The sequence below is a fragment of the Mycobacterium heidelbergense genome, from assembly GCF_010730745.1.
Taxonomy (GTDB): Bacteria; Actinomycetota; Actinomycetes; order Mycobacteriales; family Mycobacteriaceae; genus Mycobacterium; species Mycobacterium heidelbergense.
Window position 1 is genome coordinate 4,456,055 of record NZ_AP022615.1, and the last position, 114,723, is coordinate 4,570,777.

A 114,723-nucleotide genomic window follows, 5' to 3' on the forward strand; every position below is an offset into this window, starting at 1 on the left:
GCCGACTGCGCCGCGGCTTGCGGGCCCGGGCATTTCGCGCCGGCCTGCTGGATCCCGTACAGGGGGTAGGAGACGACCCAGTAACCCGTCGTCGCCGCCGGAAACTGGTTGGGCGGGGGGAAATGGCACGCTTCCGCCTGGCCGCTGGGGCCGCGCCCGAAAATGAAGCGCTCGTAGTTGTCGCACGGCGCGCCCAACGAGGCCTGATAGTTCATGCCGGGCACGTCGCCGTCATAGTGCGGATCGGCGGCCGCGCACGGCGCCGCACCAAGGGCGCCACCCGCGATCGCGGTGACCCCGAGTAGTTCGCGAATCATGCGTCCCACCCCTCCCGTGAGCGTCACCCGGCCCCTCGGTGCGTCGGTGACCTGGACAAAAGCATATCGACTGAGCCGCGGGCCACAAGGTCGTCTTGCCGGCTCGTCCCGCACGGACCGGCGACGCCGACGACCCGCATCGACGCTGAACACGTTGCAATTCGGGTCGGGCGATATTGCTCGGATGCTTCCCAACCGTGGTGTAGCAGTGGTTTATTTGGCACAAGAAGACGACTAGATGACTTCGTATCGAGGAGTGGGCTGTGTCAACGTTGAAGCCAACCGCCGAGCCGACTGCCACGCCGGTTCCCAATCTGCCTCCGGGGTTCGATTTCACCGATCCGGACATCCACGCCGAGCGACTGCCGGTGGAGGAACTGGCCGAGCTGCGTCGAACGGCGCCGATCTGGTGGAACGAGCAACCCATGGGCGTGGGCGGGTTCGACGACGGCGGTTTTTGGGTGGTGTCCAAGCACAAAGACGTCAAGGAGATCTCCCGGCGCAGCGACGTGTTCTCCAGCCTGGAGAACACCGCGCTGCCCCGCTACAAAGAGGGCACGGTGCGCGAACAGCGCGACACGGGCAAGTTCGTGCTGCTCAACATGGACGCCCCGCAGCACACCCACCTGCGCAAGATCATCTCCCGCGGTTTCACGCCCCGGGCCGTCGAGCGCCTGCGCGACGACCTGCGCGAGCGGGCCGTGCGGATCGTCGCCGAGGCGGCGGTGCAGGGCTCCGGCGACTTCGTCGAGCAGGTGTCCTGCGAACTTCCGCTGCAGGCCATCGCCGGCCTGCTGGGTGTGCCCCAGGAAGACCGCATGAAGCTGTTCCACTGGTCCAATCAGATGGTGGGCGACCAGGATCCCGAGTTCGCCCGCAACGACGCCATGGGCGCTTCGGTCGAGCTGATCACCTATGCCATGCAGATGGCCGCCGACCGGGCCCAGAATCCCGGCGAAGACATCGTCACCAAGCTGGTCGAGGCCGACGTCGACGGCCATAAGCTCTCCGACGACGAGTTCGGCTTCTTCGTCATCCTCCTGGCGGTAGCGGGCAACGAGACCACCCGCAACTCCATCACCCAGGGCATGATGGCCTTCACCGACTTTCCCGACCAGTGGGAGTTGTACAAACGGGAGCGTCCCGCGACGGCGGCCGACGAGATCGTCCGCTGGGCCACCCCGGTCACGTCGTTCCAGCGGACCGCCCTGCAGGACTACGAGCTGTCCGGCGTGCGGATCAAGAAGGGCCAGCGGGTCGTCATGGTCTACCGCTCAGCCAATTTCGATGATGAGGTCTTCGACGATCCGTTCACCTTCAACATCCTGCGCGACCCCAACCCGCACGTCGGGTTCGGCGGAACCGGCGCACACTACTGCATCGGCGCCAACCTCGCGCGGATGACGATCGACCTGATGTTCAACGCGATCGCCGACGCCATGCCCGACCTGGAGTCGATCGGCACACCGCAACGGCTCCGATCGGGCTGGCTCAACGGGATCAAGCACTGGCAGGTCGACTACCACACCAACGGCGCGGCGAAATGCCCTGTCGCACACCAAGGTGCGACGGGCTAGGCCAATGCCCACTCACCACGCCGTCCGGGTTGCGTCCGCGGGCGGCCCGTTGGAGCTGGCAGAGGTCGAAACGGTGTCACCGGCCCGTGACGAGGTGCGGCTGGCCGTCACCGCGTGCGGCGTCTGCGGCACCGACCGCGCCTTCGTGCACGGCGGCTTCCCCAACATGTCGTGGCCACTGACCCCCGGCCACGAAATCGCCGGGAAGATAGCCGAACTCGGCGAGGGCGTCGAGGGGTTCGCGGTGGGCGACCGCGTCGCGGTCGGGTGGTTTGGCGGATGCTGCTACCACTGCGACCCTTGCCGCAAAGGGATTTTCATCCACTGCGCGAACGGGAAGATCCCAAGCTGGCACTATCCCGGCGGCTACGCGGAATCCGTGACGGTGCCGGCCAGCGCGCTGGCAAGGATCCCGTCGGAGCTCACCGATGCGGAAGCCGCCCCCATGGGCTGTGCGGGGGTCACGACGTACAACGCGCTGCGGCACACGAAGGCGCTGCCCGGTGACCGGGTGGCGATCCTCGGGGTGGGCGGCCTCGGCCACCTCGGGGTGCAGTTCGCCCGGGCGATGGGCTTCGAGACCATCGCGATCGCCCGGGGCGCCGCCAAGGCGGACGACGCCCGCGAACTGGGCGCCCACCACTACATCGACTCCACCGGCGGCGACGTCTCCGAAGCGCTGCGGGGCCTGGGCGGCGCGGCCGTCGTCCTGGCCACCGCCGGCAACTCCCAGGCCATGGCCGACACCGTCGGCGGGCTGGCGCCGCAGGGCGAACTGATCACCATCGGCGTGACCCCCGACCCGCTGCCCATCAGTCCCGTACAGCTGATCAACCCGGGGCTCAGCATCGTCGGCCATCCCTCCGGCACGGCCAAGGACGTCGAGGACACCATGCATTTCGCGGTCTTGTCCGGCGTTCGGGCGTGGGTCGAGGAGCTGCCGCTGGCGCGGGCCGCCGAGGGCTACGCGGCCCTGGAGCAGGGGCGGGCGCACTACCGCACCGTCCTGACCATGTGATTACAGTCGGTCTGTGACCGACAGCTGGAGCCTGAACGCCTCCGACGGCGAGTTGTTGATCCGCACCGGCGTCACGGGCAGGGCGGCGCGGATGGGCCACCAGCTCACCATCGCCGTGACGTGCTGGCGGGCCACCGTGAGCTGGAAGGACGCCGAACCCGTTGGCGCCGTGCTGGCCGTCGAGGTCGGGTCCCTCGAGGTGCTGCGCGGCGAGGGCGGGGTCAAGGGGCTGTCCGCGCCGGAGAAGGCCCTGGTGAAGTCGAACGCGTTGAGGTCACTGGACGCCGGCCGCTATCCCGAGATCCGCTTTACCGCAGACGCCATCGACATGACCGACGACGGGTACCGGCTCACCGGGACGCTGCGGATCCGTGGAAGATCCCGGGAGCACGTAATCGCCCTGCGCACAGAGGATCTGGGGCACGCGTGGCGAATGTCCGCCGAATCCAAAGTTCGGCAAAGCGATTACGGCGTCAAGCCCTACTCGTTGCTGATGGGCTCGGTGCGGGTCGCCGACGAGGTGTCGGTGTCTTTCACCGCGGTTCACGCCAAGGGCGACCGCGTTGCGGGCGGCCGGTTCTGACGCGAGCCGGCGCCGCTAGGGGGTCGGACCGCGCGGCGCCGGGTCGTCCGCTGACTCACCGGCGTCGCCGGGTATGTGCTCGAGCACCCTCGTCAAGTAAGGCTGTCGGCCGTTCGGGTCGGGCTGCTGATCGGCGGGAGCGCCGTCCCGCTCCCCCGGCGCGCCGGCTTCGGCGGCCGGTTCCCCGGCGGCCGCGTTCGGCTGGGGCGCAATCGGCGCCCGCGCCGGCGGGGCGACGGCCTGGGCCACTTGTGGCGTCGGCGCGTGCACGACCCGCTTTGCCGGAGCGGGCTGGCTGTCCGGAGCGAGCTGGATACCCACGGCGAGCGATAGCGACGAGACGAACGTGATCGCACCGGCGGCCAATGCGGTCGCGGCCCCGGCGTAGGACAGCTTCTTCCGGGGCGGCGGCGCGGCCGCGACGGCGGCGGGTTCGCTGATCTGCGCCACCAGCTGATCGTCGGTGAACTCGGTGCTTCGAGCCGCGGCCAGCGCCGCGCCCCGTGCGATGGTCACCTGGGCCATGGTCTGCGCGAAAACCGGTACCGGCAAGGTCTTTTCGAGCTGCCAGGAGAGTCCATTGATTTCGCTGTCCGCGCCGACGACAACCACTCCGCCCGGCCGCCACCCATCCCGCTCGAACATCCCGCTCAGCCAGCACGTCAGCCCGTCGAAGCCGCCCCGCACCTGCTTGGTGGCCGTTTGCGTCTCGCCGTCGTGGGTGTCGACCATGACGACCGTGGACCACTCGTGCTCGAGGACGCAGACCGCGGTCTGCTCGTGACCGATGACGGGGGCGATGGCCCGGGCCAGGGTCTCGACCGCCTCGAGCAACCGGACCGGCACGACGTTGTCGAAACCCGCGTCGGTCAGCGCCTCCAACAGCAGTGCCGCCTGCGCCGACGCGTCGTCGCTCCAGGTCAGCCCGATGACGCGCAGCCGGTGATCGCTTGCGGCCGCGAGCGCGTCCACCCGCAATACCTCGCCCGCCACGTTTTCCGCGGTACTCGCGGCGCCCGCGCCACGGCCGGCGCGCAAGCCCAGCTCGTGATGGTCCAGGATGGTGCCTTCTGCGTCGTGCCCCTCAGCGAGGACCCACCCGACGGTGGCCGGCGTCAGTGATAGCCCTAGTACCGTATCCAAACTCGCACCTCAATCGGTCCCGGACCGCCGGCGCCCTCAGCCGCACTGTCGCGCACCACAAGCTCGTTGCGCGGCGGTTTCGTGAGGGCCGGAACGGACCGGGATAGCGTGGTCCCCATCGGCTTGCTCCGTGAGAGCCTACGCGGTCTGTGCAAGTTCGGCTGCCCCGGTACGAAATCCCCGTGAAACTCACAGGCGGCGAGTGGCCAAGCGCCGAATCGCGCCCCAGCCGTCGGCGCCGGCCCGCCAATTCGGTGGTCCCGCGCGAAGGCGCGCCGCCCCAAACCCGCAGGTGACGCGGTGGCACCGCACGGCCACCCGTGTGGTGTGGGAGGCCGCGTGACATTGCGTCGCGTTATCCGAGTTACGAAACTCGCCGCGAAAACCGATACAAGACCGAGACGTCTTCGCGTCCCAATCGACATTTGGCGTATTCACGCGGTAAATTCCAGCCGAGAGCACCACGATCTAACGATCTAACGACAAGGGGCGCCGGCATGACAGACGTGAGCGAGAAGATCCGGGCCTGGGGGCGCCGGCTTTTGGTCGGTGCGGCAGCGGCTGTCACCCTGCCCGGCCTGATCGGTCTTGCCGGTGGCGCGGCGACCGCGGGGGCGTTCTCGCGCCCGGGTCTGCCGGTCGAATACCTGCAGGTGCCATCCGCTGGAATGGGGCGCAACATCAAGGTCCAATTCCAGAGCGGCGGCGACGGCTCCCCGGCGGTGTACCTGCTCGACGGGCTGCGGGCCCAGGACGACTACAACGGCTGGGACATCAACACCCCCGCGTTCGAGTGGTACTACAAGTCCGGCCTGTCGATCATCATGCCCGTCGGCGGGCAGTCCAGCTTCTACGCCGACTGGTATGGCCCGGCCTGCGGCAAGGCCGGCTGTTCCACCTACAAGTGGGAAACCTTCCTGACCAGCGAACTGCCACAATGGCTGTCCTCCAACCGGAGCGTCAAGCCCAACGGCAGCGCCGCGATCGGCATCTCGATGTCCGGTTCGTCGGCGATGATCCTCGCGGCCTACCACCCGGGACAGTTCATCTACGCCGGGTCGCTGTCGGCCCTCATGGACCCGTCTTCGGGGATGGGGCCGTCGCTGATCGGACTCGCCATGGGTGACGCCGGAGGCTACAAGCCCGACGCCATGTGGGGCCCGTCGAGCGACCCCGCCTGGCAGCGCAACGACCCGACGATTCAGATCGGCAAGCTGGTCGGCAACAACACCCGCCTGTGGGTCTACTGCGGTAACGGCACACCGTCGGAGCTGGGCGGGGCCAACATGCCCGCCGAGTTCCTGGAAAACTTCGTGCGCAGCAGCAACCTGAAGTTCCAGGACGCCTACAACGCGGCCGGCGGCCACAACGCCGTGTTCAACTTCAACGCCAACGGCACGCACAGCTGGGAGTACTGGGGAGCCCAGCTCAACGCCATGAAGCCCGATCTGCAGGGCGCCTTGGGTGCCACCGCGGGCGGCGGCGGCTAAGCCCGCTCACTGCGGCCCTTACCACCCGATCCCCCTCATCGGCGAATCGGGTGGTATTGCCAGGGCTGACTTAATTATTTCTCACCAATTTCTAAAGCTCCCATTCGGTCGTCGGTGAAACCAATTTCGCTGGTAGACGGCGTATCTCGGTTATCTCGCGACATTTTCGAATAGGTAACGCTTCGGACACGCCCGGCGAAATGCTGGACATGAGAAAACTCTGCAAACCTCTCGCCGAGTCCGTAATGGTCGGTGGGTTGGTTGCAGCGTCGCTGACCTCGTCAGCCGGTGTGGCCAACGCCGCCCCCACAACCCCGAACTGGGACGCCGTCGCGCAATGCGAGTCCGGCGGCAACTGGCACGCCAACACCGGAAACGGCGAATACGGTGGGCTGCAATTCAAGCCGAGCACGTGGGCCCGATACGGCGGCGTCGGCAACCCCGCGGACGCGTCCCGGGAGCAACAGATCGCGGTGGCCAACCGCCTCTTCGCGGAGGAGGGACTGGAGCCGTGGCCGAAGTGCGGTTCGGCCTCGGGTCTTCCTCTCGCGTGGTATTCGCACCCGGCGCAGGGCATCAAGCAGATCATCAACGGGCTCATTCAGGCGGCCGTGCCGCATTAATGAATATCGGCGTCTGTGACCCCTATGGGTCTATGACCGAGCGCGAAGCTGTGTTTGGATCAGGCCATGGAAGGTTCGGCGACTGTTCATATGGCGGCGCCCGCGGACAAGATCTGGGATCTCATCGCGGACGTTCGCAACACCGGACGGTTCTCTCCAGAAGTGTTTGAGGCGGAGTGGCTGGGCGACGCGACCGGCCCGGCGCTGGGCGCTAAGTTCCGCGGCCACGTCCGGCGCAATGAGCTGGGGCCGGTGTACTGGACGACGTGCGAGGTGACCGCGTGCGAGCCCGGCCGTGAATTCGGGTTCGCGGTGATGCTCGGCGACAGGCCGGTGAACAACTGGCATTACCGATTGGCGCCGTCCGGTGGCGGCACCGACGTCACCGAGTCGTTTCGGCTCAACCCGGCGCCATGGCTCGGCGTGTATTGGCTGTTCGGTGGCTTTCTACGCAAGCGACGCAACGTCCGCGACATGACCAAAACGCTGAACCGCATCAAAGACGTGGTCGAGGCGGGCTGAGGCCTGGTGAAATCGGTCTTCGTCACCGGCGCGGGCAGCGGCATGGGCCGCGAGGGAGCGAAGCTCTTCCATGCCAACGGTTGGCGGGTCGGCGCGGTCGACCGCAACGACGACGGCCTGGTGACACTGAAACGGGAGCTGGGTGACGATCGGCTGTGGACCCGGGCCGTCGATGTGACCGATAAGGCCGCGCTGGACGGCGCCCTGGCCGACTTTTGTGCCGGCAATACCGGCGGCGGGCTAGACATGATGTGGAACAACGCCGGCATCGGCGAATCGGGCTGGTTCGAGGACGTGCCCTACGACGCCGCGATGCGCGTCGTCGACGTGAACTTCAAGGCGGTGTTGACCGGCGCGTATGCCGCACTGCCCTATCTCAAGAAAAGTCCCGGCAGTTTGATGTTCTCGACGTCGTCGTCCTCGGGCACCTACGGCATGCCAAGGATCGCGGTCTACTCGTCGACCAAGCATGCGGTTAAGGGGCTGACCGAGGCCCTCAGCGTGGAATGGCAGCGACACGGTGTGCGGGTCGCCGACGTGCTGCCGGGCCTGATCGACACGGGTATCCTCCGCACCACCACCAACCACTCCGACGATGCGGGGCCGACGATGTCCGCCGAGGAGATCCGCGCCCGCGCGCCCAGGAGGGGCATGTTCCGGCTGATGCCCGCGACGAGCGTGGCAGAGGCGGCATGGCAGGCCTACCACAACCCGAGGCGGTTGCATTGGTATGTGCCCAAGAGCATTCGCGTGATCGACCTGCTCAAGGGTCTGAGCCCGGAGTTCGTGCGGGGTCGGATCGTCAAATCCCTACCCGCATTGATGCCCAAGCGGCAGTAAAGGAGGTAACCCGGTGCAAAACCGGTTGTTCACAGTTGGTTTCGCCCTGATAGCCGGGGCCAGCGTCGCAGGGTGCGCGCAGGCCGGACCGACGGCGCAAAAAGCCGCGCATCTCACCATTGACGGCGCCACACACGCGGCGCCTCGTCCCGCGTGCAGCCAGATCCAGTCGTATCGGACCATCAACATCCGCGACGAGAAGGGCCAGGTCGAGGCGGTGGTACGGCTCGACGGCTACCGGGTCGTCCCGCAATGGGTGAAGATCCGTAACGTCGACGGGTTCACCGGCAGCTTCTGGCACGGCGGGGTGGGAGACGCGCGCGTCGACGTCACCAACGATGCGTACACCATCACCGGCAGCGCCTACGGCATCAACAGCAGCAATCCCAACAAGGTGGTGACGACGGACTTCAAGATCACCGCCGAGTGCTGAGCACCCTTCACGGGTCGGGCCTACGCTGGGTCACGACCACTTTCCCGATGGAGGACCGGTGAAGGAGCGACTGCACTGGCTCGCGATGCACGGTTTCGTCCGCGGCGTCGCGGCGATCGGTATGCGGCGGGGTGAATTGCAGGCCAGGTTGATCGCCGATCCGACGGTCGCCGCCGATCCGGTGCCGTTTTACGACCAACTGCGGGCCCGGGGCCCGTTGGTGCATGGTCGCGTCAACTATGTGACGACCGACCACGCGCTGGCCCATGAGCTGCTGCGGTCCGACGACTTTCGAGTGGTGAACATGGGCTCGAATCTGCCGGCACCGGTGCGCTGGCTCGAGCGCCGCACCCGCGACGATCTCCTGCACCCGCTGCGCGAACCGTCGTTGCTGGCCGTCGAGCCGCCGGACCACACCCGCTACCGCAAGACGGTATCGGCGGTGTTCACGCCGCGGGCCGTCGCCGCGTTGCGCGACCGGGTCGAGCAGACCGCGGTCAATCTCCTGGACCAGCTGTCCCGGCAGGCCGATGCCTCCGTTGTCGTCGACATCGTCGGACGGTATTGCTCGCAGCTTCCGGTCGCGATCATCAGCGACATCTTGGGCGTGCCCGAGCAAGACCGAAGGCGCGTCCTCGAATTCGGTGAACTGGCCGCGCCGAGCCTGGACATCGGGTTGCCGTGGCGGCAGTACCGGAGCGTGCAGGACGGTATCGCCGGATTCAACGTCTGGCTCGCCGGCCACCTGCGGGAACTGCGCCGCGCCCCGAGCGACAACCTGATGAGCCAGCTGATCCAGACGGCCGAAAGCGGCTCCGCCGAAACGCATCTGAACGAGACCGAGCTGCAGGCCATCGCCGGCCTGGTGCTGGCCGCCGGGTTCGAGACCACGGTAAACCTGTTGGGCAACGGGATTCGCATGCTGCTGGACGCGCCCGAGCATCTGGACACGCTGCGCCGACGTCCCGAATTGTGGCCCAACGCCGTCGAAGAGATCTTGCGGCTGGAGTCACCGGTGCAGCTCACCGCGCGGGTGGCGCTCAAAGACGTCGAGGTGGCGGGCATGCGGATCCGGCGCGGCGAGCTGGTCGTCATCTATCTGGCCGCCGCCAATCGGGATCCGTCGGTGTTCCCCGATGCGCACCGCTTCGACATCGAAAGACCAAACGCGGGAAGGCATCTCGCGTTCTCCGGGGGCCGGCACTTCTGCCTGGGCGCCGCCCTTGCGCGCGCCGAGGGCGAGGTCGGGCTGCGCGCCTTCTTCGACCGTTTTCCCGAGGCGCGGGTGGCGGGCGCCGGCAGTAGGCGGGACACGCGGGTGCTGCGCGGTTGGTCGACGCTGCCGGTGACCTTGGGGCCAGCGCGGTCGATGGCTCCGCTCGACGCCTAGGGTCCGGACCGGGCGATCGCGTGGTTGACACCGGTGCGGCAACCGGGTTTATTGGCCGCTATGACAGATGCTTCTGCGGTCGCGGTCGAGGACGTCGTGCTAGGGCTGTGGCGGGCGCTCTCGCGGCGGGATTGGGATGCGGTCAAGACGTTCTTGTCGCCGGACTGCCTCTACGTCGACATGCCGGTTCCGGCGTTGTCGGCGCGCGGCCCGGACGACATCGTCAAACGCCTGAAGATGGGGCTCGAGCCGTTGGCGGGCTACGAGAACCACGACGGCGTGCTGGTGTCCAATGGCTCCGACGTCCTCTACGAGCACTCGGAGACTTGGACTTTCACGTCGGGCGAGCGGGGCGTGCTGAGATTCGTCACCGTCCACAAGGTCGTCTTCGACGGCGATGAGGCCAAGGTTTCGGTGTGGAAGGACTATTGGGACATGAACAGCCTCGTCAGCTTCGCGCCCCCGAATCACTTCGAAGGCCTGAAAGACGCTGACACCTCATGGGTTTTCGACGCGACGGGGCTGATCTAAAGGTTCGCCTTCGTTGGCTCGGCCGAACCTTCCTCGCGATGAATCGTCGCCGTGATAGCTGTTTCGGCCGGCGTGCGTCACAATTGTGCGATGACGACCACCGGTGCGGCCGACACTGCGGCGGATGTGGAGTGGTGGGTTTTTCGGTTGAGCAAGGCGGCTCGTGCCGGTGCCGTCTTTGATCCGACCGACGGGAAGCCCGTTGACCCCGCCGACGGCGCGAGATGGCCCGTGGAGCATTGCCTTCCGGCCGCGGCGCTGCGTCGGGTTCTCACCGATCGCGAATTGGCCGTAGATCCGCGGGGATTGCGCATTCGCGCCGTTCGCATCCGCGACGGCTTGGATCTCGCGAATATCACGTTCCCTCACCCGCTGCACCTCGTGAGTTGCGCATTGGACGTTGGTGTCGATCTCAGCGGGGCCGAGGTCAAGGAACTCAGTTTCGCGGGCAGTCACACCGAACGGTTGTTGTTCGACCAGGCGGCAATCACCGGCGACGTACAGGCAGGCGAAGGTTTCACCGTTCACGGCGAGGTCCGCGCCATCGGGGTCCACATTGGGGGCCAACTGATCCTCGACGGGGCCACCTTGCGCAATCCCGGTGGCAACGCGCTCGCTCTCGACGGCGCCGACATCCGCGGCGGCATCTTCGCCGGCGAAGGTTTCACAACCGAGGGCGAGGTCCGCGCCGTCGGAGCCCGTATCGGTGGGCAGGTCAACCTGAATGGGGCGACCCTGCGCAATCGCGGCGGCGACGCGCTCTCGCTCGACGGCGCCGACATCAGCGACGAGGTGTTCGCCAGCGACGGCTTCACCGCCGAGGGCGGGGTGCGTTTCCCGAGAGCCCGCATCGGTGCCAACCTCACCCTCGATGGCGCGAACCTGTCCCATCCCGGTGGCGAGGCGCTGTCCCTCAACTGGGCCAACATCGGTGGCGATGTGTCCGCCAAGGATCGATTCACGGCGGACGGCGAGGTCCGCGCCATCCGGGCCCGCATCGGCGGGAACCTCGACCTCGCGGGGGCGACTCTGCGCAACCCCGGCGGCAACGCGCTGGGCCTCGACAACACCGAGATCAACGGCGAGATGTTCGCCGACGACGGCTTTACCGTCGACGGTCAGGTTCGCGCCCATTCGGTCCGCGTCGGCGGGGGCCTCAGCCTGCGCAGGGCCACCGTGCGCAATCCCGGTGGCAACGCGCTCAACCTGGAGGCGGCCTCCGTCAAGCGGCTGATACTCGAACAGGTAGACGTCGAGGGTGTCGTTCGGCTCTACCGAACGGTGATCGGCGACTTGGTCACCGAGGAGAATCCGCCAAAGCCGTTCGTCGCGACCGGGTGGGAGGTTACCGACATCCATGGCCCGCTGCGAGACAACTCGGCCGCGGCGCGGCGATGGTTGGCGAGTACCCGGGAGACGTCCGCTCAGCCCTGGCACGCGTTGGCGGCGGTCTATGAGCGCAATGGCGACCCCGCGAGCGCGCGACGATTGCGGGTCGCGGCGGCGAATAAGGTCACCCGGCAATCGCCTTGGCCGACAAGGGTTTTGCGAAGCGTCTACGGCGCGGTGGTAGGGCACGGCTACTACCCGCTGCTCGCCGGAGTGTGGATCGCCGTCATCGTCCTCATCGGCAGCGTCACCGTTGCGTGGAATCGCGACGACTTCGTCCAAAATCGTGACGCCACCAACAGCGCCGCGGTCGCGTACCTGCACCAGACGCGGAATCCACCTCCCACCGAAGCGCCCTTCAGGCCGATCAGCTATACGCTGTCCGCGCTGCTTCCCGCCACCGTGGGCAATGCCGCTTCCGGCTGGACCATCCGGGCCACGTGGCTGAGCTTCCTGCTCAACCTGCTGAAATTGACCAGCTGGGCGCTGACCGCGCTGTTCGTGGCCGGCATCACGGGACTTTTGCGCAAAGACAAAGGGTGACTCCGCGCGTCGGTTCCCTTACGGGCCGCCGTTGACGACCAGCGGCGGAGGCCGCCACCCGCCGAACACCCTCTCCAGGTGACCCGCGACGGCGATCGCCGTCGCGTCCTGCCACGGCCGGGCGACGACCTGGACACCGATGGGCAACCCGTCCGCGGAGGTTCCGCAGCGCACGACCGCGGCGGGAAATCCGGTCAGGTTGTGCACCATCAGGTGCGAGAAATCGCCGACCTCGATCAGGCCGTGGCGATGCGGCTTGGCCGGGGTGGGCATCGCCGGGCACACGATGACGTCGTAATCGGCCATGAACGACAGCATTTCGATGCGATAGCGGTCGATGTCGACCAGGCGGCTACGAGCCTCGGTCAACGAGAATTCGATTTTGCGTGCCTGGGTGAGGAACTCGGCCAGCTCTTCGGAGGGATCCGTGACGCCCAGTGCGCGCAGGTCGGCTTCGAATCCTCGCCCGCGGTCGCCGCCCAGGAACACCGATGTCCACAGCAGCTCCACGGTGCGACCGAGGCAGGCTGGGGCGGCGTGCCGCACGGCGGCGGCCACCTCCCCTATCGCCTCGGCGGCGGCCGTGACCACCGCGCCGACCTCGTCGCTGGGCGCAGAGATGCCGTCGTCGAGATAGGTGGCCACCCGCAGGGCACGCACGTCGATCTCGTCGGGATCGCCCAGCGGGGCCGGCACGGCGTACGGGTCCAGCAGATCGGGCCCGCCCATGATCGACAGGCCCAGGAAGAGGTCCGGCACCGACCGCGCCAGCGGGCCGTAGTTGCAGAACGGGCCGAAAATGCCCGGGGTGTCGCCAAAAACGTTGCCCGTTCGCGGAATCCGGCCGCGCGACGGCTTGAGCCCGGCAATGCCGGTGTTGTGGCACGGTTGCCGGATGCTGCCGCCCTCGTCCGTGCCGACGCTGAGCGCCGCGCCCCCCGCGGCGACGAGCGCGGCCGAACCGCCGCTGCTTCCGCCGGGCGTCCTGGACAGGTCGTAGGGATTGTTGGTGCGGCCGTAAAGGTTGTTGTTCGATTCGCCGCCTCGGCCCAATTCGGGGACGTTGGTCAACCCGAGCACGATCGCGCCCGCCGCGCGCAGCCGTGCCACCGCCGTCGCGTCGACGTCGGCCACCGCGCGCAGCGCGCGGCTGCCGCCGGAACTGGCCAATCCGGCCACCCGCATGACGTCCTTGATGACCACCGGCAGTCCGTGTGCCGCGCCCAACGGATCGCCATGGGCGGCACGCTCGTCGGCCTGGGCGGCCAGCTTTAGGCACTGCTCCGGATCGGCGGCCTCCACCAGCGCGTTGAGCGCGGGATTGACGGCCTCGATCCGCCGCAGATGCGCGTGCATGACCTCCCTGCAGGACACGGCGCCGGACGACATCGAATGCACCAGCTCGTGGGCCGGCATGTGACACAGGTCGTTCATGCTCCCTCGGATCGTTCCGTCGGTGAAGGTCCGCAACGGATACAGTGTTGCCGTTGTCGGACACGACGGCGGCGAAATGGCCAACGATCGGGAGGCAAAGATGCCGCGGGCGGCCTACGAGCGGATGCGGGCGGCGCATCTCGGCGCGGTGCGGGCCCGTCTCGAAGACCACGTCACCCGGCTGGACTGGTCCCGCCAGCGGATTGAGCGGTACCAGAATTACCGCCTGCGATCCCTGCTCGCCTTCGCGCAGGAACGGTCGCCGTTTCACGCCCGGCGGCTGCGGGGGCTCGACGCGTCCCGCGCGTCGGTCGCCGACCTGGCGTCGCTGCCGGCGATGACGAAGCGGGACGCCCAGGAGCGGTGGGACGCCATCGTCACGTCGCCCGGCCTCGACCGCCACCGCGCCGAACGCATTCTTGCCGAGCAGCAATGGTTTTCGTATACCGCGGGCGGTGAGCAGATCTTCAGTTCGGGCGGCTCCAGCGGCGTGCGCGGCGTCTACGCCTGGGATTGGCATTTCTTCGTCTCGGTGGCCTGCCTGGCCTGGCGAACGCAGGCGCGAGAGGAACTCCGCGGCGCGACGGTCGCGCCCGCCGCCCGGCTGGCGGTGCTGGAGGCCGGTGTTCCGCCGCACGCCAGCACGCCGTTGTTCGATGTGCCGACCGTCCCGGGCATGGAGACGGTGGTGATCGCCGCGGGCGCGCCGTTCGACGAGGTGCTTGCGGCCGTGGCGGCCGCGCGGCCCACCCACCTGGTGGGCTATTCGACGGTGATCGGGCGGCTTGCCCGCGCGGCCCTGGCCGGGGAGCTCCGGATCGAGCCGGTGCGGGTGAGCACCAACTCCGAGCCGCTGCTCGACGAGGACCGGCGAGCGATCCGCGAGGCGTGGGACCCGGCGATCCATAACGTATGGGGCTCCACCGAAATCGGGATCCAGGCGGTGGGCTGCGGACGCGACCGGGGACTGCACGTCTGCGAGGACGAGGTCATCCTCGAGCGCGTCGACGACGGCGGCAACCCGGTCGGTCCCGACGAGCCGGCGGCGCGGACGCTGGCCACCGGGCTGGCCAACCGGACCTTCCCCTTCATTCGCTACGACCTTGGCGATCAAGTCATGCCGCTGCCGGGCGAGTGCGCGTGCGGCAGCGTCTTCGCGCGCGTCGCCGACATCGGTGGGCGCCGCGACGACGACTTCCGTTACGGCGCAACGACGGTGCCGGCGGCCGCGTTTCGTCATGTCCTGGGCACCGATCCCCGCATATCGGAATATCAGGTCGCGCAGACCGCCGCGGGAGCCGACATCGTGGTCGTGGGGAATCCGGACGTGGAGGTTCTGATGCCCTCGCTGGTGGCCGCGTTGCGGCGGTACGGGCTGTCCGAGCCGGCGATCCGGATCCGGGTGACCGACAGCCTGCAGCGCCACCGGGCCAGCGGCAAGTTGCGGCGGTTCATCCCGTTGCAGCCCCCTTAGCCACCGCCGGAACGTGACCCCGGCGTCAGATGCGATAGATGCGCGCGGCGTTGCCGTGGGCAATCAGGTCGACCACCCGGACGGCGTCGTTCTCGCTCCAGTCACCGTTGGCGACGAATTCGGCCAACACGCGGTGGATCCCCCTGCGCCACAAGGTCGCTCCGAGAAAATGCAATTCCGCGGGACCGAAGCCGTCCGATGAGTAGAGGATCTTATGGAAGGGCGCCGTCTCCAGCAGCCGGGCGATGAACGCCGGTGCCCGGGCCCCGAGATGGTTCACGCTCAACCCGCCGTCGAGATAGACGTTGTTGAACGCCTGCGCCAGATATCCGGCTTCCCGCTCGTAGGGATAACAGTGCAGCAGCACGATCGGCGTGTCCGCGGATTGTCGCAAAAAATCGAGCAGGAGAAGCGGATTGGCCTGGTACAGGTCGCAGTCCCGGTCTCCGAAGCCGACGTGGAATTGCAGCGGCTTGCCGAGCCGAAGTGCCTGGTGCAGCCCGAAACGCAGCAGCACCCGGTCGCGCAGCCGGGTCCCGCCGCCGTCCCGCCACCGGCTGGCGGCCTCGGCAACCTGCGACGCCGGTGGCTCGGTCAGGTCGCCGGCGAACCCGCCGCGGTAGGCCAGGATGGACTTGGTGCCGACCGCGGTGGCCGCGCGTCGCCAGAGGATCTCCTCGAACGCCGAGGCGTAGTCGCCCGACATGCGCGCGGCCTGCTCGGCCACCTGCTCGAGACGGACGACCTCGTGCGTGCGGTTGCCGGACAGGTCAGCCAACGCGGGGACATCCGTTGTCTCGGCGCCGATCCCGGTGTCCACCAGCCAGTCGCTTACCTTGGCGGCCGGCAGGAACAGGCGGGCCAGTTCGGCTTCGCCGAGTTGGCTGCGACGTTCCCAATACCGTTGCGGGTCGACGTGTTTGGGCAATCCCAGGAGGGGGCTGCAATGGGTTCGCAGGGCGAAGCCGAGTTGCGAATCGAACCCGGAGTCGAAGTCGGCGAGCGGTTCGGTATTGCCCTCGTTCAACGCGTTCTCGAAACGGCGCTTGTCCCCCGCCGCCACCCAACATCCGTGCACATGCTGGTCGATCAATGCCACGTCGTCGATGTGCCGCGCCAAGGCGGAGGAGTCGGTCACAGGCTCCAGGCCATCCGGAACTTGTCCGCCAGCTCCTCGGGCGCGAGGTCGCCGTAGCGCTCGTGCTCCAGGCGACGGACCGCGACCACCATGTCGACGACGGGATCGCCGAGGATGCTCCGCAGGAGCGCAGAACCATCCAGTGCGGCAATGGCTTTCGCTTGATCGTCGGGCAGGCGCAGAATGCCGGCGCTGTCGCGGTCCGAATCGGTCAGTTTGGCTGGGTCCAGCGTCGTCTCGGGCGGTAGTGCCGCTTCGCGTTGGATCCCGTCCAGGGCCAGCCCGAGGATGGCCGCGGACGCCAGATACGGGTTCGCCGACGGGTCAACGACTTTCACTTCGGCGTTGCCGCCGTGCGGACTACCGGGGCCGCCCTTGACGAATCGCACCGCCGCCTCCCGGTTCTCGGTGCCCCAGCAGGCATACACCCCGGCCCAGTTACCCGGCCGCAGCCGCAAGCCGGACACGATCGACCCACACAGGACGCCCTGGGCCTCGGGCAGCCCGCCGATCACCCCCGCCACCGCGCTCTCCCCCGCCGGCGTCATGCCCGCCGCGCCGGTTCCGCCGGAAAACAGCGGCCCTTCGGGCGTGGTGAGCGAGAAGTGTTGGTGGGCACCGGATCCGACGCCGCCGGCGAACGGCGCCGGGGACAGGCTGACGCGCAGCCCGTGGCGGCGGGCCGCGCGGCCGATGATGATTCGGGTCAGCACCAATTGGTCGGCGGCGGCCACCGGGGATAGCGGGGCCAGCGAAATCTCGAACTGGTTGGCCCCATATTCGGGGTGAAACTGCTCGATCGCGACGCCGGCCGTCGCGGCCGCGGTGTTGACATCGCGGACGAACGCCTCGTGCTCGAGCACGCCGGCGAGGCCGTACTGCGCCCAGAGCGCCGTCGGCAACCGGCCGCCCTCCGGACCGACGAGAAGAAACTCGACTTCGTGACCGATCGCCGCCTCGATGCCGGCCTTATCGAGCGCGGCCTCGACCCGGCTCAGCGTTCCGCGGGCGCACGCGGGAACCGGTGTGCCGTCCTGTTCGAAGAACGTCGCGGGCGCCCATGCCACACCGTCGCCGATCATGCGCAACGCCGACAGGTCGATGCGCAGGCGCTGATCACCCACCACGCCGACGTCGTCGGTAAACGCGATGCCGCTCTGGTCAATCGCGAACGCATGCCACGACGGGCTGGCGCCCAGGCCGGGATCGGCGAACGTGTTGGTCCGCCGGATCGGCACCGTCTTGGCCTGCGTGAGCCCGGCGGGGTTGACGACGGTGCCGATGACGGTGTCGACGCCCTCGGCCTCTAGTTGGGCTATCGCGGCGGCCGCGAGCGGAGTGGCTGTCATGGCAGCCATTCTGCTGCGGCGCCGGGCCGCCGAACAACGCGGCGGGTGGCGGCTATGCGCGGCTGGGCAGGGTCAGCTTGCAGGCCTGGCCGATGTCGAGGGTGCGCAGCATCCGCCCCATGCCGACCCACAGGGCGCACGACATGGCGAGGTCGGCGAGCAGCTCCTCGGAGAAATGCTCGTTGCACCGGCTCCAGAAGTCTTCGTCGTCGCGCAGCTTGGTGTGCTCGGTGCCGAAGCGGTGCGCGAACTCGGCCGCCAGCCGCTCCTGTTCGCTGTACCCGGGCCAGGTGCGCCACTCGAGCGCGTGCTCATAGAGCTCCTCGTCCACGCCCGCCGCGGGCCCGTCGGCGTCGCGGGTGTTCACGCACACGATGCATTCGTTGTCATGGGCGATCACCGCCCGCGCCAGTTCCCGGGTGCGCATGGGCAGCCGGTTCTTGGTGTAGACCGCCTGGCTGAAGTTGGCGATCGCGCCGCCGAGGTCAGGGGACTTCGTGGCCCAGCTGTAGATGTCGTCGTCAGCGAATGTTCCGATTCGGCTCATGGCGTGATGGTACGCCCGGCCCGCGGACCCGCCGCCGCGATGGCCGCGGTCGGCGGCTCGTCGTACCAATCGCGTTGGGCCAGAACCCGATGCGCGACGCGTTCGAGCGCGGCCTGCACCTGGCGACGGTCGGGTCGGCCTTCGAAGCCGGGCGACCGGGCCAGCTTGTCGACCAGCCAGGCCAACAGCAGCGAGTGCACGTAGGCGACCTGCTGGGCCCCGGCCGGGGTCAGCCACATCTCGTCGCCGTCGCGCTGCGCGTAGCCGGCGGCGACCAGGCGGGCGAAGGTGGGCTCGAGCACCTCGAACGGGACCCGCAGGTATTCACCCATGTCGGTGAGCCGGGCCACCCCGTACATCTCCCGATAGCGGTTGATGCGCAGGACGCCCCACAACCCGGCGACGTCGAGCCGGCAATCGGGCCGCATCGCGATGCTGCGCAGTCGCATGCCGGTGTCGCCGCGCAGCATGCGCGCAATGGCGTTCTCCAGCAGCCGTTCCGGACTGTCGGTGGTCGGCATCCCGAACCCGTCGCCGAGATCGACCGCGCTGTTGTGAATGTCCCGCAGCGGGACCTCGCGCAGGAACAATGCCAACACAAACCCGACCACGGCGACCGGCGCCGCCCACAAGAAGACCTGGGTCAGCGAGTCGGCGTAGGCCGCCACGATGGGCGCGGCCACGTTGTGCGGCTGCCGGTGCAGGGCCCCCGGCGAGCTGACGGCGGCCGGGGGCGCGCCGCTGGCCGCCAGCGCCGGGCCCAACCTACCGTTCAGGAAGTTCACGAACAGCGAGCCGAAAATCGCGGCGCCGAAAGAACTTCCGATCGTGCGGAAGAACGTCACGCCTGAGGTGGCCACGCCGAGGTCCTCGAAGTTCGACGTGTTCTGCACGATGAGGACCAGCACCTGCATGGACAGCCCGATGCCGGCGCCCAGGATGATCAGGTAGGCCGATTGCAGCAGGGCCGACGTCGACGGGTCCATCCGCGACATCAGCAGAAAGGCGAGCGCCATCAGCGCCGTGCCGGCCACCGGAAACACCTTGTAGCGGCCGGTGTGGCCGACGACGGTGCCGCTGCCCGTCGAGGTGATCAGCATCCCGACCACCATAGGCAGCGTCCGCAGGCCCGAGGTGGTCGCCGAGACCCCATCCACGTACTGCATGTAGGTGGGCAGAAAGGTCATCGCGCCCAACATCGCGAAGCCGACCACGAAGGACAGCACGCAGCACACGGTGAACACCGGGCTCCGGAACAACCGGGTGGGCAGGATCGGCTCGACGGCACGGCTTTCCATCCACACGAAGGCGCAGAGCGCCGCCGCGGCGCCGACGAACAACCCGATGATCGTCGCCGAACCCCACGGGTACAGGGTGCCGCCCCAGCTGGTGGCCAGCGTCAGGCCGGCCGCACCGAGGCCGACGAACGCGATGCCGGCGTAGTCGATCACCGGCTTGCTCGACGCCGCGAGCGCCGGGATCGCCACGGCCGCAACCACAATGACGGCCACCGAGACCGGCACGTTCACCCAGAACGCCCACCGCCAGGTCAGGTAGTCGGTGAAATAGCCGCCCAGCAGTGGGCCGATGACCGTCGTGACGCCGAAGACCGCGCCCAGGATGCCCTGGTAGCGGCCCCGTTCCCGCAGCGGGACGACCTCACCGATCAAGGCGCTGGCCGTGACGGTGATGCCGCCGCCGCCGATCCCCTGCAGGGCGCGGGCCCCCACCAGCATGGCCATCGACTGGGCGAGCCCGCACAACACGGACCCGACGACGAAGAAGACCACGGCGGCCTGGAACACCCGCTTGCGGCCGAACACGTCCCCCAGCTTGCCGACCAGCGCCGTGACGATCGTCGACGCGAGTAGGTAGCTGGTGACGACCCAGGATTGATGCCCGGCGTCGCCCAGGTCGGCGACGATGGTCGGCAGCGCGGTCGCGACGATGGTCTGGTCCAACGCCGCGAGCAGCATGCCGAGCACGATGGCGACGAAGATCAGGTTGCGGCGTTGCGGGCTGATCGGTGCGCCGCCGGCGGCCGGGGCGCCGGGGGTCGCCGCTGTCATCGCGCTCGTCATGCGTGCCCTTCCGTCGGCGTCCGATGCTACGGGTGCCCGGCACGCGGACCCTCGCGCGGCGGGCCCCGGGCGCTACCCCGCCGACCCGCGCGCGAGTGTCAGCTCGGAGGCCGCGATACGCATTGGGCCGAGTACAGTTCCTCCCCCAGCTTTTCCATCAACTCCAATTGGGTCTCCAGGTAGTCGATGTGCTTTTCCTCGTCGGCCACGATCTTCTCCAGCAGGACGGCGCTGGTGCTGTCCTGCTTTTCCCGGCACATGATGATTCCCGGCTTCAGCCGCTCCACCACCTCGTATTCGATGGCCAGGTCGGCCTCGAACTGCTCGCGCAGCGTCTGGCCGACGCGTAACGAGAAGAGGCGCTGGTAGTTTGGCAACCCGTCGAGCAGCAGGATGCGATCGGTGATCTCCTCGGCGTGGCGCATTTCGTCGAAGGACTCCGCGCGGGTGTGCTCGGCCAGCTCGGTAAAGCCCCAGTTCTCCTGCATCTTGGAATGCAGGAAATACTGGTTGATAGCGGTGAGTTCGCTGGTCAGTTGCTCGTTGAGCAGGCGCAAAACGTCCGGATCACCTTGCATGATCACTCCTATGGTGTGAAGGCGTCATGTCTGAGCGCGGCAGGCGGGCTGGGCTGGAGCCCACGGTGCTGGGCTTTCCTGGGCTAACAGCAGCACTTTGCCACGCCGCTTTCGAATCTTCCAGCAAGGTTTGGCTGGGCTCAGTGCGTTCCCCGACCGGATGGCGCCGCCTGGTTAGGTTAGACTCCACTAACCAACTTAGGTTAGACTCTACTAACTATGCGGCTTGTTCGCTCGGCTCATTCGCGCGTGCGGGGGGTGTCCTGATGTACGTGTGCCTCTGTGTGGGGGCCACCAACCAGACGGTGTCCGACGCCGTCGCGCGGGGCGCGTCCACGTCGAAAGAGGTCGCCGCGGCCTGTGGGGCCGGCGGCGATTGCGGGCGTTGCCGGCGCACGCTCCGCGCGATCATCGCCGCCGCGCACGAATTCGAGTCCACCCCCTCGCGATAGCCGGTCAGCGCCGCGTGTTGAAGTCCGCCAGCGCCGCGGCGTTGGCCTGGGCGCCCATCAGCTCGGCGAAGTGGGCGTTTTCCCGCGCGCTCGCCGCGGCGATCTCGGGACGGATCGGTTCCACCATCGTGTGCTTGACGGCCATCAGGCTCGAGATCGGCCGCGCCGCAAGGATTTCGGCATGCCGGCGGGCCTCCGGCAGCAGCTCCTCCGGATCGCAGACCCGCCAGACCAGGCCCATCCGCAACGCCTCGTCGGCGCCGACCCATTCCGAGGACATCAACAGCCAGGCGGCGTTTTGCCGGCCGACCAGCTGCGGCAGCAGATACGACGACGCCGCCTCGGGTGCGACGCCCAGGCTGGTGAAGGGGCACTTCAGGCGGGCCGTCGACGACATGAACGCCAGATCGGCGTAGCCGAGGATGGTGGCGCCGATCCCCACGCCGACGCCGTTGACCGCACAGATCAGCGGCTTGGGAAACGCGGCGAGCGCGTCGATCAGCCCGATGAAGCCGTGCTTTCCCGGCGTGAAGTCCGGATCCGTGATGCGCGCCTGCATCTCGGCGAGATCCGTGCCCGCGCTGAAGCCCCGGCCGGCGCCGGTCAGCAGGACCACGGCGACCTCCGGATCGTCGGCGGCGGCCAACAGCGCCTCCGCGGTCGCGTCGTAGAGGGCTTCGTTGAATGCGTTCAGCGCCTCGGGCCGGTTGAGGGTGAGGGTGCGCACCCGATTCTTGTCGTCGATCTGCAGCGTCACGGCTGCAGCCTAACGCCCTCGGGTTCAGCCGTTGCCGTAGACGCGGGCCGGCGCGATCAACACGACCGCTCGCCGCTCCTCGGCCATCACCCGGTCGTACTCGCCCCAGTCGTCATGGGTGCCGCCGGCGGCGGTGAAGACCTCGCGCAGCAACAGCCGCAACTGGTCGGCGCCCTTCAGCCAGGGCTGCGGGTCGTCCGGGCCGGCCAGCTCCGCGCGGCCCTCGGCGGTGGCCCACCGCCATCCGCCGCGGAATGTCACGGCTATCTGCGGCCTCGCCCGCAGGTTGGCCAGCTTGACCTTGCCGTACGTGGTGAACCCCAGCGCCGGCTCACCGGTTGCCGGGTGCGCCAGCAGGCCGACGTTGACCAGCGAGGCCTGCACCGTCGCGTCGGCGCGCACGGTGGACACCACCGCCAGGCCGCTTTCCGCCGCCGCCAGTGCCACGGCGTCGCGCAGTGCCGTCATGCGGGTTCCTCACTCTTCGAACGGCGTCCTGAAGACGTAGCGGCTGGTGGGCACGGTGTCGATGTTCTCGTTGGCGCCGAACGCGGTTGTGCTGGCGACCATCTGGCTTATCCGGCTTTGCAGATCGTTGTCGTCGGCGGCACCGAAGAACGCTTTCAGATCGGTGATCGCCTCCGTGGGGAACAACTCCTCGACGATGCCCGCGATTCCCGGTGCGTCGGGGGTGAGGGTTCGCACCACCCAGTTCTGGGTGTAGCCGAACGTCGACTGGGTCTCGATGGCCACCGACGTGTGGTCGCGCTGCCACCGGTTCAGCCACGTCGGCTGGTCCAGACCGGCGGGCCGGCGAAGCAACGCGACGTTGGCCAAACCCGGTGTGCGAGCGCCGGACTCGACCGCGGGCGCGCTCAACGGAACCGATTCCGTCACCAGGTAGGCGGCGAGCTGCTCACACTCGGCCGCGAGCAGCTTCAGCGCCGACGCGGTTTGGTCGCCGTAGCACTGTTGGGTCCACAGGCTGATCACCGCGGCGACCGGCGGGTCCAGCGTCGTCAGCGTCATCAGTGAGTGGCGCACGGCGTCGTCGCGGACATTGACGGAGAGCCCGGCCACGCCGAGCTCCAACAGCGCGTCGGCGACCGGCCCCCGCTGCCGGGCGCACCATCCTTCATCCGGGTCGGGACGCATCAGCACGGCGATCACCTTTTCCATACGCCGAACCTACCGTCGGCGGATGGCTACCTGACCGGGCGTACCTGGTGTTCGGCGCAGATCAATTCGCCGATCGTCGCGGCCAGGTGCCGGTAGGACTCGTCGCGACCGCTCGACGAGCGAAACACCAGGCCGATCCGCCGTCCCGGGCGGGGTGCGGCGAACCGCGCGAGCCCGAGCCGGCTCCTGGCGGCCTCGACCGGCACCGCGCTCTGCGGGATCAGCGTTACCCCCAGCCCGCCGCTGACGCACTGCACCGCCGTCGCCAGCGAGGCCGCGCGGGTGTTGGCGAGCTCCGCCCGCACGCCGGCCTTGTGGCAGACGTCCAGCGCCTGGTCGCGCAGGCAGTGGCCCTCGTCCAACAACAGCAGCGGGAGCTCGGCCAGCGCCGTCGCCGGCACCCGACGTTTGCCCGACAGCGGGTGCTCGGGCGGCAGCGCGAGCACGAAATCCTCGTCGTAGATCGGGATCGCGGTCACCCCGGCCGCATCGGCCGGCAACGCGATCAGCGCCGCATCCAGCGCCCCGTCGCGCAGGACCGCCAGCAGCCGTTCGGTTTGGTCCTCGACCACCCGCAAGGTCAGCGAGGGCAGTTGCCGGGCGAGCCCCGCCAGGACGGTCGGCAGCACATAGGGCGCCACGGTGGGAATCAAACCCAGGCGCATGCTGGCCTGCAGCGGATCCGACGCGCCCGCCGCGGCGGCAGTGAACGCGTCGACCGCGTCGACCGCGGCCAGGGCGCGCGGCAGAAGCTGTTCGCCCTCCGCTGTCAAGAAGACACGCCGCGTCGACCTCTCGACCAGCTGGGTGCCCAGGCCCGCCTCCAGGGCCGCCAGCGCCTGCGACAAGGTCGACTGGCTCACGCCGAGAGTCGTTGCGGCGCCGCTGAAATGCTGCCTCTCGGCCACCGCGACGAACGCGCGAAGCCCGGCAACGGTGGGCTGATAGATCTTATCGGTCATGCCTATAAGTATAGTGTGAAATATCACTTTTACTTCAGACTGAGTTCGCGGCATCATGGTGACAGAAAGCTAATCTTGAGTAGATCCAAACAAGGAGCGACATGTCCCTGCTGACCATCGGCGACCAATTCCCCGCCTACCGGCTGACCGCGCTGATCGGTGGCGACCTGTCGAAGGTCGACGCCAAGCAACCCGGCGACTACTTCACCACCCTCACCAGCGACGACCACGAGGGCAAGTGGCGCGTGGTGTTCTTCTGGCCGAAGGACTTCACCTTTGTGTGCCCCACCGAGATCGCGGCGTTCGGCAAGCTCAACGACGAGTTCGAGGACCGCGACGCGCAGATCCTCGGAGTCTCGATCGACAGCGAATTCGTCCACTTCCAGTGGCGCGCACAGCACGAGGACCTCAAGCAGTTGCCGTTCCCGATGCTCTCGGACATCAAGCGGGAGCTGTCGCTGGCCACCGGCGTGCTCAACGGCGACGGCGTCGCAGACCGGGTGACCTTCATCGTCGACCCCAACAACGAAATCCAATTCGTTTCCGCGACCGCGGGTTCCGTGGGTCGAAACGTCGACGAGGTGCTGCGCGTGCTGGACGCGCTGCAATCCGATGAGCTGTGCGCCTGCAACTGGCGCAAGGGCGACCCGACGATCGACGCCGGTGAGCTGCTCAAGGCCTCGGCCTGATCCGGGGGTCGTGATGAGCATCGAGAATCTCAAGGACGCGCTGCCCGAATACGCCAAGGACCTCAAGCTCAACCTGGGCTCGATCGCGCGCAGCACCGTGCTGAACCCCGAGCAGCTGTGGGGCACGCTGCTGGCCAGCGCCGCGGCGACGCGAAACCCGCAGGTGCTGGCCGAGATTGGCGCCGAAGCGGCCGACCATCTGTCGGGTGAGGCCTACCAGGCGGCGCTGGGAGCCGCGTCCATCATGGGCATGAACAACGTGTTCTACCGGGGCCGCGGCTTCCTCGAGGGCCGGTACGACGACCTGCGGCCGGGATTGCGGATGAACATCATCGGCAATCCCGGTGTGGACAAGGCGAATTTCGAGCTCTGGTGCTTCGCGGTGTCGTCGATCAACGGGTGCTCACACTGCATGGTGGCCCACGAGCACACGCTGCGTGAGGCCGGCGTGGGACGCGAGGGCATCCTCGAGGCGCTGAAGGCGGCGGCCATCGTTTCCGGTGTGGCACAAGCGATCGTCGCCTCCCAGACGCCGGCCGCGGTCGGCTGATTTCGGCGTCGTGACTCGTTCATGACCCCGGGCTGGGTGTCGCACGCGATCTGGTGGCAGGTCTATCCGCTGGGCTTCGTCGGGGCGTTTCCGGCGGCCCGGCCGCCGGATCCGGGCGAACACCGGTTGCGGCGGCTCGTCGACTGGTTCGACCACGCCATCGCTTTGGGGGCTTCGGGAGTCGCGCTGGGCCCCGTCTTCGCCTCGCGCACACACGGTTACGACACCACCGACCATTACCGCATCGATCCCCGGCTCGGCGACGACGCCGACTTCGACCACGTGGTGGCCGAGGCCCATCGCCGCGGGCTGCGGGTGCTGCTCGACGGCGTGTTCAATCACGTCGGCGTGGATTTCCCGCGCTACCGCGACGCGCCGCACGATGCCGCGTCGGCGCGCTGGTTCCGCGGGCGCCCGGGCGGCTTTCACACCTTCGAGCGCCACCCCGAGCTCATTGCCCTCAACCACGACAACCCCGAGGTCGCCGACTACTCCGTCGACGTCATGACGCACTGGTTGGGGCGAGGAGCGGACGGCTGGCGCCTGGACGCGGCCTACGCCGTGCCGCAACGGTTTTGGGCGTCGACATTGCCGAGGGTGCGCGAGCGGTTTCCGGACGCCTGGTTCGTCGGCGAGCTGATCCACGGCGACTACGCCGCGGTGGTGGAGGCGGCGACGTTCGACTCGGCCACCCAATACGAGCTGTGGAAGGCGATCTGGAGCGGCCTCAACGACGGCAACTTCTTCGAGCTGGACTGGGCGCTGCGGCGGCACAACGGGTTTCTGGCCAGCTTCGCGCCGCTGACGTTCATCGGCAACCACGACGTCACCCGCGTCGCCAGCCGGCTCGAACGCCCCGAGCATCTGCCGCACGCGCTGGTGATCCTGCTGACCGTCGGCGGCGTGCCCAGCGTGTACGCCGGCGACGAGCTCGGGTTCCGCGGCGTCAAGGAGGAGCGGCGCGGCGGGGACGACGCGGTGCGTCCCGAGTTTGGCCCTCCCCCAGCGCCATTGGACGACTTCGGCGCCAAGGTGTGGAGGTTGCACCTGTACCTCGTCGGGTTCCGCCGCCGCCACCCCTGGCTGCACGCGGCGTCGACCACCGCGGTGCGGCTGGAAAACCGGCACTACGTCTACGAGACCCGCGCCGGCGACGATGCGCTGCTGGTCGCGCTCAACATCGACGACGAGCCGCTGCGCCTGGTGCTGTCGGAGCTGGGCGCCGCGCGGGCACGGATGGTCGCCGGGTCGGCGGCCCCGCCGCAGGACATCGTGGACACGGCGGTCGTCGAGCCGCACGGCTGGCTGATCCTGAGCCCCGTCTAGCCCGTCAGGCGGGCCACGGTCAGCGGGTCTTCCCGGCCGTCGTAGTAGCGGTCGAGCAGGGCTGTGAAGTCCTCGTTGTCGTCGGCGGCGCGGGCGAACAGCGTCATCGACGAGCGCAGCTTGAGGTCGTCGGGCGAGCCGAAGATCTCGGCGGCCGAACGGCCTTGCACCCCGTTGACCAGCCGAGCGCACTCGCGCAATCGTGGCCCGAGCAGATCGTGGCGCAGATACGCGCCGGCCTCGTAGAGGCCGGAAATCCCATAGCGGTCCGCCATCGGGCTGCTACCCAGGCCGCTTAGCTGCGGGAAGACGAACCACATCCAGTGACCGCGTTTGCGCCCGCCGCGCAGCTCCTCGACGACGCCGCGGTAGACCGGGGCCTGCGCCCGGACGAAACGGTTCAGGTCGAAGGGGTCGCTCGCCGACGGCATGTGACTACCGTTGCACATATGGCGGTCAACCGACGAGTGCCCAAGGCGCGCGACCTGGCGCCGCTGATCCGGTTCAAACGAACACAGTTCGATCGCACCCGGCGCCGCCTCGACGCCGCGCTGACCATCGAGGACCTGCGGCGCATCGCCAGGCGGCGCACCCCCAAGGCGGCGTTCGACTACACCGACGGCGCCGCCGAGGACGAGCTTTCCCTCGATCGCGCGCGACAAGCCTTCCGCGACATCGAGTTTCACCCGACGATCCTGCGCGACGTCACCAACGTCACCGCCGGATGGAATGTCCTGGGACAGCCGGTGGCGTTGCCATTCGGCATCGCGCCCACCGGATTCACCCGGTTGATGCACACCGAGGGCGAGATCGCCGGCGCACGGGCGGCGGCCCGGGCCGGGATCCCGTTCTCGCTATCCACCCTCGGCACCACCGCGATCGAAGACCTGGTGGCCGCCGTTCCCCAGGGCCGCAAGTGGTTTCAGCTCTACATGTGGCGCGACCGCGACCGCTCGATGGCGCTGGTCAAGCGCGCGGCCGACGCGGGATTCGACACCCTGCTGGCCACCGTCGACGTCCCGGTCGCGGGCGCGCGGTTGCGCGACGCCCGCAACGGGATGACGATCCCGCCGACGCTGACGCTGCGCACCGTGCTCGACGCGGTGCCGCACCCGAGGTGGTGGTTCGACCTGTTGACCACCGAACCGCTGGCGTTCGCGTCGCTGGACCGCTGGCCGGGCACCGTCGGCGAGTACCTGAGCACCATGTTCGACCCCAGCCTCACGTTCGACGACCTGGAATGGATCAAGGCCCAATGGCCCGGCAAGCTCGTCGTCAAGGGCATCCAGACGCTCGACGATGCCCGCGCCGCCGTCGAGCGCGGCGTCGACGGCATCGTGCTGTCCAATCACGGTGGGCGCCAACTGGACCGGGCCCCGGTGCCGTTTTATCTGTTGCCCGCGGTGGCGCGTGAGCTTGGCAAGGACACCGAGATCCTGCTGGATACCGGCATCATGTCGGGCGCCGATATCGTCGCGGCGATCGCGCTGGGCGCCCGCTGCACGCTGGTCGGGCGGGCCTACCTGTACGGGCTGATGGCCGGCGGCGAGGCGGGCGTGGCCCGCGCGATCGACATCCTGGGAAGCGGGGTGACCCGGACGATGCGGCTGCTGGGCGTGACCTGCCTCGAGGAGCTGTCGCCCAGGCATGTGACGCAACTGCGGCGGCTGGGTCCCGTTTCGCCGCGAGCGTAACGCCAGCGTGGCGCTGCGCGTCGAGCGTCACGCTGGCGTGACGCTCGCGTGGCCCGGGAGCACACGGGACGGTCGCGCGGGCCGGGAGTACGCGGGCCGGGGACAAACCGGGCCGGGAGCACGCGGGCCGGGAACAAACCGGCGCCCGGCCGGGTTAAGCGCAGCAGACTCAACTTTTGGAGGATTGATGGCTGAAGCCATGTCAGTGCCGGTGCTGTTTGTCACCGACACGATCGTGCTGCCCGGGATGGTGGTGCCGATCGCGCTGGACGACGCCGCGCGGGCGGCGATCGACGCCGCGAAGACCAGCGAATCGGGGCAGCTGCTGATCGCTCCCCGGCTGGACGACCGGTACCCGTCGCACGGGGTGATCGCGAAGATTCTGCAGGTCGGGCGCATCGCCGGGGGCGGCACCGCGGCCGTCGTGCGCGGCGAGCGCAGGGCGCAGATCGGGGCGGGAGCCTCCGGACCCGGTGCGGCGCTGTGGGTCGAGGTGTCCGAGGTGCCCGAGCCGCAGGTCACCGACGAGGTCAAGGCGCTGGCGGCCGAGTACAAGAAGCTGCTGCTGGCGATGCTGCAACGGCGCGAGGCGTGGGAGATCGTCGACTACGTCAACGGCCTGACCGACCCGTCGGCGCTGGCCGACACCTCCGGCTACGCGTCCTACCTGACCAGCGCGCAGAAGCGGCAGCTGCTGGAGACCGTGGACGTGGCCGAGCGGCTGCGGGTGCTGATCGACTGGACCGGCGAGCACCTGGCCGAGGTCGAGGTCAACGACAAGATCGCCGAGGACGTGCGGACGGGCATGGAGAAGACGCAGAAGGAGTTCCTGCTGCGCCAGCAGCTGGCCGCCATCCGCAAGGAGCTGGGAGAAACCGACGACGGCAGTGGGTCTTCCGATGACTATCGGTCCCGGGTCGAGGCCGCCGACCTGCCCGAGAAGGTGCGCGAGGCCGCCCTGCGCGAGGTCGGCAAGCTGGAACGCGCCAGCGACCAAAGCCCGGAAAGCGGCTGGATCCGCACCTGGCTGGACACCGTCCTGGACCTGCCCTGGAACGTCAAGACCGAGGACTCGACCGACCTGACGGCTGCGCGGGAAATCCTGGACGCCGACCACCACGGGCTGGACGACGTCAAGGACCGCATCGTCGAATACCTGGCCGTGCGCACCCGCCGCGCCCAGCGCGGGCTGCAGGTCGTCGGCGGCCGCGGCTCCGGCGCGGTGATGGCGCTGGCCGGCCCGCCCGGCGTCGGCAAGACGTCGCTGGGTGAGAGCGTGGCGCGGGCGCTGGGCCGCAAGTTCGTGCGCGTCGCCCTGGGCGGCGTGCGCGACGAGGCCGAGATCCGCGGGCACCGGCGCACCTACGTGGGTGCGCTGCCGGGCCGGATCGTCCGGGCGATCGGCGAGGCGGGATCGATGAATCCCGTTGTGCTGCTGGACGAGATCGACAAGGTCGGCTCCGACTATCGCGGCGACCCTAGCGCGGCGCTGCTCGAGGTACTCGACCCGGCGCAGAACCACACGTTCCGCGACCACTACCTGGATCTGGACCTGGACCTGTCCGACGTGGTGTTCCTGGCCACCGCCAACGTGATCGAGAACATCCCGTCGGCGCTGCTGGACCGCATGGAGCTGGTGGCTATCGACGGCTACACCGAGGACGACAAGGTCGCCATCGCCCGCGGCTACCTGCTGCCCCGGCAGCGGGAGCGGGCGGCGCTGACCGACGACGAGGTGACCGTGACCGACGCCGCGTTGCGCAAGATCGCCGCCGACTACACCCGCGAGCCGGGGGTGCGGCAGTTCGAGCGGCTGCTGGCCAAGGCGCTGCGCAAGGTGACGACGAAGATCGCCGACGAACCGGTGACTATCGATGAGCCCGACCTGGTGGATTACCTTGGCCGGCCGCGGTTCACGCCCGAGTCGGCCGAACGCACCGCGGTGCCCGGCGTGGCGACCGGGTTGGCCGTGACGGGCCTGGGCGGCGACGTGCTCTACATCGAGGCCGGCGCCACCGACGGCGAGCCGGGCTTGCAGCTGACGGGCCAGCTGGGTGACGTGATGAAGGAGTCGGCGCAGATCGCGCTGTCTTACGTGCGCTCGCACGCCTCGGAGCTCGGTGTGGATCCCAGGGCGCTGGACCGGCGCATCCACGTGCACGTGCCCGCCGGTGCCGTGCCCAAGGACGGGCCGTCGGCCGGTGTCACGATGGTGACCGCGCTGGTGTCGATGGCCACCGGACGCCAGGTGCGCTCGGACGTCGGGATGACCGGCGAGGTCACCCTGAACGGGCGGGTGTTGCCGATCGGCGGCGTCAAGCAGAAGCTGCTGGCGGCCCAACGTGCAGGCCTGTCAACGGTTTTCGTTCCGTCGCGCAACGAGCCGGATCTGGACGACGTGCCCGCCGAGGTGCTCGACGCGCTGACCGTCACGCCGATGACCGACGTCGCCGAGATCGTCGCGCAGGCGCTGGAACCCGCGACGCAGGCGGCCGCCGTCGCCGCGTGACCCTTGCGCCGGGCGTTTAATAGAGCCGCGGGTCTGAAACGGGAAATCGTTCACCGCGTGCAGCGGCTGCGCAGCCTGCCCCGGCTCAACGGTGTGGGGGTGCGGACGATGGGCACCCACCTGCTGACGATCCGCGTCGACCTGGACTGATGGGGGACTGATGGCCTACGACGAGGACCTGGTCAACCGGATCCGCGAACTCCTGTGCTCCGAGAAGGGCGTCGAGGAAAAGCGCATGTTCGGCGGCCTCGCCTTCCTGGTCAACGGCAACATGTCCGTGGCCGCCAGCGGCCAGGGCGGCCTGCTGGTGCGGATACCGCCGGGCGACGCCCACACGCTGCTGCGGCGTGCCCACGTCGACCCGATGGTGATGGCCGGCCGGGAAGCCCGCGGCTGGTTGCGCGTTGAGCCCGATGGCCTGCGCACCAAACGCCAGCTCCAGGATTGGGTCACGCGGGGAACGGGCTACGCGCGCACGCTGCCGCCCAAATGACCGGCGCGGTTTGCCAGTGCGCCACACGGGTACGCGGTGCGGTATGGACAAGCCGAAGCAAGCGGCGCGACGGCTGCTCGAGGTCGCCGGCACGACCTACGCGGCCGAGGCCGGCATCAAGATCGACGACAAGCCGATGCCGCTGTTTCAGCTTCTGGTCCTGTGCATGCTCGCCAGCAAGCCGATCGATGCGGCCATCGCCATGGCCGCCGCGCGCGAACTGTTCAAGGCGGGCCTGCGCACGCCGAAGGCCGTGCTGGCATCGGACCGGCAGACCATGATCGACGCGTTCGGCCGCGCGCACTACGTGCGTTACGACGAGAGCTCCGCCACCCGCCTCACCGACATGGCCGAGCGGATGCGCGACGACTACTCCGGTGACTTGCGCGAAATCGCCGGGCGGAGTCGGCACGACGTCGCCGCCGCGAAGCGGATACTCAAGGAGTTCAAGGGAATTGGCGACACCGGCGCGGACATCTTCCTGCGTGAGGTGCAAGACGTCTGGCCCTGGGTGCGGCCGCACTTCGACGGCCGCGCCACCGCGGCGGCAAAGCAATTGGGCCTGCCGTCTCAACCGGAAAAGCTGGGCGCCCTCGCGCCGCGCGCCAATGCCCGGCTGGCGGCCGCGCTCGTCCGGGCCTCCCTGGACGGCGACGTGCGCCGGCAGGTGACCGGCTGACCACGCGGATCGGCACATCCGGATGGTCGTATGACCATTGGGCGGGTGTGCTGTACCCGCCCGGCCTGTCCCCCGCGCGCCGATTGGCCCGCTACGCCGAGGTTTTCGACACCGTCGAGCTGAACGCGAGTTTTTATCGGTGGCCGAAGGATTCGACGTTCGCCGGATGGCGCGACCAGCTACCGAGCGGTTTCACGATGTCGGTCAAGGCGCACCGGGGATTGACCCACTACCGGCGGCTGTCCTCACCCGAGCCCTGGATCGAGCGGTTCGAACGCTGTTGGCAGCTGCTGGGCGACCGCCACGGGGTGCTGCTGGTCCAGCTGCACCCCGAACAACGACGCGATGACGCCCGCCTGGATGCCTTCCTGCAAAGCGTGCCGCAGTCGATCCGGGTGGCCGTCGAGCTGCGGCATCCCTCCTGGAACGACGAGGCCGTCTACCGGCTGCTGGAACGCCGCCGCGCCGCGTACGTAGTGATGAGCGGCCCCGGGCTGGCCTGTGTCCCGCGGGCCACCACCGACCTGGTGTATGTCCGCATGCACGGCCCGGACCGGGACGCGATCTATGCCGGCTGCTACTCGGACGACGAGCTGCGGAGCTGGGCCGGCCGGATCGTCGAATGGGACGCCGACGGCAGGGACGTGTGGGCGTATTTCAACAACGACCTGGGCGGCCACGCCGTCCGCAACGCGCTGAGGCTGCGGGAACTGGTGAGCTGAGACGGCCCGAGTAGGCTGGAATTTCCGAGGGAAAACGGAGCGATAATCATGGCCAGCTCGACCACATTCGTCATCGTCGGCGGCGGACTCGCCGGCGCCAAAGCGGTAGAAGCCTTACGCGACAACGACTTCGACGGCCAGATCATTCTGTTCGCCGACGAGAAACACCTGCCCTACGAGCGACCCCCGCTGTCCAAGGAGTACCTGGCCGGCAAGAAGTCGCTGGCCGACTTCACCGTGCAGGATTCCGGCTGGTACCGCGACCACGACGTCGACCTGAGGCTCGGCTCGCGGGTGTCGTCCCTGGATCCCAACGCGCACACCGTCGGGCTTCCGGACGACACGACGGTGGCCTACGACAGGCTGCTGCTGGCGACGGGGTCCGCGTCGCGGCGTCCACCCCTACCCGGCTCCGACGCCGACGGGGTCCATTACCTGCGCACCTACGACGACGCCGTGGAACTCAATTCCGTTCTGACCGAGGGGTCTTCGCTCGCGGTGGTGGGCGCCGGCTGGATCGGCCTGGAGGTGGCCGCCGGTGCCCGTCAGCGCGGCGTCAACGTCACCGTCGTCGAGACCGCCAAGCAACCACTGCTGGCCGCGCTCGGAGAAACGGTCGGCGAGGTGTTCGCCGACCTCCATCGCGAACACGGGGTGGACCTGCGGCTAGAGGCGCAGGTGGAGGAGATCACGACGACGGACGGCCGCGCCACCGGACTGAAAATGCGCGACGGGTCGACGGTTGCCGCCGACGCGGTGCTGGTGGCCGTCGGCGCCCGGCCGAACATCGAACTCGCCGAACGGGCCGGCCTGGCCACGGGTGACGGCGGGGTGCTGGTGGATGCGTCGCTGCGGACCAGCGATCCCGACGTCTACGCGGTCGGCGATATCGCCGCCGCCGAACACCCCCTGTTCGGAACCCGCATCCGCACCGAGCACTGGGCCAATGCGCTCAAGCAGCCCGCGGTGGCGGCGGCCGGAATGCTCGGCGCGCCAGGCGAATACGCCGAGCTTCCCTACTTCTTCACCGATCAGTACGACCTCGGAATGGAGTACGTCGGCCACGCGCCCGCCTTCGAGCGAGTGGTGTTCCGCGGCGACGTCTCCGGCCGCGAATTCGTCGCGTTCTGGCTCGACGGCCACGACCGGGTGCTGGCCGGGATGAACGTCAACGTCTGGGATGTGCTCGATGACGTCAAAGCCCTGATCCGGTCGAAGGCTCCCGTCGACGTCGACGCGCTGACCGATCCGCGGGCGCCGCTGGCCGACCTGCCGGGGTGACGCCGCGTGCGGTCGGTCAGCCCGCCTGCGATCCGGGGGAACCGGGGCCCTGGTCGACGGGGGCCCACGTCCCGTCGATGACGTCGGGTGGCCGCTGTACCTGCAGGCGTTCCCGTTCGGCGCGGCGGCGCTTGATCCGCAGCCGCGCGTCCGGCGGCATGGTGACCAGTTCGTCACAGGTCAGGTAGTACACGTCGTCGACGGCGTCGATCAGGTCCGCCGCGACACGTCGAGATCCCAGCTCCCGCAATGTCATCCGCAGCTCATGGGTGAACCGCAGGGTGGTGTCGTGGGCCAGCTCGCGCGAGCCGCGCGCGTTGGCGACCAACCGCCGCGCCAGCTTCGGCGGCGGCGTCGGCCCGGGCGTCACGGCGACTTCGGCGGCCTCGGCGGCCGCCATCAGCAACATCGCCGGATCGTCGCCGAACACCGGGCTGGCCAGCTCGGCTTCGCCCGGCCCACGGTGCCCGATCCGGAGCACGGCGGCATCGAGTGCGGCGGCGGTGTCCGAGGAGAGCGCGCGGATGCTGCCGACGTTGCCCTCCCGGGCCAGCGCGCGTAGCGGCGGATCGGCGCGCAGCACCGCCGCCAGCTCGGCCGTCTCCGTTGCGACGCGGCCGCTTTCCATGATCATGTCCAGCCCCGAGACGCCGGCCGCCGCCCGGGTGCGCTCCAGCACGGCGGCGGTGACGCCGGTGTCGATCAACCAAAGCCCGGTGAGGATCCAGCCTTGGTGGATCCGATCCCGCATCAGCCACACGCGCACTTCCAGGCCGGCATCCGGCAGCGAAGCCAGCCGCGCGGCATCCAGGTGTTCCGCCTCGGCGGCCGCACCGTAGGCGCGCGTGTCGGACCTGAGATGGCGCGACAGGCCGAATGACCGCGCCGCGGCGACGGCTTTGGCGATCGACCCGAGCGCTCCCTCGGCCAGTTGGGGCTCACCGAACGGCAGGACGTCCCCCACCTGCGGCTGGTCGACCAGCGCCTGCCGGGCGATGGCCTGCTGGTCCCAGCCGGGGAGCTGGGTGGCGGCGATGACGTTGGCCGACACCCCGACGTAGGCGCGATGACCGAAGACCGCGATGGCCCTACTGCCCCACTCGTCGTCGACCACCCCGCCGAGGGCGAGCACCTGACCCATCACCCGGCTGGCCGTGCGCAGGCCGCTCAACTGGACGTCCAGCGTTATCGGCGTCAGCGGTCCCGGCAGCGCCTCGGCGAGGCGGGCCGCGCTGAACACGGGGAACCGGGGATCGATCCGATCGTCGAACTCCCCCTCCACGCCCTCGGGCGCCGCGCTGTGCAATGCGTCGGTCGGCCGCGGGCGCGGGGCGACCTCCACCGGGAGCGGCAGCCGACGCCCGTGGCCGGTCGCGCCGGCCGCGTCGAGCCGGCGCCCGACCAGCCCGCGCGCCGTGTCGGCGACCGCCTCGAGCGCCTGCCAGCCGAACTCGAAGCCCCAATCCTCTTGCGCCGCGGCGATATCCATTTCCGGAATCAGCTGCGACCAGCTGGGAACCCCGTGCAGGCGGGAACGCGGGTCGGCGGAGCGCAGCAGCCGCCACGCCGTGATCACGTTGGTGGTGTCGGGGGTGGCGAGGTCAACCACACCGGTGCGGTCGGTGTTCAACGCCAGAACCAGGAAGCGGACCAGGTCATCGAGGTGCAGCACCCGCATCGGCGTCGCCGAGACCCTGGTGCGCAGCAGCGTGGCCACCGTGCGGCACACCGCCCAGTCGAGCTGGCGCCCGACCGGCGGCGCGCTCCGGATGACCAGGCTCGGCGCCCAACTCGTGGACACCAGCTCCTCGGCGGGCCGATACAGGTCGGGCCGGCCCGCGGCCTGGGACACGAACAGCAGCCGCGCACCCGCGCGGGCGGCTGCGTGGGTCACATGGGCGACGCCGTCGATGCCCGCGCCGCCCGGCGCCCCGGTGTCGATCGGGGCCAGGTGGACTACCGCGTCGGATTCCTCGGCCAGCCCGTGCAGGACCGGGTCGCCCAGCGACGCGCAAACGAATTCGACTCCCGGGTCCAGGCAGGGGTGGGGGCGCTCAGCAATGCCGCTGACCGTGTGCCCGGCAGCGATGAGCTGCCGCGCGACCAGCCGCCCGACGGCGCCGGTGGCGTCGGTAACCAGGATCTGCACCCGGCCTCACCTCCCCCAACGTCATTTCCGACAATAGGCACGTCGTCGTTACTTACGCGACCGTTACCGCTGTAAAGGCCCTCTGGCCTCGGGTGATGCTCCCGGCGGGTTACCGCAGCGCCGCGCTGCCGTCCGCGGCGACGGCAACCTTGGCGCCACCGATGTCTTCCCGCGCGGTGACCGCGGCCCCGGCGGGATCGGCGATGACCGCCAGGGTGCGCGACCCGTCGGGCGTGCGCACGGCCAGGAAGGCCCTCTCCGGTTGCCCGTCCCGGTCGAACGGCGTCGTCCACGCTTCGACGGTGCCGACGCCCTCCCACTCGACCAGGCCGTGGCGGGTGGGCTCCCGATCCACCGCCGGTTGCGCGTCCTCCCAGCGGAATTCGGCCGGCGGCTCGGTGCCGTAGACCCCGAAGCTGTGCTTGGTGAGGTAGCCGCCGTTGGCGGTGATCAGCGCGCGGCGCCCGGGGTTGGCCACCAGCCGTTCGGCCATGGTGGCGATCGAATGCATGACGTAGTTGCTCCACGGGCCGCCCGCGAACGTCAGCCCGCCGGTGACGGTCAGCGGGCGGGCGGGATCGTCGGCGCTGAGCCCGAGTTCGGCCGCCGCGACCTGAACGGCGGACGGGAAGCACGAGTACAGGTCGACATAGTCAATGGCGCCGATGCCCAGGCCGGCCAGTTCCAGCGCCCGCGCGCCGGCGATCCGGATGGCCGGCGAGCGGTGCAGCTCGGCGCGCTCGGCGATGGCGGGCGTGTCGTGCGCGTCGGTGCCCGCGTGCGGGTAGACCCAACGCTCGGCGGGGACCCGCAGGCGTCTCGCCCGCTCGACCGAGGTCAGGACCAGCGCCGCGCCCTGGTCGACCATGTTGTTGGAGTTCATCAACTTGGTGTAGGGCCAGCTGATCATCCGGTTCCGCGGGCCGGGCCGCCGGATCTCCTCCGCGGTCACCGGGGTGCGGATCCAGGCGTGCGGATTGTCGACCGCGACGGCGTTGAAGCGTGCCCACAGCTCGCCGATGCGCGTGAGGTGGTCCTCGATGGACTCGCCGTTCGCGAGGCGAAGCGCCTGTTCGAACAGCGGATAGACGTAGGCGGGTCGGTCCAGCCCGATCCTGATCTCGGCCTCGCCGGCCATCGGGACGTCGTCGCCGGCGACCTTCGCCATCGGGACGGAGTCGTCCTGAACGGTCCATTCGAGCCTGGCGCCCTTGGCTTTCAGTCCCCTTCTGGTGCGCCAGGTTTCGGCGCCGGCGAGCAGCACGACCCCGGCCCGGCCCCGCTGGATGTCCAGGCAGGCCTGGTTGACCAGCGATTGCGGCACGTTGCCGCCGACGGGGCTGTACAGGGTGGTGAAGTCGGTGGCGCCGATCCGCTCGCCGAGCAGCCGCCCGGGATCGCGGTAGTGCGCCGACAGGATGTTCACCACGCGGACGGAATCCACGGCCTCGATGACCCGGGGATCGGCGGCCTGGCGGGCCGCGGCGGCCATCAGGTCGACCGGCTCGACGGACCGCGTCGCCGGGTCGATTTCGTCGCGATGGTTGACCTGGCCGTAGCCGATCAGCACCGGAGTCCTGGGGTCGACGCTCACGGAGCGAACCTATCGCGGCGACGCGGGAGCCTCGCCGCGGGCGTCGAGCGTCACGCCAGCGTGGCGCTGGCCCCCGAACGCCACGCTGGCGTGACGCTCGGCGGCACCGCCGCGATCGGCACCCCGTGCGCCTGTCCGGCGCTCACCAGATCCTTCATGGTCCGTTCGGCGAACAGGGCGCGGACCGGCACGCTGATCTCGGGCCAGGCCGCGAAGCGGGCGCCGATCGCGTCGTATTTCGGGTCTTGAAATTCCTCGGGCTCCCCCAGCCAGCGCCGCAGGCCGCGCCACTGCCGCGGCGCCATCACGCACAACCGGACGTAGCCGTCCTTGCACGGGTAGATCGGGTAAGCGTCCTGGTTTTTCGGGCGCCCGCGCCATCGTCCCGTGCGGCGGACGCCGGCAGCGACCTGGCCGTGCGCGCCGAACGCCGGGTCGAGCGCCATCACGACGGCGTCGAACCGCGCGAAGTCGATGTAATCGCCCGTTCCGCAACGCAATCGGTTGTAGTAGGCGGCGAGCGTGGCCCACGCCGCCTGGACGGCCGCGGTCGCCGAAGCGATGCCGTCCGGCGGCAACACGGGGGTGCCGGTGGTCGGGCCGGACCGCGCCAGCGAGCCACCCATCGCGAACAGCACCGCATCGGTGGCGCGCCATGACGACCGCGGGCCCGTCGCACCGAAGTCGGTGACCGACAGCACCACCAGGTGCGGGTAATGCGCGGCCAACTCCGCGCCCGACGTCCCGAATGCGGCGGCCTGGCCGTCGGGGCCGCCATCCACGACGATGTCGGCCTCGGCGACCAGGTCGAGAAACCGCCCATAGTCGCTTTCTTCGAGCGGGTCCAGCACGGCGCTGCGCTTGTTGGCGTTGTGCACGGCGAACGGGATGCTGGCGCCGGCCAGCGTCGGCAACGCGTCGCGTCCGGGGCTTCCGCCCGGGAACTCCAGCTTGAGGACGTCGGCGCCCAGGTCGGCGAACAGGCGGGTGACCGCGTCGGCGTCGCCGGTCGACAGGTCGAGGACCCGCACGGTATCGAGCAACCGGTCCGCCACCCGCTCACCGTACCCGCCCGTCCGGTTGGCGTGCGCGCGTCGATGGTTCCGGGCCAAAAGCCCAGCGGCACAACACGATTAAACACCTAATTCGTGGTCCGGGGTCGCATCGGCTATCGTCCAGGCCGCGACACCATCGGATGGAGGCACCCAGCTTTATGAGCTTTATGAGCAATGCATGAGCGCGCACCTGAGCTACGTCGAGGCCGTGGTGGTCGGCGCGTTCCAGGGCGTCACCGAGCTGTTCCCGGTCTCCAGCCTCGGGCACTCGGTGTTGGTGCCGGCGCTGGTCGGCGGGCAGTGGGCCCGGGACCTCAACGTCTCCACCCCGGAATCGCCCTACCTGGCGTTCATCGTCGGCCTCCATGTCGCCACCGCCGCCGCCCTGCTGGTGTTCTTTTGGCGCGACTGGTTGCGCATCGTGGCCGGATTCGTCTCGTCGCTGCGGCATCGGCGAATCCGGACGCCCGGCGAGCGGCTGGCCTGGCTGATCGTGGTGGCCACCATCCCGGTGGGACTGGCGGGGGTGGCCCTCGAGCACCTCTTCCGCACCACGCTGGGCAAGCCCGCCCCGGCGGCGGCATTCCTCCTGCTCAACGGCGTTGCCCTCTACGCGGGTGAGGTGCTGCGCCGCCGCGTCTCCCCCGCGACGGAGGAGCACCCGGATCATGGCGACGAGGCCATCGACAATCGGCTGGCCCAGTTGCCGATGGGCCGGGGTCTGGTGATCGGCTCGTCGCAAATCCTGGCCCTGCTGCCCGGGATCAGCCGCTCCGGCATCGCCATGGTGGCCGGGCTGTGGCGTGGCCTGTCGCACGAAGACGCGGCCCGCTTCTCCTTTCTGCTGGCGACGCCGATCATCCTGGCCGCCGGGGTCTACAAGATCCCGGACCTCTTCGGTCCGCCGGGAGCCGGGATCCACGGCCAGGTGGTGGCCGGCAGCGTCGCGTCCTTCGTCTGCGCCTACCTGGCCGTGCGCTATCTGACGCGCTATTTCCAGACCCGCACGCTCACACCGTTCGCCGTCTACTGCGCCCTGGCCGGGGCCGCCAGTCTGGTGTGGCTCAGCGTGCGCTAGCGCTGCTCGGCCGCCGGCCGGCATACGCCCGCGACGCCGACGCCGACGGGCGCCGTTCACCATAGACGCGGACAATCGGCGGGGTGACTCTAGAAACCCCGACCACGACGGCTCTTCCCAAGCACCTCTCCGACGACGAACTGGCCCTCATCGACAGGTACTGGCGCGCCGCCAACTACCTGTCGGTCGGGCAGATCTACCTGCTGGACAACCCGCTGCTGGCCGAACCGCTGTCGGCCGAGCACGTCAAACCCAGGCTGTTGGGGCACTGGGGCACCACGCCGGGGCTCAACCTCATCTATGCGCACCTGAACCGGATCATCCGCAACCGCGACGCCAGCGTCATCTACGTCACCGGGCCCGGCCACGGCGGCCCCGGACTGGTCGCCAACGCCTACCTCGAAGGCACCTACAGCGAGGTGTACACGGGCATCGAGGAGGACGCCGAAGGCCTGCGGAAGCTGTTCCGGCAGTTCTCCTTTCCCGGCGGCATCCCCAGTCACGTCGCGGCCCAGACGCCGGGCTCCATCCACGAAGGCGGCGAGCTGGGCTACGCGCTGGTGCACGCCTACGGCGCGGCCTTCGACAACCCGTATCTGGTGGTGGCCTGCGTGGTCGGCGACGGCGAGGCCGAAACAGGGCCGCTGGCCGCGGGCTGGCACTCCAACAAGTTCCTCAACCCGGTCACGGACGGCGCGGTGCTGCCCATCCTGGCGCTCAACGGCTACAAGATCGCCAACCCGACGGTGCTGGCCCGCATCCCGCACCCCGAACTGGAATCGCTGCTGCGCGGCTACGGCTACCGGCCCATCACGGTCGCCGGTGACGACCCGGCCGCCGTGCACCAGCAGCTGGCCGCCGCGCTCGACGACGCCTTCGACGACATCGCCGCCATCCAGAGTGCGGCCCGCGGCGGAAACCAGACCCAGCGGCCGGTGTGGCCGATGATCGTGCTGCGCACCCCCAAGGGCTGGACCGGGCCGAAGGTGGTCGACGGCAAGAAGGTGGAGGGCACCTGGCGCGCGCATCAGGTGCCGCTGGCCGAGACGCACGACAACCCGGCACACCGCGCGCAGCTGGAGGAATGGTTGCGCAGCTACCGGCCCGAGGAGCTGTTCGACGGCGCCGGCGCGCTGCGCCCCGAGCTGCGGGCGATCGCGCCCCGCGGCGATCGCCGGATGAGCGCCAACCCGCACGCCAACGGCGGGCTGCTGCTGCACGACCTGGACCTGCCGGACTTCCGCGACTACGCGGTGCCGGTGCCGCGGCCGGCCACCGAGACGCACGAGGCCACCCGGATACTGGGCACGTTTCTGCGGGACGTGATCGCCCGCAACAAGGACCGGTTCCGCCTCATGGGCCCCGACGAGACCGCCTCCAACCGGCTGGACGCCGTGTACGGGTCGACCGCCAAGGTGTGGCTTTCGGAGATCGGGCCCGATGACGAGCACCTGGCGCCCGACGGCCGCGTGATGGAGGTGCTGTCGGAGCACCTGTGCCAGGGCTGGCTGGAGGGCTACCTGCTGACCGGCCGGCACGGCCTGTTCAACTGCTACGAGGCGTTCGTGCACATCGTCGACTCGATGATGAACCAACACGCGAAATGGCTTGCCACCAGCCGGGAGCTGCCGTGGCGGCGGCCGATCGCGTCGCTGAACTACCTGCTGACCTCCCACGTGTGGCGCCAGGACCACAACGGCGCGTCGCATCAAGACCCCGGATTCATCGACCTGGTCGCGAACAAACGGGCCGAGCTGACGCGGGTGTACCTGCCGCCCGACGGCAACACGCTGCTGTCGGTGGCCGACCACTGCCTGCGCAGCCGCGACTACATCAACGTCATCGTCGCCGGCAAGCAGCCCGCGCTGGCCTACCTCGACATGGAGCAGGCGATCGCCCACTGCACGCGCGGCCTGGGCATCTGGGAGTGGGCGAGCACGGCCACCGCCGAACCGGATGTGGTGTTGGCCTGCGCCGGGGACGTCCCGACGCTGGAAACCCTGGCCGCCGCCGACATCCTGCGTCGCGAACTGCCCGGGGTGGCCGTCCGGGTGATCAACGTCGTCGACCTCATGCGGCTGCAGCCGGAGTCCGAACATCCACATGGCTTGCCGGACAAGGAGTTCGACGCGCTGTTCACCCGCGACAAGCCGGTCATCTTCGCCTACCACGGCTACCCGTGGCTGATCCACCGGCTCACGTATCGGCGCACCAACCACCCGCACATCCATGTGCGCGGATTCAAGGAGCGTGGCACCACCACGACACCGTTCGACATGGTGATGCTCAACGACCTCGACCGCTTCCACCTCGTCATGGACGTCATCGACAGGGTGGACGGGCTGGCCAGCCAGGCCGCGGTGCTGCGGCAGCGCATGGTCGACGCCCGCCTCGCCGCGCGCAGGTACACCCGCGAGCACGGCGAGGACGACCCGCGGATCGCGGGGTGGGCCTGGGGCGTCGAGTGACGCTCACGTCCCCCTCAGCGCCGCCTGATGCGCAGCGGCACCGAAACCGGCCCGCGTAACGACGGGGTGGTGCTCCACCGCACGGGCCCGGCGAGCTCCAGGCCGTCAACCTCGTCGAGTAGGCAGTCGACGGCCGTGACGGCCTCGAGCCGGGCGAGGTGAGCGCCCAGGCAAAAGTGCAGGCCGTGACCGAAGGCCAGATGCCCGGTGGTGTTGCGGTGGATGTCGAACCGGTCGGGCTCGTCGAACCTGGCGGGGTCACGGTTGGCGGACGCGTAGAACAGCAATGCCCTTGCGCCCTTGGGGATTACCGTGTCGCCGATCTCATAGTCGGTGGTGGCGGTCCTGGTCACCCACTGGACCGGCGAACCCCAGCGGGCCGTCTCTTCGACCGCCGCGGCAAGCAGGCTGCGGTCGGCCTTCAGTTCGGCGAACAAGTCTGGGTCCTCGGCCAGCCTGACGAGCAGCATCCCCAACAGGTTGGTGGTCGTCTCGTTGCCGGCGACCAGCAGGACCAGGACGTAGAGGAACGCCTCGTGATCGGTGATCTCACCGGTTGCCGTCGCCGCGCGCAATCGGCTCAACAGGTCGTCGGCGGGTTGCGCTGCGCGGCAGCGCATTTCGGCGTCCGCGAAGCTGCGCAGCCGCAGGTAGGCCTGCATGGCGGACCCGATCATGCGCACGATCTCCGGCAGTGACCGCGGAGCGAACATCTGCGCGAACCTTTCCGACACCGAGCGGAATGCCGGCCACTGCTCCTGCGGAATCCCCAGGATGTTGGCGATCACGTTGATCGGCATCGGGATGGTCAGCGCCGGAACCATATCGACGACATTCCCGTTGGTCAGGCCCGCGTTGGCGTCGCGGGCCAACGCGCGAATGCCGGTTGCCCAGGCCTGGACCGCGCGCTTGCTGAACAGCGGTGCGACGATGTGCCGCAGCCGGGTGTGGTCGGGAGGGTCGGTGAAGATCACCATGCTGGCCACGAACGATCGCAGCATGATGCCGTCTCGCGACGAGAAGCCGTCGTTGTTGCGGACCGCGGCGTGCACGTCGTCGTAGCGGCCGAGCATCCAGACGCCGAGTCGCTCGTTGACGACGACGGGATGCTCACGAATCCGCTCCAGGTCGGGATACGGGTTGGCGATGTTTTGCCGAAGCGTCGGGTCGAACGTCGTGCGTGGTATGGACGGGTCCGCCGAGTGCGGCCGCGGGCGGCGGAGGTCGCGGTACGCGCCGGTCGCGACCGGGCGCCACAGGTCCGTCACGGAACTGCGGGCCGCCGAGGCGAGAGCCCGTGGCGTGGGCCTGAGGAGGTCAGTCGGCATACCGATGACGCTAGGGCCGCGCCGCGGCCGCGGTAATGGCCGAATCGGACAGGCATTTGATACTTTCGGACACATGCGCGGCGCCGCCACACCGATCTGGGACGTCGCGCTGTCGTCGGCGACGGGTCGGCACATCCTTGAAACCGCCAAGCAGCATGGACTCGACCCCGCGAGCTGCCTGTCGGGAACGGGATTGACCGCCGAGGACCTGGCCGATCCGGCCACCGAGGTCTACGCCAGCCAGGAGCTGACGATCATCCGCAACCTGATCGGGCGGCTTGGCGACCTGCCGGGCCTGGGCATGGAAACGGGGTCGCGCTACAACTTCGCCGACACCGGCATCCTGGGCTATGCGCTGATGGCCAGTCCGACCTTCGGTGACGCGATAGACGTCGCCTGCCGGTACGCCGCGCTGACGGCCTCGTACCTGTGTCTGGTCGGCCCGGAGATGACCAGTACGGAAGCGGTCATCGCCTTCGACGACACCCAGGTTCCCCGCGACACCCGGCGGTTCCTGCTGGAGCGTGACTTCGCGATCATGCTGCGAATCCTGCCGTTGCTCCTCGGCGCCCGGCGCTCGCCGATCACCGTCCGGGTGGAGTTCGCGGATCTCGAGTTGCCGACCGACATCGTCGAGATCGAAAACCTGACCATCGTCGTCGGGAAATCCTCGCGCAATGCGCTGACCATCCCGGCCGACCTCGTCAGTCAGCCCATGCCCGCGGCGGACCCGCAGACCGCGGCGATCTGCATTCGCCAGTGCGAGGAACTCCTCAATCGGCGGCGCACCCGTCGGGGGATGTCGGCGGCCATCCGCATGCGGATCATCCAGGATTCGACTCAGATCCCCTCGATGGCCACGGTGGCCAGGGAACTCTGCATCACCGAACGCACGCTGCACCGCCGGCTGGCGGCGGAGGGCACCAGCTACCGTGCCCTGCTGGACGAGGTCCGCACGACGTTGGCCGCCGAACTGCTCAGCTCGGGTCTGACGGTCGAGGAGACCGCACGCCGGCTCGGATACTCGGAGACCGCCGCGTTCACCCGGGCGCACGTCCGCTGGAACGGGCGTCCGCCCAGCCGATGGCCCAGGACCGTCGCGGCCCGCGGGTAAACTTGCACGATGCCCGACGCGACGGTTGCCGCCGACACCCATCCGATGGTGTCGCAGCTGTCGGCGCTGCATCGGTTCCGGATCCATCTCGACATTGCCGTGGTGGTTGTGGTGCTGGCATGCGCGAACATGATCGCGCACTTCACCACGCCGTGGGCGAGCGTGGCCACCGTGCCGGCCGCCGCCGTCGCGCTGGCGATCTTGATGCGCGCCAACGGCCTGGACTGGACCGACCTCGGCCTGGGCCGCGAACACTGGAAGTCGGGGCTCGGTTACGCGCTGGCCGCCGTGGCCGTCGTGGCGTCGGTGATCGCGCTCGGCGTGCTGTTTCCGCTGACCCGCCCGATGTTCTTGAACAACCACTACGCGACGGTCTCGGGCGCTTTGGTTGCCTCGATGGTCATCATCCCGCTGCAAACCGTGATCCCCGAGGAGCTGGTCTTTCGGGGTGTGCTGCACGGCGCGCTGAACCGGGCCTGGGGTTTTCGCGGCGTCGCGCTGGTGGGGTCGCTGCTGTTCGGTCTCTGGCATGTCGCCACGTCGCTGGGCCTGACCAGTAGCAATGTCGGTTTCACGCGGGTCCTCGGCGGCGGGTTCGCGGGGATGCTGGCGGGGGTGACGCTGGCGGTGTTGGCCACCGCGGCGGCGGGGTTCGTCTTCAGCTGGCTACGCCGGCGCAGCGGCAGCCTGATCGCGCCGATCGCGTTGCACTGGTCGCTCAACGGGCTCGGGGCCCTGGCCGCGGCGCTGGTCTGGCACCTGTCCAGCTGACGGTTCTACACCAGCAGCACGGCGGCGCCGGCGATGCGGCCGGCGCTCAGATCCGACAACGCCCGATCGGCCTGTCCCAGCGGGTATTCCGGCGTGGTGACCTCGATGTGATGCGTGCCCGCGAAGTCGAGGAACGCCCGCGCATCGGCCCGGGTGTTCGACGTGACCGACCGGACCTGGCGCTCCTGAAACAGGTGACGCTGGTAGTTGAGGGGCGGGATATCGGAGAGGTGAATCCCGGCGATCGACAGGGTGCCGCCACGGTCCAACGCCTCCAGCGCGGGCAGCACCAGCTCACCGACCGGCGCGAAGAGGATCGCGGCGTCCAGCGGCACCGGTGGCGGATCGGCCGCGCCCTGGGCCGACGCGGCGCCGAGTTCCAGCGCCAGCTCGCGGGCCTCGGCCCCGCGGGTCATCACGTGCACCTCGGCGCCCTGCGCCAACGCGACCTGCGCGGTGATGTGGGCGCTGCCGCCGAAGCCGTACAGACCCAGCCGTCCGCCCGCCGGCAGCTCGGCGCGCAGCAGGGAGCGGTATCCGATGATGCCGGCGCACAGCAGCGGCGCCAGCTCGCTGTCGCTGTAGCCGCTCGGCAGGTGGTGCGCGAAAGCGGCGGGGACCGTGGCGAATTCGGCGTATCCACCGTCGGTGTCCCAGCCGGTGTAGCGGGATTGCGGGCACAGGTTCTCGTCGCCCCGACGGCAGTACTTGCACACGCCGCAGGTGTGGCGCAGCCAGGCGATGCCCACCCGGTCGCCCACCTTGAAGTCGCCGCCGGCGTCGGCGCCCACTTCGATGACCTCCCCCACCACCTCGTGGCCGGGAGTCACCCGGTCGCGGTGCACGGGGAGATCCCCCTCGGTGACGTGCAGGTCGGTGCGGCACACCCCGCATGCGCGCACGGCGACCAGCAACTCCGACGGCTCGGGGCGCGGCACCTCGGTGGTGACTTGCTCGAGAGGGTCGGTGTCCATCGGTCCGGGCCGGCGCACTCGCCATGCGCGCATCGTCGGGGCGGTCACCGAGGGGGGCATCAGTCCATCTTGCCGCTATCCGTCACGGCCGCAATGGGTTAACCCCGATTTAGGTCCTTCGGACCATGCCGACGATCCACAGCAGGATCAGGGCGCCGAGCAGCGCGGTGAGGAAGGTGAAGATGAGCCCGCCACCCGCGGTGTTGACGAAGAAGCTCAGGATGAAGCCGCCGATCAACGCGCCGACGATGCCGATCACGATGTCCATCAGGATGCCGGCCCCGCTGCCCCTGATGATCTTGCTGGCGAGCGCCCCCGCCAGACCGCCGATGATGATGTAGCCGATCCAGCCGACGCTGGTCAGCGTCGTGGAGCGGGCAAGATATTCGGTAGCTGCCATGACGTCCATGCGGGTCTCCTTGCAATCGCCGGCAAAGCCCAGCTCCACCGCTGGGCCGTGCTTTTGGTATACCCCGCTTTGTGCAAAGAAACGAGCGTCGAATCGGCCACGATTGGGCACATCATGGCCAACGTCCCGCAAAGCCCTCGAGGATCAGGCCGGTACGGTGCGCTGCAGCGTCGGCGTCGGGGTCGGGGTGACTTCTCCCGCGGGCGCCTGGCCGGGTGCCGGCGCGGGAGCTGGTGCACCCGGTGGCGGGGCCGGGGCGGGCGCACCAGGAGCCGGTGCCGGCGCGGGAGCGCCCGGGGCCGGTGCCGGGTTCGGTGGTGGGGCCCACGGCTGGATCGATTCCGCCAGCGCCTTGGCCGCGCCCTTGTCGACCGGGTCGTTGGAGGTCCCGAGCCACACCACAAACCAGCGCTGGGGTGGCCCGGTGGTGGCGGGCGAGCTGACGACGCCCGTCCAGATCTGACCGTTCGGTTTGCTCGGGTCGCTGAACTTGACCTCGTAATACGACGCGCTCCCGGTGACTCCATTGGCGGCGGTCAGCGGGGTGGCTTCCTGATTGATCCGGGTGCCCGGATAGGGCATGAAGAACTCACCCATGTCCGAGCCCAGTCGGACCGCGGCCTTGGCGTCGTTGGCTTCCGCACTGGCGTAAAGCTTTTGGTCCAGCCGGCCCATCACGATGCGGGTGTCGTTGGCAACCGGCGGCGGCTGTCCGGGCATCGGGGGCGGGCCGGTGGTCTTGCTGAGCAACTCCGAGCCGTAGTCGAGATGGGACGCGTCTGACTCCACCCAGCCGCCCGGAAGGGCGAAGCTGAATCCGCCGACGGCATTGCCGATCCGGGCGGCGTTCGGGTCGACGGCCGGCGGCGGTGGGGGCGCGTTCGGGTCGACCGGCGGTGGAGGCGGCGCGTTCGGGTCAACCGGTGGCGGTGGCGGCGCGTTGGGGTCAACGGGCGGCGGCGGCGCATTGGGATCGACCGGCTGGGCCTGCGGAGCGCCCGGAGCGCCCGGAGGGGGCGGGGTGGCGGTCGCCGGCGCGGGTGCGGGCGCGGGCGCCGCCGCGCTGGTCGACGGCGGCGGTGGCGCGGGCTCCGGATCGGCATTCGCGGTCGCCGGCAACGCGATGGCCACGGCGCTGGCACCGCTCACCGCGGCGATCGCCAGCGCCGCCCGCAGTCCCTTGCGACGTGTCGAGTTCGGGTCCACCTGCTCCATGGCGACGAACCTACCGTGTTACGGCTGTGACGCAAGGGTGCCTTGCTGACGATGCGAGGCAGTTTTTCCGATGTTGCCGATGCGCAACCTTTTTGGCGTTGCCGCAGGTCATGGCGCGGGGTACAGGGCCACTTCGTGAGCTTTGACGGAGAACCAGGCGCGCTCCCCGGGCATCAACCTCAGCTCGGCCACGGCGTCGACGGTGATCTCCGCGGCCAGGCCGGGCGCACCATCGGGCTGCTCGTGGCCGCGCACCAGGATCGCGGACCCGCGCATGTCCAGCTCTGCGATCGTCACCTCGACCGTGTTGCGTGGGCTGCCGCGCGGCCGGCCCCGATAGACGGCCACCGCCGTGGGCGGGAACACCGCGACCGCGCGGTGCCCGGGGGCGAGCTGGTCGCCCAATTCCTGGGCCGGGCTCGCATGCCAGTGAGCGCCGGAGCGGGCGCACAGCGAGCCGTCGGTGTCGATGACTCCGTTGACCAGGTTGATGCCTGCGATGCGGGCCCCGAAATGGCTGCGTGGCGCGCTGAGCACCTCGGCGACTGGGCCGATCTCGGCGATCCTCCCCGATTCGAGCACCAGCACTCGATCGGCCAGTGTGAACACGTCCAGCAGGTCGTGGGTGATCAGGATGACCGCGCAGCCGGTCCGGGTGACCACGTTGCGCAGCACCGCGCGGATGCCGGCGGCCGCGGCGACGTCGAGCCCGGTCAGCGGCTCGTCCAGCAGCAACACATCGGGCTCGGCGGCCAGTGCGCGCGCGATCGCCACCCGCTGGGCCTGTCCCCCGGACAGCTGTCGTGGTTTCCGGTCGGCGAAGCGCTCGGCGTCGACCTCGCGCAGCCAGCGCAGGGCCGTCGCCTTCTTGTTGGCGCCGGTGGGACGGAAGATCCCCCGGCGACTGTGTGGCCCGAACGCCACGTTGGCGGCAACGCTCATGTGCGGGAACAGCGAGGGGTCCTGCAGCAGCAGCCCCACCCGGCGGTCGTGTGTCGGCACGTTCACCCCGGTCGCCGTGTCGGTCAACACCCGCTTCCCCAACCGAACCACTCCCTCGTCGGGGCGAACCAGGCCGGCGATGACGTGCAGGGCGGTCGACTTGCCGGCGCCGTTGGGTCCGAGGACCGCGAGCACCTCGCCGGCGGACACCGAGAACTCCACGTTCACATGGCGTTCCGCGACAACGGCGCGAAGCTGCAACTCGCTCACGGCCGGCTACCTGGTGTCGGTCCCGGTGAGCCGGCGGGCGCCCAGGCCGAGCACCACCAACGCCGCCACCGCCACCAGCAGGATCGACAACGCGACGGCCGCGTCCGCGTCGGTCACCCGCTGCAAATAGATCTCCAACGGCAGGGTGCGGGTGACGCCCTGCCGCGACCCGGCGAACGTCAACGTCGCGCCGAACTCCCCCAGCGACCGGGCGAACGCCAGCACCGCCCCGGACATCATGCCCGGCAGCAGCAGCGGCAGGGTCACCCGCCACCAGACCGTGCTGGGCCGCGCCCCCAGCGTCGCGGCCACCACCTCATAGTCGGCTCCCGCGGTGCGGGCGGCGCCCTCCAGGGAAATGACGAGAAAGGGCAGCGAGACGAACGTCTGGGCCAACACCACGGCCGTCGTGCTGAACGCGATGCTGATGCCGGCGGCCTCCAGGTACCGCCCGATCAGCCCGAGCCGGCCGAAGGCGTAGAGCAGCGCAATACCGCCCACCACCGGCGGCAGCACCAGCGGCAGCAGGATCAGCGGTCGAAGCAATCGCACCAGCCGCGCCGTGCTACGGGCCAGCACCAGCGCCATGGGCACGCCCAGCAGAACGCAGAGCACGGTGCTGGCGCCGGCGGTCTTCAAACTCAGCAACAGCGCCGTCTTCGACGAAGAACTGGTGATCAGCGACCAGAAATTCGGCCAGTCCACCTTGACCGCGATCGCGAGCAGCGGCAGCGCCACGAAGAGGGTCCCCACGGCGGCGGGTACGTATACCCAGCGGGGCAGGTCCGTGGAACGCGCGCTAATACGTACACCCCTAAACTGAGTGACGGCGATTCTTCTTGAAACCGCCAGGTACCGGGCTCGGACTGCAACCCCTGAAGACGTTAGCCCGGAAAGGGGGTGCGGAACGACAACACTGCGCTTGCCGTTTGAATACTGGAGCGAGGGTTTGTTCCATTCGCTCGGCCTCCCGACCTTGGCGCCTTCATCAATGCCACCACCACCGTGCGCGACCTAATCACCCAACGACCCTGATTCGTCGGTCGGTGCGCGGTAGCTATTCAGGGTTTGGCGAAGCCGGACTGGGCCAGGATGTTTTGTCCGGCTTCGCCGGTCACCATGGTCACGAACTTCTGCGCCAGCGTTGGTTGCGGTGCCTTCTTGAGCACCGCGATGGGATAGACGTTCACCGCGCCGGCGGCCTCCGGGAAGTCGATGGTGGTCACCTTGTTTCCGGCGCTGTGGGCGTCGGTGACGTACACCAGCCCGGCATCCGCCTGCCCGGTGGTGACCTTGTTGAGGACATCGGTGACGCTGAGTTCCTCACTGACCGGGTTGAGGTGTACCCCCGTGCTGTCTTCGATGCGCTGGGTCGCCGATCCGCACGGCACGGGTTTCTGGCAGATCACCACGTTGAGTCCCGGCCTGGTGAGGTCGGCGAGGGATCCGATCTTCTTCGGGTTGCTCGCCGCAGTGACGATGACCAACGTATTTGAGGCGAAGTTCGTCGGACTGCCGGCCAGCAGCCCCGCCTTGGCGACCGTGTCCATCTGCGCGGTGTCCGCCGATGCGAAGACGTCGGCGGTCGCGCCCTGGGTCAACTGAGTCGCCAGCTCCGAGGAACCCGCGAACTCGAAATCGACGCTGCTGTTGGGATTCTGGGCTTTGAACTGCTGACCGATCTGAGTGAATGCAGGCTTCAGCGAGGCCGCGGCGAACACCACAATCTTTCCGGCGGCCTGAGACGGTTGGGAAGGCTGGGAGGACTGGGAGGGCGATTTCGAACCGCACCCGACCAGGCCCGCTACCAGCATCGTCGACACCAAACCGGCCAGGATCACGATCCGACGCATGAGCAGGGATACTAGCGACGATGCCGGCCGAAAAGTTATCCAAATGATCCGCGCGTCGCAGGGCCGGAATTTCCCCGACTAGCTACTGTCCAGTAACATGTACAAGGATTGACGCGTAACGCGCTGAGATCCCAGGCATCGGTCCTGTGGTGTGCCACTATCGGAGCTGCCAGGGTCTGGGTTCAAGGTTGAACACGAGGAGGTCGTGGCAGTGGAGGTGCTGGTCACCGGCGGAGACACCGAGCTGGGGCGCACGGTAGCCGAGGGCTTCCGCGACGACGGTCACAAGGTGACCCTGGTGGGCGCGAACCGCAGCGATCTGGAGATCGCCGCCAAGGAACTGGACGTGGACGCTGTTGTCTGCGACACCACCGACCCGGCCAGCCTGGCCGAGGCTCAGGGGTTGTTCCCCCACCAGCTCGACACCATCGTCAACGTGCCGGCGCCGGCCTGGGATGCCGGCGACCCACGCGCCTACTCGATGTCAGACACCGCCAAGGCGTGGCGCAACGCCCTCGATGCGACGGTGCTGTCGGTCGTCCTGACCGTGCAGGCCGTCGGCGATCACCTCCGTTCCGGTGGCTCCGTCATCAGCGTGGTGACCGAAAACCCGCCCGCCGGCAGCGTCGAGGCCGCCGTCAAAGCGGCGCTTTCGAATTGGGTCGCCGGGCAGGCAAGCGCTTTCGGAACTCGCGGAATCACCGTCAACGCCGTCGCCAGTGGGCGCGGCGTCCAGGTCGGTTACGACGGCCTTTCGCGCACGCCACCCCCGGTCGCGGCGGAGGTCGCCCGCGTGGCGCGGTTCCTGACCACCCCGGCGGCCCGCCACATCACAGGTCAGACGCTGCACGTCAGCCACGGCGCGCTGGCCCACTTCGGCTGAGCCGCTTTTTATCCCGATTTGGTCTGGCTGGGGCACCGGCTCGGTCGCTACGGTAACTAGCGTGGCTATTCGACTCGGTCTGCAGATTCCCAACTTCTCCTACGGCACCGGGGTGGCGGAACTCTTCCCCACCGTCATCGCTCAGGCACGCGAGGCCGAATCGGCCGGATTCGACTCGGTCTTCGTCATGGACCACTTCTACCAACTGCCCATGCTGGGCGACCCCGACCAGCCGATGCTGGAGGCCTACACCGCGCTGGGCGCGCTGGCCACCGCCACCGAACGCGTGCAGCTGGGCACCCTGGTGACGGGCAACACCTACCGCAACCCCACGCTGCTGGCCAAAATCATCACCACGCTCGACGTGGTGAGCCAGGGCCGGGCGATCCTGGGCATCGGCGCCGGCTGGTTCCAACTCGAGCACGATCAGCTGGGATTCGAGTTCGGCACCTTCACCGACAGGTTCAACCGGCTCGACGAGGCGCTGCAGATCATCCTGCCGATGATCAAGGGTGAGCGACCGACCTTCTCCGGCACGTGGTACCGCGCCAACGAGGCGATGGCCAATCCCCGCTTCCGCGACCACATTCCGTTGATGATCGGCGGCAGCGGCGAGAAGAAGACGATCCCCCTCGCCGCGCGCCACTTCGACCACCTCAACGTGATCGCCGGTTTCGACGAGCTGCCGGCCAAGCTCAAGGTGGTGCGGCAGCGATGCGAGGAGATCGGCCGCGATCCGGCCACGCTGGAAACCAGCACGCTGACCACGGTGGTCATCGACGAGAACTTCAAGCCCGACCAGGTCCCCGCCGAAATGACCCAGCGGATGGTGGTCGGGAGCGCCGATTCGGTCGCCGACCAGATCAAGACCAAGGTCTTGGACGCCGGAATCGACGGGGTGATCATCAACCTGCCCTTCTACACGCCCGGCATCGTCACGGCGGCCGGCGACGCGCTGCGCTCCGTCGTCGGCCTCTAACCAGCGCACACACGCCGGGCATGACGAGCATCACGTTCGGTGACCAGGCGCGATGCCGCGATGTGGTTGATTACACATGCTTATTACCTGGGTTTGGGGGGTATGGGCTTACTAGCGTGGTGGCTAACTGAATTCGCCCGCCCAGAAGCCCCGTCAGGAGCAGACGTACACATGAGCCCCCACCCAGAAATCACAGCTGGACCGGAGCGCCGCCCCCAAGTCGTCATCATCGGGTCGGGATTCGGCGGGCTCAATGCGGCAAAGAAGCTCAGGCACGCCGACGTCGACATCAAGCTGATCGCCCGCACCACCCACCACCTGTTCCAGCCGTTGCTGTACCAGGTGGCCACCGGGATCATCTCGGAGGGCGAGATCGCCCCCCTCACCCGGGTCGTGCTGCGCAAGCAGCGCAACGTCCAGGTGCTGCTGGGCAACGTCGCCCACATCAACCTGGCCGACCAGACCGTGGTGTCGGAGTTGCTCGGCCACACCTACGAAACCCGCTACGACAGCCTGATCGTGGCCGCCGGGGCCGGCCAGTCGTACTTCGGCAACGACCACTTCGCCGAATTCGCACCGGGCATGAAGTCGATCGACGACGCGCTGGAGCTGCGGGGCCGGATCTTGAGCGCCTTCGAGCAGGCCGAGCGGTCGGGCGATCCGGAGCGACGCAAGAAGCTCCTGACGTTCACCGTGGTCGGCGCCGGCCCCACCGGTGTCGAAATGGCCGGGCAGATCGCCGAATTGGCCGAGCACACCTTGAAGGGCGCCTTCCGGCACATCGACTCCACCAAGGCGCGGGTGATCCTGCTCGACGCCGCACCGGCCGTGCTGCCGCCGATGGGCGAAAAGCTCGGTCAGCGCGCGGCCGACCGGCTGGAGAAGATGGGCGTGGAGATCCAGCTGGGCGCGATGGTCACCGACGTCGACCGCAACGGCATCACGGTCAAGGACTCCGACGGCACCGTGCGGCGCATCGAGTCCGCCTGCAAGGTCTGGTCCGCGGGGGTCCAGGCCAGCGGGCTGGGCCGCGACCTTGCCGAGCAGTCCTCGGTGGAACTCGACCGGGCCGGGCGGGTCAAGGTGTTGCCCGACCTGTCCGTCCCCGGGCATCCGAACGTGTTCGTCATCGGTGACATGGCCGCCGTCGAGGGCGTGCCCGGCGTGGCGCAGGGCGCCATCCAGGGCGCCAAGTACGTCGCCACCACGATCAAGGCCGAACTCGGCGGGGCCGACCCGGCGGCGCGTGAGCCCTTCCAGTACTTCGACAAGGGCTCCATGGCCACGGTGTCGCGGTTTTCCGCGGTGGCCAAGATCGGCCCGCTGGAGTTCAGCGGCTTCATCGCCTGGCTGATGTGGCTGGTGCTGCACCTGGTGTACCTGATCGGCTTCAAGACCAAGATCACGACGCTGCTGTCGTGGACGGTGACCTTCCTGAGCACCCGGCGCGGCCAGCTGACCATCACCGACCAGCAGGCCTTCGCGCGAACCCGGCTCGAACAGCTGGCCGAGCTGGCCGCCGAGGCCCGCGGCTCGGCGGGAGCCACCCGGGTCGCGAGCTAACCGGCCAGCCGGTCCGCCTGCCACGTGCTCAGCGTCCCCCCGCCGGCCAGCGTCAACACGGTCGACCCGGCGTCGATGGCGGCGTCCGGGAAATCCCCGAAAGCCTCGGCGGGATAGCGCAATTCGTTGATGGCGGCGCGGGGCGCCGAAAGGGCGTCGTCGGCCAGCGATCCGGCGCCCAGTTCCACCCGGTGGCGCAGCAGCGGACGATCGTTCACATCGGCGTGCAGCGCCCCCGACCAAAAGCCTTCGCGCTCACCGGATCTGCCGACCTGCACCCGCTCGCGAAACCGGATGCGCCCCTCGTCGCGCAGGCACACGGTCACGCTGGAAAGATGCCGTGCGGCGCCGGCGATCACGGTGGGTTCGAGATCGACGTCGAGGCTGCCGAGCGCCTCGACGTGCCAGCGGGAGTGCGACGTCAGCGCGGTCGCCCCGGGCCACGCCACGGTGGCCGCCGCGCTGCGCACCCTCAGCCGGGCACCCCGTTCGACGACGACGCGGATGTCGATGCTGTCGCCGCCCACCGGAGTGGCGGCCGCCGACACCAGGTGCACGGTGTCGGGCGCGGTGCAACGCCCCTGGATGCCGCCGCCCCGACATTCGATGCGGGGCAACCGGTTATCGGACGCGACCAGCAGAACCTCGGAATGCATCAGGGCGAAGCGGCCAGTTGCGCACGAACCCAGGCCAGCACCTCGCCGGCCGCCGGGTCCGCGGTCAACGACTGCATTATCGTGGGCCGGCCCTCGCGCACCGAGCGCGCGTCGCGGGCCATCACCTCCAGGTCGGCGCCCACCAGCGGTGCCAGGTCAATCTTGTTGATCACCAACAGATCCGAGTGGATCACCCCCGGTCCGCCCTTGCGCGGTACCTTGTCGCCGCCCGCCACGTCGACGACGAAGATCTGCGCGTCCACCAGACCCGACGAGAAGGTGGCCGTCAGGTTGTCGCCGCCGGACTCGACCAGTATCAGGTCCAGCGCGTCGTGGGCGGCGATCAGGTCGTCGATCGCGTCCAGGTTCGCGGTGATGTCGTCGCGGATCGCGGTGTGCGGGCACCCCCCCGTCTGCACGGCGGTGATCCGGTCATCCGGCAGCACCGCGTTTTTGCGCAGGAAGTCCGCGTCCTCGGTGGTATAGATGTCGTTGGTCAGCACCGCCAGCGACAGCTCGCCACGCAACTGGCGGCACAGCGCGGCGACCAGCGCGGTCTTGCCGGACCCGACCGGGCCCCCGACGCCGATGCGCAGCGGCTCCCCCGCCTGCCGGACGCGCTTCGGCCGATCGGCGTGGGCGTGCGGATGGCTGTGCAGATGTGTTGGCATTTCGGGCCTTTCACGAGACAACTTTCACGAGACAAATAGCGGACGTTCGCGTTCGGCGTGGCGCTGCGCCAGCGTGTCGAGCAAGGGATCGGACAGGTCGGCCAGCCCCGAGTTCGCCTCGGCCGCGGTGCGCTCGCACAGTCCGGACAGCCCGAAGGTGACGGCGGCGACGGCGGCGGGGTCCAGCGCCAGCAGCCGCTGGGCGGCGGTGGCCGACCCCGTCATCGTCGTGTACACGAGGTGCAGCGCGGTGTGCTCGGGCAGCAGGCCGCTCAACGCTCCCACGCGCCCGGCGGCCACCGCGAGATGCGGTCGCGGGCCCAGGTCGTCCCATGCGCCGTCCGGCCAGACCCGGCGCGCCAGTCGCGCCAGCCCCCGGCCCTGCCCCCGCGACGCGTGCCGCGCCGCGGGGGCCGGAGTGCGCGCGTCGGTCTCGCGGTCGGCGTCGTCGACGGAGATATCGCCCCGATGCACCGCGGCCGCCACCGACGCCGTGACCAACCCGTGCGTGCGAATCCTTCGCACCAGGAACGCTTCCAGCGTCGCCGGGTCGGTCACCATGCCGCACGTGACGGCCTCCTCGACGCCACCGGAGTGCACGTGCGCGCCGGTGGGCAGTCGCGAGTCGGCCAGCGCGAGCAGCGTGATCAATGGCGGCTGGACCATTAGAACAGGAAATACCGTTGCGCCATGGGAAGTTCGGCCGCCGGTTGCTCGTGCCAGACCTCCCCGTCGATGCGCACGGTGAAGGTGTCGGGATCGATCTCGATGGTCGGCATGGCGTCGTTGAGCGGCAGGTCGGCCTTGCCGACCGAGCGGACATTCCCGACGGGCACCAATCTCCGGTTCACGGCGAGCCTTTCGGCCAGGCCCGCCTCGATGGCCTGCGGCGCGACGAAGTGCACCGACGTGGCGGCCGACGTCGCCGGGGCGGCGCCGAACATGGGGCGCGGGAGCACCGGTTGGGGAGTCGGGATCGAGGCGTTCGCGTCGCCCATCGCCGCCCAGGCGATCACGCCGCCCTTGAGCACCGCGTGCGGGCGGACCCCGAAGAACGCCGGCTCCCACAGCACCAGATCGGCGAGCTTTCCCACTTCCACCGAGCCGATCTCGTGATCGAGGCCATGCGTGATGGCCGGGCAGATGGTGTATTTCGCGACGTAGCGCCGCACCCGGTTGTTGTCGGCCCCGTGCGGGCCGGACCCATCGCCGGGTAGCGCGCCGCGGCGGCGCTTCATCACGTGCGCGGTCTGCCAGGTGCGGATCACCACCTCGCCGACGCGGCCCATCGCCTGTGAGTCGCTGCCGATCATCGAGATCGCGCCCATGTCGTGCAGCAGGTCCTCGGCCGCCATGGTCGACGGGCGGATCCGGCTTTCGGCGAACGCCAAGTCTTCGGGCACAGCGGGATTGAGGTGATGGCACACCATCAGCATGTCCAGATGCTCGTCGAGCGTGTTCACCGTGTGCGGGCGCGTCGGGTTGGTGGAACTGGGCAGCACGTTCGGTTCGGCCGCGACCCTCATGATGTCGGGGGCGTGGCCGCCGCCGGCGCCCTCGGTGTGATAGGTGTGGATCGAGCGGCCCGCGATGGCGCCGAGGGTGTCTTCGACGAACCCCGTCTCGTTGAGGGTGTCGGTGTGCAGCGCCACCTGCACGCCCGCGGCGTCGCAGACCGTCAGGCAGGCATCGATCGCCGCGGGGGTCGACCCCCAGTCCTCGTGCAGCTTGAAACCCGAAGCCCCGCCCCGTAACTGCTCCCACAACGCGTCGGCGCTGACGGTGTTTCCCTTGCCGAGCAACGCGAAGTTCACCGGCCAGGAATCCAACGACTCCAGCATCCGGGCCAGGTGCCAGGCGCCGGGCGTCACGGTGGTGGCCTTGGTGCCCTCGGCGGGCCCGGTGCCGCCGCCGATGATGGTGGTGACGCCGGATCCGAGCGCCTCGGGCATGAGCTGCGGGCAGATCAGGTGCACGTGACAATCGATGGCGCCCGCGGTGACGATGCGGCCGTTGCCGCCGATGACTTCGGTGGACGGCCCGACCACCAGGTCGGGATGCACCCCCGACATGATGTCGGGATTGCCGGCCTTACCGATCGCGACGATGCGGCCGTCGCGAATCCCGATGTCGGCCTTGATGATTCCCCAGTGGTCGATGATCACGGCACCGGTAATGACGGTGTCCGGCGCGTTCTCGGCCCGGGTGGCGCGGCCCTGGCCCATCGACTCGCGCAGCACCTTGCCGCCCCCGAACACCGCCTCGTCGCCGGCCAAACCCGGTCCCCCGCTGCGATCTTCGGTGATCTCCACGAACAGGTCGGTGTCGGCCAGCCTGATCCGGTCACCGGTGGTCGGGCCGAAAAGCTGGGCGTAGCGCTCCCTGGACAGCCGGGTCATCGGGAGTCGAGCCGTCCGGGCGGGTTCAACGTCAGCCCGTGCACCTCGCGCCGCCCCCGCAGCGGGACCAACCGGACGGTCTGGGCCACACCGGGTTCGAAGCGGACCGCGGTGGCCGCCGGGATGTCGAGGCGGTAGCCGTGGGCCGCCGCGCGGTCGAACGCCAGCGCCGCGTTGGCCTGCGGCAGGTGGACGTGGCTGCCGACCTGCACCGGGCGGTCCCCGGTGTTGACGATCCGCATCTCGATGCGCTGCGCGCCCGCGTTGATCTCGATATCGCCGGTGCCGTAAAGGATTTCGCCGGGAATCATGCGATCGGGTGGTGGACGGTGACCAACTTGGTGCCGTCTGGGAACGTCGCCTCCACCTGCACGTCGTCGAGCATCTCGGGCACTCCCTCCATCACGTCGTCGCGGCCCAGCACGTCACGACCGCTGGCCATGAGCTCCGCGACGCTGCGGCCATCCCGTGCGCCTTCGAGGATGTGGTCGGTGAGGATGGCGACGGCTTCGGGATGGTTCAGCCGCAAGCCGCGTGCCCGACGTCGGCGGGCCAGCTCGGCGGCGTAGGACAGCAGCAGTCGATCTTGTTCGTGCGGCGTGAGAAGCATGGCCTCCGATCCTGCCATTCCGTGACGCGGCCGACACCTCGACTCAGGCCCGGCGGAAAGCCGGCGCTGCCCGCCGGCTCACCGCGACGAGATCGCGTCGGCGTGGGGCGCGTCGCTGTTGGCGTAGGCCCGGGTGAACACCATGTAGAGGAGGCCGAAGCCGATGATCAGGCCCGACATCATGAGGACGACCCAGTTGTCGTACCAGGGGGCATCGGGCGTCCGCGGCCAGCAGACGTTGACGATGGCCGCGACGCCGTAGACGAGGGCCCCGATGTTGACGGGCATTCCCCAGCGGCCCAGCCGGTATTTGCCCGACGGCTTCCAGCCCTTGATCCTGGCCCGCAGCGCGGCCAGCACCACCATCTGGAACCCGAGGTAGACCCCGACCGTGCCGAAGCTGACCAGCTTGTTGAGCGGGTGCTCGGACAGCAGCGAACCGACGATCAGCGCCGCCGGGATGATGACGGCGGCCAGCAGCGAGTACGGCGGCACGTGCCTCTTGTGGTCGAAGTGCGCCAGCAGCCGGGAGCCGGCGATCATGCCGTCGCGTCCATAGGAGAAGATCAGCCGGCTGGCCGCGGCCTGCAGGCTCAGCGCGCACGACACGAACGAGATCAGCACGATGCCGAGCACGATCCTCGAGCCGAAGTCACCGAACGCGCTTTTCAGGACGGTGTCGATCGGGTTGGTGTCCTCGCCGCGGATCACCGCGCCGAAGTCGGTCACCGACAGGATGAGGCTCAGGCAGACGAACGTCGAGGCGGCCCCGCCGACGTAGATCGTGCGCCGCATCGCCTTGGGGATCTGAATGCCGGGGTTGCGGACCTCCTCGGCGACGTCGCCGCACGCCTCGAACCCGAAGAACTGGTAGAGGCCGATGAGGCCGGCGGCCAGGAAGGCGCCCAGGAAGCTGCCGTGGCCCTCGGCGCCGAAGCTGTGGAACAGCACACCGAGACCGTGGTGCCGGTGCGCGACGAGCAGCCACACCCCGACCACCAGCGCGCCGATGAGCTCGGCGGAGAAACCGAAGATGGCGAAGTAGCCCAGGATTTTGGTCCCGGTCAGGTTGATGAGGGTGGCCACCACCAACACGGCCAGCCCGCAACAGACCTTGGCCGGCACGGTGGGCGCGAAGCCGAACATGGCGGCCACGTACGGGCCCGCGCCGAAGGCGGCGTCCGCGATGAGCGCCAACAGGCAGAACATGTAGACCCACCCGGTCATCCATGCCCATTTGCGTCCCCACAGCCGTCGCGCCCAGGGATAGACGCCACCGGCCACCGGGAATTGCGCGACCACCTCGCTGAAGACCAGCGCCACCAGCATCTGCCCGGCGCCGACGATCAGCAGGCTCCAGATCATCGGCGGACCGGCGGTGGCCAACGCGAACGCGAACACCGTGTAGATGCCGACCACGGGCGACAGGTAGGTGAAGCCCAGCGAGAAGTTCGCCCACGGGCTCATGTCGCGCCGGAACTCCGAGGAGAACCCCAGCGCCTTCAGCTGGGCGAGATCCTCATCGTGCGCGGCGCCGGGCGCCAAGCCGGCGGCGGCATCCGCCGGGCGCCGAGCGTGGTCCGCGCCATTGTGCGCGGCACCGGAGGTCACCTCGACCGCCGAATCGCCCTCCAGGCCCTTCTCAGACCCGGCGAACTTTGTGAAAAACAATTGAACCGACCCCAATCATCGAAACCGGGTGTGCTACCACGGTTTTCATCACTAGGACATTGATGAGCGACAAGGTGTGCTACTTCTGCGCCGCCTCCTTAATCAATGTCGCGGCCGTGCGTTTGAGCACATCGCGCTGCCTGGTCACGTCGGCGATCGCTTTGCGCAGCTGGTTGAGTTCGTCCCTTTCGGCCACCGCGCCGTCGGCGCTCGCGCCCGGTGCGACCCAGCGGGCCGCGGCGTCGTCGTCCATGCCCGGCTCCCCGGCCAGCGCCGGGATCACCTTGTGGCGCGCGCCGGCTCGCAGACGACCCTGGTCGCCCCGCGGCGCGTTGACGACGCTGGCCACCGGCCCCATCGGGGGCATGCCGTAGAAGCCGCCCGGCCCGGCCTGCGCCGCACCGTCCAGCCCGGCGGCCGGCAACGCGGTGGCGGCCAGCCGGATCGCCGGCGAGGTGCCCCACGTCTGCGGCACCGACAGCGTGCCGACCGACGCGGCGCGGCCCAGACCCGCCGACATCCCGGCGCCGCCCAGGCCCGCCGCGGGAGTGGGCGAACCCACCAGGGCCGGGGAGCCCAGCCCCGCCGCCAGGCCGTCGCCGACTCCCGGAGAGACGGTCGACGCCGCGGTCACCGGCGCCGAAAGCGCACTGACCACCGGATTCCAGAACGCGGCTATCGGCGGCGCGATGGTCAAACACAGCCCGGAGGCATCGAAGTTCAGGCCCTCGGAGAGGATTTCGTACCCCTCGAGCAAGGTGCTGAATTGGTTGAACGTCTGGATCGGATAGCTGTTCAGCAGGTCCAGGATCGGATTCGATCCGGACACCGATCCCGCCGAAAGACCCTGCAGCAGGTTGGGCACGCTCGAGAGCGCCGATTGGGTGCTTGAGCCGGTCGCGGTCGTGGCGGCCGCGGCGCCTTGGGTGGTGGTGCCGGCCGGGTCGGTGGTTTGTGGTGGGGAGGTGAACGCGGTCAATGTTGTCGCGGTGGCCGAGGCCGCGGCGTAGCTGTACATGGCGGCGGCGTCTTGGGCCCACATTTCGGCGTACTGGGCCTCGGTGGCGGCGATCGCCGGGGTGTTCTGGCCCAGGATGTTGGTGGCCACCAACGACGCCAGCAGCGCCCGGTTGACCTCGATCTCCGCCGGGGGCACCGTGGCCGCAAACGCCGCCTCATAGGCCGCGACGGCCGACCCCAGCTGGCTGGCGGTCTGGCCCGCCTGTGCCGCGGTGGCGTTCATCCACGACACGTACGGAACCGCGGCGGCCGCCATCGCCCCCGACGACGGACCCACCCACGGCCCGCTCGTCAACGCGGAAAGCGTCGCCCGATACGAGGTCGCGGCCGAACCCAACTCCGCGGCCAACCTGCTCCAGGACGCGGCCGCCATCACCAGCGGGCCCGACCCCGCGCCCGCATACATCCGGGCGGAGTTGACCTCCGGCGGCAACCCCGCGAAATCCAGGCCGCCGATCACAGCATCGCCTCCTTGATCAGGCGGGCCGCCGCGTCTCGCTCCGTCGCCACCTCCGCGATCTCCTTGCGCAGCTTGTCGAGTTCCTCGCGTTCGCGTTCGCTCAACGCGCTGGCGACGTGCTGGCGAGTCCGCTGCGGCTGCGCCGGCACGACGGGGATGTTCTCGTCGGCGCCCGCTTCGCCGGGCAGCGTCGGGACGACTTTGTGACCAGCGCCGGATCGGGCGCGGGTCTGTTCGCCCCTGGGCGCGTTGACCAGGCTGCCCACCGGCGGAATGCCGCCGAAGAAGCCGCCGGGCCCGGCCGCCCCGGCCTGCGGCAAGCCGTCCGAGGCGGCGCTCGCCAGTGGCGATGCGCTGGCGGCAAGCCGGATCGCCGGGGAGGCCCACGACTGCGGCACCGACAGCTCGCCGACGGTGGCCGCCTCGCCCAGGCCCGCCGAGACCCCGGCGTTGCCCAGGCCCGCCGAGACCGACCCACCCGCCCCCGAGTCGTACGCCCCCACCAGGGCTCCCAGCCCGGCGTCGGGTGCCACGTCGACGGCCGTGGCCGCCATCGCCCCCGGCACCAAGAGCCCGTATAGGCCGCCCATGAAGGGGGTGATGCCGGACGCGGTGAACAAGAACCCGCTGATGACCAGCGCGAGGTTCCCGACGTTCATGGTGAACGTGTTGAGGGCGTTGCCCGTGTCGGTGCCAAGCAGGTTTTCCAGCCACGTGATCGGGTTGACCGACGCCGCCGACGAGAGACTTTGCAGGGCGCTGGGCACGTTCGCGAGCGCCGATTGCGCGCTCGAGCCGGTCGCGGCGGCGGTGGCCTGGGTGACCGCGGCGCCTTGGGTGGTGGTGCCGGCCGGGTCGGTGGTTTGTGGTGGGGAGGTGAACGCCGTCAATGTTGTCGCGGCGGCCGAGGCCGCGGCGTAGCTGTACATGGCGGCGGCGTCTTGGGCCCACATCTCGGCGTACTGTGCCTCGGTGGCCGCGATCGCCGGGGTGTTCTGGCCCAGGATGTTGGTGGCCACCAACGACGCCAGCAGCGCCCGATTGACCTCGATCTCCGGCGGCGGCACGGTGGCCATGAACGCGGCTTCGTAGGCCGCCACCGCCGATTTGAGCTGACCGGCGGTCTGCTCGGCCCCGGTGGCCGTGGCGCCCATCCACGACAGGTACGGCGCGACCGCGGCGGCCATCGTGATGGACGACGGACCCACCCACGGCCCGGCCGTGAGCTCGGACACCGCCGTCCGATACGAGCCCGCCGCGAAATTCAGCTCCGCGGCCAGCCCGTCCCAGGCCGCGGCCGCCGACACCAGCGGGCCCGACCCCGCGCCCGCATACATCCGGCCGGAGTTGACCTCTGGAGGCAACACCCCAAAATCCACCGCTAAGCCCCCTAAAAAGCTGACGCTTGGCGCTCGGTTTTGAACGCATGGACGAACGGCACCCTGGCTGTCCACGCCGCGGTATCGAGGTGGACATCGCCCGATCGACGCCGATGTGGAAGCACGGACACCAACAGTGACGCACGTCTCTGTAACCATCCTGGCTAACTGCTGGGAATTAGCTGGGAAATCCCATTCTCACGCCCGCCCTAGGCGCGTTCCGCTCGCCGAAACCGCGTTACGGCGACGGGCGTCCGCCGCCGGTTGCCACCGGCCAAAGCGGCGCCGCGCCCGCACGCGCAAGCCCTTGAACGCGCCTCCCGGCATCGGCCGTCCTGGGCGCGAAAGCCCCTATTTCACAACGGATTATCCTCATCCGAAGGGCGCCCGGCCGGGGCGACCGCGCCGACCGGAATGCCGTCGGCGCGGATCGCAAAAGCTCCGGTGGTCGTCCCTGCCGTCGGTGGTGCCGGCGGTGGGTGACGAGGCCCGTGAATCGGGCGCCGCGCGCATCGCCGCGCCTGGCCGCCGCTACCCCAATCACGTTTGCTACAAACCACATGGGCAAGCGTAATTGGCAATCCAGCCGGATTGCCTCACTGTGCCGGTGCAACGGAGCCTAGCCGCTTCGGAAGCCCGTCGACGCGGAAATGCTTGGTGGTGAACGCATCTCGGCGCGAATCCGCCTTGCGCGCGGGGTGCTCACGGCCCGATTCGGCGAAACTGACCTAGTCGTTGAACGGCCCCCATGCGTGTCGCTTGAGGCTCGCCGGCTTCTTGCCGAGCTTTCCGGCCCGCACCATCACGGCCAGGCTGTCCAGGATGACCCGGCTGCTCATCAGGGCGGTCTGCTCGGCCCAGTCGTAGGGCGGGGAGCACTCCACCACCTCGATGCCGTTCAGCCCGGGTTCGGAGATCAGCCGAATGAGGTTGAGCGCTTCGCGCGGCAGCAGCCCGCCGGGTTCGGGCCACCCGGTGCCGGGCACGAATCCGGCGTCGATCACGTCGATGTCGAAGGACAGGTACACCGCCTTGGCGTCCTTCCACGCCGTTTCGAGCGCGATCTCCGCGACCTTTTCGATCCCGACGCGTTCGACGTCGCCGACGGTGATCACGGTGCTACCGCGCTCCCGGCCGACCTTGACGCCCGCGCGCGGCGCCTGCCATCCGCCGATACCGATCTGCACCAGGTTGGTGGCCGGCGCGTTCTTGATGTTGGTGGCGTGGAACCACGGCGTGGTGTGCATCCGCTCGTCGAGGTCGGTTTCCTGGGTGTCGACGTGGCGGTCGAAGTGGATGATGCCCACGTTGCCGTCCATGTGCGGGGCGAGGCCGCGCACGGTCGGGAACCCGATGGAGTGGTCGCCGCCGAGGATCACCGGGAACACGCCCTGCGAGACCACATGCGACATGGCCGTGCTGATCTGGTCGAACGACTTCTCGATGTTGGCGGGAATGGTGACCACGTCGCCGATGTCGACGATGTTGAGCTGCTCCCGCAGGTCGACGCCCAGTTCGTAGCAGTAGGTGCCGAACAGATTGGTCGAGCGGCGGATGCCCATCGGGCCGAACCTGGTGCCCGGCCGGTAGGTGGTACCCGCGTCGAGCGGCGCCCCGAAGACCGCCACCTCGGCGTCGCCCACGTCGTGCACGTCTTCCAGGAACGGGCACTTCAGAAACGTCCCGCGCTCCCCGGCGAAGTGCGGCAGCTCTCCGCGGGAGAAGGTGGACAACGTGCGGTCGTTGATGGTGGGGGCCGCTTCCAGGCCGTGGGCGAGGCAGCGCTCGATCTCTTCGCGATGGCGGCGGGTGGGCAGGTCGGCCTCGGCCTGTTGTGCCCACGCGCCTTCCCGGTTGGGAATGTCGGCCTGCCCAGCGAACGGATTGATCATCGGTTTCCTCTCGTCGAGTACCAACTCACGGTGGAGGATGCCCCGACGACCAGGATCAAACGAAGGAGGAGTTCAAAGATCATTTTCGGTTGACCGGCGCGCTAAGCATCCGCGGTCACCGTCTTGTCGCTTTCCGGGTACGGCGAACTCGTCCGGGCGGCCCTTGCGGCGCGCCGCCCATCAAGGTACCGATTCGATCGGCGACCGCAACTCCCGTGGCGGGCGTGTCCGCCGCGGTGTCCGGCCCGGCCGGCGGCCGCGCCGTGCCTCGCGTGCGGAGGGATGGACCTGAGAAGTCCCGTTATTCCCTTGTGGGACGGGGGATTTAGCCACATCGACGCCGCGCAGCAATCGAGCCTTCGCAAAGGCTGATCGGCTACTGGGAACTTGCTGGGAGTTTTGGCCGATCGGGAATTTCGGTTCGAGCGGCCGGGCCCGTCATGCCTCGAGGTTTTGCAGCCGCACCTGACCCCGGGCCACGACCCGATCCTGGTCGTCGGTGATCGTGACCAGCCACAGCTGCTGACGCCGGCCGCGGTGAATCGGTTCGGCCTTGCCGAAGACCGTCCCGGAGGTGATGGAGCGCAGGGAAATCGGTGTTGTTGTTGACGCCCACCACGTTCCCGCCGCCGCCGTTCGCGTTGAGCCAGGTGTGGGCGGCCACGCTGGCCATGCTCTCGACCATCGAGCAGTAGACGCCGCCGTGTACGAGGCCCATCGGCTGCAACAGCTTGGGCGTGACCTCGAGCTGGGCGCGGGCGCCGTCGGGGCTGAGCGCGGTGAACCGCAGCCCCATCTCGTTGTCGAACGGCGCGGTGAAATTCGGCGGGATGATCGCTTCCGGCGACGGCACGTTCCTCTGTCTACACCATCGGCGGACCCCGGAATGTCGGAGGAGGACGGGCCGGCCCCGAAAACAGGCGAGCCCCGCGCACACCAGGGCGCGGGGCTCGCCGATCGAGTAGACCGGGGGTCACTGCAGCCCTCAGGACTCGCCGCGGTCGTTGACGCTCGATCGCCATCAGCATAGGCAAGGCTGCCCTAATTTTGCAAGGGTAGGCTCGCGGCTCAGGTGCTCGCATCGGTACGACGGCCAGTAGTAAGCCGGAGTACGCTGGTTTCAACCCTGATGGAGATGAACGAACTATGGCCAAGCTGACCCGGCTGGGGGATCTGGAACGCGCGGTGATGGACCACTTGTGGTCCACCCCGGAACCTCAAACCGTCCGCCAAGTCCACGAAGCGTTGTCGGCGCGGCGCGACCTCGCCTACACGACGATCATGACCGTCCTGCAGCGGTTGGCCAAGAAGAACCTGGTGTCCCAGATTCGCGACGACCGCGCCCACCGGTACGCGCCCGTGCATGGCCGCGACGAGCTTGTCGCCGGGCTGATGGTCGACGCGCTGGCCCAGGCCGAGGACTCCGGGGGCAGACAGGCCGCGCTGGTGCACTTCGTCGAGCGGGTCGGCGCCGACGAGGCCGAGGCGCTGCGGCGCGCGCTCGCCGAATTGGAAGCAAATCAACGCAATAACACGCCGTCGGCTGGCGCACCAGCGGAGGACTGAGGGAGACTAGCAGCGTGTCAGCGCTGGCCTTCGCCATCCTCGCGGTGCTGTTGGTCGGCCCCGTGCCGGCCCTCTTGGCACGAGCGGCGTGGCCGCTGCGCGCCCCCCGCGCCGCGATGGTGCTGTGGCAGGCCATCGCCCTTGCCGCGGTGCTGTCGGCGTTCAGCGCCGGCATCTCGATCGCCAGCAGGCTGCTCGTGCCCGGCCCCGACGGGCGGCCCACGGCCAGCGTCGTCGGCGCCGCCGACCGGCTCGGCTGGCCGCTGTGGACGGCCTACATCGCCGTCTTCACGCTGACCGTGCTGGTCGGCGCCCGGTTGATGGTCGCGGTTGCGCGGGTGGTCGTCGCCAATCGGCGTCGACGGGCCCACCACCGCATGGTCGTCGACCTCGTCGGGCTCGAACACGACGCGGCCGTCGCCCAGCCGTGCGCGTGGACGCGCGACCTTCGCGTCCTGGGCGTTCCGCAACCGCTCGCCTACTGCCTGCCCGGCGTGCGCAGCCGGGTCGTGGTCAGCGAGGGAACGCTGACCACGCTGACCGGTGAGGAAGTCGCGGCGATCCTCACCCACGAGCGGGCCCACCTGCGGGCCCGGCACGACCTGGTGCTGGAAGCGTTCACCGCGGTGCACGCCGCCTTCCCGCGCCTCGTCCGCAGCGCCAATGCGCTGCGCGCGGTGCAACTGCTCGTCGAGCTTTTGGCCGACGACGTCGCGGTGCGCGCCACCGGCCGCACCCCCCTGGCCCGCGCGCTGGTGGCCTGCGCGTCCGGGCGGGCGCCCTCGGGCGCGCTGGCCGTCGGCGGCACGAGCACGGTGTTGCGGGTGCGGCGGCTGTCCGGGCGCGGCAACAGCCTGACGCTGTCGGTGGCCGCCTACCTGGGCGCGGCCGCCGTCCTGGTGGTGCCCACCATCGCGCTGGCCGTACCCTGGCTCACCGAGCTGCGGCGGCTGTTCAACCTCTAACCCACCGGAGAGCCATCACTAACCCACCGGAGAGCCATCACCCGAGGGCAGATACGTGTTCGCCGTGCCAGGGCTTTAGCCGAAGTTCTCCAACCCGAGAGGCCAAGACATGAGTTCGTCGGATACCACCCCGAATTCCACGAGCGGCACCGCGCAGATCGGCGTGACCGGGCTGGCCGTCATGGGTTCGAACATCGCCCGCAATTTCGCCCGCCACGGCTACACCGTGGCGCTGCACAACCGGTCGATCGCCAAGACCGACGCGCTGCTCTCCGAGCACGGCGACGACGGTAACTTCGTCCGCTCGGAGACCATCGCGGAATTCCTGGACGCGCTGGAGAAGCCGCGGCGCGTGCTGATCATGGTCAAGGCCGGGGACCCCACCGACGCCGTCATCAACGAGCTCGCCGACGCCATGGAGGACGGCGACATCATCATCGACGGCGGCAACGCCCTCTACACCGACACCATCCGCCGGGAAAAGGCGATGCGCGAGCGGGGCCTGCACTTCGTCGGCGCCGGCATCTCCGGCGGCGAGGAGGGCGCGCTGAACGGGCCGTCGATCATGCCCGGCGGCCCGGCCGAGTCCTACAAGTCGCTGGGCCCGCTGCTCGAGGAGATCTCCGCGCACGTCGACGGCGTGCCCTGCTGCACCCACATCGGCCCCGACGGCGCCGGCCACTTCGTCAAGATGGTGCACAACGGCATCGAGTACTCCGACATGCAGCTGATCGGCGAGGCCTACCAGCTGCTGCGCGACGGGCTCGGCAAGACGGCCGACGAGATCGCCGACGTGTTCGACGAGTGGAACAAGGGCGACCTGGACAGCTTCCTGGTCGAGATCACCGCGCAGGTGCTGCGCCAAAAAGACGCCCGGACCGGCAAGCCGCTCGTCGACCTCATCCTCGACGAGGCCGAGCAGAAGGGCACCGGCCGCTGGACGGTGAAGTCGGCGCTGGACCTCGGGGTGCCGGTGACCGGCATCGCCGAGGCGGTGTTCGCCCGCGCGCTGTCGGGTTCGGTGGCCCAGCGCAGGGCGACCACCGGGCTGGCCTCCGGTGACCTGGGTGAAAAACCTACCGACGCAAAGCAATTCACCGAGGACGTCCGGCAGGCGCTGTACGCGTCGAAGATCATCGCCTACGCGCAGGGGTTCAACCAGATCCAGGCCGGCAGCGCCGAATACGACTGGGGCATCACCCCGGGCGACCTGGCCACCATCTGGCGCGGCGGCTGCATCATCCGGGCGAAGTTCCTCAACCGCATCAAGGACGCCTTCGACGAAGACCCCGACCTGCCGACGCTGATCGTCGCCCCGTACTTCCGCAGCGCCATCGAGGCCGCGATCGACGGCTGGCGCCGCGTCGTGGTGACCGCCACCCGGCTGGGCATCCCGATCCCGGGATTCTCCTCGGCGCTGTCCTACTACGACGCGCTGCGCACCGAGCGGCTGCCCGCGGCGCTCACCCAGGGGCTGCGCGACTTCTTCGGCGCGCACACGTACGGCCGCATCGACGACGACCCGGACAAGCGCTTCCACACGCTGTGGAGCGCGGACCGCAGCGAAGTGCCGGTGTAGTAAGGGGGCAAGTCGGCTGTCATGAGGTTTTTGGATGGGCATCGGCCCGGGTACGACCTGACGTACAACGACGTGTTCATCGTGCCCAACCGGTCGGAGGTCGCGTCGCGCTTCGACGTCGACCTGTCCACCGCGGACGGCTCCGGCACCACCATTCCGGTCGTGGTCGCGAACATGACCGCGGTGGCCGGGCGGCGGATGGCCGAGACGGTGGCGCGGCGGGGCGGCATCGTGATCCTGCCCCAGGACCTGCCGATCACGGCGGTGCGGCAGACCGTGGAGTTCGTCAAGAGCCGCGACCTGATTCTCGACACCCCGGTGGTGCTGGAGCCCGACGATTCGGTGTCCGACGCGATGGCGCTGATCCACAAGCGCGCGCACGGTGTCGCGGTGGTGGCGTTCGAGGGCCGCCCCATCGGTGTGGTCAGCGAAGCGTCGTGCCTGGGCGTGGACCGCTTCACCCGGGTGCGCGACGTCGCCGCCACCGACTTCGTCACCGCCCCGCTGGGCACCGACCCGCGCAAGGTCTTTGACCTGCTCGAGCACGCCGCGATCGGCGTCGCCGTGGTGACCAACGCCGACGGCACGCTGGCGGGGGTGCTCACCCGCACCGGGGCGATCCGCACCGGTCTCTACGACCCGGCCGTCGACGCCGCCGGGCGGCTGCGCGTCGGCGCGGCCGTCGGCATCAGCGGCGATGTGGGGGCCAAGGCCCGGTCTTTGGCCGAGGCCGGTGTCGACGTGCTCGTGATCGATACCGCGCACGGGCATCAGGTCAAGACGCTGGACGCGATCAAGGTGGTGGCGGAGGTGGTCTCCGAGCTGAATCTGGGCGTGCCGCTGGCGGCGGGCAACGTGGTGTCGGCGGAGGGCACCCGGGACCTGCTCGACGCCGGGGCGACCATCGTCAAGGTCGGCGTCGGGCCGGGCGCGATGTGCACCACCCGGATGATGACCGGGGTTGGCCGCCCGCAGTTCTCCGCCGTGGTCGAATGCGCTTCCGCGGCAAGGGAACTCGGGGGCCACGTGTGGGCCGACGGCGGCGTCCGGCATCCGCGGGACGTGGCGCTGGCGCTGGCCGCCGGGGCGTCGAACGTGATGATCGGGTCGTGGTTCGCCGGCACGTACGAGTCGCCCGGCGACCTGATGCGCGACCGTGAGGACCAGCCCTACAAGGAGAGCTATGGCATGGCGTCCAAGCGGGCGGTGGTCGCCCGCACCGGCACCGACACCGCGTTCGACCGCGCCCGCAAGGCGTTGTTCGAGGAGGGCATCTCGACGGCGCGAATGGGGCTGGATCCCGACCGCGGCGGGGTGGAGGACCTGATCGACCACATCACCGCCGGCCTGCGCAGCACCTGCACCTATGTCGGCGCCTCGACCCTGGCCGAGCTGCACGAGCGGGCCGTCGTCGGTGTGCAGTCGGCCGCCGGCTTCGCCGAGGGGCATCCGCTGCCCCTGGGCTGGTGACCCGCCGGTGCAGCAGGGTAGCCTAGCCTAACTATGTGGTGTTAGCGTACTGCGCCATGACCGCATCCCCCTCGATCGTCAGCTCGGCGCTGCTGAGCATCCTGCGCGACGACCTCAACGTCGACGTCACCCGGATTACCCGAGAGGCCAGGCTGGTCGACGACGTCGGGCTGGACTCCGTGGCGTTCGCGGTCGGAATGGTGGCGATCGAAGAGCGGCTCGGCGTCACCCTGTCCGAAGAGGAGCTCTTGACCTGCGACACGGTCGGCGACCTCGAAACCGCGATAGCCGCCAAGTACCGCGATGAGTGAGCTCGCGGCGGCGCTCACTCGCTCGATGCGGACCGCGACCGGCGACCTGATCCTCCTCGACCGCGAGGCCCTGGCGTGGCGCCGCCACCCGTGGCCCGAAGTGCAGGGGCTGGCCGAGAGCATCGCGGCCTGGCTCCTCGACCGCGGCCGGCCCGCCGCCGTCGGCCTGGTCGGCGAGCCGACGCTGGAGTTCGTCGCCGCGATCCAGGGCGCCTGGCTCGCCGGCGCGAGCGTGTCGATCCTGCCCGGGCCGGTGCGCGGCGCCGAAAGCCGGCGATGGGCCCACGCGACGCTGACCCGCTTCGCCGGGATCGGGGTGCGGACCGTCCTGTGCCAGGGCTCCTACCTCGACGAGCTGCGATCGGTCGATCCGCCCGGCGTGGCCGTCGACGACCTCGCCACCGCGGCGCACACCGGCCCGTCGCGGCTGGCCGCGCCCGTCGAAGCCGACGGCGCCGCCATCCTGCAGGGAACCGCGGGATCGACCGGCGTCCCCAAAACGGCCGTGCTGTCGCCGCGCGCCGTGCTGGCCAACCTGCGCGGGCTCAATCAGCGCCTGGCCGTGGACACGTCTGTCGACGTCGGGTGCTCGTGGCTGCCGCTCTACCACGACATGGGCCTGACCTTTCTGCTCGCCGGGGCGTTGACCGGGGCGCCGATGTGGCTGGCTCCCACCCCGGCGTTCACCGCGTCGCCGTTTCGCTGGTTGAGCTGGCTCTCGGAGAGCCGCGCGACGATCACCGTCGCGCCCAATTTCGCCTACAGCGTCATCGGTAAGTACGCCCGGCGCGTCTCCGGGGTGGACCTCGGCGGCCTGCGGGTTGCGCTCAACGGCGGGGAGCCGATCGACTGCGCCGGGTTCGAACGGTTCGCCGAAGCCATGGCCCCGTTCGGGTTCGACGCCGGGGCCGCCGCCCCGTCCTACGGGCTCGCCGAGGCGACGTGCGCCGTCACCGTGCCGGCGCCAGGCACCGGGCTCCGCTTCGACCACGTCACCGACCATGTCACCGACCGAGCCGGCGCGCATCGGCACGCCGTCCTGGGGCACCCGCTCCCCGGAACGGAAATCCGGATCTCGACGAGCGACGACGCGCGGTCCGAGGTCGGCGAGATCGAGATTCGCGGCGCGTCCATGATGGACGGCTACCTCGGCGGCCAACCCGTCGATCGCGGGGACTGGTTTCCGACCGGCGACCTCGGGTTCCTCGGGGAGGACGGCCTGGTGGTGTGCGGCCGGGCGAAGGAAGTGATCTCGATCGCGGGCCGAAACATCTTTCCGTCGGAGATCGAGCTGGTCGCGGCCCAAGTGCGGGGGGTGCGCGAGGGCGCCGTGGTCGCCCTGGGAACCGGCGACCGCTCCGCGCGCCCCGGCCTCGTCGTCGCCGCCGAATTCCGGGGACCGAACGAAAGGGACGCCCGCGCCGAGGTGATCGAGCGCGTCGCGTCCGTGTGCGGCGTCGTCCCGTCCGACGTCGTCTTCATGGCGCCGGGGTCGCTGCCCCGCACGTCGTCGGGCAAACTGCGCCGCCTGGAAGTGCGGCGCTCATTGGAGGCGGTGGACTGATGGACGACGGCTACCGCGCCCTTCTCCGCGCGGCTTTCGACGAACGGGTCACGGCATGGACGGCCGAAGCCGAAGCGCGGCAACGCTTTCCGCGCGAACTGATCGCACACCTGGGGGCGTCCGGCGTCTTCAGCGAGAAATGGTCGACGGGTCCCCACCCCGACGTCGGCAAGCTGATCGAACTCGCTTTCGCGCTGGGCCGGCTGGCCTCGGCCGGCATCGGTGTGGGCGTGAGCCTGCACGACTCGGCGATCGCCATCCTGCGCCGGTTCGGCAAGTCGGACTACCTGCGGGACATCTGCGAGCGGGCGATCCGCGGCGACGCGGTGCTGTGCATCGGGGCCTCGGAGGAATCCGGCGGCTCCGATCTGCAGATCGTCGAAACCGAGATGCGTTCCCGCGACGGCGGTTTCGATGTCCGGGGGATCAAGAAGTTCGTGTCCCTGTCCCCCATCGCCGACCACATCATCGTCGTGGCGCGCAGCGTCGACCACGACCCGGCCAGCAAGCACGGCAACGTCGCGCTGGTGGCCGTGCCGACCGCCCAGGTCAGCGTGCGGACGCCCTACCGCAAGGTCGGCGCCGGCCCGTTGGACACCGCCGCCGTCCATATCGACACCTGGGTACCCGCCGATGCGCTGGTCGCGCGGGCCGGCACCGGGCTGGCCGCGATCAGCTGGGGGCTGGCCCATGAGCGCATGTCGATCGCCGGGCAGGTCGCGGCGTCGTGCCAGCGCGCGATCGGGATCACCCTGGCCCGCATGATGACGCGGCGCCAGTTCGGCAACACGCTCTTCGAACACCAGGCGCTGCGGCTTCGGATCGCGGACCTGCAGGCCCGCGTCGACCTGCTGCGGCACGCGCTGTACGGGATCGCGGCCCAGGGGCGGCTGGATCTTCGCGCGGCGGCGGGCGTCAAGGTGACGGCGGCCCGGCTCGGCGAGGAAGTGATCTCGGAGTGCATGCACCTCTTCGGCGGGGCGGGCTACCTCGTCGACGAAACGCCGCTGGGCCAGTGGTGGCGCGACATGAAACTCGCCCGCGTCGGCGGCGGCACCGACGAGGTGCTGTGGGAGTTGGTGGCCGCCGGGATGACGCCCGATCACGACGGCTATGCGGCGGTGATGGGACGCTCGAACGCGTAGAGCGCCATGCGCCGGTTCGCCGTGTCGTGCTCGCCGAGGAACGTGCATCCGACGTACTCGCACAGCCGGCGGGCGGCGGCGTTGCGGTGATCGGGGTCGAACATGACCCGACGGCAGCGCGGCTCGATGGCAAAGACGCTGGCGACGATCCGCGGCGCCAGCAGCGGGCCGAAGCCCCGGTTGACCAACGGCGCGTCGGCGATCGCCGCGTGCAACCCCAGGTCGTAGGGGTCGGCGTCGTAATGATGAGAAATCAAATCCTTTGCGGCCCAATATAATTCAAGGTACGCGCGGTCCGTGCCCCGCATGCTTCCGATCAGGGGCAGCGAATAGGTTCCGTCGAGTTGCGCGCCCAGATGTTGCCGCCACCGCGACGGCGACCAGGCGTATTCCCAGGCCGCGGCGAGATGCGGGCGGTTCATCCATTCGGACACCAGCTCCGCGTCCGCGCGCTCGGCGACGCGCAGGCCGTACGGTGGGTCGAGCGAGGGGGTCGGTGGCCGGCCAAGACGCCGCGCCGCCCCGGACACGTCGAAGCGCTCACGCGGAAGGACCGGCGTCGGCGAATCGCGCATAGTGCGCAAAGCCTACCGAAGCCGTCGGAGTAAGGTTAGGCAACCCATATTGGGGCTGGGGGGGTCACGGCCGGCCACCTGTTCCCGCGGGCCGGGGATACCATAGGGCACCAAATACGGATGAGGGCACCGAATACGGAAGCGATCGTGTCCGCTCAGGTACCAGGCAGCGAAAGGATCGACGTGCCGCAGGCACCCGTGGAGGCCATCGGCTTCCGGGCGCAGCGGCGATCCGATGAGCCGCCCGATGCGGAGCCTCCCCCGGCGAGGCGGCCAGCGCGAATCGGCGACGCGGCGGCCTGACCCATGAACATCGCCGTCACCGTGGCCAGCGTCCTGGCCATCGCGCTGCTCATCTTCGGCAACGGGGTCTTCGTCGCCGCCGAGTTCTCGCTGACCGCCCTGGACCGCAGCATCGTGGAGGCCAACGCCCGCGGCGGTGCGCGCCGAGACCGCTTCATCCGGCGCGCCCAGCAACGGCTGTCGTTTCAGCTGTCGGGCGCCCAATTGGGAATCTCCACCACCACGCTGGCGACCGGCTACCTCACCGAGCCGATGGTGGCCGACCTGCCGCGTCCGGCGCTGGGCGCGATCGGAATACCGGACCGGCTGGCCGACGGGATCGTCACGTTCCTGGTGCTGGTGATCGTCACGTCGGTGTCGATGGTGTTCGGTGAGCTGGTCCCGAAATACCTCGCCGTGGCCCGCCCGCTGTCGACCGCTCGCGCCGTCGCGGGCGTTCAACTGCTGTTCTCGCTGCTGTTCACCCCCGCCATCCGGTTGACGAACGGCGCGGCCAACTGGATCGTTCGCGAGCTGGGCATCGAGCCGGCCGAGGAGCTGCGCTCGGCCCGGTCGCCGCAGGAGCTGCTGTCGCTGGTGCGCACCTCGGCGCGCAGCGGCACCCTGGACGCCGCCACCGCCGCCCTGGTGCGGCGATCGCTGCAGTTCGGCACCCTGACCGCCGAGGAGCTGATGACGCCCCGGTCGAAGATCGTGGCGCTGCAGACCGACGACACCGTCGCCGACCTGATTGCCGCGGCCGCCGAGTCCGGCTTCTCGCGGTTCCCCATCGTCGACGGCGACCTCGACGAGACCGTCGGGATCGTGCACGTCAAGCAGGTGTTCGCGGTCCCGCCGGCCGACCGGGCGCACACCCCGCTGACCACGCTCGCGCAACCCGTTCCGGTGGTGCCGTCGACCCTGGACGGCGACGCGGTGATGGCCGAGATCCGGGCCAACAGCCTCCAAACCGCGATGGTCGTCGACGAATACGGCGGCACGGCGGGCATGGTGACCGTCGAGGATGTGATCGAGGAGATCGTGGGCGACGTCCGCGACGAGCACGACGACGCCACGCCGGACGTGATCGCGGCCGGCAGCGGCTGGCGGGTATCGGGCCTGCTGCGCATCGACGAGGTGGCCACCGCCATCGGATACCGCGCGCCCGAAGGGCCGTACGAGACGATCGGCGGGCTGGTGCTCCGCGAACTGGGCCACATCCCGGTGGCCGGGGAGACGGTCGAGCTGACCGCGTTGGACCCCGACGGCCTGCCGGACACCTCGGCGCGCTGGCGGGCGACGGTGGTCCGGATGGACGGTCGCCGGATCGACCTGCTCGAGCTGACCCAACTGGGCAGCCGCACCGAGACCCCCGCGGGGCGGGGCCACTGATGAACCTGATGGACCCGACCCTGGGCGTGCTGCTCGCGATCCTGCTCATCGGGGTGAACGCCTTCTTCGTCGGCGCCGAATTCTCGCTGATCTCGGCCCGCCGCGACCGCCTCCAGGCGCTGGCCGAGCAGGGCAAGGCGAGGGCCGTCACGGTCATCCGGGCGGGCGAGCAGCTCCCGGCCATGCTGGCCGGCGCCCAGCTGGGCGTGACGGTCGCCTCGCTGCTGCTCGGCCGAATCGGCGAGGCCGCGGTGGCCGACCTGCTGCGGACGACGCTCGGCCTGGCCGGCATGCACCCGGCGCTGGTGCACACGCTGTCGCTGGCGATCGCGCTGGCGATCGTGGTGACCCTGCACGTGCTGCTGGGCGAGATGGTGCCGAAGAACATCGCGCTGGCCGGCCCGGAGCGCACCGCGATGCTGCTGGTACCGCCGTACCTGGCCTACGTGCGCGCCGCCCGGCCGTTCATCGCGTTCTACAACCGGTGCGCCAACGTCGTGCTGCGCGCGCTGCGCGTCGAGCCCAAGGAGGAACTCGACGCCACGGTCTCCACCGCGCAGCTCAGCGAGCTGATCTCCGAATCGGTGTCCGAGGGGCTGCTGGACCCCGAGGAGCACACCAGGCTGACCCGGGCGCTGCAGATTCGCACCCGCGTGGTCGGCGACGTCGCGCGGCCGGTCGCCGACATTCGGGCGGTGCCGGTGGCCGCGGCGGGCTCCGGGCCGACGGTCGGCGCGGTCGAACAGGCCCTGGCCCGGACCGGTTACTCGCGCTTTCCCGTCGTCGACCTCGACGGGAAGTTCCTCGGCTACCTGCATATCAAGGACGTGCTGGCGCTCGGCGCCGACCCCCAGACGGTGATCGACCCGGCGCTGGTGCGGCCGCTGCCGCGCGTTCCCGACTCGCTGCCGCTGGCCGACGCCCTGTCGCGGATGCGCCGCAGCAACAGCCACCTGGCCCTGGTCACCGACGGCGGTGGTGCTAGTGGTGAGGGTGGCGGCGTAGTTGCCATGGTGGCGATGGAGGATCTGGTCGAGGACCTGGTCGGCGCCATGCGCGACGCGTAGCGCGACTGGCCGCCGGTCGGGGCCGCACGGAGCCCGTATGATCTCCAACGGCCACCCGTGAAGAAAGCGCAGGAGGGCGGAGGGGGCCGTAGAGGCTCTACCTGGCCGTTACGGAGGAGAAACATGACTGATCGCGTGTCGGTGGGGAACTTGCGCGTGGCTCGAGTGCTCTACGACTTCGTCAACAACGAGGCCCTGCCCGGCACCGACATCGACCCGGACGCCTTCTGGGCGGGCGTCGACAAAGTCGTCGCCGACCTCACCCCGCAGAACCAGGATTTGCTGAACCGCCGCGACGAGCTGCAGGCCCAGATCGACAAGTGGCACCGGCACCGGGTGATCGAGCCGATCGACCCGGAGGCCTACCGTGCGTTCCTCACCGAGATCGGCTACCTGTTACCCGAACCCGACGACTTCACCATCACCACGTCGGGCGTCGACCCCGAGATCACCACGACGGCCGGCCCCCAGCTGGTGGTGCCGGTGACCAACGCGCGGTTCGCGCTCAACGCGGCCAACGCCCGCTGGGGCTCGCTCTACGACGCCCTCTACGGCACCGACGTCATCTCGGAGAGCGACGGCGCCGAACAGGGCGCCGGCTACAACAAGGTCCGCGGCGACAGGGTGATCGCCTACGCCCGCACATTCCTCGATGAGGCGGCGCCCCTCGAATCCGGATCGTGGGCCGACGCAACGGGACTCAGCGTCGAAGACGGCCGGCTGAAGGTCGCGACCGACGACGGATCCGTCGGCCTGGCCGACCCGGAGAAGTTCGTCGGCTACACCGGAGAGCTCGGGTCCCCCAACTGGTCGGTGCTGCTGATCAACCACGGCCTGCACATCGAGATCCTGATCGACCCGGAGTCGCCGATCGGCAGGACCGACCGCGCCGGGATCAAGGACGTCGTCCTCGAGTCGGCGGTCACCACGATCATCGACTTCGAGGACGCCGTGGCCGCCGTCGACGCCGACGACAAAACCCGCGCCTACCGCAACTGGCTGGGCCTGAACAGGGGCGACCTGGCCGCCGAGGTGGACAAGGACGGCAAGACGTTCACCCGGGTGCTCAACTCCGACCGCCACTACACCACCCCCGACGGCGGCGAGCTCGTGCTGCCCGGGCGCGCGCTGCTGTTCGTCCGCAACGTCGGCCACCTGATGACCAACGACGCCATCGTCGATGCTGACGGCAACGAGGTTTTCGAGGGCATTCAGGACGCGCTGTTCACCGGCCTGTGCGCCGTCCACGGGCTCAAGGCCGGCTCGGACAACGATGGGACCAACGGCCCGCTGGCCAACGGCCGCACCGGGTCGATCTACATCGTCAAGCCCAAGATGCACGGCCCCGACGAGGTGGCGTTCACCGCCGAGCTGTTCAGCCGGGTCGAGGACGTCCTCGGCCTGCCGCAGACCACCCTCAAGGTCGGCGTCATGGACGAGGAGCGGCGCACGACCGTCAACCTGAAGGCGTGCATCAAGGCGGTAGCGGATCGTGTCGTTTTTATTAACACCGGCTTCCTGGACCGCACCGGCGACGAGATCCACACCTCGATGGAGGCCGGCCCGGTGGTGCGCAAGGGCACCATGAAGAGCCAGCCGTGGATTCTGGGCTACGAGGACAACAACGTCGACGTCGGCCTGGCGGCCGGCTTCGCCGGTCACGCCCAGATCGGCAAGGGCATGTGGACCATGACGGAGCTGATGGCCGACATGGTCGAGCAGAAGATCGGCCAGCCGCGCGCCGGCGCCAGCACCGCCTGGGTGCCCTCGCCGACCGCGGCCACCCTGCACGCGCTGCACTACCACCAGGTGGACGTGGCCGCGGTGCAGCAGGAGCTGGCCGGCAAGAAGCGGGCGACGATCGAGCAGCTGCTGACCATTCCGCTGGCCAAGGAGCTCGCCTGGGCGCCCGAGGAGATCCGCGAGGAGGTCGACAACAACTGCCAGTCCATCCTCGGCTACGTGGTGCGCTGGATCGACCAGGGCGTCGGGTCCTCGAAGGTTCCCGACATCCACAACGTGGCGCTTATGGAGGACCGCGCCACGCTGCGGATCTCCAGCCAGCTGCTGGCCAACTGGCTGCGGCACGGCGTCATCACCGCCGAGGACGTCCGCGCCAGCCTGGAACGGATGGCCCCGATGGTGGACCGGCAGAACGCCGACGACGCGGCATACCGGCCGATGGCGCCCGACTTCGACGACAGCATCGCCTTTTTGGCGGCCCAGGAGCTGATCCTGTCGGGAACGCGGCAGCCCAACGGCTACACCGAGCCGATCCTGCATCGGCGCCGGCGCGAGTTCAAGGCCCGCGTCGCCGGTGACTGAAACCGGCTTGACATGCGGTAATGCGGGCGATGACTAGAATCTGCGCCGAGCGCATGACAGGTCGCGTGAGCGTTCGACGGAAAGGCGGCGGGCACCGGTATGGGTAGGCACAGCATGCCCGGCCCGCAGGATTCCGGCGACGAGCCCTCCGACGAATACCCGGCCGACGATCCGTACCGGGCCGACGAGGCGGCCCAGGACCCCGACGACGAGTACCCGGATTTTCCGCCCCGGCGGGGGGCCCCCGCGAGCCCGGAGCCGCCGTCTTTGTTCCGTGCCGGGCACCGGGGACTCGGCGATTGGCGGGGCGGCCATCGCAGCGAGGGCGGGCGCCGGGGGGTCAGCATCGGCGTGATCGTCGCCCTCGTCACGGTTGTCGTGGTGGTCGGCGCCGTGATCCTGTGGAGCTTCTTCGGTGACGCGCTATCCCACCGCTCGCACAACGCCGCCGTGCGCTGCGTGGGAGGCAAGGAGACGGTCGCCGTCGTTGCCGACCCGTCGATCGCGGACCCGGTGCAGCAGTTCGCCGAAAGCTACAACTCCTCGGCCGGCCCCATCGGCGACCACTGCATGGTGGTGAGCGTCAAGGCGGCCAACGCCGACGCGGTACTCGGCGGCTTCATCGGCAAGTGGCCGGCCGAACTGGGCGGCCAGCCCGCACTGTGGATCCCGGGCAGCTCGGTCTCCGTGGCGCGGCTGGCCGCGGCGACGGCCCAGAAGGCGATCACGGAGAGCCGTTCGCTGGTGACGTCGCCGGTGCTGCTCGCTGTCCGGCCGGAACTCGCGCACGCCCTGGGCAACCAGAACTGGGCGGCCCTGCCGGGCCTGCAAACCAACCCGAACGCCTTGGCCGGGTTGAACTTGCCGGCGTGGGGATCGCTGCGACTGGCGCTGCCGATGAGCGGCAACGGTGACGCGTCGTTCCTGGCCGGCGAGGCGGTGGCGGCCGCGTCGGTGCCCGCCGGCGCGCCGACGACCCAGGGCACCGGCGCCGTGCGCACGTTGCTGAGCGCACAACCCAAGCTGGCGGACAACTCGCTGACCGAGGCGTTGAACACCCTGCTCAAGCCCGGTGACGCGGCGACGGCCCCGGTGCACGCGGTGATCACCACCGAGCAGCAGCTGTTCCAGCGCGGCCAGTCGCTGCCGGACGCGAAGGGCACGCTGGCTTCCTGGCTGCCGCCCGGGCCGGCGCCGGTCGCCGACTACCCCACGGTGCTGCTGCGCGGCTCGTGGCTGACGCAGGAGCAGACGTCGGCGGCCAGCGAGTTCGGCCGTTTCATGCACAAGTCCGAGCAACTGGCGCAGCTCGCCAAGGCCGGCTTCCGGGTCAGCGGGGTCAAGCCGCCGAGCAGCCCGGTCACCGGTTTCGCGGCCCTGCCGTCGACGCTGTCGGTGGGTGACGACGGCGTGCGCGCCACGCTCGCCGAGGCCATGGCCGCCCCGTCGAGCGGGCTCGCCGCGACCATCATGCTCGACCAGTCGCTGCCCACCCAGGAGGGCGGAAAGACGCGGCTGGCCAACGTGATCGGCGCGCTCGAGGACAAGATCAAGGCGCTGCCGCCGACCGCCGCCGTGGGGCTGTGGACCTTCGACGGCCACGAGGGGCGCTCCGAGGTGCCGAACGGACCGCTGGCCGACCCGGTTAACGGCCAGTTGCGCTCGGCGGCGCTGACGGCCGCGCTGGACAAGCAGTATTCGTCGGGCGGGGGCGCCGTGTCGTTCACCACGCTGCGCATGCTCTACCAGGACATCCAGGCGAACTACCGTGCCGGCCAAACGAATTCGATACTGGTGATCACGGCGGGGCCGCACACCGACCAAACGCTGGACGGGCCCGGGCTGCAGGGTTTCATCCGCAAAAGCGCCGACCCGGCCAAACCGATCGCGGTCAACGTCATCGACTTCGGTGCCGACCCGGACCGCGCCACGTGGGAGGCCGTCGCCCAGCTCAGCGGCGGGGGCTACCAGAACCTCGCCACGTCGGCGTCTCCCGACCTCGCCGCGGCCGTCAACGCGTTCCTGGGCTGAGGCCAGGCCGTGGCGAGATGCCCGTCCCGCCTGAAAGCCCCTATGCGGCGTGCTTCGCCAGTGCGACGCCGATTCGTAGTTCGATGCGGCTGAAGGCGATTGTGGGTGCGCGTGGTGGGGCCGTTGATCGGTAGGTTGTGCCCGTTGGCGTGGTGAATTCGGCGGTGTGGGTGTGGGTGTCATCGATACTCGCGCTGACCCGCCAGCCGGCGCTCTCTTTCGTGTAGTTGCAGCGTTCGCACAGGCCGAGGCCGTTGTCCGCGCTGGTGGGGCCGCCGTGGGCCCAGGGTTGGGCGTGGTCGCGGTGGCGGATGGGGGCGTCGCAGTAGGGGGTGCGGCAGCGTTGGTCTCGTGATTCGATGAAGTTGGCCAGGCCGCGTGGGGAGAGCCGTGCCCGTGATTCCATGGCCACTAGAGCCCCGGCTTGGGGGTGGGTGTAGAGCCTGCGCAGTGTGGCCCGGGAGCGTCGGTCGGTGACCGCGGTGGTGACCATGGCGCGGGCGACGGCCGCTGGGATGGGGCCGTAGCCGCGGATTTCGGCGGGGGTGTTGTCGCCGCCGAGCAGCGTTTCGTCGGAGAGGACCAGGTTGACCGCGACCGGAACGGGAACCGCCGGGTCGCGGCCGGTGACCCGTTCGACCAGCGTGTCGGCCATCACTTGTCCGCGCGAGCGCCCGTCGCAGCGGGTGTCGGCCTGGCGGCGAAGCGCCGCGTAGACCGACACTCCCTGGGCCACCGGTAGCAGCGCGGTCAGGTAGGTCATGGTGTCGGGGGCGGGACGGATGGTGACGGTGCGTTCGTTTTCGGCCTTGGCCGCGCGATCCACGACGGCCCGGGACCGTGGTCGCCTCAGGCGAACGCCTCCACCGGCGGGCACGAGCAGACCAGGTGGCGGTCGCCGTAGGCGCCGTCGATGCGGCGCACCGGCGGCCACACCTTGGGCCGGAACCCGGCGCCCAGCGGGTAGGCGGCCTCCTCCCGGGTGTACGGGTGGGCCCAATCGGCGACCAGCAGGCAGTCGGCGGTGTGCGGGGCGCCGCGCAGCGGGCTGTCGTCCACGGGCCACTCCCCCGAGCCGACGCGGTCGATCTCGCCGCGGATGGCGATCATGGCCTCGCAGAACGCGTCGACCTCGGTCAGGCTCTCGCTCTCGGTGGGCTCCACCATGAGCGTGCCGGCGACCGGGAAGCTCATGGTGGGCGCGTGAAAGCCGTAGTCCGCCAGCCGTTTTGCGACATCGTCCACGGTGACCCCGGTCGACTTGGTGATGCCGCGCAGGTCCAGGATGCACTCGTGGGCGACCATGCCGTTCTCGCCGGCGTAGAGCACCGGGAAGTACTCGTCGAGGCGGCGGGCGATGTAGTTGGCCGAGGCGATAGCGGTCAGCGAGGCCGCCCGCAGGCCCTGGGCGCCCATCATCCTGATGTAGGCCCAGGTGATCGGCAGGATCGAGGCCGACCCGTAGGGCGCCGACGACACCGGATGCCCCTGGGGCAACTCGGGGGCGTACGGGTGGCCCGGAAGGAACGGGGCCAAATGCGAGCGCGCCGCCACCGGCCCGACGCCCGGCCCGCCGCCGCCGTGCGGGATGCAGAACGTCTTGTGCAGGTTCAGGTGGCTGACGTCGCCGCCGAACTTCCCCGGCCGGGCCAGGCCGACCAGCGCGTTGAGGTTGGCGCCGTCGATGTAGACCTGCCCGCCGGCGTCGTGCACCGCCGCGCAGATCTCGGCGATGTCGTGCTCGTACACGCCGTGCGTGGACGGATAGGTGATCATCAGCGCCGCCAGCCGATCCGCGTGCTCGGCCACCTTGGCGCGCAGGTCGTCGAGGTCGACGTCGCCAGCCCGACCGGCCTCGTCGCGGCAGTCGACGACCACCACCCGCAGCCCGGCCAGCGCGGCCGACGCGGCGTTGGTGCCGTGCGCGCTGGACGGGATCAGGCAGACGTCGCGGTGCGGTTCGCCGCGGCTGGCGTGGTAGTCGTGGATCGCCAGCAGGCCGGCGTACTCCCCCTGCGAGCCGGCGTTGGGCTGCAGCGAGACGGCGTCGTAGCCGGTGATGGCCACCAGCCAGCCCTCCAGGTCGGCGATCAGCCGGCGCAGCCCCGGGGCGTCGGACGCCGGGGCGAAGGGGTGCAGGCGGGCGAATTCCGGCCAGGTGATCGGTTCCATCTCGGCGGCGGCGTTGAGCTTCATCGTGCACGAGCCGAGCGGAATCATGCTGCGGTCCAAGGCGATATCCTTGTCGGCCAGCGCGCGCAGGTAGCGCATCATCGCCGTCTCGGTGCGGTACTGCGTGAACGCGGGATGGGTCAAAAACTCCGAGGAGCGCGCCGCGATGTCGCCGCCGACCGGTTCGGCGGCCGCCACGCCGAACGCCTCCAGCACGATCGCGACGTGGGCGTCGGTGGTGGCCTCGTCGCAGGCCACCGACACGTGGTCGGCGTCGACGCGCCACAGGTTCACACCGTGAGCCTTGGCCGCGGCCAGCACCTCGTCGGCGCGCCCCGGGACCCGCGCCAACACGGTGTCGAAGAACGTGTCGTGCACCGCCGCCGAGCCCAGCGCGGCGCCGATTTTCTCGGCGTGGGCGTGCACGCGACGGGCGATCCCGGTCAGCCCGTCGGCGCCGTGGTAGCTGGCGTACATCGCGGCCATCACCGCCAGCAGCACCTGCGCGGTGCAGATGTTGCTGGTCGCCTTGTCGCGGCGGATGTGCTGCTCGCGGGTCTGCAGGGCCAGCCGGTAGGCCGGCGAACCGTCGGCGTCCACGGAGACGCCGACCAGCCGGCCCGGCAGCTGGCGGGCGTGCTTGGCGTGCACCGCCAGGTAGCCGGCGTGCGGGCCGCCGAATCCCATTGGCACGCCGAATCTTTGGGTGGTGCCGAACGCGACGTCGGCGCCGATCTCGCCGGGCGGGGTGATCAGCGTCAAGGCCAACAGGTCGGCGCCGACGGCGACCAGCGCGCCGCGGTCGTGCGCCTGCGACACCAGGCCCGCCCAGTCGGTGATCCGGCCGCTGGCGCCGGGCAGTTGGGCGATGACGCCGAAGAAGTCGCCGTCGGGCAGGCCGTCACGCAGGTCGGCGGTGACGATCTCGATGCCCAGCGGCCGGGCGCGGGTGGCCAGCACCGCGGCGGTCTGGCCGAACACGTCGGCATCTACAACTAGGCGGCCAGTCGCTTTGCCGCGGGCCGCGCGGTGCATCAGCGTCATCGCCTCGGCCGCCGCGGTCCCCTCGTCGAGCATCGACGCGTTGGCGACCTCGAGGCCGGTGAGGTCGGCGACCATCGTCTGGAAGTTCAGCAGCGCCTCCAGCCGGCCCTGGCTGATCTCGGGCTGGTAGGGCGTGTAGGCGGTGTACCAGGCCGGGTTTTCCAGGATGTTGCGCAGCAGCACCGGCGGCGTGAGCGTGTCGTAGTAGCCCTGCCCGATCATCGACACGGCCACGGTGTTGGTGTCGGCCAGCGCCCGCAGCTCGGCCAGGGCCTCGGCCTCGGTGGCCGGCGGCGACAACGTGTCGAGACCCGGCGCGACGCCGGTGCGCGAGGACTTGTCGAGAATTCCCGCGGGGACCGCTTTGGCCGCCAGCTCGTCGAGCGAGCCGACACCGATGACGGCGAGCATCGCGGCGACGGCCTCGCTGTCCGGGCCGATGTGCCGGTCTGCGAAGGTTGAAGCGTCGGACACGGTGAAACTCCTGACCCTGGATGAAGACGAGCAGAGGACTACGCGGCCCTCTCCCTCTGTCTTTACCCGTTCACCGGGCGCCTGAGAGATTCGGCGCGGGGCGCCTTTCCCCATCGGCGGGTGTGGACCGTCGCGGGCCTGCACCGCTTTCCAGAGGCGTCGTTAACCCACGCGGTCCGGGTGCCTGAGAGGTTGACGGAGAGGTGTTGCTCCTTCGGCGTCCGTGGCTGGCCGCCACAGAACTCTCCCGCGCAGGTGCGACGCGCGGCCCAGTCTACCCAGGCCGGTCCCGCCCCACCGCGAGCGTGCGTGTTTGTGCAGGGACACGCCGTTACGGCTGTACAACTGCGCACGCTCGCGCAAGAAAATTAGCCGATCTTGCGGTCGCGGTGCTTGCGCCGGGACGCCAGCTCGTCTTCGGGGGCGGCGATCGACTCGCCGCCGTCGGCGCGTTCGCCCGGGAAGTCGGCGATGACGCCGGTCAGCTCGCGCATCGCGCCGGACACCGCGATGCCGAACACGCCCTGCCCGCCCTGCAGCAGGTCGACGACCTCTTCGGCCGACGTGCACTCGTACACCGTGGTGCCGTCGGAGAACAAGGTGATGTTGGCCAGGTCCTCGACGCCGCGCTGGCGCAGGTGGTCGACGGCGACGCGGATGTTGTGCAGCGAGATGCCGGTGTCGAGCAACCGCTTGACGATCTTGAGGACCAGGATGTCCTTGAACGAGTAGAGCCGCTGGCTGCCGGAGCCCGCCGCGCTGCGGATCGACGGAACCACCAACGACGTGCGCGCCCAGTAGTCCAGCTGGCGGTAGGTGATCCCGGCGATCTGGCAAGCGCTCGGCCCGCGGTAGCCGACCAGCTCGTCGGGCACGGAATCGTCGGGAAACAGCCCGGGTTGCACGGGTCCGCTCGCCGCGGCGACGTCGTGGTCACCGCTCGAGGCGTTCGCGTTGTCAGCTAGATCCAACTGCTCTTGGCGTGGCTGCTCGCTCACGGTGGTTCCTCTCGCCGATCGCGCTCTCGTATTTAGCTGCGTCTCTGGCTGCAGCGCAGCCGCGTTTGCTCAGGCCCGAGTGCTAGAGAGCTTACGCTGTTCGATAGCCGCCGCGCCTTCGGTCGTGATCAAAGTATGGCCGTCGCGCGGCCAAGTGGGGGCGCTATCCGCCAGCGTGTCGACATTCGCGGTGCCAGATGAGACGCATCCGTGATATCGCCACCGGGGGCGCGGGCCCGCTAGGTGGCCTTGAAGTCGTCCGGGGAGACGCTGTCGAGGAACTCCTTGAACTTCTCTACCTCGTCCTCCCGGACGGCGGTGTTGGACTCCTCGTCGCTCTCGTCGGGGATGAGCAGCCCGGCCTGGGCGAGCACGGCCTCCTCGACGTAGATCGGGACCCCGACCCGCAGCGCTATCGCCACCGAGTCCGAGGGGCGCGCCGACACGGTGATGTTGCGGTCGAAGATCAGGTCGGCGTAAAACGTGCCCTCCTGCAGATCGACAATCCGCACCTCTTTCAGCGAATGTCCAAGTGCCGCAATGAGATCCCTGATCAGGTCATGCGTCAGCGGGCGCGGTGGCTCAACGCCCTGCTGTTCGAGGGCGATGGCGGCGGCCTCGGACTGGCCGATCCAAATTGGCAGGTACCGGTCACCGTCGGCCTCGCGCAGCAACAGCACCGGCTGGTTCTGCGGCTGCTCTACGCGAATGCCGACGACACGAACTTCACCCATCTGTGTCTGCCCTCCGCACATGCCGCCGTGGTGGTCCCGCTCGCGCTCGGCCCGGCGACTTTTCCCTCACGGCCACCGAAAACCAAGCCATCCAACGAAGTCTAATCCTCAGCGGTGTAGAACGTCGCGAACGGCGGACTTGATCAGGGAGGTGTGCAGCGTGATGGCGAGCGCGGCCACCTCACGCGCCAGGTCGTCGGCGCGGTCGCGGGCGCCGGCCTTGCCGGCTTTGACTACCGGGCCGGCGATTTGCGCGATCAGGTCGGACTGCCGGTCGGCCGCGGAGCGGAAGGCGCGCAGGTGGCGCGGCTCGACGCCGTATTCGGACAGCGCCCGCGCGCATTGCAGGATCACGACGGCGTGTTCGTCGAAGAAGCCGCCCGGCCCGGTGGTGATCACCCCGGCTTTGAGCAGCGCCGTCAGCAGGTCGTCGCCCACTCCCGAACGCTCCAGGAGGTCTTCCCGGCTCAGCCGGACGCGGGTGGGAGCCACCGCCGCCGCGTCGGATCGGGCATCCGGCCCCACGCCGGCCTCCCCGCCCGCTACGGACACCAATCGCGGTACCCCGTAAGGCGATCCGGTGGGTGGCAACTGGCCGTCGGGCTGCGCGTCCAGCTGCGCCCTGATCACCTTCAGGGGTAGGTAGTGATCCCGCTGGGCGGTGAGGATGAACCGCAGCCGTGCGCAGTCGTATGCGGTGAACCTGCGGTATCCCGACGCGGCGCGCTGCGGCGTCACCAGGCCCTCGGCCTCGAGGAAGCGGATCTTGGAGATGGTGACATCGGGGAAGTCCGGCCTCAGCAGGTCCAGGACCGCCCCGATCGACATCCCGGCCAGCGCCGGGCTATCGGGTGCGCTCACTACCCTCCGGATCCTCCGTCGTCCTCACCTTGCTTGGGTCCGGTCAAAAACACCAAGCGGAACTTGCCGATCTGCACCTCGTCGCCGTTGGCCAGCACGGCCGAATCCACCGGCTCACGGTTGACGTAGGTGCCGTTGAGGCTACCGACGTCGACGACGTGAAATTCGTTGTTTTCCAACCTGAATTCGGCGTGGCGACGGCTGACGGTGACGTCATCGAGGAAGATGTCGCTGTCGGGATGCCGACCGGCGGACGTGACGGCCTGGTCCAGCAAGAACCGCGATCCCGCGTTCGGTCCCCGCTTGACGACCAGCAACGCCGAGCCGGCCGGGAGCCCTTCGACGCCGGATACCGCGCTCTCGGTCCCCGCTTGCGCGGGGGCGTCCAGTTCGTTGAGGAAGTCGGCGCGGAAGACCGAAGTCGTCTCCACCGTGACCTCGTCGGAAGTCTGGTCCTGCTGTCTTCCTGAGTCCATGTCCGTCACGCGCTGCTCCTCACTGGCCGCTGTGGCGTCGTCCGTCCGGGCCGCTCGGCCGGTTTGCCGCTGGATTCCTTCGCCCCGTACTTGCCTTCTCGTGCTTTCCAGTTCTGATGTGTCGACGGTACCGCGCACCGCTCCGCAATGTGCCCACCACCGAAGGATCCGGCTTCTGCCACCTTGGGCCGCGTGCGGCGCCCGCACCGCCGCGCGGGGCTGGCAGGCACATTAGCAATCGTCATTCGGTCAGCGTTCCGCGGTAGGCGTCGGCGTCGAGCAGCGCCGAAATGGCCGACTCGAGCCCGGCGACGTCCGAAACCCGGACGTCCACCAGCCAGCCGGCGCCGTACGGGTCGGAGTTGACCAGCTGCGGGCTGCCCTCCAGGTCGCCGTTGACCGCGGATACCGTGCCCGAGATCGGCGCGAACAGGTCCGACACCGACTTCGTCGATTCCACCTCGCCGAAGGATTCGCCCGCGGTCAGTTCGCCGCCCACGTCGGGCAGCTGAACGAAAACGACGTCGCCCAGCGCCGACTGCGCGAAGTCGGTGATCCCGACCCGCACCGTGTCCTCACCGCTTCGTCGAACCCACTCGTGCTCGGCGGTGTAGTGCAGGTCGGCGGGGATATCGGTCACGGCTGGTCCTGTTCTGGTCGCTTCTCACTGCGCACGTTCACTTGACGGGCTGAGCGTATTGGTGCGGTTTTGGTTGTCGCAAGGTGGTCACGTCCACCCGGTCGGCCTGCTGTACGGACATCCGCGCGCCCACGCGCTTGACGCTGTCCTCCGCGCCGCCGGGGATGTTCATCGCCGCGGCCAGCGTCGGCGGATCGCCAATCGCCAGAATCGAATACGGGGGCGACAGTGTCTTGCCGTCAACGGTCAGCGAGCCGGGCGTACCCACTATCCAGGTGTCGACACCCACCCGCACGGACTGATGTGCGTCGTTGACGTCGATGGCCTCGGCGCCGGCGGCCCGCAGCTCGTTGATCACGTCGAGCAGCGCTTCGGGCGACACGCCAGGGCCGGGGTCCTCGATCGTGATGGTGACGCCCGGCCCGGTGGCGCCGACAGCGCCGACCAGGATGGATAGCGCGGCCAGCCTGGCCTGGGCGCTCTGGATCGCGGCCTGGTCGGTGTTGCCGGAAGCCTGCAACGAATTCAGCGTGTTCTGAAGTTCGCTCACTTCGGTGTTGAGCGTGGCTTCGCGCTGGCGCAACGAATCCAACAGCACCAACAGGTCCGCGGGGCGGGCCGTGTCCAGCGAGTCGCCCGACTTGGTGTGGCGGACCTGTGTGACGATGGCGATCCCCAGGACGAGGCACAACACGATGGCCAGCGTTCCGAACACCAGCCGGGAGCGGCCGGCCCGCAGCAGCGCGGACACCCCCATGCGGCGCACCGGCCCGATCTCGGGGCGCGGCGTGTGCGCCGGCAATTCGTGCCGGCCCCGCTGCGCACCGGCGCCCGCGTGGGCGGCGTCGTCGTCCGGGCCCTGGCTCATGCTGACCTCGTCCCGGTCGTCGTCGCCGGCATGGTCATGCCCCGAACAGCCGGCGCCGCAGCGCGGCCGCGTTGCCGAAGATGCGAATGCCCAATACGACGATGATGGCCGTGGACAGCTGCGTGCCCACGCCCAGTTGGTCGCCGACGTAGACGATCAGGGCCGCCACGAAGACGTTGAACACGAACGAAATCACGAAGACTTTTGGGTCGAAGATCCGCTCGAGGTAGGCGCGCAACCCGCCGAACACCGCGTCGAGCGCGGCCACCACCGCGATCGGCAGGTAGGGCTGGACGACCTCGGGCACGGCGGGGTGAAAAACCAACCCCAGCACGATGCCGACCGCCAGCGCCGCGATACCGATCATGCTGGGTGTCCCGTCGGCGTGTCCCCGACCGGGATGTGTCTCACGAGGAATTTTCTCACTACGGCCCAATCTGTTTGGCGAACTTGACGTCCCGGATCGATCCGGCGGGCAGGGAAAGACCGTCGGCGACGTTCACGGTGACGACGACGCCGTAGGAGGCCTCGAGCAGCCTGAGGCGCTGCAGGCCAGGGCTGCGGTCGAAGGCGTCCTGCATCGCGTGCGGCGGCCCGATCGCCAGGATCGTGTAGGGGCTGCCGGTGGGGTTGTTGTCGACCAGGATCGCCCCGCCGGCCTGCCGGATGGTGACGTTCGGCCCGATGCGAACGCCGCCGACGGAGATGGCCTCGGCGCCGCTGGCCCACAACGAGTTGACGACCAGCTGCAGATCGCGGTCCAGGATGATTTGCCTGCTGCCGTTGACGCGCTGCTTGGACACGTCGGAAAGGTTCGGGCCGACACCGGGATCCGTCACGGTCACCGTCAGGCCGGGGCCGATGACGGGGGTGCTGGCCGCGGACAGGCCGAGCGCGTCGAGCCGGGTCAGCAGCCGCTGCCCCTGCGCGTTGTCCGCCAGCGCGTGGCGCTGCACGTCGTCGACCCGGGTCGACAGGGCGCTGCGCTGCTGGCCCAGCTTGGTCGCGGCGGCCTCCGTCGAACGCACGCTTCGCACCAGCAGCTGCTGCGCGGTGCGCACGCCGGGAGCGACCGAGCGGGCCTGCGCGACCGCGGCGGCAAAGACCGTGGCGATCAGCAGCGCCGCCAGAGCCTGCCAGATCCAGCCGAAGGCGCGTTCCCGTCCGTTTGGCGGCCCGGCGGCGCCGCCGCGTTGGGCGGCGGCCGCGGCGTAACCGGGGTCCAGGTGTTCCGACAGCAGGGCCCGCAGCAGGGAGGGCACCGGGATCAGCTGTGGCCGGGCCGCGGCGTGGGCGCTGCGGCCGGCGTTGGGGTCGTAGCCGCCGAGGAGGCGGTCGGCGTCAGCCATGCTCACCCGCTTTGCGCGCGACCGGCTGGCGGGCATGGTGTTTCAGCTTGGGCATGCGGCGCACGACCAACGCCACCTGCACCGCGTACAGCACGAACGCCCACAGGTACGAATACAAGCCCCAGCCCAAAAAGCCCCAGCCGCAGGCCCTCAGCACGCGGCTCCACGCCGCTCCCCCCGTTCCGAGCAGGACCAGCGGGAAGCCGGACATCAGCGCGAACGTCGCGGCCTTGCCGACGTAGGTCACCGGCAGCGCCGACAGCCCGCGGCTGCGCAGCACCGGCAGCGTCGCGGCCAGCAGCCCGTCGCGGGCCAGCAGGGCGATGACGAACCACCACGGCACGATTCCGCCCAGCGCCATCACGACGGGGACGGTCACCATGTAAAGACGGTCGACCGCCGGGTCGAGCAGCACGCCCAGCCGCGAGGACTGGTCGAGCATCCGGGCGATCTTGCCGTCGGCCCAGTCGGAGGCGCCGCTGAACATCAGGATCGCCACCGCCCAGCCGTTGGCGTGCGCGAAGAGCAGGACGTAGACGAACACCGGGATGAGCGCCAGGCGGATGGCGCTCAGCGCGTTGGGCACCGTCAGCACCCGGTCGGGCGGAAGCACCGGCTCCATGAGCCGTGACATTAACGCGGCCGCGACGGGGTCCGCAGCGCGGATCCTTAACGCGAGCGGGCGGACCTCAACGCGAGCGTGACGTCACGGCGATTTGCGGCGCGATTTTGCGCCGTGGGATCACGCTCGGCGGACCTGGCTCAGCGGAACACGCCGGGCAGGCTCAGGGTCGACAGCGTGTCGTCCGACAGCGGGTTGTCGTTGACCATATAGGTCCACGTCGACGTCGGCCGCGCCAGCTTGGACAGGTCCAGCCCCGGCTCCTCTTCGAGCACGTTCGCGGTTTCGAACGTCTGCTGGGCCGCCTCGATCGCGTCGGCGGCCAGCGACGCGAACGCGTCGACCGCCAGGCGGTGGAACTCGTCCAGCGGATTCTGCCGGCCCAGCGCGCGCAGGTGGATGCTCTCGCGGATGTCGGCCAGATACGCCAGGTGATCGGCCCAGCCCCGATCGAGGTGATACAGCATGATGAGCCGGCAGATCCTCTCCAGGCGCTCTTCGGAAAGCATCCCGGACAGCTCCTGGTACCGATCCGGCGCCAGCCCGGCGAGCTCCTCACGCGCGGTTGCGGTGCGCAGCAACGTGTTTCGCCGATCGACGATGATGGCGCGCTGCTGGGCGGTCAACTGGTTGTAGCGCCAGGTGTTGGCGTGCACGTCCAGCATCCGGCCCTCGGCCACCCGCTGGGCGTGGTCGAGCAGCCCGGCCGCCTTGGGGCTGACGATCCGGGCGTCCTCGTCGGCCTGCATGGGCAGCTTGTTGCGGTCGAGGTTGGCGGCGACGACGTCGTCTTCCCAACTCGAAAAGAACACCGACGAACCCGGATCGCCCTGGCGCCCGGCCCGGCCGCGCAGCTGGTTGTCCAGCCGCTCGGTGTGGTGCCGGCCGGTGCCGACCACGTGCAGCCCGCCGAGTTCGGCGACCCGGTCGTGGTCGGATTCGTCGGACCCACCGAGCCGGATGTCGGTGCCCCGCCCGGCCATTTGGGTGGACACGGTGACGGCCCCGTATTTGCCGGCCTCGGCGATCACCTGCGCCTCCTCGGCGTCGTTTTTGGCGTTGAGCACCACGGCGGGCACGCCGCGGCGCAGCAGCCGCTCGTGCAGGTCCTCGGACTCGGCCACGTCGCGCGTGCCGACCAGCACCGGCTGCCCCGTCTCGTGTACGTCGGCGATGTGGGCGACGATCGCGTCGTTCTTGGCGGCGGCGGTGACGTAGACCCGGTCGGACTCGTCCTCGCGAATGTTGGGAGTATTCGGCGGAATCGGCGAAACACCGAGCCGGTAGAACTGGCGCAGCTGCTCGCCGGCGGCCAGCGCGGTGCCCGTCATGCCGCACACCGTGGCGTAGCGGTTGATCAGCGCCTGCACCGTGATGGTGTCGAGCACCTCGCCGGTCTCGGTGGTCTCGATGCCCTCCTTCGCCTCGACGGCGGCCTGCAGGCCGTCCGGCCAGCGCTGCAGCTGCGCGATGCGGCCGCGCGAGGCGTTGATCAGGTGCACCGCGTCGTCCCGCACGATGTAGTGCACGTCGCGCTGCAGGAGCACGTGGGCGTGCAGCGCGACGTTGACCTCGGTCAGGGTGGTGCCGACGTGTTCCTCGGAGTACAGGTCGATGCCGCCGAGCGCCTTTTCGACTTTGCGGGCGCCCTCGTCGGTCAGATGGACGTTGCGGCTGTCGGAGTCGGTGTCGTAGTCGGTTTCGGCTGCGAGTTCGCCCACCAGCTTGATGATTTCCAGCCGCGGCGTCTCGCGGTGCGTGGTGCCGGCCAGCACCAGCGGCACCAGGGCCTCGTCGACCAGCACCGAGTCGGCCTCGTCGATAAGCGCCACATCGGGATTGGGCGATACCAGGTCGTCGACGTCGGTCACCAGCTGGTCGCGCAGCACGTCGAAGCCGATCTCGTTCACCGACGCGTAGGTGACGTCGCAGTCGTAGGCCGCCCGCCGCTCGTCGCTGGTCGATTCTCCGGTGATCCAGCCGACCGTCAAGCCCAAGGCATTGAGTAGCGGGCCCATCCATTCCGCGTCGCGGCGGGCCAGGTAGTCGTTGATGGTCACGACGTGGACGTGCCGCCCGCCCAGGGCGTATCCGGCGGCCGCGATCGCGCCGGCGAGGGTTTTGCCCTCGCCCGTGGCCATCTCGATCACGTCGCCGGCGAGCATGCGCAGCGCGCCCAGCAGCTGCACGTCAAAGGGACGGAGCGCGGTCGCCCTTCCCGCCGCTTCCCGGGCGATCGCCAGGAACTGCGCGATGTCGCCGGACTCCGCCAGATCCTTGAGGTTGAGCAGGCCGGCCGCCTTGAGCAGCTGCTCGTCGGTGAGGGCGGCGGCTTCGTCGTCGTACTTCGACGAGGCGGTGACCTCGGCGAGGGAGCGGCTTCGGTTCTTTTCCGTGCTGGCGCCCAGCAGTCGCCAGAATCGGCTGCTCAGACCGCCAGGTTGCGTGCGCGTGGTCTTTGACACAGAACAACGGTACGTGACCCCCACCCGGCGCGAGCGTGCGCGTTTGCACGCGACACGCCGGGTGGCGACGTACAAGTGCGCACGCTCGCGGCCAAGGCCGGCCCAGGCTGGCCAAGGCCGGCCGGGGCCGGCCTTCAAGCCAGGTTGGATCGGCGCGGGTAGGCGACGGTCGGGTCGGTGAGCACGTTGACGACGGCGGGCAGGCCGCTGGCGAAGGCGCGTTCCAGCGCGGGCCGCAGCTCCGCGGGGGCCGACACCAGCTCGCCGTGGCCGCCCAGGGCGTGCACCACCTCGTCGTAGCGCGTCCCCGGACGCAGCTCGGCCACCACCGAATAGCCGTACAACGCCTCCATCGGGTGCTTTTCCAAACCCCAGATCCCGTTGTTGCCGATCACCGACACCACCGGCACGTTGTGCCGGACCAGGGTGTCCCACTCCATGCCGCTGAAGCCGAACGCGCCGTCGCCCTGCAGCAGCACGACCTGGCGGTCGGGCCGGGCCAGCTTGGCGGCCAGGGCATAACCGGGGCCCGAACCCAGGCAGCCGAAGGGGCCGCTGTCCAGCCAGCAGCCCGGCAGGTAGCTGTCGATCACCCGGCCCGCGTACGACCCGAAATCGCCGGCGTCGATGACGACGATGGCGTCGCGGTCCAGCAGCGGCGCCAGCTCCGCGTACACCCGCATCGGATGCAGCGGGACCCGGTCGTCGCCGAACTCGGCCTTCTCCAGGTCGCGCGCCACGGCCTCGGCGGTGCGCAGCTCGTCGATCCACTGCCGATGGTCGGTGCCACGCGCCGCGGTCAGCGCCGACAGGATCGAGGTGAGGTCGCCGTAGAGACCGGCCGCGATGGGACGCGGATGTTCGCGGTCGGGCTCGACACGGTCCGCCACGACGAGCCGGGTCTGCTCCCCGAACACCTTGCCGAAGCCGAGCCGGAAATCCATCGGCACACCGACGATCAGCGCCACGTCGGCCTCGGCCAGCGCTTTGGCCCGTGCCCGCGAGAACGCCATCGGGTGGTCGGCGGGCACAACGCCGCGGGCCATGCCGTTCATCAGCACCGGGATCTGCCTCGCCTCGGCGAGACGCAGCAGCGCCGCCTCCGCGTGCCCCCACCAGACGTTGGTGCCCGCCATGACCACCGGCCGGCGCGCCGCGGCGAGCAGGCCGACCGCGCGGTCCAACGCCCCGGCGTCGGCCTCGGGCGCCGGTGGCGGGCGGGTCAGCGCGCCCGGTCGGCCCCAGGCGTCCTCGTCCTCCGACATCGAAAAGGCGTGATCCATCGGGACGTCGACGAATCCCACACCCGACGGGGCGGTGACCGCCGCGCACAACGCGTCGTCGACCAGCCGGCCGGCGTCGGCGGCCGACCCCGCGGTCGCCGCGAAGCGGGCCAGCGGGGCCACGAACGGCACATGGTCGATTTCCTGCAGCGAGCCCAGCCCCCACCGCGCTGCCGGGGCCCGGCCGCCCAGCACCACCAGGGGCGACTGGTTCTGCTGCGCCGCCGCCATCGCGCTCATCCCGTTGGTCACGCCCGGCCCCGCGGTGAGCGCGGCCACGCCCGGCCGCCTCGTCACTTTCGACCAGCCCTCGGCGGCGAAAGTCGCGGTCTGCTCGTGCCGGGTGTCGATGAGCCGGATACCCTCGTCACGGCACCCGTCGTAGATGGAGAACAGGTGGCCGCCCGACAGCGTAAAGATGGTGTCGATGCCGCTGGCCTTGAGCCGGTGCGCGATAAGCCGGCCGGCATGTGCGGTCTGGCCGGCCGGAGCGTCGCTGCTCATCCCGGCAGCCTATCCATAATCCCTCGGGTACCTTCGCGGGGAAGCTTCCACCACGAGGCTTCCCGGGTGCCTCGGTAGAAGGAGACGTCGAAGTTGGGTCCCACGCCGTTCAAACCATCGATCAACTGGTCGACGGCATTCGTCGATTCCCTGCGGTGGACCGCCATAGCCTGGGTGATCGGGGCGGTCTTTCTTTTGGCCGTGCTCGTCGCGTTCAGGTATTTCACGCCCTGGGGCCGACACTTCTGGCGGATCACCCGCGGATACTTCGTCGGCCCGGCGAGCGTCAAGGTGTGGCTGATGCTGGGCGTGCTGTTGCTGTCGGTGCTCCTCGCGGTGCGCCTCACCGTGCTGCTCAGCTACCAGGGCAACGACTTGTACACGTCGGTGCAGAAAGCGGTGCAAGGCATCGCGGCGGGCAACGACAACGTCAAAAACTCTGGTATTCATGGCTTTTGGATGTCGATCATCATTTTCATCATCCTGGCGACCCTGTACGTCATCCGGTTCATGGCCGACATCTATCTGACGCAGCGATTCATCATCGCGTGGCGCATATGGCTGACCGCCCACCTCACCGACGACTGGCTGGACGGCAGGGCGTACTACCGGGATTTGTTCATCGACAACACCATTGACAACCCCGACCAGCGCATCCAGCAGGACATCGACATCTTCACCGCGAACGCCGGTGGGACGCCGAACATTCCGTCGAACGGGACGGGAAGCACCCTGCTGTTCGGGGCCGTCAACGCGGTGGCGTCGGTGATTTCGTTCGCCGCGATCCTGTGGAACCTGTCGGGGAATCTGAACCTCTTCGGCGTCGATTTTCCGCGCGCGATGTTTTGGACCGTTCTGGTCTACGTGCTGATCGCGACGGTGGTCGCGGTCTGGCTGGGGCGCCCGCTGATCTGGCTCAGCTTCAATAACGAGAAGCTCAACGCCGCATTCCGTTACGCGCTGGTGCGGCTGCGGGATGCCGCCGAGGCGGTGGGCTTCTACCGCGGCGAGCGAGTCGAGCGTGCCCAGTTGTGGCGGCGCTTCACCCCGATCATCGCCAACTACCGCAAGTTCGTTCGCCGAACGATCATCTTCAACGGCTGGAACTGGTCGGTGTCGCAGACAATTGTCCCGTTGCCGTGGATCATTCAGGCGCCGCGGTTGTTCGCCGGCCAGATCGACTTCGGCGATGTCGGGCAGTCGGCGACGGCGTTCGGCAACATCCATGACTCGCTGTCGTTCTTCCGCAACAACTACGACGCGTTCGCCGCCTTCCGCGCCGCGATCATCCGGCTGCACGGCCTCGTCGACGCGAACGCCCAGGGCCGGGCGCTGCCGGCCCTGCTGGTCAAGCCGAGCAACGACGTGGCCGTCGAGCTCGCCAACGTCGAGGTGCGCACGCCGGCCGGCGACCAGTTGATCGACTCGCTGGACGTGCAGCTGGACAGCGGCGACACGCTGGTGGTCACCGGCCGCTCGGGCGCCGGCAAGACCACCCTGCTGCGCAGCCTGGCCGAATTGTGGCCCTACGCTTCGGGAACCCTGTCCCGACCCGACGGCGAGAACGCGACGATGTTCTTGTCGCAGCTGCCGTACGTGCCGCTGGGCAGCCTGCGTGGGGTGGTGTGCTACCCGAACTCGCCGGACGCGATCTCCGATGCCGAACTGCGGGAGGTGCTGACGAAGGTGGCGCTCGCCCCGCTGATTGGGCGGCTCGACGAGGATCAGGACTGGGCCAAGGTGCTCTCTCCGGGTGAGCAGCAGCGCGTCGCCTTTGCGCGCATCCTGCTCACCAAGCCGCGGGCGGTGTTCCTCGACGAGTCCACCTCGGCGCTCGACGAGGGGCTGGAATTCGCGCTATACCAGCTGTTGCGGAGCGAGCTGCCGGACTGCGTCGTGGTCAGCGTCAGCCATCGGCACACCGTGGAGCAGCACCACGCCCAGCAGCTTCACCTGCTGGGCGACGGCGAATGGCGGCTGGGCCCGGTGCAGAAGGAGCCCGCCGGCGTCTAGCGCCTACCCGGCCCCTTGGGCCGCGTGCGCTCCGGCGCGGCGCCCGAAGAACGAGCCCTCCCCCAGCTGCGTGCCGCTGGCGTAGCCCTTGCCGTCCTGCGCGATGTTGGACGCGCACGCCCCCACCGCGTACAGGCCGGGCACCACCGTGCCGTCTTCGCGCAGCACCTGGCCGTCCACCGACGTGGCCAGCCCGCCGACGGTGAACCCCGCATACATCGCCTTGCCCAGTGACATGTCGAACGCGCCCCACGGCCCCTTGTCTTGCGGCGCAAGGAATTCTGGCTGTTTGTGGAAATCGGGGTCCTCACCGCGCGCGGCGTAGGTGTTGTAGCGGTCCAGCGTCGCCACCAGGTTGCCCTCCGGAATGCCGAGCGCGGCCTCCATCTCGGGCACGGTCTCCCAGCCGTCGATCAGCGGCACCAGCGGCATCTTGGGGTGCTCGAGGTGCGCCTCGTCGACGATCAGGAACGCCGCGCTGTCCGGCTGGTCCATGATGAACCCGGCGGTCCTGGAATGGTAGGAGTCCTCGGCGACGAACCGCTGCCCGAGCTTGTTCACGATGATCCCGGTGAGCAGGATCGACGGCGGGTACGGCGGAGCCGTGATGAAGATCTGGTCCATGTGCTCGGTGGCGCCGCCGGCCGATACGCCCATCCGGATGCCCAGGCCGTCGTCGTAGGTGTTGCCGAGCACGAACGGCTTCTCGGCCAGCTTCGGGGTGTAGGTGGCCACCATCTCCGGATTCATCACGAATCCCCCGGCGGCGATGATGACCGACTTTGCCTTGATCGCACCGGTCTCGGAGAACCGCTTCCACATCACGCCCGTCACCGCGCCCGAGCCGTCCACGATGAGCTGCGTGGCGCCCGTCTCGTACCGGACCTGCACGCCCAGGCTTGCGGCGCGCTTGAGGAGCAGGTCGATCACCATGCTGGCGCCGCCGGTGTCGCCCGGCACCGGGACCTTGTGGCCACGCGGCGCCGGCACCGCCTTCTCCAAGAAGGGCCACACCTTCTCGTTGCCGGTGAACATCAACCCCTCGGTGTTGGGCTGGATCACCGCCTTGCCCGGGAAGTAGCTGCGCTCGAATTGAAAACCCAGGTCTTCCAGCCAATTGAAATGCTCGACGCTGCCTTCGCAGTACGCACGAATCTTGGCCCGAGTGGCCTCGTCAGGTTGGCGCGACACCGCGACCAAGTACTTGTACATCTCCTCGGGCGAGTCGGGGTGACCGGTCGCCTGCTGCACGGCGGTTCCGCCGCCGAGGTAAAAGTGGCCTCCGGCAAGCGAAGTGGTGCCGCCCGCGGCGGCGGCGCGCTCGAGCACCAGCACCCGCGCCCCGGCGGCGGCGGCGCTGACCGCCGCGCACCCGCCGCCGATGCCGAAGCCGATCACCACCACGTCGACGTCATCCGACCAGGACGCCACCGTGTCCGCATTGACCGTTGCCGGGATCTCTGTGCTCATTGGCGCCACTCCTCCTCATCACGGTGCTCTGCATCGTCGTTGGCGCGGCTCATTGGCGCCACTCCTCCTCATCACGGTGCTCTGCATCGTCGCTGGCGCGGCTCATTGGCGCTGCTCCTGTTTGATGTAGTCGTAGAACGCCCTCATCTCGGGCGAGAGGTGGGCGATCTCCACGAACGGCACCCCCGCCTGCGGCGCCGACACGTAGGCGAAGTGGATGCCGCCGGGCATCACGCCCCGCTGCACCACCGCCGCGCCATGGTCGGCGGCCTGCGACAGCGCCGCGTCGAACTGCTCGAGGCTCTCGGCCTCCACGCAGATGTGATGCAAACCCGGCCCCGATTCCCGCAGGAAGTCACTATAGATGTTCTCCCCGCGGACCGGTGAGATCAGCTCCAACTGCATGTCCCCGAGGTAGCTCAGGGAGATGCTGGCGACGAAATCGGCCGGCTTGCCACGGTAGCTGCAGGTGTCTGGAGCAAAGTGCACGTCGGGTATCCGCACCCACTTCCGAACGCCTAACAGGCCGGTGAGGGCCGTTTCGGTGGCGTCGAGGTCGAGGGTGACCCAGGCGATCTGCGTCGGTGATTGAACGGAAAGGGTCATCGCATCGCAGGATATCCCAGCCCGCCATCCGCCAGAAAGGGCCAGGAAGGCTTTGCCGCAATCCGCCGCGTCCGGCCCGGAAAACCCGAATGAACACGTTCTAGTTGGGAACGATCAGTGCTGGCTCAAGACGTCCACCAGCAGCTGGAGCTGGGTGTCGAACACCGCCGCGGGGTCGGTCAGGGTGTCGGCGCCGTATTGCCCGAACACCTCGAGGCTGATGGCGCCCAGCACGCCCGCCCAGAGCAGAAAGCACTTGGAGATAACCTGATCGTCGCCGGGAAAGCCGAATTCCTGGCGAATGCGTTCGAAGTCGGACGACATCGGTTGCGGGGCAAGGTCGTTGGTCAAGCGGATGTCTCCGGTGGCAATCCCGGCGGCCACGGCGTCGAAGAGGGCCCCCACCACGCGGGTGCCGGCCGCGACCGTGCGCTCGGGCGGTGCGTGATAGCCGGGAACGGGGCTGCCGTACAGCAGGGCCCAGAGGGCCGGGTGGGCGATGGCCCACCGCCGCGTCGCCCGCGCGATGGCGGTGACGTCGTCGCTCCACTGGTCCCCCAGGGTCTCCCGGGCCCGGTCCACGGCGTCGGCCAGCTCGGAATAGGCGTCGACCAGCAGCAGGGTCAGCAGCTCGTCGCGGCTGGACACGTACCGGTACACGGCCGAGGACACCATGCCCAGGTCCCGGGCGATCGCGCGCACCGACAACCCGGCGGCGCCGCGATCCGCCAGCTGGCGGCGGCCGAGTTCGACGATTCGCGCCTCGATCTGTTCCCGCGACTCCTGCCGTTTGCCCACGCGGTCAGTCTGACACAACCGAGATCACTGCTCTTGCTTTTTTGGTGGGCGCTGTGGGAGCGTGGCGGCTGAAGAGAGCACCGCTCTCAGAACCTCAGGGAGGACGCACCATGGCCGCGCGCTACGAAGAACCCAACCGGGCCGCCAACACGGCGATCCGGTGGCTCGCCGAGCTGGGCATCAGCATCGCCGGGACCCGGGCGCTGCGCGTCCGTGGCCGCAAGACCGGAAAATCGCGCGCGGTGGTGGTCAACCTGCTGACCGTCGACGGCGTGGACTACCTGGTCTCGCCGCGGGGTAACACCCAGTGGGCGCGCAACGTCCGGGCCGCCGGCGTCGTGGAGCTGGGGCCACGCTGGCGCGGCGAACGCGCCCGGGCCGGCGAGGTGGACGATGCGGCGAAGCCCGAACTGTTGCGGCGTTATTTGGCCAGGTGGTACTGGCAGGTCAAGGACTACGTGGGCGGGTTGACGCCGGAGTTCAGCGATGAGCAGCTGCTGGCCGCGGCGCCCACGATCCCGGTGTTCGCCCTCACCCGGTGAGCGTCGTCACCCGGGGTTGGTCGTCGCCCCGAGGTCCTGGCGGACCTGGTCGGAGGCGGCCCGCCACGACACCGCCGCGGGCAGATCGCCCCAGACGCTGTTGAAAATCCCGACGATCTGCCCCGGGCCGCCGTTGGGCGCCAGGTACACCGGCCCGCCGGAATCGCCCCTCCCGCTCTGGACGCCGTGCGACATGGTGAACCACCCGTTGTTGACGCTCTCCACGGTTCCGCAGGTCTCGCCGGTGATCACGCCGAAATGGCAGACCGCCTCGCCGGGCTGCAGCGCCACGGACGGGTTGGATTCCAGTCGCCGCCCGCCCGGCAGGATGTTGCTCGCGGCGACGCCGTCGTCCAGCACGATCGCCTCGTAGTCGGCGATCAACTGGTCGGTGGCCACGGTGGTGCCGCTGGGCGTGTTGTCCCGGAACGTCGCGAGCCGGCCGATGACGTTGTGTTCCCGGTCGTAGACGGGCCCGTCGCCCCGGCAGTGCCCCGCGGTGAAGGCGATCTTCAGGGCCGGGTCGACGTAGCCCAGGGTGCACACACGATTGTCTTGGTGGATCTCCATGCCCGGAAACACCAACGGCGGGTCCGCCCTGGCCGCCACCGGGGGCAGCCAGACCGCTAGCGCCGAGACGGAAGCCGACGCGGCGAATGCGCGCATTACCAGGCGGTGCACCATGAGCTCCGATCCGTCGGGGAAAATGCTGACCCGAAGGGTGACGTTACGGTTTGGTCTCACCCTTCGTTGGTCTTTTCGCACCTGACGGCGCTGGCGTTACCTCGGCGTGACCAGCGGGACGGCGTCGGCGGACCGGCCGGGCACCCGCGGCGCCCAGCCCGGCGGGCCGAAGACGTACCCCAGCCGATCGCGCAGGCGGCCCGCCGATCGCCAATCGCGGGCGATCGCGACGTATTCACGGGTCTGCAGGTTCCAGATGTTGAACGTGTCGACCCGCTTGGTGAGGCCGTAGTGCGGGCGGAACAGCTCCGGCTGGAAGCTGCCGAACAGGCGGTCCCAAACGATGAGGATGCCGCCGTAATTCTTGTCAAGATAGACCTTGTCCATCCCGTGGTGCACGCGGTGGTGCGACGGGGTGTTGAAGACGAATTCGACCGGCCGGGGCAGCCTATCGATGCGCTCGGTGTGTATCCAGAACTGGTAGATCAAGTTCACCGAAAAGCTGAAGAACACCATCCAGGGCGGAATCCCCAACAGCGGCAACGGAATCCACATCAGGATCTCACCGCTGTTGTTCCACTTCTGGCGCAGCGCGGTGGCGAAGTTGTAGTACTCGCTGGAGTGGTGGGCCTGGTGCGTCGCCCAGATCAGCCGCACGCGGTGCGCGACGCGGTGATAGGCGTAGTACAGCAGGTCGACGCCGAGGATCGCGACGACCCACGTGTACCACCGCGCCGCCGAGAGATGCCACGGCGCCAGGTAGGCGTAGATCCCGGCGTAGCCGAACAGGGCCAGCGCCTTCCAGCCGGCCGTGGTGGCCACCGACACCAGGCCCATCGAGACGCTCGCCAGCGAATCGCGGGTGAGGTGCGCGCCGGACGGTGGCCGGCCCTCGAGGCGTTCCAGCTTGCGCGCCGCGGTCCACTCGAGAATCAACAGGAGCAGGAAGAACGGAATGGCGAACAGCACGGGGTCCCGCATCGGCGGGGGCAGCGCGGAAAGGAACCCGGTGACGGCGTTCACACGGATAGGTTACGACCTATCGGCGCGGATGCCTTCCGGCCGATATGGTCGATGCTCGAGCGCAGTCCGCCGACCGAGATCGATGAGGTGCCGAGCACGTGACAGCCGTGGTGGTGGTCGGCGCGGGGTTTGCGGGGTTATGGGCGGCGCTGGGCGCCGCCCGACGACTCGACGAGCTCGCCGTGCCGGTGGGCACGGTCGACATCACGGTGTTGAGCGCCAAGCCCTTTCACGACATCCGGGTTCGCAACTACGAAGCGGACTTGAGCGCCTGCCGCATCCCGCTCGCCGAACTGCTCGACCCCGTCGGGATCGCGCACGTCGCGACCGAGGTGACCGCGATCGACACCGGCGCCCGCATTGTCACCACGTCGGGCGGCGCGACGCACGGCTACGACCGACTGGTGCTCGCGTCGGGCAGTCACGTGCTCAAACCCGCGATACCGGGCCTGCGGGAGTTCGGTTTTGACGTCGACACCCACGACGGCGCCCTGGCCCTGCAGCGGCACCTGCGCACGCTCGCCGACGATCCGCCGACGCCGGCGGCGGCCACGGTCGTCGTGGTCGGTGCCGGGCTGACCGGAATCGAGACGGCCTGTGAGCTGCCAAAGCGGCTGCGGGCATTGTTTTCCCGGGCGACGCTCACCCCCCGGGTGATTCTGATCGACCGCAACCCCGCGGTCGGCTCCGATATGGGCGACTCGGCGCGTCCGGTGATCGAACGGGCCTTGTCGGACAACGGCATTGAGGTCAGAACGGCGGTCAGCGTCGCAACGGTCACCGAGCGCGGCGTGTCGCTGTTTTCGGGTGAGCAGCTCGAGGCGGCCACCGTGGTCTGGTGCGCCGGCATGCGGGCCAGCGCGCTGACCGAGCAGCTGCCGGTGGCGCGCGACCGGCTGGGCCGGGTGCCGGTCGATGACTATCTGCGGGTGGTCGGCGTGCCGTCGGTGTTCGCCGCGGGGGACGTGGCCGCGGCCCGGATGGACGACGAGCACCTGTCGGTGATGTCGTGCCAGCACGGGCGCCCGATGGGCCGCTATGCCGGCTACAACGTCATCGGTGACCTGTTCGACGAGCCGCTGCTGGCGCTTCGAATCCCTTGGTACGTCACGGTTCTCGATCTCGGACCGGCCGGCGCGGTCTACACCGAAGGGTGGGGCCGGGCGGTGGTTTCGACGGGCGCGCGGGCCAAGGCGACCAAGCGGACCATCAATACCCGGCGCATCTATCCGCCCCTGACCGGCGACCGGGCCGAGCTGCTGGCCGCCGCCGCGCCGCGGCTGCAGGCCCGCCCGCGATGACGATCATTCCGACTGCGCGTTGTCGCCGGCGTACCACTGGACCGCGCGAATCCCCGGTTGCAGGGACAGTTCCGCCACCAACCGCTCGAGCTTGGCGGCGGTGTGGCCGCCCATGAGCACGTGGGCGGTCAGGGTCAGCTCGTCGTCGGTGGCCGGTCCGGTGTGGATCCCGCGCAGCGTGATGTCGTTGCCGCCGGCGTGCTGCACGATGTGGGCGCGCGCGTACTTTTCGGATTTCGGGCGGCAAACCACCTGGACCAGGTAGGGCCGCAGGTCCTCGTCCTCTTCGCCGGCATCGTCGTGGTCGATCATCCGGCCGAGTGGCCGCCCCAACACGTGGATGCCGATGACGGTTCCGGTGGCGATCAGGGTGAACACCAGGTGCCCGGAAGCGGCCAGCACGCCCACCGCCGCCGAGCACCACAGGGTGGCCGCGGTGTTGAGGCCCCGGACGTTGACCCCCTCGCGCAGGATTACCCCGCCGCCCAGAAACCCGATGCCCGACACCACATATGACGCGACTCGGGTGGGGCTGCTGTCCTCGGTGGCCACGGCGTAGAGCACGAACAGGGTCGCACCGGCGGCAACGAGCGCGTTGGTGCGCAGCCCGGCCCGGCGCGCCCGCCATTGGCGCTCCAACCCGACCAGCGCGCCACACCCGACCCCGACGCCAAGCCGGAGCGCGAAATCGGCGACGGTCAACGTCTGCATTGCACCGCTCCTTCCGCCACCCGCGACGCTGGGTAGCCGCCATCGCGCGGCGCGGGTCGCGCGGCAGTTAACCACGCTCGGGTGAACGGCAGGTGGACCGGAGCCGAACCGGTCGCCCGCCGGCCACGCGCGCGAAACCGCCGCTTAGCGGCGGGGACAGACAATGCCGCTCGGCCCGGGCTCCGGTGCTATGCCTTCGAAAGCTGGTGGGGGCAATAGAATTTCGCGGCGATCATGGCGAAATTCGACGCGCTCTCCATGTCGAATCCGGGATTGTGGGTTTTGACGTCGTGGACGAGCTCCAGGCCCGATTCGCCGTCGTTCAAGCACGTGCACACCGCCTTGGCCGACGCGACCGCCGCATCGGGGCTGGAATAGCTGATGTCGACTTGATGCAGGGCGGCGAGGAAGCCCGCGTCGTCACCCTCCGGAGGAGGGGGCGGGTCCCCATACGCGGGGGCCGCGAGGCCGATGGCGGCACAAAAGCCGAGTAGCGCTACGAAGAGTCTCATAACCAATCTCCCAATTGCATTGCGCCCTATCCTAATTGAGCTTCCGACGGCACCACTTTGGCCTTGTCACCCTTCTTGAGGTGCACCGCGTGGATGCCGGGCTTCTTCGACAGCTGCTCGAGCAGGGCGTCGAGGCCTTCCTGATCGACGTTGTGGTGCTGCACGCTTTCGGGCTTCTCCGATATCTGTGCGACCAGCCGCTTGAGCTTCTCCGGCGAGGTGCTGTCCTTGAGTTCTTTGATCGGCTTGAGACGGCCGCGGGCGCCGGCGCGCACCACGGTGGGACCGCCCGCGCCGACGGCGCTGCCGAGCATCCCGGCCAACGACATCGAACTGAGCAAGCCGCCCTCGCCGAGCGCGGCCGCCGGCACCGCGTCCGGTCCGGCGGCCGACAGTGCGGCGGCGACCGTCCGGATGGCCGGGGTGGCCGAAGCCCAGCTCGGGGGGACCCGCAAGTTGCCGACCAAGGTGCCACGCCCGAAATCCGCCGCCGGCGAGACCGCGTTGAACAGGGTGCCCCGGCCCCAGTGCGGGGCACCAAGCCCGGCCCCCAGCGCGTCTCGCGGGATCGCGCCCAGCGCGGGGTGGGGGGCGAACTTGAGGAACTGCGACGCGGGAAGGTTGATGGCCAGCCCGATCCAGTTGTACTGCGTCGTGTAGCCCAGCGGAGTCCTGAGGGCCGTGTACATCTGGGCAAAGGTCGAGGCCCAGGTCGGTCCTACCAGGGTGTTGATGATGTTGTTGAAGAAATCCGTGTAGTTGGTGGCGAAGTTTGCGCCCAGTTGCAGCAGCGGGTTGCCCGTTGTCAGCGGTTCGGCCGCCGCCGAGGCGAGTGAGGCCACGTTGCCGAACGGGGTGGCGGCGGCCTCGGCCACCGCCGCCGCCTGGGTGGTCAGCCCCCCGGCGTTCGTGATTTGCGGTGCCGCGGTGAACGGCGTCACCTGGGCGGCGGACGCCGACGAGGCGACGTAGCTGTCCATCGCCAGGGCGTCTTGGGCCCACATTTCGGAGTATTGGGTCTCGGTGGCCGCGATTGCCGGGGTGTTCTGCCCGAAAATATTGGTCGCCACCAGCGACGCCAGTTGGCTGCGGTTGGCGGCAATCTCCACCGGTGGCACATGCGCGGCGAACGCCGCCTCATAGGCGCTTGCCGCCGCGGTGGCCTGGGTGGCGGCTTCGGCGGCTTGTGCGGCGGTGCCCTGCATCCAGGTCACGTAGGGTGCGACGGCGGCCGCCGCGGCCAGCGACGACGGACCCGTCCATGGTCCGCCGGTCAGGGTCGAGACCACCGACGAATAGGAAGCCGCCGTGGACTGCAATTCGGTGGCCAGGCCTTCCCAGGCCGCCGCGGCGGCCCGCAGCGACCCCGATCCCGGGCCCGTGTACATCCTGCCCGAGTTGAACTCCGGCGGGAAAGCTGCGTAAAACATGTTCTACCCCTTACCTATCGGGCGTATTTGGGCGGCCTGTGCCGGGCCACTTGTCGTCGTCATGGCGGTCATCGCGGTCACTCTTCCAGCGCGGGGATCACGATGATGGTGGCCGCGGCGGGGTCAGCCTCGGCGACCACGCCGCCGAGCGACCCTGCCGCGGCAGCGCCCGGGGAGTAGGTCGCACCGGCGGCCACGGCGCGTCCGGCCAGACTCGACAGGGCCATCTGGCCAAAGACGCCACCCTCGCCGCTCAGCGAGGCAGCGGGGACGGCCGCCAGGTTGGTGGGCAACACCGAGGCGAGCGTCCTGATCGCCGGGGCGGCTTCGGTCCAGCCCTGGGGCACCGACATGCTTCCGACCAGGGCCGCCTTTCCCATAGCCCCCGATACCGGCGCCGCGCCGAAGCTTGCGGAACTCAGGTTTGCCGCCGCTCCGCTGGTCAACGGGGCCAAGGCCCCCGTGATGGCTTTCGGAGTGTAGAAGGCGGCGACGCCCTGGCCGTTTTGGGCGTAGGCGTACGTCTGCCCGAACGACAGGAACGGGCCACCGCCCAGGGAAGTCTCCCCGAAGAAAGGCGAGTAAATCCCCGAGAGGGTCGAGTTGATGGTGTTCCAGTTCGCCAGGTCGGTGGTGAGCCCCGCCGGCAAGGGTGGCAAGTTCAAGCCCGGTACGGACGTGGGACTGGTTGTCGCCAGGCTTTGCAGCGTCGACGGCGCCGACGAGATCAGCTGGGACAGCTGCGTGCCCACGTTCGAGCCACCCGCGCTGGTGGCCTGGGAGACCGTGGCCGCCTGCGTCGCCGTTCCCGCGGTGTTGGTGGTCTGCGGTGGTTCGTTGAACGGCGTCAGCTGCGACGCCGTCGCCGACGACGCCGCATAGGTGTACATCGCGGCGGCGTCCTGGGCCCACATCTCGGCGTACTGGGCCTCGGTGGCCGCGATCGACGGGGTGTTCTGGCCCAGGATGTTGGTGGCGATCAGCGCCATCAGCAGGGCGCGATTGGTCGCGATCACCGGCGGCGGCACCGTGGCGGCAAAGGCCGTCTCGTAGGCGCCGGCGGCCAGCTTGGCCTGCGTGGCCGCCTGCTCCGCCTGAGCGCCGGTGGCGCCCATCCACGCCACGTACGGTGTGGCCGCGGCCGCCATCGCAATCGACGACGGGCCCGTCCACGGCCCGGTGGCCAAGCCTTCGATCGTCGACCCGTACGACGCCGCGGTGGACTGCAATTCCGTCGCCAGCTCGTCCCACGCCGCCGCGGCCGCCAGCATCGGCCCCGATCCTGCGCCGACGTACATCCGTCCGGAGTTGATCTCCGGTGGTAACGCCCCGAAATCGAACATGTATTACCTCCGGTCCCGTAGGTGGCGGCCATGGTAAGCACGGCTTCCTGACGCCGTACGCAACCATGCTGAAGCTCTGATGGAATCCATCGAATCGACGGTCGAATCCGCGCGTTGGTTCCACGTGTTTGAGGACAACAACCCCCCACTCTCCTAGCTGAAAATGTGTCCAGGGGCGTGGGTTGCCCCCGTTTCGGCTCCGTTGCCCTAAATGTAGCGATCAGCCTGACTAGAAACTATTCAAGCCGCGTTCCTGCGGTGTGATAATAACGTAAACAATAAGTATCACCGTGGCGTGTTTCCTGTGAGAATGCTGCTTAATAGCTAACACGATGCTGTAATGAATGCCATGCCCAGAAAATTACCAGGAAGTACTCAGCAAATGGCTAGAATCGCAGGTATTTATCCAAACGCCGATGTATATATGCGTGTGCGATGCTTACTGCAGGTCATTTATGACCCGAGCCGGTCGTGAATCGCCTATCGCGCTATCGCAAAAGGTTTAATGCTCGGCATGCTGCAGCACCGTAATGGTGCGAGAGGGCATGTGAGTTTGCAATGGGGCGGCGAGGATATTAATTCGCACATTTACTGCCATTTGTTGCGGCATGGATTAGGTCCAGCTGGAGTCGAGGGCGCGGTCGGCGGCGGCGCGGCCCGAGCGGCCGCCGTGCGCGCCCACATCGCCGGATCGGTAGCTAAACGTCATGCTGTGCTCTCCCCTGAACTTCAGTCAGCGTACGCATGGACGACTGGTGAAACACTGATTAGCTACTGGGAATTTACTGGGAGGCCGATCCGCGCTGTTCGCGGTGGTTATCACGGCGTGCCGGCCGGTCGCGGAGCCCGTGGAGCATGTTAATTGCGTTGCGGAAAGCTCAAACCGTTGAACGATCGCGTGTGAGGTCGACGAGACCGGCCGGGTGCTACCCGGCGGCCGGAGGGCGTGCGACGAAGGTGGGCCGGAAGCCGTACTGCGGAAGGGCACGCCCATACGCTTGCGCGCCTATGGTTCCGACCGGCATGCCGGGCATGCCGGCTGCCATCGCCGGGGGCGGCACCATCGGTGTGCCGCCCAGTGTCGAGGCCAGCGGGCTGGCCAGCGGCGCCGGCGCGGCCCAGCTGGGTGGCACCGACAACGCGCCGATCATCGGTGCGTGACCGAGGCCCGCCGAGACGGCGTTGCCAAGGCCGCCGATGCCGCCGACGGGGCCGGCGAGGGCCTCGCCCAGCCCACCGGCGGCAACCTGGCCTGCGGCGTCGCCGGCCGCGGCACCGGCCTGCTGGCCGAGCAGGCCCAGGAACGGCCCCATCGTGTTGCTCGGCATGTAGAACCCGGACGTAAAGATCGTGTTCCAGATGTTGGCGTTCAGCAACTGGCCGAAGGCGGTGTCGTCGCCCCCGATCAGGTTCAGCAGGCCGTCGAGCCCGGTGGTGTCGCCGGCCGACCCGGGCGCAAACGGGTCCAATCCGCTCAGCCCGTTGAGGACGCTGTCCAAACCCGTCGTCTGCGACGAAGCCGGCGACGCCAGCCCCTGCAGCGCGGTGGGCAGCGCGGACATCAGCTGGGACAGCGTGCCCTGCTGCGTCCCGGCCGGGGTGGCGGCGGCCTGGGCCACCGCGGCCGACTGGGCGCTCAGCCCGCTGGTGTTGGTGGCCTGCCGCGGGTCGGTGAACTGACTCAGCTGGGTGGCCGTGGCCGACGACGCCGCATAGGTGTACATCGCGGTGGCGTCCTGGGCCCACATCTCGGCGTACTGGGCCTCGGTGGCCGCGATCGCCGGGGTGTTCTGGCCCAGGATGTTGGTGGCGATCAGCGCCATCAGCTGGGCCCGGTTCGCGGCGATCACCGGCGGCGGCGCCGTGGCGGCGAACGCGGCCTCGTAGCCCGCCGCGGCGGCCTCGGCCTGTGCGGCGGCCTGCTCGGCCTGCTCGGCCGTGGTGCCCAGCCACGCCACGTACGGCGCGGCCGCGGCCGCCATCGCCGCCGAGGCCGGGCCATGCCATTCCGTGCCGGTCAGCGTCGACAGCACGGAGCCGTAAGACAGTGCGGTGGAACGCAATTCGGCGGCCAATCCATGCCAGGCCGAGGCGGCGGCCAGCATCGGGCCCGAACCCGCCCCGGTGTACATCCGTCCGGAGTTGACTTCCGGCGGAAGCATCGCGAAGTCCAGTGCCGTCATCGTCGGCCTCCTTCCCTAGCCGGTCGCGATCGTGTTGTGCCGACCGCGGCCAGCCGCGCAGGGGCGGCGTATGGACTGAATCCCTTGGGGGCCAGCCTGATTCAGGCTATGGAGGCGGGGCCGGGGTCGGATCGCAACGAAATGGTCGTTGATCTGGGATACGGACTGTCGTCGGGACTCATTTCGCTCTCACCTCCTCACGGCCCGGGCACACGGGGATGCCATCAACGTTGCACATGGGGAGAAGAGCCCGGAACACCCGGACACGGCACCCCTCTCGTCAGAGCTTTGGCACCACACGGCGTATCCGGCGAATCGAAACCGGAAGCCACTTGGGCTCAACCCTTAAGCCGGGAGGAGCTGTCCTGACCCTGGGCGTCTTTCGACGTTCGAGGTCAGTGGCCTATATCCGCGTAGAAGCCTCACCTAGCGAGGTGCTTGCACAGGCCATGGTGGCACCCGCGGAGCGGATGAGTCAAGCTCGCCGCGGCCGGATCGCGGCAATTCCGGGTGTATCCCGGCTCGCTATGTCGTCTTCTTCTCGGCCACCGCCGCGCGCAGGCCCTCGGCGAGGTCCTCGCGGGTCAACTCCTTGAAACGGAGCAGTTGGGCCTCGCTGAACTCGCTGAGATCGCTGGCCAGCACCGCGTCGAGGTCTTCGTCATCGAGCCGGAAGCTGCGGTGGTCGCGGGCCTTTTCCACCACGTTGCGCACGAAGCCGGCGTTGCCCAGGGTGTCGATGCCGCGAATCAGGTCCCCGTCTTCCGAGTAGCTCTCGTCGAGATAGAACTTGGTGTACGACGGCAGCAATCCCTCGGCCGCCTCGTCGGTGATGAGGTCCTCGTTCTCCCGCCCCATCAGCTTGGTCAGTGCGACAAGCTCTTCCGGGGTGTAGCTGAAGAACTCGATGACGGTCGAAAAGCGCCGTCGCAGACCCTGATTCACCTCGAGCATCTTGTCCATGGCCTTGGCGTAGCCCGCGCCGAAGACCACCAGCTCGTCGCGGTGGTTTTCCATGTACAGCAGCAGCGTGTTGATGATCGCGTTGCCGTACGGGTCGCCCTGGTGGTAGCCCGTCTCGTGCAGGGTGTGCATCTCGTCGAAGAAGACGGCTCCGCCCAGCGCTCCCTCGAGCATCTCCTCGGTGTTCTTTTCGGCGTCGGCCATGTACCGGCCCAGCAGCTTGGTGCGGCTGGTCTCCACCACCACGGGCTTGCGCAGCACGGTCAGCCCGCACAGCTGCTTGCTGAAAGCGCGTGCCACCGAGGTCTTTCCGGTCCCGGGCGGCCCCAGCAGCAAGGTGTGGCGCGACGTCACCGGCACCGGCAGCCCCATCTTGGCGCGGGCCAAGTTGACCTTGGTGGTCGACTTGATGAGCTTGATTTCCCGTTTGGCCCGCTCCATGCCCAGCATCGCGTTGAGCTCGGCGTCCCCTTCGGCCAGATACCTGGCGGCCTCCTGGGCGTGGCGGGCGGCCTCCGTCTGCGCGCGGGTCGGGGCGCTGCCCGGATCCCACGGGTCGGTGCGCGCCTCGATCGTTTCCGGATCGGTCAGCACCAGCCGGTAGTTGGGGTTGTCGAGCGCCTCGCGGGCCGGGGTGAACTTCGGATCGCGCGAATACACCCGGCGCAACAGCTCGATGGCCTCCTCTTCGCGGCCGACGTGCCGCAGGCACATGCCCTGGGTGTACAGGGCGATGTTGGCCGCCCCCGGCACCCGGTCGCCCTCGATGGCGTCCTGCCCGCGCCGAAAGGCCTCTTCGAAGACCCCCAGCGACGCCAGCGCGGTGGTTGCCATGGCCGCCCCGGCGGCCTTCAGTTCGGGTTGCCGCCAGGGCTTTCCCTCGGGAAATTGGGCGAGCACGTCCGGCCAGCGTCCGGTGCGGAAGTACAGCACGCCCCGCACGTAGTTGATCACTTCCTCGTCGAAAGGGTGGCGGGGTTCGATGCCGTCGAGCAGTTTCGCCGCTTCCTCGTACCGTTTCGCCTCGGCGAGGACGGCGGCGTAGGCGCAGGCCAGCGTCTCCACGCTGGTGATCGCCAGCCGCAGGAACAGCCCGTCGGAGACCTCGGGACGAAACTGCACGTCCGTGACCCCGAGGCGGCGGGTTTCCCAACCGAACGTCCTGACCGCCGCCCACGCGCCCAGCAGCACGTCGATGCCCTGTTCGCCCGCCAATATCCGCGCCAGCCAGGCATCGCACATCCCGGGGTCAAGCGTGGTCGCCGTGTTGAACATCTGCGACGCCACCTGCGGGTTGTGGCTGGGCTGTAGTCCGTTGACCGAAATCCCCGACGCCAACAGGCCGGCGACCATAGCATTACGGGCGTCTTCGGCGGTCGACTGCGGGCGCGTCATTGCGCTGCGGGCACGCTCGCTGAGCTCTCCCGCGCCTGACCTACCGACAGCACCAACTCATCGTCGTCGAGCAGCCCACGGCTGGGCACGACCAGGATCGGGCGAGCCGCCGGGGCGGGCAGACTCGCGCGCACCGCCGCCAGTTGGCGCCCGGTGAGCCGATTGAGCCCCGACGATATCGCCCTGGGAAGCCGCTTCTCGCTGTGGTAGCGCACCCAGCCCGACAGCTGGGGCCGGCCGCCGCTCGTGACGAGCCGGATCGTGACCACGGTCGCCGCCACCTCGGCCAGCAACAGGTCTTCCACGGTCTCGGTGGTGATGTCCGACGGTGTCAGCCAGAAGCTGGTGGCGAACCCGTTGAAATGCTTGAGATGCCGCCATCCGGGGCGGCTCCAGGTCGGCTCCAGGTCGGCCAGCACGGCGCTGTCGACCTCGCCCAGCTCGTCGGCGGTCAACGGCTTGGCCACACAACTTTGCCCATCGAGATCCTGGGCGAGCCGCTCGGTGGCCGCCACCAACGTCGACGCCAGCGAATCGCGGGCCGCGACGGCGGCGACGTTGCGCTGCGGGTTCATCCGCAGCACCAGCCACGTGCGGCGCACATAGGAGGGTTGGTCGCTCACCAGCCCCCACTCCTCGGGCCCCCAGTCGTCGAGCTTCGACTTTTCGGCGGCTCGGACTTCGGGGCCCCCGCGGCGCACCTTCACCGAGACGATGTCGATGCCGTCAAGGTGAATGTCGAACTGGCGCAGGCCCTCGGCGACCGCCCGCACCGGCAGGGCGGCCGCGGTCGTCCGATGGCGATGGCGGCCAAGGGCGTCGTCGTCCCCACCGTCCACCGCGATCACCGTGACCAGATGGCCGTCGTAGTGGCGCACGCCGACCTTGTTGCGCCCGAAGCGACGCTGGTGGTCGACCGCCGGCGTGCATCCGGCCGTCAGCGCGGTGCCCGGGTCGGCGGACCAATCCCACAGCCACGTGGCCAAGCCAGAGGTCACCGTGAGCCCGTGGTGGGTGACCAGTGACAGCAGCGTGATCAGCGTTGCGAGGCCGACGCCCACCCAAAACGCGATGTGATGGTCGCCCTGCCAGGAGTCCGGGCAGTGACTTGCCACCAACATGATGAGGACGTCGATCAGGAACACCGCGGTGACCCGCGGCCACGACAAAGACAATCCAAACCTGCGCTGAGCCTTCATGTGCTATTGCCGCTCCGACCTCATTGCTGCTTCCGTGTTCGCTTCATCAACATCGCTATGCCGAACACTGCGCCGCCGATGAGCAAGGCTCC

At 69.2% G+C, this 114,723-nt stretch carries 102 protein-coding genes, 4 pseudogenes and 4 riboswitches (2 of these 110 only partly in view); of the genes and pseudogenes, 44 read left to right on the forward strand and 62 right to left on the reverse strand.

The genetic code is table 11. The features are described 5' to 3' along the window. A protein-coding gene (locus G6N25_RS20880) for a hypothetical protein (protein ID WP_083075723.1) crosses the window boundary here: on the reverse strand, window positions 1-317 show its 5' portion. It extends 88 nt beyond the left edge of the window; the window shows 317 of its 405 coding nt (coding positions 1-317); the start codon lies at window positions 315-317; its stop codon lies beyond the left edge, outside the window. A 272-nt stretch (window positions 318-589) separates the two neighbouring features. Between G6N25_RS20880 and G6N25_RS20885 the strand changes: the two genes are divergently transcribed. From G6N25_RS20885 to G6N25_RS20895, 3 genes are read left to right on the forward strand one after another with little or no spacing between them, the layout of a single operon-like run. Next, complete coding sequence (locus G6N25_RS20885; RefSeq protein ID WP_083075708.1) at window positions 590-1,894, forward strand: cytochrome P450; 1,305 nt, start codon at window positions 590-592, stop codon at window positions 1,892-1,894. 4 nt (window positions 1,895-1,898) lie between these two features. After that, the gene (locus tag G6N25_RS20890; RefSeq protein WP_083075707.1) at window positions 1,899-2,912 is read left to right on the forward strand and encodes an alcohol dehydrogenase catalytic domain-containing protein; all 1,014 of its coding nucleotides are present in this window, start codon (window positions 1,899-1,901) and stop codon (window positions 2,910-2,912) included. Window positions 2,913-2,925: 13 nt separating this feature from the next. Continuing rightward, window positions 2,926-3,495, forward strand: coding sequence for a YceI family protein (locus G6N25_RS20895; RefSeq protein WP_083075706.1), 570 nt, complete (start codon window positions 2,926-2,928; stop codon window positions 3,493-3,495). Between the two features lie 15 nt (window positions 3,496-3,510). Here the strand turns inward: G6N25_RS20895 and G6N25_RS20900 are convergent, their stop codons facing one another. Next, window positions 3,511-4,638, reverse strand: a complete 1,128-nt coding sequence (locus G6N25_RS20900) for a DUF7159 family protein (protein ID WP_083075705.1) — start codon at window positions 4,636-4,638, stop codon at window positions 3,511-3,513. Between the two features lie 497 nt (window positions 4,639-5,135). Between G6N25_RS20900 and ag85B the strand changes: the two genes are divergently transcribed. The 7 genes from ag85B to G6N25_RS20935 all read left to right on the forward strand — a co-directional run bounded on the left by ag85B (window position 5,136) and on the right by G6N25_RS20935 (window position 10,467). Next, a complete protein-coding gene (ag85B, locus tag G6N25_RS20905) occupies window positions 5,136-6,128 on the forward strand; it encodes a diacylglycerol acyltransferase/mycolyltransferase Ag85B (protein WP_083075704.1) in 993 nt (330 codons plus the stop codon). 200 nt (window positions 6,129-6,328) lie between these two features. Further along, window positions 6,329-6,751, forward strand: a complete 423-nt coding sequence (gene rpfC, locus G6N25_RS20910; protein WP_232065873.1) for a resuscitation-promoting factor RpfC — start codon at window positions 6,329-6,331, stop codon at window positions 6,749-6,751. 48 nt (window positions 6,752-6,799) lie between these two features. Further along, window positions 6,800-7,273 (forward strand): SRPBCC family protein, encoded by a 474-nt coding sequence (locus G6N25_RS20915; protein WP_179961736.1) that lies wholly within the window; start codon window positions 6,800-6,802, stop codon window positions 7,271-7,273. A gap of 6 nt (window positions 7,274-7,279) precedes the next feature. Next, complete coding sequence (locus G6N25_RS20920) at window positions 7,280-8,113, forward strand: SDR family oxidoreductase (RefSeq protein ID WP_083075702.1); 834 nt, start codon at window positions 7,280-7,282, stop codon at window positions 8,111-8,113. A 13-nt stretch (window positions 8,114-8,126) separates the two neighbouring features. After that, window positions 8,127-8,546 (forward strand): lipoprotein LpqH, encoded by a 420-nt coding sequence (locus G6N25_RS20925; protein WP_083075701.1) that lies wholly within the window; start codon window positions 8,127-8,129, stop codon window positions 8,544-8,546. 58 nt (window positions 8,547-8,604) lie between these two features. Next, window positions 8,605-9,936: a cytochrome P450 gene (locus G6N25_RS20930; protein ID WP_083075700.1), complete on the forward strand. Its 1,332-nt coding sequence runs from the start codon at window positions 8,605-8,607 to the stop codon at window positions 9,934-9,936. A gap of 60 nt (window positions 9,937-9,996) precedes the next feature. Next, a complete protein-coding gene (locus G6N25_RS20935; RefSeq protein WP_083075698.1) occupies window positions 9,997-10,467 on the forward strand; it encodes a limonene-1,2-epoxide hydrolase family protein in 471 nt (156 codons plus the stop codon). Here G6N25_RS20935 and G6N25_RS24015 read toward each other — a convergent pair. Continuing rightward, on the reverse strand, window positions 10,435-11,034 hold the full coding sequence (locus G6N25_RS24015) for a hypothetical protein (RefSeq protein ID WP_232065874.1): 600 nt from the start codon (window positions 11,032-11,034) through the stop codon (window positions 10,435-10,437). The two genes, G6N25_RS20935 and G6N25_RS24015, sit on opposite strands and share 33 nt — an antisense overlap. Window positions 11,035-11,055: 21 nt before the next feature. On the opposite strand from G6N25_RS24015, the gene G6N25_RS20940 reads away from it, so the two are divergent. Continuing rightward, window positions 11,056-12,399: a hypothetical protein gene (locus G6N25_RS20940; protein ID WP_232065875.1), complete on the forward strand. Its 1,344-nt coding sequence runs from the start codon at window positions 11,056-11,058 to the stop codon at window positions 12,397-12,399. Window positions 12,400-12,417: 18 nt separating this feature from the next. Here the strand turns inward: G6N25_RS20940 and G6N25_RS20945 are convergent, their stop codons facing one another. Continuing rightward, window positions 12,418-13,833: an amidase gene (locus G6N25_RS20945; RefSeq protein WP_083075695.1), complete on the reverse strand. Its 1,416-nt coding sequence runs from the start codon at window positions 13,831-13,833 to the stop codon at window positions 12,418-12,420. Window positions 13,834-13,909: 76 nt separating this feature from the next. Here G6N25_RS20945 and G6N25_RS20950 point away from each other — a divergent pair, with 76 nt between their 5' ends. After that, window positions 13,910-15,307 carry a phenylacetate--CoA ligase family protein gene (locus tag G6N25_RS20950; RefSeq protein WP_083075720.1) on the forward strand — a complete coding sequence of 466 codons (1,398 nt, stop codon included), beginning with the start codon at window positions 13,910-13,912 and terminating at the stop codon, window positions 15,305-15,307. Between the two features lie 25 nt (window positions 15,308-15,332). Here the strand turns inward: G6N25_RS20950 and G6N25_RS20955 are convergent, their stop codons facing one another. The 5 genes from G6N25_RS20955 to bfr form a co-directional block, all read right to left on the reverse strand. Continuing rightward, entirely contained in the window at window positions 15,333-16,445 is a 1,113-nt protein-coding gene (locus tag G6N25_RS20955) for an amidohydrolase family protein (protein ID WP_083075693.1), read from the reverse strand. After that, window positions 16,442-17,794: a type I glutamate--ammonia ligase gene (locus tag G6N25_RS20960; protein WP_083075692.1), complete on the reverse strand. Its 1,353-nt coding sequence runs from the start codon at window positions 17,792-17,794 to the stop codon at window positions 16,442-16,444. Before G6N25_RS20960 ends, G6N25_RS20955 begins: the two co-directional genes overlap by 4 nt. A gap of 52 nt (window positions 17,795-17,846) precedes the next feature. Further along, window positions 17,847-18,341, reverse strand: coding sequence for a carboxymuconolactone decarboxylase family protein (locus G6N25_RS20965; protein WP_083075690.1), 495 nt, complete (start codon window positions 18,339-18,341; stop codon window positions 17,847-17,849). Next, the gene (locus G6N25_RS20970) at window positions 18,338-20,410 is read right to left on the reverse strand and encodes an MDR family MFS transporter (protein ID WP_083075718.1); all 2,073 of its coding nucleotides are present in this window, start codon (window positions 20,408-20,410) and stop codon (window positions 18,338-18,340) included. Before G6N25_RS20970 ends, G6N25_RS20965 begins: the two co-directional genes overlap by 4 nt. Before the next feature lie 110 nt (window positions 20,411-20,520). Next, on the reverse strand, window positions 20,521-21,000 hold the full coding sequence (bfr, locus tag G6N25_RS20975; RefSeq protein ID WP_083075717.1) for a bacterioferritin: 480 nt from the start codon (window positions 20,998-21,000) through the stop codon (window positions 20,521-20,523). Window positions 21,001-21,266: 266 nt separating this feature from the next. Between bfr and G6N25_RS20980 the strand changes: the two genes are divergently transcribed. Then, window positions 21,267-21,452, forward strand: coding sequence for a (2Fe-2S)-binding protein (locus tag G6N25_RS20980; protein WP_083075688.1), 186 nt, complete (start codon window positions 21,267-21,269; stop codon window positions 21,450-21,452). Window positions 21,453-21,456: 4 nt separating this feature from the next. Here the strand turns inward: G6N25_RS20980 and G6N25_RS20985 are convergent, their stop codons facing one another. From G6N25_RS20985 to G6N25_RS21000, 4 genes are read right to left on the reverse strand one after another with little or no spacing between them, the layout of a single operon-like run. Next, window positions 21,457-22,209, reverse strand: a complete 753-nt coding sequence (locus tag G6N25_RS20985) for an enoyl-CoA hydratase/isomerase family protein (protein ID WP_083075687.1) — start codon at window positions 22,207-22,209, stop codon at window positions 21,457-21,459. Window positions 22,210-22,233: 24 nt separating this feature from the next. Continuing rightward, window positions 22,234-22,677, reverse strand: a complete 444-nt coding sequence (locus G6N25_RS20990; protein ID WP_083075685.1) for a TIGR03618 family F420-dependent PPOX class oxidoreductase — start codon at window positions 22,675-22,677, stop codon at window positions 22,234-22,236. A 9-nt stretch (window positions 22,678-22,686) separates the two neighbouring features. Next, window positions 22,687-23,388 (reverse strand): hypothetical protein, encoded by a 702-nt coding sequence (locus G6N25_RS20995; RefSeq protein ID WP_083075683.1) that lies wholly within the window; start codon window positions 23,386-23,388, stop codon window positions 22,687-22,689. 26 nt (window positions 23,389-23,414) lie between these two features. Further along, window positions 23,415-24,350 carry a hydrogen peroxide-inducible genes activator gene (locus G6N25_RS21000; RefSeq protein WP_083075682.1) on the reverse strand — a complete coding sequence of 312 codons (936 nt, stop codon included), beginning with the start codon at window positions 24,348-24,350 and terminating at the stop codon, window positions 23,415-23,417. A gap of 101 nt (window positions 24,351-24,451) precedes the next feature. Between G6N25_RS21000 and G6N25_RS21005 the strand changes: the two genes are divergently transcribed. Genes G6N25_RS21005 through G6N25_RS21015 form a run of 3 tightly spaced genes read left to right on the forward strand, consistent with a single transcriptional unit; the run spans window position 24,452 to window position 26,915 of the window. After that, a complete protein-coding gene (locus tag G6N25_RS21005; protein WP_083075680.1) occupies window positions 24,452-25,039 on the forward strand; it encodes a peroxiredoxin in 588 nt (195 codons plus the stop codon). 13 nt (window positions 25,040-25,052) lie between these two features. Continuing rightward, a complete protein-coding gene (locus G6N25_RS21010) occupies window positions 25,053-25,589 on the forward strand; it encodes an alkyl hydroperoxide reductase (protein ID WP_083075679.1) in 537 nt (178 codons plus the stop codon). A gap of 21 nt (window positions 25,590-25,610) precedes the next feature. Further along, window positions 25,611-26,915 carry an alpha-amylase family glycosyl hydrolase gene (locus G6N25_RS21015; protein WP_083075677.1) on the forward strand — a complete coding sequence of 435 codons (1,305 nt, stop codon included), beginning with the start codon at window positions 25,611-25,613 and terminating at the stop codon, window positions 26,913-26,915. Here the strand turns inward: G6N25_RS21015 and G6N25_RS21020 are convergent. After that, the gene (locus tag G6N25_RS21020) at window positions 26,912-27,346 is read right to left on the reverse strand and encodes a DUF1810 domain-containing protein (RefSeq protein ID WP_083075676.1); all 435 of its coding nucleotides are present in this window, start codon (window positions 27,344-27,346) and stop codon (window positions 26,912-26,914) included. The two genes, G6N25_RS21015 and G6N25_RS21020, sit on opposite strands and share 4 nt — an antisense overlap. A gap of 18 nt (window positions 27,347-27,364) precedes the next feature. Between G6N25_RS21020 and G6N25_RS21025 the strand changes: the two genes are divergently transcribed. The 7 genes and pseudogenes from G6N25_RS21025 to G6N25_RS21055 all read left to right on the forward strand — a co-directional run bounded on the left by G6N25_RS21025 (window position 27,365) and on the right by G6N25_RS21055 (window position 34,293). Continuing rightward, window positions 27,365-28,609 carry an alpha-hydroxy acid oxidase gene (locus tag G6N25_RS21025; protein WP_083075674.1) on the forward strand — a complete coding sequence of 415 codons (1,245 nt, stop codon included), beginning with the start codon at window positions 27,365-27,367 and terminating at the stop codon, window positions 28,607-28,609. 187 nt (window positions 28,610-28,796) lie between these two features. Beyond that, on the forward strand, window positions 28,797-31,118 hold the full coding sequence (gene lon, locus G6N25_RS21030; protein ID WP_083075673.1) for an endopeptidase La: 2,322 nt from the start codon (window positions 28,797-28,799) through the stop codon (window positions 31,116-31,118). A 60-nt stretch (window positions 31,119-31,178) separates the two neighbouring features. Beyond that, window positions 31,179-31,268 (forward strand): annotated as a pseudogene (locus G6N25_RS21035) (nitroreductase family deazaflavin-dependent oxidoreductase); the annotation flags it as partial. 10 nt (window positions 31,269-31,278) lie between these two features. Continuing rightward, window positions 31,279-31,611 (forward strand): TfoX/Sxy family protein, encoded by a 333-nt coding sequence (locus tag G6N25_RS21040; protein ID WP_083075671.1) that lies wholly within the window; start codon window positions 31,279-31,281, stop codon window positions 31,609-31,611. A gap of 43 nt (window positions 31,612-31,654) precedes the next feature. Further along, window positions 31,655-32,290, forward strand: a complete 636-nt coding sequence (locus G6N25_RS21045; protein ID WP_083075670.1) for an endonuclease — start codon at window positions 31,655-31,657, stop codon at window positions 32,288-32,290. Further along, the gene (locus tag G6N25_RS21050) at window positions 32,287-33,012 is read left to right on the forward strand and encodes a DUF72 domain-containing protein (protein ID WP_083075668.1); all 726 of its coding nucleotides are present in this window, start codon (window positions 32,287-32,289) and stop codon (window positions 33,010-33,012) included. The genes G6N25_RS21045 and G6N25_RS21050 overlap by 4 nt, the downstream gene beginning before the upstream one ends. Before the next feature lie 48 nt (window positions 33,013-33,060). Continuing rightward, on the forward strand, window positions 33,061-34,293 hold the full coding sequence (locus G6N25_RS21055; RefSeq protein ID WP_083075666.1) for an NAD(P)/FAD-dependent oxidoreductase: 1,233 nt from the start codon (window positions 33,061-33,063) through the stop codon (window positions 34,291-34,293). 16 nt (window positions 34,294-34,309) lie between these two features. Here G6N25_RS21055 and G6N25_RS21060 read toward each other — a convergent pair whose 3' ends face one another. From G6N25_RS21060 to G6N25_RS21070, 3 genes and pseudogenes are all read right to left on the reverse strand, one after another. Then, window positions 34,310-36,442, reverse strand: coding sequence for a Rossmann-fold NAD(P)-binding domain-containing protein (locus G6N25_RS21060; protein ID WP_083075665.1), 2,133 nt, complete (start codon window positions 36,440-36,442; stop codon window positions 34,310-34,312). 109 nt (window positions 36,443-36,551) lie between these two features. Next, a complete protein-coding gene (locus G6N25_RS21065; RefSeq protein WP_083075663.1) occupies window positions 36,552-38,036 on the reverse strand; it encodes an acetyl-CoA acetyltransferase in 1,485 nt (494 codons plus the stop codon). 104 nt (window positions 38,037-38,140) lie between these two features. Continuing rightward, window positions 38,141-39,091, reverse strand: a pseudogene (locus tag G6N25_RS21070) (CoA transferase); the annotation flags it as partial. A 178-nt stretch (window positions 39,092-39,269) separates the two neighbouring features. Between G6N25_RS21070 and G6N25_RS21075 the strand changes: the two are divergent. Next, the gene (locus tag G6N25_RS21075) at window positions 39,270-40,169 is read left to right on the forward strand and encodes an undecaprenyl-diphosphate phosphatase (protein ID WP_071508651.1); all 900 of its coding nucleotides are present in this window, start codon (window positions 39,270-39,272) and stop codon (window positions 40,167-40,169) included. An 83-nt stretch (window positions 40,170-40,252) separates the two neighbouring features. Further along, the gene (locus G6N25_RS21080) at window positions 40,253-42,637 is read left to right on the forward strand and encodes a phosphoketolase family protein (RefSeq protein ID WP_083075662.1); all 2,385 of its coding nucleotides are present in this window, start codon (window positions 40,253-40,255) and stop codon (window positions 42,635-42,637) included. Between the two features lie 14 nt (window positions 42,638-42,651). Here G6N25_RS21080 and G6N25_RS21085 read toward each other — a convergent pair whose 3' ends face one another. Continuing rightward, a complete protein-coding gene (locus G6N25_RS21085) occupies window positions 42,652-43,965 on the reverse strand; it encodes a cytochrome P450 (RefSeq protein ID WP_083075715.1) in 1,314 nt (437 codons plus the stop codon). Between the two features lie 73 nt (window positions 43,966-44,038). Between G6N25_RS21085 and G6N25_RS21090 the strand changes: the two genes are divergently transcribed. Together G6N25_RS21090 and G6N25_RS21095 are read left to right on the forward strand one after the other, a co-directional pair. Further along, complete coding sequence (locus G6N25_RS21090) at window positions 44,039-45,079, forward strand: AraC family transcriptional regulator (protein WP_158084911.1); 1,041 nt, start codon at window positions 44,039-44,041, stop codon at window positions 45,077-45,079. Between the two features lie 9 nt (window positions 45,080-45,088). Beyond that, window positions 45,089-45,850, forward strand: coding sequence for a CPBP family intramembrane glutamic endopeptidase (locus G6N25_RS21095; protein WP_083075658.1), 762 nt, complete (start codon window positions 45,089-45,091; stop codon window positions 45,848-45,850). A gap of 5 nt (window positions 45,851-45,855) precedes the next feature. On the opposite strand, the gene G6N25_RS21100 is transcribed toward G6N25_RS21095, so the two are convergent. The 6 genes from G6N25_RS21100 to modA form a co-directional block, all read right to left on the reverse strand. Beyond that, window positions 45,856-46,884 carry a zinc-binding alcohol dehydrogenase family protein gene (locus G6N25_RS21100; RefSeq protein ID WP_083075656.1) on the reverse strand — a complete coding sequence of 343 codons (1,029 nt, stop codon included), beginning with the start codon at window positions 46,882-46,884 and terminating at the stop codon, window positions 45,856-45,858. 49 nt (window positions 46,885-46,933) lie between these two features. Beyond that, window positions 46,934-47,233 (reverse strand): GlsB/YeaQ/YmgE family stress response membrane protein, encoded by a 300-nt coding sequence (locus G6N25_RS21105; protein WP_071512301.1) that lies wholly within the window; start codon window positions 47,231-47,233, stop codon window positions 46,934-46,936. A gap of 144 nt (window positions 47,234-47,377) precedes the next feature. After that, window positions 47,378-48,448 (reverse strand): alanine and proline-rich secreted protein Apa, encoded by a 1,071-nt coding sequence (locus G6N25_RS21110; RefSeq protein ID WP_083075655.1) that lies wholly within the window; start codon window positions 48,446-48,448, stop codon window positions 47,378-47,380. Between the two features lie 108 nt (window positions 48,449-48,556). After that, window positions 48,557-49,660: a sulfate/molybdate ABC transporter ATP-binding protein gene (locus G6N25_RS21115; protein WP_083075653.1), complete on the reverse strand. Its 1,104-nt coding sequence runs from the start codon at window positions 49,658-49,660 to the stop codon at window positions 48,557-48,559. A 6-nt stretch (window positions 49,661-49,666) separates the two neighbouring features. After that, complete coding sequence (locus G6N25_RS21120; protein ID WP_083075652.1) at window positions 49,667-50,464, reverse strand: ABC transporter permease; 798 nt, start codon at window positions 50,462-50,464, stop codon at window positions 49,667-49,669. Window positions 50,465-50,721: 257 nt separating this feature from the next. Next, entirely contained in the window at window positions 50,722-51,513 is a 792-nt protein-coding gene (gene modA, locus G6N25_RS21125) for a molybdate ABC transporter substrate-binding protein (protein ID WP_083075650.1), read from the reverse strand. A 205-nt stretch (window positions 51,514-51,718) separates the two neighbouring features. On the opposite strand from modA, the gene G6N25_RS21130 reads away from it, so the two are divergent. From G6N25_RS21130 to G6N25_RS21140, 3 genes are all read left to right on the forward strand, one after another. Then, a complete protein-coding gene (locus tag G6N25_RS21130; protein WP_083075649.1) occupies window positions 51,719-52,396 on the forward strand; it encodes an SDR family oxidoreductase in 678 nt (225 codons plus the stop codon). 61 nt (window positions 52,397-52,457) lie between these two features. Next, a complete protein-coding gene (locus tag G6N25_RS21135; RefSeq protein WP_083075648.1) occupies window positions 52,458-53,375 on the forward strand; it encodes an LLM class F420-dependent oxidoreductase in 918 nt (305 codons plus the stop codon). Between the two features lie 171 nt (window positions 53,376-53,546). Then, a complete protein-coding gene (locus tag G6N25_RS21140) occupies window positions 53,547-54,938 on the forward strand; it encodes an NAD(P)/FAD-dependent oxidoreductase (RefSeq protein ID WP_083075647.1) in 1,392 nt (463 codons plus the stop codon). On the opposite strand, the gene G6N25_RS21145 is transcribed toward G6N25_RS21140, so the two are convergent. From G6N25_RS21145 to G6N25_RS21195, 11 genes and pseudogenes are all read right to left on the reverse strand, one after another. Continuing rightward, window positions 54,935-55,594 (reverse strand): urease accessory protein UreD, encoded by a 660-nt coding sequence (locus tag G6N25_RS21145; RefSeq protein WP_083075646.1) that lies wholly within the window; start codon window positions 55,592-55,594, stop codon window positions 54,935-54,937. The genes G6N25_RS21140 and G6N25_RS21145 overlap by 4 nt on opposite strands. Next, entirely contained in the window at window positions 55,594-56,265 is a 672-nt protein-coding gene (gene ureG, locus G6N25_RS21150) for an urease accessory protein UreG (RefSeq protein WP_083075645.1), read from the reverse strand. The genes G6N25_RS21145 and ureG overlap by 1 nt, the downstream gene beginning before the upstream one ends. Before the next feature lie 24 nt (window positions 56,266-56,289). Continuing rightward, window positions 56,290-56,931, reverse strand: coding sequence for an urease accessory protein UreF (locus G6N25_RS21155; protein WP_083075644.1), 642 nt, complete (start codon window positions 56,929-56,931; stop codon window positions 56,290-56,292). After that, window positions 56,931-58,664, reverse strand: a complete 1,734-nt coding sequence (locus G6N25_RS21160) for an urease subunit alpha (RefSeq protein ID WP_083075643.1) — start codon at window positions 58,662-58,664, stop codon at window positions 56,931-56,933. Before G6N25_RS21160 ends, G6N25_RS21155 begins: the two co-directional genes overlap by 1 nt. Beyond that, window positions 58,661-58,975: an urease subunit beta gene (locus G6N25_RS21165; protein WP_083075642.1), complete on the reverse strand. Its 315-nt coding sequence runs from the start codon at window positions 58,973-58,975 to the stop codon at window positions 58,661-58,663. Before G6N25_RS21165 ends, G6N25_RS21160 begins: the two co-directional genes overlap by 4 nt. Next, window positions 58,972-59,274, reverse strand: a complete 303-nt coding sequence (locus G6N25_RS21170; RefSeq protein ID WP_083075640.1) for an urease subunit gamma — start codon at window positions 59,272-59,274, stop codon at window positions 58,972-58,974. Before G6N25_RS21170 ends, G6N25_RS21165 begins: the two co-directional genes overlap by 4 nt. 78 nt (window positions 59,275-59,352) lie before the next feature. Continuing rightward, window positions 59,353-60,945 (reverse strand): APC family permease, encoded by a 1,593-nt coding sequence (locus G6N25_RS21175; RefSeq protein ID WP_232065876.1) that lies wholly within the window; start codon window positions 60,943-60,945, stop codon window positions 59,353-59,355. 79 nt (window positions 60,946-61,024) lie between these two features. Continuing rightward, entirely contained in the window at window positions 61,025-62,413 is a 1,389-nt protein-coding gene (locus tag G6N25_RS21180) for a PPE family protein (RefSeq protein WP_083075712.1), read from the reverse strand. An 8-nt stretch (window positions 62,414-62,421) separates the two neighbouring features. Beyond that, the gene (locus G6N25_RS21185) at window positions 62,422-63,804 is read right to left on the reverse strand and encodes a PPE family protein (protein WP_232065878.1); all 1,383 of its coding nucleotides are present in this window, start codon (window positions 63,802-63,804) and stop codon (window positions 62,422-62,424) included. 728 nt (window positions 63,805-64,532) lie between these two features. After that, complete coding sequence (locus G6N25_RS21190) at window positions 64,533-65,696, reverse strand: agmatinase family protein (protein WP_083075911.1); 1,164 nt, start codon at window positions 65,694-65,696, stop codon at window positions 64,533-64,535. A 112-nt stretch (window positions 65,697-65,808) separates the two neighbouring features. Further along, a riboswitch (guanidine-III (ykkC-III) riboswitch) is annotated at window positions 65,809-65,871 on the reverse strand. A 263-nt stretch (window positions 65,872-66,134) separates the two neighbouring features. Then, a pseudogene (locus tag G6N25_RS21195) lies at window positions 66,135-66,492 on the reverse strand (PaaI family thioesterase). Window positions 66,493-66,842: 350 nt separating this feature from the next. Between G6N25_RS21195 and G6N25_RS21200 the strand changes: the two are divergent. The 7 genes from G6N25_RS21200 to mbtN all read left to right on the forward strand — a co-directional run bounded on the left by G6N25_RS21200 (window position 66,843) and on the right by mbtN (window position 74,296). Continuing rightward, window positions 66,843-67,262 (forward strand): BlaI/MecI/CopY family transcriptional regulator, encoded by a 420-nt coding sequence (locus G6N25_RS21200; RefSeq protein WP_083075909.1) that lies wholly within the window; start codon window positions 66,843-66,845, stop codon window positions 67,260-67,262. 14 nt (window positions 67,263-67,276) lie between these two features. Then, window positions 67,277-68,227, forward strand: coding sequence for a M56 family metallopeptidase (locus G6N25_RS21205; RefSeq protein ID WP_083075908.1), 951 nt, complete (start codon window positions 67,277-67,279; stop codon window positions 68,225-68,227). Between the two features lie 109 nt (window positions 68,228-68,336). Continuing rightward, entirely contained in the window at window positions 68,337-69,806 is a 1,470-nt protein-coding gene (gene gndA, locus G6N25_RS21210; RefSeq protein WP_083075906.1) for an NADP-dependent phosphogluconate dehydrogenase, read from the forward strand. Between the two features lie 21 nt (window positions 69,807-69,827). Beyond that, window positions 69,828-71,276 carry a GuaB1 family IMP dehydrogenase-related protein gene (locus G6N25_RS21215; RefSeq protein ID WP_083075905.1) on the forward strand — a complete coding sequence of 483 codons (1,449 nt, stop codon included), beginning with the start codon at window positions 69,828-69,830 and terminating at the stop codon, window positions 71,274-71,276. Window positions 71,277-71,332: 56 nt separating this feature from the next. Continuing rightward, window positions 71,333-71,587 carry an acyl carrier protein gene (locus G6N25_RS21220; RefSeq protein WP_083075903.1) on the forward strand — a complete coding sequence of 85 codons (255 nt, stop codon included), beginning with the start codon at window positions 71,333-71,335 and terminating at the stop codon, window positions 71,585-71,587. Further along, entirely contained in the window at window positions 71,580-73,151 is a 1,572-nt protein-coding gene (mbtM, locus tag G6N25_RS21225; RefSeq protein ID WP_083075902.1) for a long-chain-fatty acid--ACP ligase MbtM, read from the forward strand. Before G6N25_RS21220 ends, mbtM begins: the two co-directional genes overlap by 8 nt. After that, entirely contained in the window at window positions 73,151-74,296 is a 1,146-nt protein-coding gene (gene mbtN / locus G6N25_RS21230) for a mycobactin biosynthesis acyl-ACP dehydrogenase MbtN (RefSeq protein WP_083075900.1), read from the forward strand. The genes mbtM and mbtN overlap by 1 nt, the downstream gene beginning before the upstream one ends. Here mbtN and G6N25_RS21235 read toward each other — a convergent pair. Beyond that, window positions 74,263-74,871, reverse strand: a complete 609-nt coding sequence (locus tag G6N25_RS21235; RefSeq protein ID WP_083075899.1) for a GNAT family N-acetyltransferase — start codon at window positions 74,869-74,871, stop codon at window positions 74,263-74,265. The two genes, mbtN and G6N25_RS21235, sit on opposite strands and share 34 nt — an antisense overlap. A gap of 306 nt (window positions 74,872-75,177) precedes the next feature. Between G6N25_RS21235 and G6N25_RS21240 the strand changes: the two genes are divergently transcribed. The 4 genes from G6N25_RS21240 (at window position 75,178) to G6N25_RS21255 (ending at window position 81,968) form a co-directional block, all read left to right on the forward strand. Beyond that, complete coding sequence (locus G6N25_RS21240; RefSeq protein WP_083075896.1) at window positions 75,178-76,545, forward strand: hemolysin family protein; 1,368 nt, start codon at window positions 75,178-75,180, stop codon at window positions 76,543-76,545. An 8-nt stretch (window positions 76,546-76,553) separates the two neighbouring features. Next, the gene (locus G6N25_RS21245) at window positions 76,554-77,612 is read left to right on the forward strand and encodes a hemolysin family protein (RefSeq protein ID WP_083075913.1); all 1,059 of its coding nucleotides are present in this window, start codon (window positions 76,554-76,556) and stop codon (window positions 77,610-77,612) included. Window positions 77,613-77,735: 123 nt separating this feature from the next. After that, window positions 77,736-79,937, forward strand: a complete 2,202-nt coding sequence (locus tag G6N25_RS21250) for a malate synthase G (protein WP_083075894.1) — start codon at window positions 77,736-77,738, stop codon at window positions 79,935-79,937. 99 nt (window positions 79,938-80,036) lie between these two features. Continuing rightward, complete coding sequence (locus G6N25_RS21255; protein ID WP_083075892.1) at window positions 80,037-81,968, forward strand: hypothetical protein; 1,932 nt, start codon at window positions 80,037-80,039, stop codon at window positions 81,966-81,968. Window positions 81,969-82,008: 40 nt separating this feature from the next. Here the strand turns inward: G6N25_RS21255 and G6N25_RS21260 are convergent. The 13 genes and pseudogenes from G6N25_RS21260 to G6N25_RS21320 all read right to left on the reverse strand — a co-directional run. Further along, window positions 82,009-82,803 (reverse strand): annotated as a pseudogene (locus G6N25_RS21260) (HNH endonuclease); the annotation flags it as partial. Between the two features lie 14 nt (window positions 82,804-82,817). Continuing rightward, a complete protein-coding gene (gene gcvP / locus G6N25_RS21265) occupies window positions 82,818-85,658 on the reverse strand; it encodes an aminomethyl-transferring glycine dehydrogenase (protein WP_083075891.1) in 2,841 nt (946 codons plus the stop codon). Between the two features lie 48 nt (window positions 85,659-85,706). Beyond that, a riboswitch (glycine riboswitch) is annotated at window positions 85,707-85,820 on the reverse strand. Further along, window positions 85,821-85,918, reverse strand: a riboswitch (glycine riboswitch). It lies immediately after the preceding riboswitch. Window positions 85,919-86,026: 108 nt separating this feature from the next. Then, complete coding sequence (locus G6N25_RS21270; RefSeq protein ID WP_083075889.1) at window positions 86,027-86,656, reverse strand: MerR family transcriptional regulator; 630 nt, start codon at window positions 86,654-86,656, stop codon at window positions 86,027-86,029. A gap of 239 nt (window positions 86,657-86,895) precedes the next feature. Next, window positions 86,896-87,390 (reverse strand): bifunctional nuclease family protein, encoded by a 495-nt coding sequence (locus G6N25_RS21275; RefSeq protein ID WP_083075887.1) that lies wholly within the window; start codon window positions 87,388-87,390, stop codon window positions 86,896-86,898. Between the two features lie 108 nt (window positions 87,391-87,498). Then, on the reverse strand, window positions 87,499-88,251 hold the full coding sequence (ftsR, locus tag G6N25_RS21280; protein WP_083075886.1) for a transcriptional regulator FtsR: 753 nt from the start codon (window positions 88,249-88,251) through the stop codon (window positions 87,499-87,501). After that, window positions 88,251-88,727 (reverse strand): glycogen accumulation regulator GarA, encoded by a 477-nt coding sequence (garA, locus tag G6N25_RS21285; protein ID WP_276004098.1) that lies wholly within the window; start codon window positions 88,725-88,727, stop codon window positions 88,251-88,253. Before garA ends, ftsR begins: the two co-directional genes overlap by 1 nt. Window positions 88,728-88,968: 241 nt before the next feature. Next, entirely contained in the window at window positions 88,969-89,367 is a 399-nt protein-coding gene (gcvH, locus tag G6N25_RS21290) for a glycine cleavage system protein GcvH (RefSeq protein WP_083075883.1), read from the reverse strand. 37 nt (window positions 89,368-89,404) lie between these two features. Continuing rightward, on the reverse strand, window positions 89,405-90,235 hold the full coding sequence (locus tag G6N25_RS21295) for a DUF881 domain-containing protein (protein ID WP_083075881.1): 831 nt from the start codon (window positions 90,233-90,235) through the stop codon (window positions 89,405-89,407). A 34-nt stretch (window positions 90,236-90,269) separates the two neighbouring features. Continuing rightward, complete coding sequence (locus G6N25_RS21300) at window positions 90,270-90,602, reverse strand: small basic family protein (protein WP_066933079.1); 333 nt, start codon at window positions 90,600-90,602, stop codon at window positions 90,270-90,272. Window positions 90,603-90,660: 58 nt separating this feature from the next. Beyond that, a complete protein-coding gene (locus G6N25_RS21305) occupies window positions 90,661-91,584 on the reverse strand; it encodes a DUF881 domain-containing protein (protein WP_083075880.1) in 924 nt (307 codons plus the stop codon). Next, window positions 91,577-92,206, reverse strand: a complete 630-nt coding sequence (locus tag G6N25_RS21310) for a CDP-alcohol phosphatidyltransferase family protein (protein ID WP_083075879.1) — start codon at window positions 92,204-92,206, stop codon at window positions 91,577-91,579. The genes G6N25_RS21305 and G6N25_RS21310 overlap by 8 nt, the downstream gene beginning before the upstream one ends. A gap of 140 nt (window positions 92,207-92,346) precedes the next feature. Beyond that, window positions 92,347-94,671 (reverse strand): accessory Sec system translocase SecA2, encoded by a 2,325-nt coding sequence (secA2, locus tag G6N25_RS21315; protein WP_083075878.1) that lies wholly within the window; start codon window positions 94,669-94,671, stop codon window positions 92,347-92,349. A gap of 134 nt (window positions 94,672-94,805) precedes the next feature. Then, entirely contained in the window at window positions 94,806-96,458 is a 1,653-nt protein-coding gene (locus G6N25_RS21320) for an acetolactate synthase (protein WP_083075877.1), read from the reverse strand. A 93-nt stretch (window positions 96,459-96,551) separates the two neighbouring features. Between G6N25_RS21320 and G6N25_RS21325 the strand changes: the two genes are divergently transcribed. Next, window positions 96,552-98,471, forward strand: coding sequence for an ABC transporter ATP-binding protein/permease (locus G6N25_RS21325; RefSeq protein ID WP_083075876.1), 1,920 nt, complete (start codon window positions 96,552-96,554; stop codon window positions 98,469-98,471). Between the two features lie 3 nt (window positions 98,472-98,474). On the opposite strand, the gene G6N25_RS21330 is transcribed toward G6N25_RS21325, so the two are convergent. The 3 genes from G6N25_RS21330 to G6N25_RS21340 all read right to left on the reverse strand — a co-directional run bounded on the left by G6N25_RS21330 (window position 98,475) and on the right by G6N25_RS21340 (window position 101,345). Beyond that, the gene (locus G6N25_RS21330) at window positions 98,475-99,941 is read right to left on the reverse strand and encodes an FAD-binding protein (protein ID WP_083075875.1); all 1,467 of its coding nucleotides are present in this window, start codon (window positions 99,939-99,941) and stop codon (window positions 98,475-98,477) included. Window positions 99,942-100,043: 102 nt separating this feature from the next. Beyond that, window positions 100,044-100,547, reverse strand: coding sequence for a VOC family protein (locus G6N25_RS21335; protein WP_083075874.1), 504 nt, complete (start codon window positions 100,545-100,547; stop codon window positions 100,044-100,046). A gap of 114 nt (window positions 100,548-100,661) precedes the next feature. Continuing rightward, a complete protein-coding gene (locus G6N25_RS21340) occupies window positions 100,662-101,345 on the reverse strand; it encodes a TetR/AcrR family transcriptional regulator (RefSeq protein WP_197745685.1) in 684 nt (227 codons plus the stop codon). A 110-nt stretch (window positions 101,346-101,455) separates the two neighbouring features. Here G6N25_RS21340 and G6N25_RS21345 point away from each other — a divergent pair, with 110 nt between their 5' ends. Next, on the forward strand, window positions 101,456-101,887 hold the full coding sequence (locus tag G6N25_RS21345; RefSeq protein WP_083075872.1) for a nitroreductase/quinone reductase family protein: 432 nt from the start codon (window positions 101,456-101,458) through the stop codon (window positions 101,885-101,887). A 6-nt stretch (window positions 101,888-101,893) separates the two neighbouring features. On the opposite strand, the gene G6N25_RS21350 is transcribed toward G6N25_RS21345, so the two are convergent. Together G6N25_RS21350 and G6N25_RS21355 are read right to left on the reverse strand one after the other, a co-directional pair. Continuing rightward, window positions 101,894-102,568, reverse strand: a complete 675-nt coding sequence (locus G6N25_RS21350; RefSeq protein ID WP_142272786.1) for an Rv1815 family serine proteinase — start codon at window positions 102,566-102,568, stop codon at window positions 101,894-101,896. 99 nt (window positions 102,569-102,667) lie between these two features. Beyond that, complete coding sequence (locus G6N25_RS21355) at window positions 102,668-103,594, reverse strand: sterol desaturase family protein (protein WP_083075870.1); 927 nt, start codon at window positions 103,592-103,594, stop codon at window positions 102,668-102,670. A gap of 98 nt (window positions 103,595-103,692) precedes the next feature. On the opposite strand from G6N25_RS21355, the gene G6N25_RS21360 reads away from it, so the two are divergent. Next, window positions 103,693-104,895 (forward strand): NAD(P)/FAD-dependent oxidoreductase, encoded by a 1,203-nt coding sequence (locus tag G6N25_RS21360; protein WP_083075869.1) that lies wholly within the window; start codon window positions 103,693-103,695, stop codon window positions 104,893-104,895. A 3-nt stretch (window positions 104,896-104,898) separates the two neighbouring features. Here the strand turns inward: G6N25_RS21360 and G6N25_RS21365 are convergent, their stop codons facing one another. From G6N25_RS21365 to G6N25_RS21400, 8 genes are all read right to left on the reverse strand, one after another. Next, a complete protein-coding gene (locus G6N25_RS21365; RefSeq protein ID WP_083075868.1) occupies window positions 104,899-105,606 on the reverse strand; it encodes an MgtC/SapB family protein in 708 nt (235 codons plus the stop codon). Window positions 105,607-105,794: 188 nt separating this feature from the next. Next, the gene (locus tag G6N25_RS21370) at window positions 105,795-106,118 is read right to left on the reverse strand and encodes a DUF732 domain-containing protein (RefSeq protein WP_083075866.1); all 324 of its coding nucleotides are present in this window, start codon (window positions 106,116-106,118) and stop codon (window positions 105,795-105,797) included. A 26-nt stretch (window positions 106,119-106,144) separates the two neighbouring features. After that, a complete protein-coding gene (locus tag G6N25_RS21375; RefSeq protein WP_083075864.1) occupies window positions 106,145-107,548 on the reverse strand; it encodes a PPE family protein in 1,404 nt (467 codons plus the stop codon). Between the two features lie 77 nt (window positions 107,549-107,625). After that, window positions 107,626-108,891: a PPE family protein gene (locus G6N25_RS21380; RefSeq protein ID WP_083075862.1), complete on the reverse strand. Its 1,266-nt coding sequence runs from the start codon at window positions 108,889-108,891 to the stop codon at window positions 107,626-107,628. Between the two features lie 926 nt (window positions 108,892-109,817). Continuing rightward, the gene (locus G6N25_RS21385) at window positions 109,818-111,074 is read right to left on the reverse strand and encodes a PPE family protein (protein WP_083075860.1); all 1,257 of its coding nucleotides are present in this window, start codon (window positions 111,072-111,074) and stop codon (window positions 109,818-109,820) included. Window positions 111,075-111,339: 265 nt separating this feature from the next. Next, window positions 111,340-111,515, reverse strand: a riboswitch (M-box (ykoK) riboswitch). Window positions 111,516-111,599: 84 nt separating this feature from the next. Next, window positions 111,600-113,432 carry a type VII secretion AAA-ATPase EccA gene (gene eccA, locus G6N25_RS21390; RefSeq protein ID WP_083075858.1) on the reverse strand — a complete coding sequence of 611 codons (1,833 nt, stop codon included), beginning with the start codon at window positions 113,430-113,432 and terminating at the stop codon, window positions 111,600-111,602. Beyond that, window positions 113,429-114,631 carry a type VII secretion protein EccE gene (gene eccE, locus G6N25_RS21395; RefSeq protein WP_083075857.1) on the reverse strand — a complete coding sequence of 401 codons (1,203 nt, stop codon included), beginning with the start codon at window positions 114,629-114,631 and terminating at the stop codon, window positions 113,429-113,431. Before eccE ends, eccA begins: the two co-directional genes overlap by 4 nt. Window positions 114,632-114,651: 20 nt before the next feature. Beyond that, window positions 114,652-114,723 carry the end of a type VII secretion-associated serine protease mycosin gene (locus tag G6N25_RS21400; protein WP_163672524.1) on the reverse strand. The gene runs 1,746 nt beyond the window's last position, so 72 of the gene's 1,818 nt are visible here — the last part of the coding sequence; its start codon lies off the right edge, out of view — the gene reads right to left on this strand; it ends in the stop codon at window positions 114,652-114,654.

What these genes read in the sequence shown, in the direction of transcription:
- G6N25_RS20890 (WP_083075707.1), top strand. Translation starts at nt 1,899, where the DNA reads ATGCCCACTCACCACGCCGTCCGGGTTGCGTCCGCGGGCGGCCCGTTG.
- ag85B (WP_083075704.1), top strand. Translation starts at nt 5,136, where the DNA reads ATGACAGACGTGAGCGAGAAGATCCGGGCCTGGGGGCGCCGGCTTTTG.
- rpfC (WP_232065873.1), top strand. Translation starts at nt 6,329, where the DNA reads ATGCTGGACATGAGAAAACTCTGCAAACCTCTCGCCGAGTCCGTAATG.
- G6N25_RS20935 (WP_083075698.1), top strand. Translation starts at nt 9,997, where the DNA reads ATGACAGATGCTTCTGCGGTCGCGGTCGAGGACGTCGTGCTAGGGCTG.
- G6N25_RS20945 (WP_083075695.1), bottom strand. Translation starts at nt 13,833, where the DNA reads ATGAACGACCTGTGTCACATGCCGGCCCACGAGCTGGTGCATTCGATG.
- G6N25_RS20950 (WP_083075720.1), top strand. Translation starts at nt 13,910, where the DNA reads ATGGCCAACGATCGGGAGGCAAAGATGCCGCGGGCGGCCTACGAGCGG.
- G6N25_RS20960 (WP_083075692.1), bottom strand. Translation starts at nt 17,794, where the DNA reads ATGACAGCCACTCCGCTCGCGGCCGCCGCGATAGCCCAACTAGAGGCC.
- G6N25_RS20965 (WP_083075690.1), bottom strand. Translation starts at nt 18,341, where the DNA reads ATGAGCCGAATCGGAACATTCGCTGACGACGACATCTACAGCTGGGCC.
- G6N25_RS20970 (WP_083075718.1), bottom strand. Translation starts at nt 20,410, where the DNA reads ATGACAGCGGCGACCCCCGGCGCCCCGGCCGCCGGCGGCGCACCGATC.
- bfr (WP_083075717.1), bottom strand. Translation starts at nt 21,000, where the DNA reads ATGCAAGGTGATCCGGACGTTTTGCGCCTGCTCAACGAGCAACTGACC.
- G6N25_RS20980 (WP_083075688.1), top strand. Translation starts at nt 21,267, where the DNA reads ATGTACGTGTGCCTCTGTGTGGGGGCCACCAACCAGACGGTGTCCGAC.
- G6N25_RS20990 (WP_083075685.1), bottom strand. Translation starts at nt 22,677, where the DNA reads ATGACGGCACTGCGCGACGCCGTGGCACTGGCGGCGGCGGAAAGCGGC.
- G6N25_RS20995 (WP_083075683.1), bottom strand. Translation starts at nt 23,388, where the DNA reads ATGGAAAAGGTGATCGCCGTGCTGATGCGTCCCGACCCGGATGAAGGA.
- G6N25_RS21000 (WP_083075682.1), bottom strand. Translation starts at nt 24,350, where the DNA reads ATGACCGATAAGATCTATCAGCCCACCGTTGCCGGGCTTCGCGCGTTC.
- G6N25_RS21005 (WP_083075680.1), top strand. Translation starts at nt 24,452, where the DNA reads ATGTCCCTGCTGACCATCGGCGACCAATTCCCCGCCTACCGGCTGACC.
- G6N25_RS21010 (WP_083075679.1), top strand. Translation starts at nt 25,053, where the DNA reads ATGAGCATCGAGAATCTCAAGGACGCGCTGCCCGAATACGCCAAGGAC.
- G6N25_RS21015 (WP_083075677.1), top strand. Translation starts at nt 25,611, where the DNA reads ATGACCCCGGGCTGGGTGTCGCACGCGATCTGGTGGCAGGTCTATCCG.
- G6N25_RS21020 (WP_083075676.1), bottom strand. Translation starts at nt 27,346, where the DNA reads ATGCCGTCGGCGAGCGACCCCTTCGACCTGAACCGTTTCGTCCGGGCG.
- G6N25_RS21025 (WP_083075674.1), top strand. Translation starts at nt 27,365, where the DNA reads ATGGCGGTCAACCGACGAGTGCCCAAGGCGCGCGACCTGGCGCCGCTG.
- lon (WP_083075673.1), top strand. Translation starts at nt 28,797, where the DNA reads ATGGCTGAAGCCATGTCAGTGCCGGTGCTGTTTGTCACCGACACGATC.
- G6N25_RS21040 (WP_083075671.1), top strand. Translation starts at nt 31,279, where the DNA reads ATGGCCTACGACGAGGACCTGGTCAACCGGATCCGCGAACTCCTGTGC.
- G6N25_RS21045 (WP_083075670.1), top strand. Translation starts at nt 31,655, where the DNA reads ATGGACAAGCCGAAGCAAGCGGCGCGACGGCTGCTCGAGGTCGCCGGC.
- G6N25_RS21055 (WP_083075666.1), top strand. Translation starts at nt 33,061, where the DNA reads ATGGCCAGCTCGACCACATTCGTCATCGTCGGCGGCGGACTCGCCGGC.
- G6N25_RS21075 (WP_071508651.1), top strand. Translation starts at nt 39,270, where the DNA reads ATGAGCGCGCACCTGAGCTACGTCGAGGCCGTGGTGGTCGGCGCGTTC.
- G6N25_RS21085 (WP_083075715.1), bottom strand. Translation starts at nt 43,965, where the DNA reads ATGCCGACTGACCTCCTCAGGCCCACGCCACGGGCTCTCGCCTCGGCG.
- G6N25_RS21090 (WP_158084911.1), top strand. Translation starts at nt 44,039, where the DNA reads ATGCGCGGCGCCGCCACACCGATCTGGGACGTCGCGCTGTCGTCGGCG.
- G6N25_RS21095 (WP_083075658.1), top strand. Translation starts at nt 45,089, where the DNA reads ATGCCCGACGCGACGGTTGCCGCCGACACCCATCCGATGGTGTCGCAG.
- G6N25_RS21100 (WP_083075656.1), bottom strand. Translation starts at nt 46,884, where the DNA reads ATGCCCCCCTCGGTGACCGCCCCGACGATGCGCGCATGGCGAGTGCGC.
- G6N25_RS21105 (WP_071512301.1), bottom strand. Translation starts at nt 47,233, where the DNA reads ATGGACGTCATGGCAGCTACCGAATATCTTGCCCGCTCCACGACGCTG.
- G6N25_RS21110 (WP_083075655.1), bottom strand. Translation starts at nt 48,448, where the DNA reads ATGGAGCAGGTGGACCCGAACTCGACACGTCGCAAGGGACTGCGGGCG.
- modA (WP_083075650.1), bottom strand. Translation starts at nt 51,513, where the DNA reads ATGCGTCGGATCGTGATCCTGGCCGGTTTGGTGTCGACGATGCTGGTA.
- G6N25_RS21140 (WP_083075647.1), top strand. Translation starts at nt 53,547, where the DNA reads ATGAGCCCCCACCCAGAAATCACAGCTGGACCGGAGCGCCGCCCCCAA.
- G6N25_RS21145 (WP_083075646.1), bottom strand. Translation starts at nt 55,594, where the DNA reads ATGCATTCCGAGGTTCTGCTGGTCGCGTCCGATAACCGGTTGCCCCGC.
- ureG (WP_083075645.1), bottom strand. Translation starts at nt 56,265, where the DNA reads ATGCCAACACATCTGCACAGCCATCCGCACGCCCACGCCGATCGGCCG.
- G6N25_RS21155 (WP_083075644.1), bottom strand. Translation starts at nt 56,931, where the DNA reads ATGGTCCAGCCGCCATTGATCACGCTGCTCGCGCTGGCCGACTCGCGA.
- G6N25_RS21160 (WP_083075643.1), bottom strand. Translation starts at nt 58,664, where the DNA reads ATGACCCGGCTGTCCAGGGAGCGCTACGCCCAGCTTTTCGGCCCGACC.
- G6N25_RS21165 (WP_083075642.1), bottom strand. Translation starts at nt 58,975, where the DNA reads ATGATTCCCGGCGAAATCCTTTACGGCACCGGCGATATCGAGATCAAC.
- G6N25_RS21170 (WP_083075640.1), bottom strand. Translation starts at nt 59,274, where the DNA reads ATGCTTCTCACGCCGCACGAACAAGATCGACTGCTGCTGTCCTACGCC.
- G6N25_RS21190 (WP_083075911.1), bottom strand. Translation starts at nt 65,696, where the DNA reads ATGATCAATCCGTTCGCTGGGCAGGCCGACATTCCCAACCGGGAAGGC.
- G6N25_RS21200 (WP_083075909.1), top strand. Translation starts at nt 66,843, where the DNA reads ATGGCCAAGCTGACCCGGCTGGGGGATCTGGAACGCGCGGTGATGGAC.
- gndA (WP_083075906.1), top strand. Translation starts at nt 68,337, where the DNA reads ATGAGTTCGTCGGATACCACCCCGAATTCCACGAGCGGCACCGCGCAG.
- G6N25_RS21215 (WP_083075905.1), top strand. Translation starts at nt 69,828, where the DNA reads ATGAGGTTTTTGGATGGGCATCGGCCCGGGTACGACCTGACGTACAAC.
- G6N25_RS21220 (WP_083075903.1), top strand. Translation starts at nt 71,333, where the DNA reads ATGACCGCATCCCCCTCGATCGTCAGCTCGGCGCTGCTGAGCATCCTG.
- mbtM (WP_083075902.1), top strand. Translation starts at nt 71,580, where the DNA reads ATGAGTGAGCTCGCGGCGGCGCTCACTCGCTCGATGCGGACCGCGACC.
- mbtN (WP_083075900.1), top strand. Translation starts at nt 73,151, where the DNA reads ATGGACGACGGCTACCGCGCCCTTCTCCGCGCGGCTTTCGACGAACGG.
- G6N25_RS21235 (WP_083075899.1), bottom strand. Translation starts at nt 74,871, where the DNA reads ATGCGCGATTCGCCGACGCCGGTCCTTCCGCGTGAGCGCTTCGACGTG.
- G6N25_RS21240 (WP_083075896.1), top strand. Translation starts at nt 75,178, where the DNA reads ATGAACATCGCCGTCACCGTGGCCAGCGTCCTGGCCATCGCGCTGCTC.
- G6N25_RS21245 (WP_083075913.1), top strand. Translation starts at nt 76,554, where the DNA reads ATGGACCCGACCCTGGGCGTGCTGCTCGCGATCCTGCTCATCGGGGTG.
- G6N25_RS21250 (WP_083075894.1), top strand. Translation starts at nt 77,736, where the DNA reads ATGACTGATCGCGTGTCGGTGGGGAACTTGCGCGTGGCTCGAGTGCTC.
- G6N25_RS21255 (WP_083075892.1), top strand. Translation starts at nt 80,037, where the DNA reads ATGGGTAGGCACAGCATGCCCGGCCCGCAGGATTCCGGCGACGAGCCC.
- G6N25_RS21275 (WP_083075887.1), bottom strand. Translation starts at nt 87,390, where the DNA reads ATGGGTGAAGTTCGTGTCGTCGGCATTCGCGTAGAGCAGCCGCAGAAC.
- garA (WP_276004098.1), bottom strand. Translation starts at nt 88,727, where the DNA reads ATGGACTCAGGAAGACAGCAGGACCAGACTTCCGACGAGGTCACGGTG.
- G6N25_RS21295 (WP_083075881.1), bottom strand. Translation starts at nt 90,235, where the DNA reads ATGAGCCAGGGCCCGGACGACGACGCCGCCCACGCGGGCGCCGGTGCG.
- G6N25_RS21300 (WP_066933079.1), bottom strand. Translation starts at nt 90,602, where the DNA reads ATGATCGGTATCGCGGCGCTGGCGGTCGGCATCGTGCTGGGGTTGGTT.
- G6N25_RS21305 (WP_083075880.1), bottom strand. Translation starts at nt 91,584, where the DNA reads ATGGCTGACGCCGACCGCCTCCTCGGCGGCTACGACCCCAACGCCGGC.
- G6N25_RS21310 (WP_083075879.1), bottom strand. Translation starts at nt 92,206, where the DNA reads ATGGAGCCGGTGCTTCCGCCCGACCGGGTGCTGACGGTGCCCAACGCG.
- G6N25_RS21320 (WP_083075877.1), bottom strand. Translation starts at nt 96,458, where the DNA reads ATGAGCAGCGACGCTCCGGCCGGCCAGACCGCACATGCCGGCCGGCTT.
- G6N25_RS21330 (WP_083075875.1), bottom strand. Translation starts at nt 99,941, where the DNA reads ATGAGCACAGAGATCCCGGCAACGGTCAATGCGGACACGGTGGCGTCC.
- G6N25_RS21335 (WP_083075874.1), bottom strand. Translation starts at nt 100,547, where the DNA reads ATGACCCTTTCCGTTCAATCACCGACGCAGATCGCCTGGGTCACCCTC.
- G6N25_RS21345 (WP_083075872.1), top strand. Translation starts at nt 101,456, where the DNA reads ATGGCCGCGCGCTACGAAGAACCCAACCGGGCCGCCAACACGGCGATC.
- G6N25_RS21365 (WP_083075868.1), bottom strand. Translation starts at nt 105,606, where the DNA reads ATGCAGACGTTGACCGTCGCCGATTTCGCGCTCCGGCTTGGCGTCGGG.
- G6N25_RS21370 (WP_083075866.1), bottom strand. Translation starts at nt 106,118, where the DNA reads ATGAGACTCTTCGTAGCGCTACTCGGCTTTTGTGCCGCCATCGGCCTC.
- G6N25_RS21375 (WP_083075864.1), bottom strand. Translation starts at nt 107,548, where the DNA reads ATGTTTTACGCAGCTTTCCCGCCGGAGTTCAACTCGGGCAGGATGTAC.
- G6N25_RS21380 (WP_083075862.1), bottom strand. Translation starts at nt 108,891, where the DNA reads ATGTTCGATTTCGGGGCGTTACCACCGGAGATCAACTCCGGACGGATG.
- G6N25_RS21385 (WP_083075860.1), bottom strand. Translation starts at nt 111,074, where the DNA reads ATGACGGCACTGGACTTCGCGATGCTTCCGCCGGAAGTCAACTCCGGA.
- eccA (WP_083075858.1), bottom strand. Translation starts at nt 113,432, where the DNA reads ATGACGCGCCCGCAGTCGACCGCCGAAGACGCCCGTAATGCTATGGTC.
- eccE (WP_083075857.1), bottom strand. Translation starts at nt 114,631, where the DNA reads ATGAAGGCTCAGCGCAGGTTTGGATTGTCTTTGTCGTGGCCGCGGGTC.